Origin of the sequence: Paenibacillus farraposensis (genome assembly GCF_020736845.1) — a bacterium.
GTDB lineage: Bacteria > Bacillota > Bacilli > Paenibacillales > Paenibacillaceae > Paenibacillus > Paenibacillus farraposensis.
Genome location: NZ_JAFFQR010000064.1, coordinates 1 through 115343, shown reverse-complemented (window position 1 = coordinate 115343; position 115343 = coordinate 1). Strand labels below are relative to the sequence as shown.

Annotated in this window: 112 protein-coding genes and 5 pseudogenes; 96 read left to right on the top strand and 21 right to left on the bottom strand. The window is 47.2% G+C overall.

Going from position 1 to position 115343, the window contains the following annotated elements:
• Nucleotides 1–2 precede the first annotated feature (2 nt).
• From JO375_RS10165 to JO375_RS10140, 6 genes are all read left to right on the top strand, one after another.
• Nucleotides 3–1979 carry a helicase-associated domain-containing protein gene (locus tag JO375_RS10165; protein WP_229524354.1) on the top strand — a complete coding sequence of 659 codons (1977 nt, stop codon included), beginning with the start codon at nt 3–5 and terminating at the stop codon, nt 1977–1979.
• A 106-nt stretch (nt 1980–2085) separates the two neighbouring features.
• The gene (locus tag JO375_RS10160) at nt 2086–2526 is read left to right on the top strand and encodes a YlbF family regulator (RefSeq protein ID WP_229524353.1); all 441 of its coding nucleotides are present in this window, start codon (nt 2086–2088) and stop codon (nt 2524–2526) included.
• 37 nt (nt 2527–2563) lie between these two features.
• Nucleotides 2564–2824: a YlbG family protein gene (locus JO375_RS10155; protein ID WP_229524776.1), complete on the top strand. Its 261-nt coding sequence runs from the start codon at nt 2564–2566 to the stop codon at nt 2822–2824.
• 219 nt (nt 2825–3043) lie between these two features.
• On the top strand, nt 3044–3481 hold the full coding sequence (locus JO375_RS10150) for a hypothetical protein (RefSeq protein ID WP_229524352.1): 438 nt from the start codon (nt 3044–3046) through the stop codon (nt 3479–3481).
• 221 nt (nt 3482–3702) lie between these two features.
• On the top strand, nt 3703–4659 hold the full coding sequence (locus JO375_RS10145) for a selenium metabolism-associated LysR family transcriptional regulator (RefSeq protein ID WP_229524351.1): 957 nt from the start codon (nt 3703–3705) through the stop codon (nt 4657–4659).
• Nucleotides 4659–5525 carry a PHP domain-containing protein gene (locus tag JO375_RS10140; protein WP_229524350.1) on the top strand — a complete coding sequence of 289 codons (867 nt, stop codon included), beginning with the start codon at nt 4659–4661 and terminating at the stop codon, nt 5523–5525. Before JO375_RS10145 ends, JO375_RS10140 begins: the two co-directional genes overlap by 1 nt.
• A gap of 94 nt (nt 5526–5619) precedes the next feature.
• On the opposite strand, the gene JO375_RS10135 is transcribed toward JO375_RS10140, so the two are convergent.
• On the bottom strand, nt 5620–7365 hold the full coding sequence (locus JO375_RS10135) for an Rqc2 family fibronectin-binding protein (RefSeq protein ID WP_229524349.1): 1746 nt from the start codon (nt 7363–7365) through the stop codon (nt 5620–5622).
• A 230-nt stretch (nt 7366–7595) separates the two neighbouring features.
• On the opposite strand from JO375_RS10135, the gene JO375_RS10130 reads away from it, so the two are divergent.
• The 19 genes from JO375_RS10130 to spoVM all read left to right on the top strand — a co-directional run bounded on the left by JO375_RS10130 (nt 7596) and on the right by spoVM (nt 30160).
• Nucleotides 7596–10394, top strand: a complete 2799-nt coding sequence (locus tag JO375_RS10130; RefSeq protein ID WP_229524348.1) for a calcium-translocating P-type ATPase, SERCA-type — start codon at nt 7596–7598, stop codon at nt 10392–10394.
• A gap of 108 nt (nt 10395–10502) precedes the next feature.
• Nucleotides 10503–11336: a diaminopimelate epimerase gene (gene dapF, locus JO375_RS10125; RefSeq protein ID WP_229524347.1), complete on the top strand. Its 834-nt coding sequence runs from the start codon at nt 10503–10505 to the stop codon at nt 11334–11336.
• A 164-nt stretch (nt 11337–11500) separates the two neighbouring features.
• Entirely contained in the window at nt 11501–12526 is a 1026-nt protein-coding gene (locus tag JO375_RS10120; RefSeq protein ID WP_229524775.1) for a hypothetical protein, read from the top strand.
• A gap of 160 nt (nt 12527–12686) precedes the next feature.
• On the top strand, nt 12687–14588 hold the full coding sequence (locus JO375_RS10115; RefSeq protein WP_229524346.1) for a bifunctional homocysteine S-methyltransferase/methylenetetrahydrofolate reductase: 1902 nt from the start codon (nt 12687–12689) through the stop codon (nt 14586–14588).
• Between the two features lie 35 nt (nt 14589–14623).
• Nucleotides 14624–15511, top strand: a complete 888-nt coding sequence (locus tag JO375_RS10110) for a YicC/YloC family endoribonuclease (protein WP_229524345.1) — start codon at nt 14624–14626, stop codon at nt 15509–15511.
• Between the two features lie 56 nt (nt 15512–15567).
• Entirely contained in the window at nt 15568–15828 is a 261-nt protein-coding gene (gene remA, locus JO375_RS10105) for an extracellular matrix/biofilm regulator RemA (protein ID WP_005548256.1), read from the top strand.
• A gap of 14 nt (nt 15829–15842) precedes the next feature.
• Nucleotides 15843–16415: a guanylate kinase gene (gene gmk / locus JO375_RS10100; RefSeq protein ID WP_229524344.1), complete on the top strand. Its 573-nt coding sequence runs from the start codon at nt 15843–15845 to the stop codon at nt 16413–16415.
• Nucleotides 16416–16536: 121 nt separating this feature from the next.
• Complete coding sequence (gene rpoZ, locus JO375_RS10095) at nt 16537–16737, top strand: DNA-directed RNA polymerase subunit omega (RefSeq protein ID WP_229524343.1); 201 nt, start codon at nt 16537–16539, stop codon at nt 16735–16737.
• Nucleotides 16738–16827: 90 nt separating this feature from the next.
• Nucleotides 16828–18132, top strand: coding sequence for a bifunctional phosphopantothenoylcysteine decarboxylase/phosphopantothenate--cysteine ligase CoaBC (gene coaBC, locus JO375_RS10090; RefSeq protein ID WP_229524342.1), 1305 nt, complete (start codon nt 16828–16830; stop codon nt 18130–18132).
• Complete coding sequence (gene priA / locus JO375_RS10085) at nt 18132–20753, top strand: primosomal protein N' (protein ID WP_229524341.1); 2622 nt, start codon at nt 18132–18134, stop codon at nt 20751–20753. Before coaBC ends, priA begins: the two co-directional genes overlap by 1 nt.
• Before the next feature lie 129 nt (nt 20754–20882).
• The gene (gene def / locus JO375_RS10080; protein ID WP_229524340.1) at nt 20883–21380 is read left to right on the top strand and encodes a peptide deformylase; all 498 of its coding nucleotides are present in this window, start codon (nt 20883–20885) and stop codon (nt 21378–21380) included.
• A gap of 6 nt (nt 21381–21386) precedes the next feature.
• The gene (fmt, locus tag JO375_RS10075; protein WP_229524339.1) at nt 21387–22346 is read left to right on the top strand and encodes a methionyl-tRNA formyltransferase; all 960 of its coding nucleotides are present in this window, start codon (nt 21387–21389) and stop codon (nt 22344–22346) included.
• Entirely contained in the window at nt 22343–23758 is a 1416-nt protein-coding gene (rsmB, locus tag JO375_RS10070; RefSeq protein ID WP_229524338.1) for a 16S rRNA (cytosine(967)-C(5))-methyltransferase RsmB, read from the top strand. The genes fmt and rsmB overlap by 4 nt, the downstream gene beginning before the upstream one ends.
• A gap of 184 nt (nt 23759–23942) precedes the next feature.
• Nucleotides 23943–24983 (top strand): 23S rRNA (adenine(2503)-C(2))-methyltransferase RlmN, encoded by a 1041-nt coding sequence (rlmN, locus tag JO375_RS10065; RefSeq protein WP_229524337.1) that lies wholly within the window; start codon nt 23943–23945, stop codon nt 24981–24983.
• Between the two features lie 6 nt (nt 24984–24989).
• Nucleotides 24990–25766 (top strand): Stp1/IreP family PP2C-type Ser/Thr phosphatase, encoded by a 777-nt coding sequence (locus JO375_RS10060; protein ID WP_229524336.1) that lies wholly within the window; start codon nt 24990–24992, stop codon nt 25764–25766.
• Entirely contained in the window at nt 25763–28000 is a 2238-nt protein-coding gene (gene pknB, locus JO375_RS10055) for a Stk1 family PASTA domain-containing Ser/Thr kinase (protein ID WP_229524335.1), read from the top strand. Before JO375_RS10060 ends, pknB begins: the two co-directional genes overlap by 4 nt.
• Before the next feature lie 96 nt (nt 28001–28096).
• Complete coding sequence (gene rsgA / locus JO375_RS10050) at nt 28097–29014, top strand: ribosome small subunit-dependent GTPase A (RefSeq protein ID WP_229524334.1); 918 nt, start codon at nt 28097–28099, stop codon at nt 29012–29014.
• 4 nt (nt 29015–29018) lie between these two features.
• The gene (gene rpe, locus JO375_RS10045; RefSeq protein ID WP_229524333.1) at nt 29019–29687 is read left to right on the top strand and encodes a ribulose-phosphate 3-epimerase; all 669 of its coding nucleotides are present in this window, start codon (nt 29019–29021) and stop codon (nt 29685–29687) included.
• A gap of 392 nt (nt 29688–30079) precedes the next feature.
• Nucleotides 30080–30160 carry a stage V sporulation protein SpoVM gene (gene spoVM / locus JO375_RS10040; protein WP_010345573.1) on the top strand — a complete coding sequence of 27 codons (81 nt, stop codon included), beginning with the start codon at nt 30080–30082 and terminating at the stop codon, nt 30158–30160.
• Nucleotides 30161–30383: 223 nt separating this feature from the next.
• Here spoVM and rpmB read toward each other — a convergent pair whose 3' ends face one another.
• Complete coding sequence (gene rpmB / locus JO375_RS10035) at nt 30384–30572, bottom strand: 50S ribosomal protein L28 (RefSeq protein ID WP_007430992.1); 189 nt, start codon at nt 30570–30572, stop codon at nt 30384–30386.
• A gap of 517 nt (nt 30573–31089) precedes the next feature.
• On the opposite strand from rpmB, the gene JO375_RS10030 reads away from it, so the two are divergent.
• The 4 genes from JO375_RS10030 to JO375_RS10015 all read left to right on the top strand — a co-directional run bounded on the left by JO375_RS10030 (nt 31090) and on the right by JO375_RS10015 (nt 36243).
• Nucleotides 31090–32874 carry a DAK2 domain-containing protein gene (locus JO375_RS10030; RefSeq protein WP_229524332.1) on the top strand — a complete coding sequence of 595 codons (1785 nt, stop codon included), beginning with the start codon at nt 31090–31092 and terminating at the stop codon, nt 32872–32874.
• A gap of 50 nt (nt 32875–32924) precedes the next feature.
• Nucleotides 32925–33794 (top strand): DegV family protein, encoded by an 870-nt coding sequence (locus JO375_RS10025; RefSeq protein WP_229524331.1) that lies wholly within the window; start codon nt 32925–32927, stop codon nt 33792–33794.
• A gap of 1 nt (nt 33795) precedes the next feature.
• Nucleotides 33796–35844 (top strand): ATP-dependent DNA helicase RecG, encoded by a 2049-nt coding sequence (gene recG / locus JO375_RS10020; protein WP_229524774.1) that lies wholly within the window; start codon nt 33796–33798, stop codon nt 35842–35844.
• A gap of 111 nt (nt 35845–35955) precedes the next feature.
• Entirely contained in the window at nt 35956–36243 is a 288-nt protein-coding gene (locus JO375_RS10015; protein ID WP_229524773.1) for a stage VI sporulation protein F, read from the top strand.
• Between the two features lie 545 nt (nt 36244–36788).
• Here the strand turns inward: JO375_RS10015 and JO375_RS10010 are convergent.
• From JO375_RS10010 to JO375_RS09995, 4 genes are read right to left on the bottom strand one after another with little or no spacing between them, the layout of a single operon-like run.
• A complete protein-coding gene (locus JO375_RS10010; protein ID WP_229524330.1) occupies nt 36789–37715 on the bottom strand; it encodes an alpha/beta hydrolase family protein in 927 nt (308 codons plus the stop codon).
• Nucleotides 37716–37730: 15 nt separating this feature from the next.
• Nucleotides 37731–37988 (bottom strand): hypothetical protein, encoded by a 258-nt coding sequence (locus JO375_RS10005; RefSeq protein ID WP_229524329.1) that lies wholly within the window; start codon nt 37986–37988, stop codon nt 37731–37733.
• Complete coding sequence (locus tag JO375_RS10000) at nt 37973–38290, bottom strand: hypothetical protein (protein WP_229524328.1); 318 nt, start codon at nt 38288–38290, stop codon at nt 37973–37975. The genes JO375_RS10005 and JO375_RS10000 overlap by 16 nt, the downstream gene beginning before the upstream one ends.
• 40 nt (nt 38291–38330) lie before the next feature.
• A complete protein-coding gene (locus JO375_RS09995) occupies nt 38331–39446 on the bottom strand; it encodes a helix-turn-helix transcriptional regulator (protein WP_229524327.1) in 1116 nt (371 codons plus the stop codon).
• A gap of 633 nt (nt 39447–40079) precedes the next feature.
• Here JO375_RS09995 and JO375_RS09990 point away from each other — a divergent pair.
• From JO375_RS09990 to JO375_RS09975, 4 genes and pseudogenes are all read left to right on the top strand, one after another.
• Nucleotides 40080–41348 (top strand): DNA polymerase IV, encoded by a 1269-nt coding sequence (locus tag JO375_RS09990; protein ID WP_229524326.1) that lies wholly within the window; start codon nt 40080–40082, stop codon nt 41346–41348.
• A gap of 155 nt (nt 41349–41503) precedes the next feature.
• Nucleotides 41504–42250 (top strand): type I methionyl aminopeptidase, encoded by a 747-nt coding sequence (gene map, locus JO375_RS09985; protein WP_229524325.1) that lies wholly within the window; start codon nt 41504–41506, stop codon nt 42248–42250.
• A 26-nt stretch (nt 42251–42276) separates the two neighbouring features.
• Nucleotides 42277–42599 (top strand): annotated as a pseudogene (locus JO375_RS09980) (glycosyltransferase); the annotation flags it as partial.
• A 465-nt stretch (nt 42600–43064) separates the two neighbouring features.
• Nucleotides 43065–45560 carry a transglycosylase domain-containing protein gene (locus tag JO375_RS09975; RefSeq protein ID WP_229524324.1) on the top strand — a complete coding sequence of 832 codons (2496 nt, stop codon included), beginning with the start codon at nt 43065–43067 and terminating at the stop codon, nt 45558–45560.
• Between the two features lie 14 nt (nt 45561–45574).
• On the opposite strand, the pseudogene JO375_RS09970 reads toward JO375_RS09975, so the two are convergent.
• The 6 genes and pseudogenes from JO375_RS09970 to JO375_RS09945 form a co-directional block, all read right to left on the bottom strand.
• A pseudogene (locus tag JO375_RS09970) lies at nt 45575–45904 on the bottom strand (Ger(x)C family spore germination C-terminal domain-containing protein); the annotation flags it as partial.
• Nucleotides 45905–45934: 30 nt separating this feature from the next.
• Entirely contained in the window at nt 45935–46507 is a 573-nt protein-coding gene (locus JO375_RS25220; RefSeq protein WP_452470879.1) for a Ger(x)C family spore germination protein, read from the bottom strand.
• Nucleotides 46508–46525: 18 nt separating this feature from the next.
• On the bottom strand, nt 46526–46666 hold the full coding sequence (locus JO375_RS09960) for a hypothetical protein (RefSeq protein ID WP_229524321.1): 141 nt from the start codon (nt 46664–46666) through the stop codon (nt 46526–46528).
• Between the two features lie 133 nt (nt 46667–46799).
• Complete coding sequence (locus JO375_RS24995; RefSeq protein WP_377530589.1) at nt 46800–47627, bottom strand: GerAB/ArcD/ProY family transporter; 828 nt, start codon at nt 47625–47627, stop codon at nt 46800–46802.
• Nucleotides 47628–47735: 108 nt separating this feature from the next.
• Nucleotides 47736–47912, bottom strand: coding sequence for a hypothetical protein (locus tag JO375_RS24990; RefSeq protein ID WP_377530592.1), 177 nt, complete (start codon nt 47910–47912; stop codon nt 47736–47738).
• Nucleotides 47905–48342, bottom strand: coding sequence for a hypothetical protein (locus JO375_RS09945; RefSeq protein ID WP_229524320.1), 438 nt, complete (start codon nt 48340–48342; stop codon nt 47905–47907). Before JO375_RS09945 ends, JO375_RS24990 begins: the two co-directional genes overlap by 8 nt.
• Before the next feature lie 352 nt (nt 48343–48694).
• Between JO375_RS09945 and JO375_RS09940 the strand changes: the two genes are divergently transcribed.
• From JO375_RS09940 to JO375_RS09930, 3 genes are all read left to right on the top strand, one after another.
• Nucleotides 48695–49585, top strand: coding sequence for a DMT family transporter (locus tag JO375_RS09940; RefSeq protein WP_229524319.1), 891 nt, complete (start codon nt 48695–48697; stop codon nt 49583–49585).
• A gap of 465 nt (nt 49586–50050) precedes the next feature.
• Entirely contained in the window at nt 50051–50755 is a 705-nt protein-coding gene (locus JO375_RS09935) for a YitT family protein (RefSeq protein WP_229524318.1), read from the top strand.
• Nucleotides 50756–50914: 159 nt separating this feature from the next.
• A complete protein-coding gene (locus JO375_RS09930) occupies nt 50915–51718 on the top strand; it encodes a lipid II flippase Amj family protein (RefSeq protein ID WP_322098727.1) in 804 nt (267 codons plus the stop codon).
• Nucleotides 51719–51813: 95 nt separating this feature from the next.
• Here JO375_RS09930 and msrA read toward each other — a convergent pair whose 3' ends face one another.
• Both msrA and JO375_RS09920 read right to left on the bottom strand, forming a co-directional pair.
• On the bottom strand, nt 51814–52785 hold the full coding sequence (msrA, locus tag JO375_RS09925) for a peptide-methionine (S)-S-oxide reductase MsrA (protein ID WP_229524316.1): 972 nt from the start codon (nt 52783–52785) through the stop codon (nt 51814–51816).
• A 177-nt stretch (nt 52786–52962) separates the two neighbouring features.
• Nucleotides 52963–53580 carry a TVP38/TMEM64 family protein gene (locus JO375_RS09920; RefSeq protein WP_229524315.1) on the bottom strand — a complete coding sequence of 206 codons (618 nt, stop codon included), beginning with the start codon at nt 53578–53580 and terminating at the stop codon, nt 52963–52965.
• A 351-nt stretch (nt 53581–53931) separates the two neighbouring features.
• On the opposite strand from JO375_RS09920, the gene JO375_RS09915 reads away from it, so the two are divergent.
• The 5 genes and pseudogenes from JO375_RS09915 (at nt 53932) to JO375_RS09895 (ending at nt 57987) form a co-directional block, all read left to right on the top strand.
• Nucleotides 53932–54621, top strand: coding sequence for a TerC family protein (locus JO375_RS09915; protein ID WP_229524314.1), 690 nt, complete (start codon nt 53932–53934; stop codon nt 54619–54621).
• Between the two features lie 160 nt (nt 54622–54781).
• A pseudogene (locus tag JO375_RS09910) lies at nt 54782–55490 on the top strand (hypothetical protein).
• 74 nt (nt 55491–55564) lie between these two features.
• On the top strand, nt 55565–55885 hold the full coding sequence (locus JO375_RS09905; RefSeq protein WP_229524313.1) for a hypothetical protein: 321 nt from the start codon (nt 55565–55567) through the stop codon (nt 55883–55885).
• A gap of 57 nt (nt 55886–55942) precedes the next feature.
• Nucleotides 55943–56209 carry a hypothetical protein gene (locus JO375_RS09900; RefSeq protein ID WP_229524312.1) on the top strand — a complete coding sequence of 89 codons (267 nt, stop codon included), beginning with the start codon at nt 55943–55945 and terminating at the stop codon, nt 56207–56209.
• Nucleotides 56210–56499: 290 nt separating this feature from the next.
• Nucleotides 56500–57987, top strand: coding sequence for an alpha-N-arabinofuranosidase (locus tag JO375_RS09895; protein WP_229524311.1), 1488 nt, complete (start codon nt 56500–56502; stop codon nt 57985–57987).
• 83 nt (nt 57988–58070) lie between these two features.
• Here JO375_RS09895 and JO375_RS09890 read toward each other — a convergent pair whose 3' ends face one another.
• The gene (locus JO375_RS09890) at nt 58071–58889 is read right to left on the bottom strand and encodes an AraC family transcriptional regulator (RefSeq protein ID WP_229524310.1); all 819 of its coding nucleotides are present in this window, start codon (nt 58887–58889) and stop codon (nt 58071–58073) included.
• Nucleotides 58890–59054: 165 nt separating this feature from the next.
• On the opposite strand from JO375_RS09890, the gene JO375_RS09885 reads away from it, so the two are divergent.
• The 6 genes from JO375_RS09885 to JO375_RS09860 all read left to right on the top strand — a co-directional run bounded on the left by JO375_RS09885 (nt 59055) and on the right by JO375_RS09860 (nt 64410).
• The gene (locus tag JO375_RS09885) at nt 59055–60164 is read left to right on the top strand and encodes a Gfo/Idh/MocA family protein (RefSeq protein ID WP_229524309.1); all 1110 of its coding nucleotides are present in this window, start codon (nt 59055–59057) and stop codon (nt 60162–60164) included.
• A 15-nt stretch (nt 60165–60179) separates the two neighbouring features.
• On the top strand, nt 60180–60947 hold the full coding sequence (locus JO375_RS09880) for a sugar phosphate isomerase/epimerase family protein (protein WP_229524308.1): 768 nt from the start codon (nt 60180–60182) through the stop codon (nt 60945–60947).
• Nucleotides 60940–62022 carry a Gfo/Idh/MocA family protein gene (locus JO375_RS09875; protein ID WP_229524307.1) on the top strand — a complete coding sequence of 361 codons (1083 nt, stop codon included), beginning with the start codon at nt 60940–60942 and terminating at the stop codon, nt 62020–62022. Before JO375_RS09880 ends, JO375_RS09875 begins: the two co-directional genes overlap by 8 nt.
• Before the next feature lie 77 nt (nt 62023–62099).
• Nucleotides 62100–63068, top strand: coding sequence for a sugar phosphate isomerase/epimerase family protein (locus JO375_RS09870; RefSeq protein ID WP_229524306.1), 969 nt, complete (start codon nt 62100–62102; stop codon nt 63066–63068).
• Between the two features lie 20 nt (nt 63069–63088).
• Nucleotides 63089–63820, top strand: coding sequence for a ThuA domain-containing protein (locus tag JO375_RS09865; protein WP_229524305.1), 732 nt, complete (start codon nt 63089–63091; stop codon nt 63818–63820).
• Nucleotides 63821–64065: 245 nt separating this feature from the next.
• Nucleotides 64066–64410 (top strand): winged helix-turn-helix transcriptional regulator, encoded by a 345-nt coding sequence (locus JO375_RS09860; RefSeq protein ID WP_229524304.1) that lies wholly within the window; start codon nt 64066–64068, stop codon nt 64408–64410.
• Between the two features lie 87 nt (nt 64411–64497).
• Here the strand turns inward: JO375_RS09860 and JO375_RS09855 are convergent, their stop codons facing one another.
• The gene (locus tag JO375_RS09855) at nt 64498–64776 is read right to left on the bottom strand and encodes a hypothetical protein (protein WP_229524303.1); all 279 of its coding nucleotides are present in this window, start codon (nt 64774–64776) and stop codon (nt 64498–64500) included.
• A 340-nt stretch (nt 64777–65116) separates the two neighbouring features.
• On the opposite strand from JO375_RS09855, the gene JO375_RS09850 reads away from it, so the two are divergent.
• Nucleotides 65117–65884, top strand: coding sequence for a DODA-type extradiol aromatic ring-opening family dioxygenase (locus tag JO375_RS09850; RefSeq protein ID WP_229524302.1), 768 nt, complete (start codon nt 65117–65119; stop codon nt 65882–65884).
• 126 nt (nt 65885–66010) lie between these two features.
• Here JO375_RS09850 and JO375_RS09845 read toward each other — a convergent pair whose 3' ends face one another.
• Complete coding sequence (locus JO375_RS09845) at nt 66011–66727, bottom strand: Crp/Fnr family transcriptional regulator (RefSeq protein ID WP_229524301.1); 717 nt, start codon at nt 66725–66727, stop codon at nt 66011–66013.
• 259 nt (nt 66728–66986) lie between these two features.
• Here JO375_RS09845 and adhE point away from each other — a divergent pair, with 259 nt between their 5' ends.
• The 13 genes from adhE to JO375_RS09780 all read left to right on the top strand — a co-directional run bounded on the left by adhE (nt 66987) and on the right by JO375_RS09780 (nt 83312).
• A complete protein-coding gene (gene adhE / locus JO375_RS09840; protein WP_229524300.1) occupies nt 66987–69599 on the top strand; it encodes a bifunctional acetaldehyde-CoA/alcohol dehydrogenase in 2613 nt (870 codons plus the stop codon).
• Nucleotides 69600–69926: 327 nt separating this feature from the next.
• Nucleotides 69927–72188, top strand: coding sequence for a formate C-acetyltransferase (pflB, locus tag JO375_RS09835; RefSeq protein WP_229524299.1), 2262 nt, complete (start codon nt 69927–69929; stop codon nt 72186–72188).
• A gap of 65 nt (nt 72189–72253) precedes the next feature.
• A complete protein-coding gene (gene pflA / locus JO375_RS09830) occupies nt 72254–73012 on the top strand; it encodes a pyruvate formate-lyase-activating protein (RefSeq protein WP_229524298.1) in 759 nt (252 codons plus the stop codon).
• Complete coding sequence (locus tag JO375_RS09825; protein WP_229524297.1) at nt 73012–73212, top strand: hypothetical protein; 201 nt, start codon at nt 73012–73014, stop codon at nt 73210–73212. Before pflA ends, JO375_RS09825 begins: the two co-directional genes overlap by 1 nt.
• A 13-nt stretch (nt 73213–73225) precedes the next feature.
• Nucleotides 73226–75448 carry a copper amine oxidase N-terminal domain-containing protein gene (locus JO375_RS09820; RefSeq protein WP_229524296.1) on the top strand — a complete coding sequence of 741 codons (2223 nt, stop codon included), beginning with the start codon at nt 73226–73228 and terminating at the stop codon, nt 75446–75448.
• 254 nt (nt 75449–75702) lie between these two features.
• Nucleotides 75703–76194, top strand: coding sequence for a Fur family transcriptional regulator (locus JO375_RS09815; protein WP_229524295.1), 492 nt, complete (start codon nt 75703–75705; stop codon nt 76192–76194).
• Nucleotide 76195: 1 nt separating this feature from the next.
• Nucleotides 76196–76486 carry a membrane protein insertion efficiency factor YidD gene (yidD, locus tag JO375_RS09810; RefSeq protein WP_229524294.1) on the top strand — a complete coding sequence of 97 codons (291 nt, stop codon included), beginning with the start codon at nt 76196–76198 and terminating at the stop codon, nt 76484–76486.
• Between the two features lie 419 nt (nt 76487–76905).
• The gene (metG, locus tag JO375_RS09805) at nt 76906–78924 is read left to right on the top strand and encodes a methionine--tRNA ligase (protein WP_229524293.1); all 2019 of its coding nucleotides are present in this window, start codon (nt 76906–76908) and stop codon (nt 78922–78924) included.
• A gap of 156 nt (nt 78925–79080) precedes the next feature.
• Nucleotides 79081–79797, top strand: a complete 717-nt coding sequence (locus JO375_RS09800; RefSeq protein WP_229524292.1) for a cytochrome c biogenesis CcdA family protein — start codon at nt 79081–79083, stop codon at nt 79795–79797.
• 17 nt (nt 79798–79814) lie between these two features.
• Nucleotides 79815–80024: a hypothetical protein gene (locus JO375_RS09795; RefSeq protein ID WP_229524800.1), complete on the top strand. Its 210-nt coding sequence runs from the start codon at nt 79815–79817 to the stop codon at nt 80022–80024.
• Nucleotides 79972–80397 carry a transcriptional regulator MntR gene (gene mntR, locus JO375_RS09790; RefSeq protein ID WP_013310838.1) on the top strand — a complete coding sequence of 142 codons (426 nt, stop codon included), beginning with the start codon at nt 79972–79974 and terminating at the stop codon, nt 80395–80397. Before JO375_RS09795 ends, mntR begins: the two co-directional genes overlap by 53 nt.
• 138 nt (nt 80398–80535) lie before the next feature.
• Nucleotides 80536–82227: a family 10 glycosylhydrolase gene (locus tag JO375_RS09785; protein WP_229524291.1), complete on the top strand. Its 1692-nt coding sequence runs from the start codon at nt 80536–80538 to the stop codon at nt 82225–82227.
• 95 nt (nt 82228–82322) lie between these two features.
• The gene (locus JO375_RS09780) at nt 82323–83312 is read left to right on the top strand and encodes a patatin-like phospholipase family protein (RefSeq protein ID WP_229524290.1); all 990 of its coding nucleotides are present in this window, start codon (nt 82323–82325) and stop codon (nt 83310–83312) included.
• Nucleotides 83313–83445: 133 nt separating this feature from the next.
• On the opposite strand, the gene JO375_RS09775 is transcribed toward JO375_RS09780, so the two are convergent.
• Both JO375_RS09775 and JO375_RS09770 read right to left on the bottom strand, forming a co-directional pair.
• Entirely contained in the window at nt 83446–83766 is a 321-nt protein-coding gene (locus JO375_RS09775) for a hypothetical protein (RefSeq protein WP_229524289.1), read from the bottom strand.
• 7 nt (nt 83767–83773) lie between these two features.
• Nucleotides 83774–84766 carry a DUF1385 domain-containing protein gene (locus JO375_RS09770; protein ID WP_229524771.1) on the bottom strand — a complete coding sequence of 331 codons (993 nt, stop codon included), beginning with the start codon at nt 84764–84766 and terminating at the stop codon, nt 83774–83776.
• Between the two features lie 398 nt (nt 84767–85164).
• On the opposite strand from JO375_RS09770, the gene JO375_RS09765 reads away from it, so the two are divergent.
• The 30 genes from JO375_RS09765 (at nt 85165) to JO375_RS09620 (ending at nt 110890) form a co-directional block, all read left to right on the top strand.
• Nucleotides 85165–85749 carry a YqhR family membrane protein gene (locus JO375_RS09765; protein ID WP_229524288.1) on the top strand — a complete coding sequence of 195 codons (585 nt, stop codon included), beginning with the start codon at nt 85165–85167 and terminating at the stop codon, nt 85747–85749.
• Nucleotides 85750–85829: 80 nt separating this feature from the next.
• Nucleotides 85830–86903, top strand: coding sequence for a M24 family metallopeptidase (locus tag JO375_RS09760; protein ID WP_229524287.1), 1074 nt, complete (start codon nt 85830–85832; stop codon nt 86901–86903).
• 33 nt (nt 86904–86936) lie between these two features.
• Entirely contained in the window at nt 86937–87494 is a 558-nt protein-coding gene (gene efp / locus JO375_RS09755; protein WP_229524286.1) for an elongation factor P, read from the top strand.
• Between the two features lie 198 nt (nt 87495–87692).
• Nucleotides 87693–88946, top strand: coding sequence for an aspartate kinase (locus JO375_RS09750; protein ID WP_229524285.1), 1254 nt, complete (start codon nt 87693–87695; stop codon nt 88944–88946).
• Nucleotides 88947–89350: 404 nt separating this feature from the next.
• Complete coding sequence (spoIIIAA, locus tag JO375_RS09745; protein ID WP_229524284.1) at nt 89351–90346, top strand: stage III sporulation protein AA; 996 nt, start codon at nt 89351–89353, stop codon at nt 90344–90346.
• On the top strand, nt 90339–90857 hold the full coding sequence (spoIIIAB, locus tag JO375_RS09740) for a stage III sporulation protein SpoIIIAB (RefSeq protein ID WP_229524283.1): 519 nt from the start codon (nt 90339–90341) through the stop codon (nt 90855–90857). Before spoIIIAA ends, spoIIIAB begins: the two co-directional genes overlap by 8 nt.
• 12 nt (nt 90858–90869) lie before the next feature.
• Complete coding sequence (spoIIIAC, locus tag JO375_RS09735; RefSeq protein ID WP_010345636.1) at nt 90870–91073, top strand: stage III sporulation protein AC; 204 nt, start codon at nt 90870–90872, stop codon at nt 91071–91073.
• A gap of 8 nt (nt 91074–91081) precedes the next feature.
• Nucleotides 91082–91471: a stage III sporulation protein AD gene (gene spoIIIAD, locus JO375_RS09730; RefSeq protein WP_229524282.1), complete on the top strand. Its 390-nt coding sequence runs from the start codon at nt 91082–91084 to the stop codon at nt 91469–91471.
• Nucleotides 91472–91483: 12 nt separating this feature from the next.
• Nucleotides 91484–92674 (top strand): stage III sporulation protein AE, encoded by a 1191-nt coding sequence (gene spoIIIAE, locus JO375_RS09725; RefSeq protein WP_229524281.1) that lies wholly within the window; start codon nt 91484–91486, stop codon nt 92672–92674.
• Nucleotides 92675–92711: 37 nt separating this feature from the next.
• Nucleotides 92712–93476 carry a stage III sporulation protein AF gene (gene spoIIIAF, locus JO375_RS09720; protein ID WP_229524280.1) on the top strand — a complete coding sequence of 255 codons (765 nt, stop codon included), beginning with the start codon at nt 92712–92714 and terminating at the stop codon, nt 93474–93476.
• Between the two features lie 16 nt (nt 93477–93492).
• Entirely contained in the window at nt 93493–94134 is a 642-nt protein-coding gene (spoIIIAG, locus tag JO375_RS09715; RefSeq protein WP_229524279.1) for a stage III sporulation protein AG, read from the top strand.
• Between the two features lie 60 nt (nt 94135–94194).
• Nucleotides 94195–94998 (top strand): SpoIIIAH-like family protein, encoded by an 804-nt coding sequence (locus JO375_RS09710; protein WP_229524278.1) that lies wholly within the window; start codon nt 94195–94197, stop codon nt 94996–94998.
• Between the two features lie 138 nt (nt 94999–95136).
• The gene (gene accB / locus JO375_RS09705; RefSeq protein ID WP_229524277.1) at nt 95137–95628 is read left to right on the top strand and encodes an acetyl-CoA carboxylase biotin carboxyl carrier protein; all 492 of its coding nucleotides are present in this window, start codon (nt 95137–95139) and stop codon (nt 95626–95628) included.
• A gap of 62 nt (nt 95629–95690) precedes the next feature.
• A complete protein-coding gene (gene accC, locus JO375_RS09700; protein ID WP_229524276.1) occupies nt 95691–97034 on the top strand; it encodes an acetyl-CoA carboxylase biotin carboxylase subunit in 1344 nt (447 codons plus the stop codon).
• Between the two features lie 123 nt (nt 97035–97157).
• Nucleotides 97158–97571, top strand: a complete 414-nt coding sequence (locus tag JO375_RS09695; protein WP_229524275.1) for an Asp23/Gls24 family envelope stress response protein — start codon at nt 97158–97160, stop codon at nt 97569–97571.
• A 74-nt stretch (nt 97572–97645) separates the two neighbouring features.
• Nucleotides 97646–98185, top strand: coding sequence for an alkaline shock response membrane anchor protein AmaP (amaP, locus tag JO375_RS09690; RefSeq protein ID WP_229524274.1), 540 nt, complete (start codon nt 97646–97648; stop codon nt 98183–98185).
• Nucleotides 98186–98200: 15 nt separating this feature from the next.
• The gene (locus JO375_RS09685) at nt 98201–98434 is read left to right on the top strand and encodes a DUF2273 domain-containing protein (protein ID WP_229524273.1); all 234 of its coding nucleotides are present in this window, start codon (nt 98201–98203) and stop codon (nt 98432–98434) included.
• A 133-nt stretch (nt 98435–98567) separates the two neighbouring features.
• Nucleotides 98568–99017, top strand: a complete 450-nt coding sequence (gene nusB / locus JO375_RS09680) for a transcription antitermination factor NusB (RefSeq protein WP_229524272.1) — start codon at nt 98568–98570, stop codon at nt 99015–99017.
• A gap of 37 nt (nt 99018–99054) precedes the next feature.
• Nucleotides 99055–99912 (top strand): bifunctional methylenetetrahydrofolate dehydrogenase/methenyltetrahydrofolate cyclohydrolase FolD, encoded by an 858-nt coding sequence (gene folD, locus JO375_RS09675; protein WP_229524271.1) that lies wholly within the window; start codon nt 99055–99057, stop codon nt 99910–99912.
• An 11-nt stretch (nt 99913–99923) separates the two neighbouring features.
• Nucleotides 99924–101288 carry an exodeoxyribonuclease VII large subunit gene (xseA, locus tag JO375_RS09670; RefSeq protein ID WP_267497686.1) on the top strand — a complete coding sequence of 455 codons (1365 nt, stop codon included), beginning with the start codon at nt 99924–99926 and terminating at the stop codon, nt 101286–101288.
• Entirely contained in the window at nt 101278–101538 is a 261-nt protein-coding gene (gene xseB, locus JO375_RS09665; protein ID WP_229524270.1) for an exodeoxyribonuclease VII small subunit, read from the top strand. The genes xseA and xseB overlap by 11 nt, the downstream gene beginning before the upstream one ends.
• Nucleotides 101510–102433, top strand: a complete 924-nt coding sequence (locus tag JO375_RS09660) for a polyprenyl synthetase family protein (RefSeq protein WP_229524269.1) — start codon at nt 101510–101512, stop codon at nt 102431–102433. The genes xseB and JO375_RS09660 overlap by 29 nt, the downstream gene beginning before the upstream one ends.
• A gap of 108 nt (nt 102434–102541) precedes the next feature.
• Nucleotides 102542–104440 carry a 1-deoxy-D-xylulose-5-phosphate synthase gene (dxs, locus tag JO375_RS09655; protein ID WP_229524268.1) on the top strand — a complete coding sequence of 633 codons (1899 nt, stop codon included), beginning with the start codon at nt 102542–102544 and terminating at the stop codon, nt 104438–104440.
• Nucleotides 104441–104517: 77 nt separating this feature from the next.
• On the top strand, nt 104518–105369 hold the full coding sequence (locus JO375_RS09650) for a TlyA family RNA methyltransferase (RefSeq protein WP_229524267.1): 852 nt from the start codon (nt 104518–104520) through the stop codon (nt 105367–105369).
• A 161-nt stretch (nt 105370–105530) separates the two neighbouring features.
• Entirely contained in the window at nt 105531–106007 is a 477-nt protein-coding gene (locus JO375_RS09645; RefSeq protein ID WP_229524266.1) for a hypothetical protein, read from the top strand.
• Between the two features lie 16 nt (nt 106008–106023).
• Nucleotides 106024–106473, top strand: a complete 450-nt coding sequence (gene ahrC, locus JO375_RS09640) for a transcriptional regulator AhrC/ArgR (RefSeq protein WP_229524265.1) — start codon at nt 106024–106026, stop codon at nt 106471–106473.
• Nucleotides 106474–106523: 50 nt separating this feature from the next.
• The gene (gene recN, locus JO375_RS09635; RefSeq protein ID WP_229524264.1) at nt 106524–108242 is read left to right on the top strand and encodes a DNA repair protein RecN; all 1719 of its coding nucleotides are present in this window, start codon (nt 106524–106526) and stop codon (nt 108240–108242) included.
• 123 nt (nt 108243–108365) lie between these two features.
• Complete coding sequence (gene spoIVB, locus JO375_RS09630) at nt 108366–109514, top strand: SpoIVB peptidase (protein ID WP_229524263.1); 1149 nt, start codon at nt 108366–108368, stop codon at nt 109512–109514.
• A gap of 217 nt (nt 109515–109731) precedes the next feature.
• A complete protein-coding gene (gene spo0A, locus JO375_RS09625; RefSeq protein WP_229524262.1) occupies nt 109732–110535 on the top strand; it encodes a sporulation transcription factor Spo0A in 804 nt (267 codons plus the stop codon).
• Nucleotides 110536–110695: 160 nt separating this feature from the next.
• Nucleotides 110696–110890 (top strand): hypothetical protein, encoded by a 195-nt coding sequence (locus tag JO375_RS09620; protein ID WP_229524261.1) that lies wholly within the window; start codon nt 110696–110698, stop codon nt 110888–110890.
• A gap of 399 nt (nt 110891–111289) precedes the next feature.
• Here JO375_RS09620 and JO375_RS09615 read toward each other — a convergent pair whose 3' ends face one another.
• Together JO375_RS09615 and JO375_RS09610 are read right to left on the bottom strand one after the other, a co-directional pair.
• The gene (locus JO375_RS09615) at nt 111290–111538 is read right to left on the bottom strand and encodes a hypothetical protein (RefSeq protein WP_229524260.1); all 249 of its coding nucleotides are present in this window, start codon (nt 111536–111538) and stop codon (nt 111290–111292) included.
• A gap of 76 nt (nt 111539–111614) precedes the next feature.
• A complete protein-coding gene (locus JO375_RS09610) occupies nt 111615–111887 on the bottom strand; it encodes a hypothetical protein (RefSeq protein WP_229524259.1) in 273 nt (90 codons plus the stop codon).
• 306 nt (nt 111888–112193) lie between these two features.
• On the opposite strand from JO375_RS09610, the gene JO375_RS09605 reads away from it, so the two are divergent.
• The 5 genes and pseudogenes from JO375_RS09605 to JO375_RS09585 all read left to right on the top strand — a co-directional run.
• Entirely contained in the window at nt 112194–112829 is a 636-nt protein-coding gene (locus tag JO375_RS09605; protein WP_229524258.1) for a restriction endonuclease, read from the top strand.
• Between the two features lie 53 nt (nt 112830–112882).
• Nucleotides 112883–113197 carry a type II toxin-antitoxin system HicB family antitoxin gene (locus tag JO375_RS09600; RefSeq protein ID WP_229524257.1) on the top strand — a complete coding sequence of 105 codons (315 nt, stop codon included), beginning with the start codon at nt 112883–112885 and terminating at the stop codon, nt 113195–113197.
• 26 nt (nt 113198–113223) lie between these two features.
• Nucleotides 113224–113703: a hypothetical protein gene (locus JO375_RS09595; RefSeq protein WP_229524256.1), complete on the top strand. Its 480-nt coding sequence runs from the start codon at nt 113224–113226 to the stop codon at nt 113701–113703.
• 191 nt (nt 113704–113894) lie between these two features.
• Nucleotides 113895–114351 (top strand): annotated as a pseudogene (locus JO375_RS09590) (recombinase family protein).
• A 565-nt stretch (nt 114352–114916) separates the two neighbouring features.
• Nucleotides 114917–115343: pseudogene (locus JO375_RS09585) on the top strand (transcriptional regulator); the annotation flags it as partial.

The following is a 115343-nucleotide window of genomic DNA, read 5'->3' as shown; positions in this document are numbered from 1 at the left end:
GAATGGGTGTAACGAACACGGCAGACGACTGGAAGGAGCTTACATCGGATGAGATGTTGGTGCTTAAACGATGTTTTATCCGATACGCCGGGCAGCCCATGAAGGAAGAAGAGCCTTTACAGCTTTTACGGGGCACATTGAGCGGAGCCGAAACAAACCTGGCACTGCGTAGCTTGCGTGCCCGAGGCTGGGTGGATGCAGTTACCAAATCGTGGGGGGAGCGCATTTTATATATTCCGGTTCATCGGCTGCCTGTTTTGTACGATATGTTGTTAGAGCAAAATACAATCCATCTGATGCAAGCGGATGATCCAGTGGCCGTGCATGAAGCAAGAACAGGACTGGAGGCAGAGCTGCTGCACGTGCTGTCATGTATCGCGAAGCAGGGAGTTCCATTGACGGCCAAAGGAATGATACATAAGCGGTCATTGCAAAAATTAAACGAACTGGCGCCCTTTCCCGCGGAAGATTTGGCGGGATTAAGACTGCAGTATGCACACGCCGAGCTATATCCCGTGCAAACGGTGGTGATGATGGATCTGCTGCTTAGCTTGGGCCTGCTGGTAAAGGAAACGGTGTCTTTCCGCATACAGGAAGCGGAGCTGGCCGCTTGGGTTCGTTTGTCTGCCTGGCAAATGCGCAAGCATATTTTTAATACACTCATGGAAAGATACGGCAAGCCTGAAGCGTCCATGCAGCATTTTCGATATATACTGTGCGCTGTCTCCCGGTATGCAGGAGCTGAAGGCTGGCTGCCTGTCAAATCATTGCTGCAGTGGATGCATCAGGTGGGTCTGATCTCACAGAAGAGCTTGAATGGAGCGGGTTCCTCAAACAGTGTCCCATTGGAAGGGGCTGCATCACCCGCATGCTCCGGGGGATTGGAGGATGGTATGGATGAGATCAACGGATGGCTGGCGGCTTTGACGGCGTTTGGAATGGGAGATTGGGGATTAAACGAATCGGGGGAACTGTGCTTTCGCTGGAATATATCCCCGCTGGACATGTTTCTTTCTAATAAGGGCGAGGAGTCGTATCAAGAACAAGGTACCTTTTACATACAGCCAGATTTTGAAATATTGGTCCCGCCGGATGTAGCTTATGATGTTCGCTGGCAATTGGAATGCTGCTGTGAGCGCATAACAGGAGACCGGATGGTCGTATACCGTATCACGAGGGAAAGTGTGACAGATGCAATCGAGCTGGGCATGAAGGCCCAAGCCATTTGTGCTCTTCTGGACAAGCACAGCCGGACAGGGATGCCTGAGCATATACGTATGGCGGTAGAGCAGTGGGCAGGCCATGTGGGGCGAACGGCATTTGCAGCGGTAACCCTTTTACGCTGCAGTACCTCCGAGGATGCAGACACGATTGCACGACATCCCGGGCTGGAAGGGCTGCTTGAACGGATCGGCGAACGGGATTTTATTATTCCGGCAAGCTCGGCTGCCAAGATCCGCAAGACGCTCGCTGTCATCGGATTGAGTCCGCGCCGGGGGCTGGAGGGTGGAGACGAGCCCATTCATCGCTACCCGCTGGTTGCAGAAACAGCGAACGCAAGCTTGGACAGCGCCGACCATGAAAATAGCTTGAAGGATGTATTTTCTCAGGAGGGGAGAGCGGGGCTGGTTTATACAGGACGAACGTTGCACTTTTATGAGCGGGAGCACACGCTGCCTGATCCGTTCGATTATTTTCCTGAGCGCTCCGCAGTGCCCTCCTCCTGGACAAAGGATTGGAGAAGCTACCATGCTTCTACTGCCCGGCAGTTAATCGAGCAAGCGATTCACTGGCAGGCGGCGGTGGGACTGCGCATCGGTGGGAAAGAGGTAAAATGGATCCCGGAATCAGTGATTTCCGGTGAGCCGTGGAGTGTCATTGGCTGGTATGCCTCTGAAGAAGCTGCTGAAGCGCCAGCCCGTGCCACTTTAAAACCAGGTGAATGGTCAGAGATGAGGCTGCTGGTTCCTTTTACATAGGGGAGCCGGGAAGTGCATGAAACACCTTCTTCTCATAAAGAGGATGTGGTATGATGAATGAGTCTACTTTACCAGTAGAACTATATATAAAGTGAGATGAACATTCATGAGCGTAGCCGAGTTGAATACGGTCAATATGGCAGAAGTGCTTATTAACGCCTATGAATTGGGCGATATGGTCAACCGGTCCCTTGAGGTATCGGATTATTTATATTGGAAGCAGCGTGTAGAACAGGACCCGTCTATTCAGGCGTGTGTACGCAAGCTGAATGCCAAAAAGGAGCTGTTCGCGGAAACAGAGCGTTTTGGGCATTTTCACCCGAACTATCATGAAGCGAAGGATGCAGTGAAGCTCGTTGAACTGGAACTGGAACAATTTCAGGAAGTGGTGGAGTTCAAACGGGCAGAAAAGGCATTGGATGATATGCTGCATGCGATGTCCGAAACGATTGCCTATTCTGTGTCTGACACGATTAAAGTCCCAAGTAATGATCCAAATGTGAAAAAGGGTGGATGCGGTAGTGGGGGCAAGTGCTCCTGTGGATAGGCATAGAGATGATAGCGATGGAGGGGAGATGAAGCGAATGTTTGCCGAGCGGACAGGGTACATCATTTGGGTAAGCGATATCAAGGCTGCCCGCAATCTGGAGAAATACGGGAATGTCCATTACATTTCAAGGCGCATGCATTATGTGGTTATTTATATGAATGCGGATCGGGCAGAGGATACCGTGAAAAATATTCGCAGGCTTTCCTATGTGCGCAAGGTCGAACGATCTTTCCGCAATGAGATCAGGACAGAGTATAACGACGATAAGGGAAAAATGAAGGAATATGAAATATAATCTTCAAATGTATATAAATTGAAATTTGTTAAAAAAGTCGGCCTGCGGGCTGGCTTTTCTTTATAAAGTCAGGACTTTTGCATAATGGACTTAATGCTGTTAGTCCTAAAAATTCTTTAAAATACCTTCAATTTTGTAACTTGTAGTCCCGGGTCTGTTGAGGTAACATATGAATATATTGGTAGATACAAAGACCTATGTGGTGGGGAGAGTGATCCCGTGCGTGACAAGGCAATGCAGCGATGGAGTACATACGAACCGTTCTACGTAGAGATGGGCGGTAAAAAAGTCGCTGATATCGTGATTACAAATCATGCGAAAACACGTTACTTAGATCGGGTAGAACAGAAACAGTCCGAGACGAATCATATTGCCGCCTGGCTTTGGGAATGCCTGAAGCAGAACAGAATGGAATCCTACTATCATAACGAAGAGGATGTATACTTAATTGATGGTGATTTGGTCGTCGTAGCTGAATTTGGCGAGCTACCGGGCGAGATGGATATTGCGGGGAATCCGCTTCACAAGATGATTGTCATCACCTTTTTGGGCCGAATGTCGGAGACGATAGAATTAAGGGATTTGAAGTCTTATTATTCATGGTTGCGTCATTCGCGGCGTATGACACTGATGAAAAGTACTCGCAAGCAGAAATAGTCGGTAACGGAGCAGACGATTCTAGATGAAGAAGCCAATCAGCTCATGGGAATAAGTCGAGTGTATGTATTAGTATGCAGGTATCAGCTGCATACTTTTTTTGTTTTTGCAGGTTGCAAGAAAGAAAAACCCCACAATTCGGTAAGTTTTCTTGGTTATTCATCGACAGGCGTTTTTTTATGTTAAAATAGGGATACTTGAGAGAGGAGAGGGCGGTCAGTATGAACTTTCATCAGCTGCACATCTTTTATACGGTAGCGGAGCGTGGGAGCTTCTCGACGGCTGCACAAGCTCTGCATATGACGCAACCTGCCGTGACGATGCAAATTCAAGCTTTGGAAGATTACTTCGGGACGAAACTGCTTCACCGGTCGACTAAAAAAATCGAGCTTTCGGAGGCAGGGGAGACACTGCTGCCTTTTGCCCAAAAAAGCATGCAGCTCATCCGGGAAGCGGACGAGGCGATGTCTGCTTTTACCCACATGCTGGAGGGAAGATTGCATATCGGGGCCAGTCTTACGATTGGCGAGTATATTGTGCCAAGAATGCTGGGACCGTTTGGGCAAGAGTATCCTCATATCCGTATGGCGATGAATGTGATGAATACGACTCAAATTATGGATGATATACTAAAGCATCAGTTGAATTTAGGACTAATCGAGGCCCCGGTCCAGCACCCGGATATCGTAGTAGAGCCTGTGATGCAGGATGAGCTGAAACTTATTGTTCCTTCTGGACATGTACTGGCCAAGGCTAATAAAGTGGGACTGGACGATGTGTTTAAGTATCCATTTATAGCCAGGGAAAAAGGATCAGGCACACGTCAGGTTATAGAGGACGGACTGAAAAGTTGTGGCGCGGATGCTTCTCGGCTTGCCATTGTGATGGAGATGGGCAGCACCGGAGCGGTCAAATCGGCGGTAGAAGCTGGACTCGGAATTACGATGCTCTCGCCTTCTTCGGTGAAGCATGAGGTTGAACTCGGATTGCTGAAAATTGTAAATATTGCAGATCTCACCTTCAAGCGAAAATTTTATGCCATTCACCTGAAGTCAGCGCTGCTGCCGATTCCGGCGGTGACCTTTCTGTCTTACCTGCGCCGCCACGATCAGGGGGCAGACGTATTCGGCGACCCGGTGAACGAGCCGGCTAAGAGAAAAGAGGAGGAGAATGTATAGTGAAGGAGCAGGGCGGCTTGAAACGATATGATTTGCATACGCATACCCAAGCATCTGACGGGATGCAGCCTTCTGCGGATAATGTGCGCTGGGCCAAGGAAAAAGGGCTGGCCGGCGTAGCCATTACAGATCATGATACGGTGGCTGGGCTGGAGGAAGCTCTTGAGGAGGGACGGCGTATCGGCATGACCGTTATCCCGGGTGTAGAGATCAGTACACGGGCTGGCGGTAAGGATATTCATATACTCGGTTATTATATGGATTATCGTAATAACGTGTTTTTGGAGCGGCTGGAAAAGCTCCGTCAGGCACGGGATAACCGTAATGATTTGATGCTGAGCCGATTGCGCAGCCTGGGCGTGGCCATCACGCTGGAAGAGGTGATGGCGACAATTGGCAGGCCGCTGACACCGGATGAAAGCATTGGACGTCCGCATATGGCGGATACCTTGGTCCAAAAAGGATATGCGAAGGATATGCGGGATGCATTTGATCGTTATTTGGCGGAGGGAGCGCCTGGTTACGTGTCTGTCCCCCGTGTAGCCCCTGCGGAGGCCATCAGTTGGATTCGTGAAGCGGGAGGTGCGCCTGTGGTAGCCCATCCGGGCTTGTACGGGGATGATGAGTTGGTTCGCTCCATTATAGAGCAAGCGAAGCCTGCCGGGCTGGAGGTGCGACACTCGGACCATGATGACGCGGCCGAGAATCGATATGCAGCAATGGCGGCGCATTACGGGCTTATCGCAACGGGCGGCTCGGATTTTCACGGTGCACGCCAAGGTGTTATTTTCCACGGTGATCTGGGTAACCGGAGTGTGGATGATCAGGTCATCCAGGCCTTAAGACAGGCTGCTGGACAAAAGTAAAGAAAAAGCCCCTTGGCTTATGGGTGGAAACACATGAGGTGAATCCAACCTACACAAGCAAGGGGCTTTTTGAGATTTAACAGGCTCCTGATCGTTAGCCGTTTTTGATCCGATTCGGCAGCGATTTGACCAGCTCTTCATCCGGTGTAATAAAGAGCGTGCGCTGATGATCATAAATGACAAAGCCAGGTTTGGCTCCGCTCGGCTTGCGCACATGCCGAATCAGGGTGGCGTCTACAGGCACGCTGCTGGACTGTTTGGCCTGACTGAAGTAGGCGGCAAGCTGGGCCGCTTCCTCCAACGTGGCATCGCCGAATTGCTCAGCACGAATAACGACGTGCGACCCCGGAATATCCTTTGTATGCAGCCAGGTGTCATTTGGTCCGGCCAGCCGGTTAGTGACATACTCATTTTGCAGATTGTTTTTGCCAACCAGCAGCTCGATGCCTTCGGATGACGTATACACGTGTAGGGTGGGGCGGTCATTTTTCTTCTTTTTCTTCCCTTTTTTAGCCCGGTCTCTGAGATAGCCCTGCTGTACCAGCTCTTCACGTATTTCCTCAATGTCGTTCATGGAGGCATGGGCCAGCTGCTGAAGCAGATTGTCCATATAGCCGATCTCTTCGTGTGTCTTCTTCAGTTGCTCGTCAATGACAGCCAGACTGTTTTTATATTTGTTGTACTTTTTAAAATACCGCTGCGCGTTATCTGATGGGCTGAGTAGCGGGTCGAGCGGGATCGTTAACGGACGCTGCTCCTCATCATAAAAATTGGTAAGCGTCACTTCTTTGTCTCCTTTTTTAACTTCATGCAGCGAAGCAAACAGCAGCTCCCCGTAAATGCGAAATTGATCGGCATCTTCCGCCTCGGCCAAATCCTGCTGGAGATAGTCGAGTTTTTTTACATTTTTGCTCCGCTCATTTTGCAGAAAACGCAGGAGATCACTCACCTTTTGCTTGACGGTATCCCTTTCCGCTTTTTCACCGAAGAAATCTTCCAAACATTGACTGACCGTAACGTATTCCTTACGTTCTCCCTGAATCAGCGTCAAGGGAATGACTGAAAATATTGCTTTATCCTGTGCATTTACACCGGATACTGGCTTAAAATGATGATTCCGTACGTCATCCATCAGATGACTGAATGTATTCCAAAGCTCACGATCATCGTCTGGAGAAGCTTTGACGGATACACGGGTCAGTATTTCCTCGGAAATAAGAGGACTGAGCCCGGTAAAAGTATTTACAATCCAGCGTTTTGGCGCTTCTCCGGCCTCGATTGCTGTGTGATATGAGGCTATAAAGGCGGATTCCCCGGTTTCCAGTGGGTTCAGCTTGTCTTGCTCGGGAGGCTCCGTGTATTGAAAGCCGGGCATAATAACCCGGTAGCTGCTGATAGCTGGCGTAATATGATGGATGCCGTCCAAAATAGTGCCTGTTTCCAGATCAAGCAGGATAATGTTGCTGTGCCTGCCCATTAGTTCGATGATAATCCGCTTGAGTGAAATATCGCCAAGCTCGTCGCGCTGACGCACATCCATGTGAATGATACGTTCCATGCCGATCTGGGTAATCTGTTCGATGATGCCTCCTTCACAATGTTTGCGAAGAAGCATGCAAAACATAGGAGCCTCTGTCGGATTGAGAAAGCTTTGTTCTGTAAAATGTACACGCGGGAATGTCGGATTAGCCGACAGCAGCAGCTTTACGCTTCCGCCCTGTGCCCGCAGATTCAGCACGATATCGTGATCGTTTGGCTGATGTATTTTATTAATGCGCCCGCCCCGGATGCCTTGCAGTTCGTGTACGATTGCGCGGGTTACGATTCCGTCCAATGCCATAATGTATGTTCTCCTTTGAAGCCAATATATTTTCGCCTTCTTACTATGATACATAAATTTGGGGCAAAACTTAAGCGGCTTTGTGATATTTCAGGCCCTGTCCGAATAGATTGAATCTAGAAAGTCTGTCCAGCTTACTCAGTATTCGCGGCACAAAATATGTTAACGGGCAGCCATCCTACGCACAACCGACGGAAACGGACTATCTGACCGGGAGGGAATTGGGGAGAATGGAACAAGCACATTGGCACCAATTAAGCAGTGAACAGCTTTCAGCAAGACTGGAAGTCGACCCGAAGCAGGGTCTTTCGGAGGAACAGCTTGCACAGCGGAGAGAAAAATCAGGATGGAATGAGCTAAGCGAGGGGAAGCGTGTATCGGCGTTCCTACTGCTGCTTAACCAGTTCAAGGATTTTATGATGCTCATCCTGATGGGAGCGACCTTGATTTCCGGCCTGCTCGGTGAATATTTGGACGCGATTACCATTATTGCGATTGTGGTGTTAAACGGCATACTTGGCTTTGTACAGGAATTTAGAGCAGAGCGTTCACTGCGGGCTTTGAGACAGCTGTCGGCGCCAACCGCCAAGGTGCTGCGCGGCGGCCAACGGATGCAGATTCAAGCCAGAGAACTGGTGCCGGGGGATATCGTTATGCTGGAAAGCGGTGATCGAATTCCGGCAGACGTAAGGTGGCTGAGTACGAATGGCTGTGATGTGGAGGAATCCGCCCTGACCGGTGAGTCGGTTCCGGTGAGCAAGCATAGCCGTCCTATTGATGCCGACGAGGTACCGCTCGGGGATCAGAAAAACATTGGATTCATGGGTACGATGATGACCAGAGGCACAGCACAAGGTATCGTTATTCGTACAGGTATGAGTACCGAAATGGGCAAAATCGCAGATCTGATCGAAAATACGGAATCACAGGCGACACCGCTTCAGCACCGATTGGAGCAGCTGGGAAAAATATTGATCATCATAGCACTGGCGCTAACCGTGCTCGTCGTCATAGCAGGCATTTTACATGGTCAGCCAGCCATGAGCATGTTCCTGGCCGGCGTGAGTCTGGCTGTGGCAGCTATACCGGAAGGGCTGCCCGCGATTGTAACCATTGCACTCGCTTTGGGGGTACAGCGCATGATCAAACGCAAGGCGATTGTGCGCAAGCTGCCTTCCGTTGAAACGCTCGGCTGTGCGTCAGTCATTTGCTCCGATAAAACCGGTACGCTGACCCAAAATAAAATGACGGTCACCAAGCTGTGGCTGGACGGACGTTTCTGGGGAGTTACGGGGGAGGGGTATGATCCACACGGTCATATTATGAACAGGGATCTTCCCGCTGACCTTAAAAACGAACAATCCTTGCGCCGATTGCTACAAGCCAGCGTACTTTGCAATAATGCGGAAATTGTTCAAGTCGGCATAGATGAGCTGCGCGCGCGAAAGAAGAGCAAGGAACCGACGCCGTCCGTCGTCTGGGAGCTGAAGGGCGACCCGACGGAGGGGGCGCTTGTCACGTTAGCTGCCAAGGGCGGAGTCACGCGACAAGGATTGTGTGAGCTGTACACACGGGAACACGAATTTCCTTTTGATTCGGAACGGAAGCGGATGTCAGTGCTTGTGTGCCATCAGGGAGGGCGCATTGTCTTTACCAAAGGTGCGCCGGATGTGCTGCTCGACCAGTGCTCCTACATTTTATGGGAGGGAAATGTCGTTCCGCTGACGGGCACGCTGCGGCAAAAGGTACTGGCCGCCAACGAAGGCATGGCCTCAGAGGCTCTGCGTGTACTAGGCGTTGCATACCGCGATATCCGCTCCCATGAACATGTCTCTACCACCGAGGAGGCTGAGACCCAGCTGATCTTTATCGGCTTGACGGGCATGATCGATCCGCCCCGCCGCGAGGTTCGCGAGGCGATTAGCAAGTGCCGCCGTGCGGGTATTCGCACTGTGATGATCACGGGGGATCATGGCACAACTGCCGAGGCCATAGCCCAGCAGTTGGGTATTTTTCAGCGTGACTCACGTGTGCTGACAGGACAGCAGCTGTCTACGATAGATGATGCAGCGCTGGATAAAGTCGTTGACTCCGTCTCCGTGTATGCGCGCGTGTCGCCGGAGCATAAGCTGCGGATCGTCAAGTCACTGCAAAGACGCGGACATGTCGTCGCGATGACCGGGGATGGCGTGAATGACGCACCGGCGATCAAGGCGTCGGATATCGGCATCGCTATGGGCATTACGGGAACCGATGTAACCAAAGAAGCCGCTGCGCTTGTACTGAGCGACGATAATTTTTCAACGATTGTGGCGGCGATTGAGGAAGGGCGGAATATTTACGAAAATATTCGCAAGTTTATCCGTTATCTCTTGGCCTCCAATGTGGGTGAAATTTTGACGATGTTTTTCGCGATGATGGCCGGGCTCCCGCTGCCTTTGCTTCCGATCCAGATTCTATGGGTGAATCTGGTGACGGATGGTCTTCCGGCGATGGCTCTGGGTGTAGATCAGCCGGAAAAGGATCTCATGGAGCATAAGCCGCGCGGTGCAAAGGAAAATATTTTTGCCCGTCGACTGGGCTGGAAAATCATCAGTCGCGGCCTGCTGATCGGCTTATGTACGCTTGCCGCCTTCTGGCTGACATTACGCATCGCGCCGGATGACGCAGGCCAACTGGTCAAAGCGCAGTCCGTTGCCTTTGCCACACTGGTGCTGGCACAGTTAATCCATGTATTCGATTGCCGCAGCTCCCGGTCTATTTTCCACCGCAATCCGTTTCAAAACAGCTATCTCGTATTTGCCGTGCTGTCATCCATTGTGCTGATGCTGGTGGTCATGTACGTGTCTGTGCTGCAGCCGGTTTTCAAAACGGTGCCGCTCGGCTTGCGTGAATGGGCGTTGTCCATCGTGGCCGCAGGGATTCCGACTTTCCTGATAGGGGCCGGAAGCGTATGGGGCGGCAGACGGAACCGTCGACATGGCGGAAATGCCCGCTTCTCGGCGGGGCGCACGAAATTTTCGGCCTAGAACCCGGGCAGGCATCACCACATGGCTTTCCCGCTTTAGTCCAGTATGCTATCATGATTTAAAGCTTCATGAGAAGCATGAGATCAGGTACAACGGCGGAGGGAAGCTATGGAATTCACAAAAATGCACGGCTTGGGTAATGATTTTATCGTTTGGTTTGGATACGAGGAATTGCCGTCTGACGCTTCAGAATTGGCTGTTCGGCTGTGTGACCGGCATTTTGGCGCCGGTGCAGACGGCCTGGTATATATACTGCCTTCAGACAAAGCTGATTTTTGCATGCGCATCATCAATTCAGACGGTTCGGAGGCTGAGCAATGCGGGAATGCCATCCGCTGTGCGGCCAAATATGTATATGACCGCAAGCATATCAGCCGTGAGCGGATTACGATTGAGACGCTGGGTGCAGGTGTGCAGCAGGTAGAACTGACTGTAGAGGGCGGGCTTGTACGTATGGTAAAGGTGGACATGGGAGAGCCGATCCTGGAGGGTCTGAAAATTCCAACTACATTGGATATGGATAGCATCATTCAGGAGTCCATCGAGGCTGGGAGAAGCAGATTTCGCTTTACAGCTGTATCTATGGGCAATCCGCATTGTGTTATCTATGTGGAAAATGCACCTGGCTTTGAACTGGAAGTCTGGGGGCCAAAGCTGGAAAGCCATCCGCTATTTCCTAAAAAGACCAATGTGGAGTTCGCGACGGTACGAAGCCGGAATCACATTGAGATGAGAGTATGGGAACGTGGAGCCGGTCCTACGCTGGCCTGCGGAACCGGGGCCTGTGCCACGCTTGTGGCATCTGTACTGAACGGATATAGTGACCGTCGTGCCATGGTCAGCCTGAAGGGCGGCGATCTGGATATTGAATGGAACGAGGAAGACAATCACGTGTATATGACGGGACCGGCTGAAATTGTGTATGAAGGCCGGCTATCCTGAAATACCGGGAATATGGAAAATTATATTTATTTTATTCAATAATTGTATTTAAAGAATAAAGCGAAGACCTTGCGGGGTCTTCTTTTTTTGTGGCATTCTGTCTTTTTTTGACGTCTGAACAATGCTAATATATAAAAAAAGCAAACAACAAGGAGGCGTTCATGGTGCAGAAATTTCGTTGGATTTCGGCGATTACAGCCCTCATTTTTGCAGTTACCGCGCTTCCTGCTCATGCCGCTGTCCTCTCTGCTGCCGCGGATACGACAAGCAAGCAGGTCGGATCACTAACCCCAACGGTCGTGAATCGTCTGGAAAAGGCAGTGCAGGAACTCGTTGGTACGAAAACGCCATTTCAATTTGATGATGTGACGGATATGGGGAAAACCTGGATTGTTGAGGGCGAACTGGAGGACGGAACAGCCACGTTTCAAACAGAATATAATAAGGAAAAGAATAGAGTGGATTCTACCACGGTACGATATAAAATAAGCAGCTTGGACAAGGCGCTGGATGCGCCGCTTAAGGCCAAAGTGCTTAACAGTGCCAAAGCGTTTGACCGCAAGCGCTCTATGCAATTTGAGGCTTTTTGGCGGGTTAAATCTCCATACCAGTCTAATAAGCCTTCGAATTACTGGGTATTTTGGGGCGCAGGAGAAAAGACATCCTCCTTGTACGTTGATGTGGATCGGGGGAACAATATAACCATTAATGCGGATTACTCGTTGAAGCAGGTGGACCCTGTGTTGCTGAATCGGGCAGCAAACACTTTGCAGCGTTTTAGCGGACAGCGGATCACGGTGCAGCATGCTTCGAGGTTCAAGGACGAGGCCAAGGGACTTTCCTATTGGTTGTTCGAGGATGCCAACGAGTCGAGTGAGGTCAATATTGACGCAACGACCGCCAAGGTACTGGCTGTATCCACCTATGGAGCGGACTGGAATGACGACGCTGATTTTAAAAAATCGTTTGCAAGGCCCAAATATACCGCCTCAGAAGCTTTGAAGCTGGTCAAGCCCAAGGTTCAGCTGTTATTTAATATCAACTTGTCCGGCTATCATGTGGAGATTCAAGGGAATCAATATACGTTTTCCAAAAAGCAGAAGGGAACAGCTTCAATTATAGCTAAAGTGAATAAAAAAGGGTTTTTTTATGATTTTTCCCTTCGTCCTGCGGATGGGAAAGTACAATAAATATAGAATAGGATAGAATAGCAATTCTGACTCAAGCTGCTTCACGCTAATGACATCATGTTGGGGTGTGGAGCGGCTTTTTTTGTTTTTTTAGCGTGTGTTTGCAACCGCTTTTATGTTACATTAATATGAAAATAAAGAGCGGGGTGGAGCGGAGGATATGAAACCGGATTTACGTACTGCGCTGAATCGTGAAATTATCGTCGGAGACGGCGCGATGGGGACCTTTTTATACCAGCTGGGATTTTCAGTAAATACTTCCTACGAAGAATTGAATATATCTTCACCGGATGTTATAGCCGATGTGCATAGTCAATATTTAAAAGCGGGAGCACGATTACTGGAGACCAATACGTTTTCTGCAAATGATTACAAGCTGGCCCGGTTTGGACTGGAATCCAAAGTAGAGGAGATCAACCGTGCCGGGGTAAGAATAGCCAGAGCAGCTGCCGGACCTGAGCATTATGTAGTGGGCGCGGTAGGCTCCATATGCGGGGGCAAACGGCTTGACATATCCAAGCTGGAGCTGGCCCGTAACTACGATCAGCAGATTGATGCCCTTCTCTCCGAAGGAGTCGACGGCATTGTGTGTGAAACATTTTATTCACTGGATGAAATACGCATTGCGCTTCACGGTGTACGTAAATACAGCGACATTCCGGTCATCTGTCAGTTTGCAGTCGATCAGATTGGCCGCACACAGGATGGTTTTTTGGTAACGGAAGCTTTTTCGATGCTGCGTGATGAGGGAGCGGATATTCTTGGATTTAACTGTCACTCCGGTCCACAGGGGATCATGAGTGTCATGGAGCGACTGGGCGGACCTTTGTCGGTTCCGCTGTCCGTGTACCCCAACGCAGGTCTTGCAGATTATTTGGACGGACATTATGTATATGGTGCAACGCCTGCATATTTTGGAGAATGCGCGGCGTCCTTTATTGAGCTGGGAACAAGGCTGATCGGGGGCTGCTGCGGGACCACACCGGACCATATTGCAGCGATTTCCAAAGCTTTGAGCGGTGTACAGCCGCCTCCGCTGGCTCCACTGGCTCCAAACGAAGCGTTGTTGAAAGAATCAATTCACGTAGCCGAGCAGGAGCCGATTGCAGCTGAAAGGGAGCGCGGCAACGGCAGAATAGCCCGCAAACCCAACATTGTGGAGACGGTTAAGGAGCGGCATACAGTCATCGTAGAGCTTGATCCTCCGCGCGATCTGGATATTGCACGCTTTATGCAAGGCGCGCATGCATTGAAAGAAGCAGGAGCCGATGCGCTTACGCTGGCCGACAATTCACTTGCCGTCACTCGTATGAGCAACATGGCGCTTGGACATTTGGTCAGCATTGAAACAGGCTTGCGCCCATTAATTCATATTGCTTGCCGGGACCGCAATCTGATTGGTACTCAGTCCCATATGATGGGGTTTGATGCACTGGGCATAGATCATGTGCTGGCGGTTACGGGAGACCCGGCTAGGTTCGGTGATTTGCCGGGAGCCAGCTCAGTGTATGATATGACTTCTTTTGAAATCATACGTATGATCAAGCAATTAAACGATGGCGTTGCATTTTCCGGCAAGCCGTTAAAGCAGAAAGCGAATTTTGTTATAGGTGCTGCGTTTAATCCCAACGTCAAGCATTTGGGTAAAGCGGTGCAGCGGCTGGAAAAGAAGATTGCCTCCGGTGCTGATTATATTATGACCCAGCCCGTTTATGACCGTGAGCTCATTGTAGACATCGCGGATGCGACACGGCATTTGGATGTCCCGATTTTTATCGGTATTATGCCGCTGGCTAGCGGGCGCAATGCAGAATACCTGCATAATGAAGTACCCGGCATTCAGCTGTCAAATGAGGTGCGTGCACGCATGTCTGGTCTGGAGGGCCCGGAAGGACGAGCGATGGGTGTGTCCATTGCCAAGGAACTGCTTGATACGGCGATGGAGCATTTTAACGGGATCTATTTGATGACTCCATTCATGTTCTATGAAATGACGGCTGAGCTGACTTCCTATGTATGGCAAAAATCCGGCCGTGCGCAGGCCCACTTGTATCGACTATAATAATCAATTACAATAGTAAAATGGATGTGATGCCGATGTCATTGAGTATGACCGGATACGGTCAAGCCATCTTTCACTATGAAGGCTATAAAGTGCGCCTGGAACTGAAATCGGTGAATCACCGCTATTGCGAAGTGATGATGAGGATTCCGCGCGAATGGACCCGTTTTGAAGATGGCTTGAAAAGAACGGTTCAGCAGCAGATTAAACGCGGCCGTGTCGACGTCTTCATCCATAGGGAACGTGATGAAGAACAGATTCCTGTCGCACGGTTGAATGAGACTGTTGTGCAGGCATACCTGCATGCAGCGGAGCAGCTGGCCGATCGTTATGGCGTAAAAGGAACATTAGGCATAAGCGACATTCTTGCTTTGCCTGACGTTCTGGGTGAGCCTGGGGAAACAGGCAATGGAGACGAAGAAGGCTGGGAAGAACAGCTGCAGACAGCCTTACATGAAGCTTTGCAGGGATTGCTGGAGATGAGAAGGCGCGAAGGCGGACATTTGGCACAAGATGTGGAAGCACGTATTGTGCATCTGGAATCCCTGCATCATGAAATGATGGTGTTGGCTCCGCATGTTGTGAGCGAATACCGTAACAGGCTGAAAAACAGACTTAAAGAGCTTCAGGACGGTTCATTTACGCTGGATGAGCATAAGTTCGGAATGGAGATTGCTTTATTCGCGGATCGCAGCAATATTGATGAGGAGCTTACCCGGCTTCAAAGTCACTTTGGGCAATGCAAGGGGTTGCTGTTGTCGGACGAGCCGGCCGGCCGTAAACTGGATTTTTTAATCCAGGAAATGAACAGGGAAGTTAACACGATCGGCTCCAAGGCTAATCATCTCACACTGGTTAATTTGGTCGTCGAGATGAAAGCAGAGCTTGAAAAAATTCGTGAGCAGGCTGCAAATATTGAGTAGCTACCTGGTAGCGGCATGGCTGCAACAGTCACATGTATAGGGGGAAAGACCTGAATATGGCAATCAAATTGATCAATATTGGCTTTGGCAATATCGTGTCGGCCAACCGAATTATCTCCATCGTCAGTCCGGAGTCCGCTCCGATCAAGCGGATTATACAGGAAGCCAGAGATCGGCATATGTTAATTGATGCCACCTATGGCCGCCGGACACGGGCTGTTATTATTACAGACAGTGACCATGTTATCCTGTCTGCAGTGCAGCCGGAGACGGTTGCTCATCGCCTATCCACTAAAGATGATGATAATGACGAATAAAAATGGAGTGTACTATGGCTAAGGGATTATTATTTGTAATATCCGGACCTTCGGGTGTCGGTAAAGGAACGGTAGGCAATGCATTGCGCGAAAAGCTGCCGGAGATAACCTATTCCGTTTCTGCTACAACTCGCGCGCCTCGTGCGGGCGAACAGGATGGAGTAAACTATTTTTTTAAAACGCGTGAAGAGTTTTTAGGTATGATTGAACGGGACGAAATGCTGGAGTATGCAGAGTATGTAGGCAACTATTATGGTACTCCACGTGATTTTGTAGATCAGACGCTTGCGCAGGGGAAAGATATTTTTTTGGAAATTGAGGTTCAGGGAGCCCTGAAGGTCAAGGAAAAGTTTCCTGAAGGCATCTTCATTTTCCTGCTTCCGCCTTCGCTGGATGAATTAAAGGACAGAATTCGGGGACGGGGAACAGAAACTCAGGCCACCATTGATCACCGTATGTCGGTAGCTGTGGATGAAATGAATCTGTTGCGTCACTATAATTATGCGGTTGTGAATGATGAGATTGATCTCGCTTGTAAACGAATAGAATCCATTATTATCGCCGAACATTGTAAGGTTCACCCATAACTATGGGGCTTTACATGTGCCAAGTACATTTAAAGTGAAATCATATTGTATAGGCTGGGCTTAAGGTGTACACTTGAGTTCAGCTATATTGTCTCAAAACTACATGAAGAGGTGTCTATTTGTGCTGTATCCTTCCATTGATGAAATGATGAAAAAGGTTGATAGTAAATATTCGCTGGTTGTAGCGGCTTCGCGCCGGGCTAGACAATTGCGCGAAGGTGAGAAGACGTCTCTGAAAAGTCCTAAATCGCACAAGCAGGTTGGGGTAGCGTTGGAAGAGATCTATGCTGATCATCTTATGCTGGAAAGCGGCGGAGAATAAGAATTGTAGACAATCATTATAGCCAGGCGCAATGCCAATTCCTTTGACAACCGCAAGGTTGTTATTTTTTTCGGTCAGGGGGAGTTAACGATGTTGAAGGGGAAAGTCATTATTCTGGGTATTACCGGCGGGATTGCAGCTTATAAAGGAGCCGCGCTGTGCAGTAAGCTGACGCAAAAGGGAGCCGACGTTCATGTGATTATGACGGCTTCCGCAAAGGAGTTTATTACCGAACTTACATTGCAATCGCTCTCTCGTAATCCGGTATACAGTGATACGTTTGATGAAAGAGAACCGTCTGTCGTATCCCATATCCATCTGGCGGATGCGGCTGATTTGGTGCTGGTTGCTCCTGCAACCGCGAATATCATCGGGAAAATGGCGCATGGGCTTGCTGATGATATGCTGTCTACTACACTGCTGGCTACAACAGCCCCTATCATGGTGGCTCCCGCGATGAACGTACATATGTACTCTCATCCGGCAGTAATGCAAAATATGGAGACGCTCGTATCTCGTGGCGTCAAGATGATTGAGCCTGGTGAAGGATTATTGGCCTGTGGCTATGTTGGTAAAGGACGCCTGGAAGAGCCGGAGATGATTGTGCAGACGATCGAGCGCTTTTTTGAACAGGAAGACCAGAAGCATGAGGGCCGAAGCAAGTCAGAAGCGCGGTGGTTTGGCAACGAATCTACGAAGGCTCAAGCAGCCGGGCTGCTTGTAAGCAAGAATAAATTGCTGCTTTCAGGCAAAAAGGTTGTGGTGACTGCTGGAGGCACGATTGAGCGCATTGATCCGGTGCGTTATATTACGAACGATTCCTCCGGGAAAATGGGCTTTGCTATTGCGAAAGTGGCCCAGGAGATGGGGGCAGAGGTGCAATTGATCGCTGCAAATACCAGCGTGGAGCCACCACCCGGCATTTCGCTTGAAAGAGTTCAATCCGCTGGAGATATGTATGATGCTGTGCTAAGACAATGGGGAGCGTGTGATATGGTCGTGATGGCTGCTGCGGTTGCGGATTATCGGCCACTCGAGGTAGCACAGTCCAAGATCAAAAAGAAAGATAGTGTCCTTACACTGGAACTAGTGAAAAACGTCGATATTCTGGAATCGCTCGGACATAGCAAAAAACACCAGTTTTTAGTTGGCTTTGCGGCGGAAACCGAAAATATCGAGACATATGCGATCGATAAGTTAGAACGTAAAAATTGTGATCTGATTGCAGCAAATGATGTAACGGTGGAAGGCGCCGGTTTTGGTGCTGATCATAATGCTGTACAAATTTATGACCGTAGCGGGATGGTGGAGCGTATTCCTGTACAATCAAAGGAAGAAGTTGCGCGTAAGCTGCTGGCAATAGCGGCCGGGCGCATGGGTGGGGTGATGCATTAATGGAGACAGGCAATTTAGTTGCCAAGGTCATTGTCGATGTACCCGCCAAGGACACGGACCGTACCTTCGATTATATGATCCCGGATTCAATGCGGCCTTGGATCGAGCCGGGCAGCCGGGTAGCTGTACCGTTCGGCAAACGGACGGTACAGGCTTTTGTCATTTCGTTAGCCCCTGCTGAGGAGCCGCCCAAATATAGGATGAGGGCGATTCAGGAGCTGCTGGATTTGGTGCCTCCCTTATCTCCCGATCTGGTAGAATTGGGCAAATGGATGAGTGAACGCTACGCCTGCAATCAGATCATGGCTTTGCAAGTGATGATTCCTACTGCATTAAAAGGGAAGGCGGAACGTTACATTTCTATCGCTGAACAGCATGCGTTTGGGAATGCCTCCTCTGTGCATGATATGCAGAGCCCCAATTCTAATACGCATTTACAGCGTACCATGCAACCGGACCGGGACGGTGAGCCCGAATGGGCTCTTCTGAACGATGACGGGATGAGTGATCCGACAGAGCGCCGGATTGTCAGCTTTATTCAAGAGAAGGAGCAAGTTCCTTTGCAGCAGCTCAGCCGCCGTTTCCCTGAGGAGGCGAAGGTCATTAAATCACTGCTGCGGCGGGGGGTGCTCCAGGAGAGTCAGGTGATTAAAGACAAGCTCAGCAAAAAGACGATGAAATCTGTTGACCTGTCTATTTCTATAGAAGAGGCTTCAGCAGCATTGGAGCAATTTTCTGCCAAAGCGCAGCGTCAGCGGGAGGTACTTGCTTTTTTGCTGGAGCGTAGCGAGTTTCTGCCTCTGCCGCTGAAGGAAGTCCTGACTTCACTAAGTGTATCAGCTGCAACGGTCAAGGCGCTGGAAGACAAGGGCTATGTGGTGCTGGAGGATGTGGAAGTGTTCCGCGATCCATACCGGGGCAGACGCTTTAAGCCTACAGAGCCGCTGCCTCTCACAGCAGAGCAGCAGTCGGTATATGAGCGAATTGTTCGCCAGCTGGACATGCGTGAGCAAGGCACTTATTTATTGCATGGAGTCACAGGGAGTGGCAAGACGGAAGTGTATTTGCAGACGATTCAGCGTTGTATCGATCAAAATCGTCAGGCAATTGTACTCGTACCTGAAATATCGCTCACACCACAAATGGTAGAGCGTTTCAAAGGGCGGTTTGGCGATCAGGTAGCCGTAATGCACAGCAGGTTGTCCGGCGGGGAACGCTACGATGAGTGGCGTAAGATACGCGAGGGCCGAGTAAAGGTGGCGATTGGCGCCCGCTCGGCCGTATTTGCGCCATTTCGGGAGCTGGGACTCATTATTATGGATGAGGAGCATGAAACATCCTATAAGCAGGAAGAGACCCCCAAGTACCATGCGCGGGATGTAGCCGTGCGCAGGGCCCATCAGCATGGAGCTGTCGTCATCCTGGGATCGGCTACCCCGTCGCTTGAAAGCTACTATGCCGCTCGCTCACAAAGCAATGACGAATTTGCACCGTTGCTGCTTGAAATGTCAACCCGCGCGCTCGGGAACACGCTGCCCGAGGTGCATATTATGGACATGCGCGAGGAACTGCGTGCCGGCAACCGCTCCATGTTCAGCCGCGCGCTGCATGATGGAATTGCAGAGCGGTTGAAGCGCAAGGAGCAGACGGTATTGCTGCTGAATCGACGCGGGCATTCGACGTTCGTTATGTGCCGTAGCTGCGGCTATGTGGCGGGTTGTCCGGATTGCGATATTTCGCTTACGTATCACCAGCGGTCGAACAATTTGCGTTGCCATTACTGTGGTTATTCCGAGCATGTGCCGCAAACTTGTCCGGAATGCGGCAGTGAGCATATTCGCTATTTCGGTACAGGCACTCAGCGAGTGGAGGAGGAGCTGGCCAAGCTGTTTCCCGGTATACGTGTGATCCGAATGGATGTGGACACAACTACCGAAAAAAACGCGCACGAAAAGCTGCTCAAGCAGTTTCGTGAGAAAAAAGCGGATGTGCTGCTGGGAACCCAAATGGTAGCCAAAGGGCTGGATTTTCCCGATGTAACGCTAGTTGGAGCCATCACTGCGGACTCAGCTCTTAATTTACCGGATTTCCGGGCGGCCGAAAAAACCTTCCAGCTGTTAACGCAGGTAGCCGGACGTGCTGGAAGACATCAATTGCCGGGTGAAGTATTCGTACAATCCTATACGCCGGAGCATTATTCGGTGGTTCATGCAAGCCACCATGATTATGCTTCCTTTGTCAGGGAAGAGTTGAAGCATCGCCGCAATTTGCACTATCCGCCGTATTGCCGTCTTATTTTAGTGACCTTTTCTCATGAACAGCTCCCGGTTCTGGTCCGGCTGGCTGAGAACTATTCAGCGACGCTGCAGGGGCGAGCCAGACAGCGGGGCTGGTTTGGAAATATGGATCGGCTTGCATCGGATGTACTTGACATCTTGGGACCTGTAGCTTCACCGATCTCGAGAATCAAGAATAGATACCGATTTCAATGTATGATAAAATGGCGTGGAAATATCGACGCGATTGGTCTGGCACAGCAGGTAGCTGATGAAATGGCGGAATCCGCACAGGCCCAAAAGCTGCTGATAAGCCTGGATGTCGATCCGCAAATGCTCATGTAGAGCCTGCGCAAAAACGGGTCGGACCATTAATGCGGACAACCGTCCGTACATAGGATTATGTAACAGTTGCATGTGTGATGAATACAATTAAGTCTAAATGAAGGATAAAGAGGAAGGTGTTTTGTTGTCATGTCAATTAGAATTATCGTGTTGGAGCCGGATGATATACTGCATAAAGTAGCCAAGGAAGTGCCTAAAATTACGCCTAATGTACAAAAGCTGCTCGACGATATGGCAGATACGATGTATGAAGCCGAGGGAGTAGGACTTGCCGCTCCGCAAGTTGGCATTTTGAAGCGCCTCATCGTCGTGGATGCCGGAGATGAGCACGGTTTGATTAAAATGGTCAATCCGGAAATCGTCGCCCAGGAAGGGGAACAGTTTGGTCCTGAAGGCTGTTTGAGCATTCCGGGACTGAACGGGGATGTACGCCGTGCCGAGAAGGTTACCGTCAAAGGACTGGATCGTGAGGGCAAGGCCATCACCGTTACGGCAACAGGCTTGCTTTCTCGCGCTTTCCAGCATGAAATCGACCATTTAAATGGAGTTTTGTTCACGGATATCGCGGAAAAAGTATATGAGGTTGCTCCGGAACAGCCAGGACCGAACCGTCAGGCGGGAGAGTGAGGTCCGATGAGTCAAGAGATTCGTATTATCTTTATGGGTACACCGGAATTTGCTGTGCCGTCACTGAATATGCTGCTAGACAACAGCTACAACGTCGTTGGTGTAATCACCCAGCCGGATAAGCCGCAGGGACGCAAAAAAATATTAATGCCGACACCCGTCAAGGAAGCGGCGGAGAAGCGCGGGATTCCCGTGCTTCAACCGACTCGCCTGCGGCAACCAGAAGCGGTGGCTCAGGTGGCCAAGCTGCGCCCGGATCTGATTGTAACCGCAGCCTATGGGCAAATTTTGCCTAAGGCCGTTTTGGACCTGCCCCGTTTTGGCTGTTTGAATGTGCATGGCTCGCTCTTGCCCCGTTATCGGGGAGGAGCGCCGATTCAGCGTGCCATTATTAACGGTGAGACCATCACAGGCGTAACGCTGATGTATATGGCGGAAGGATTGGATACCGGCGATATGATATCGCGGGTTGAGGTTGCCATTGAGCCGGAGGATACGTCCGGCACGATCTTCGAGAAGCTGAGCACAGCCGGGGCAAAGCTTTTACATGACGAGCTGCCGAAGCTGCTGGCAGGGCAATCGGCGCGTACACCGCAGAACGAGGAAGAGGCAACCTATGCCCCGAACCTGAGCCGTGACGATGAACGCATTCCATGGAATGACAGTGCCCAGCAAATATACAACCGGATTCGCGGGCTTGTTCCCTTTTCCGGCGCATTTACAATGTGGGAAGATAACGTTTTTAAAGTATGGGCTGCTGAACAGCCTTCCATAAATAATGATGTGAACAGCCCAAATCCTCCTGTACCCGGAACGGTTCTTCAATTGAATGCCCGGGGCATTGAAGTGCAAACCGGCAATGGGACGCTCTGGCTGACTCAGGTTCAGCCGGCAGGCAAAAAGGTGATGGAAGCAGGCACCTTTGCACGCGGCGGACAAATGAAGCCAGGCGTGGTGCTCGGGTGAGCGGGGGCCGCTCCCGTCAGGGAGGTCAGGATAAGCGTGCGGGGACCAGAGCCGGGAAGACCCGCAAGCAAACCGCGCGGGAAGTTGCACTCGATGTGCTGATCGGGGTGGAGCAGGAAGGCGCCTACAGCAATCTTGAGCTCAACCGCCGGCTTCAGCAAGCAGAATTGTCCGCAAGCGATGTCGGCTTGGCAACAGAGCTTGTGTACGGTACAGTCGCACGCCGCAATACCTTGGACTATTACCTGAACAAGTTTGTGCAAAAAGGAACGGCCAAGCTTCAGGCCTGGGTTCGTTCCCTGCTGCGGATGAGTGTGTATCAGATGGTGTACCTGGATCGTATCCCGGATCATGCTGTCGTTAGTGAAGCCGTGACCATTGCCAAGCGGCGCGGGCACCAGGGAATTTCGGGGATGGTCAACGGTGTGCTGCGGAGTATGCTGCGCGAGCCGGACAAGCTGCGTATTCCGGACGATTTGTCCGCTGAGGAGCGGATTTCGCTGGAGCATTCCCATCCGCAGTGGCTGGTTAAACGCTGGATTCAGCAATATGGTGTAGATACAGCGGAGGCTATCTGCCGGGCTAATAATGAGCCCCCAGCGGTTAGCGTACGGGTAAATACGACTATGACTAGCCGTGATCAGTTATTGGGCGAGATGCTCGCAAAAGGGATGGATGCCGTTCCTTCGGCAGTTAGCCCTTTTGGAATTGTTGTTCGCAGCGGCGGCAATATGGCGCTTACCTCCTGGTATACGGACGGCTTGTTGTCCGTGCAGGATGAAAGCTCCATGCTCGTTGCCGAAGCAGTCACACCTGAGCCTGGTATGCTGGTGCTGGATTGTTGTGCCGCTCCGGGCGGCAAAACGGCGCATATGGCTGAGCTGATGAAGGATCAAGGGCGGATTATCGCAAACGACCTGCATACTCATAAGCATCATTTAATTCAGGAACAGGCTGAGCGGCTGGGGCTGGATGCCGTGGAAACGGTCACCGGCGATGCGCTGGAACTAAAAGAGCGTTATGCTCCAGCATCTTTTGACCGCATTTTGCTTGATGCGCCATGCTCCGGCTTTGGGGTGATCCGCCGTAAGCCAGATTTGCGCTGGACCAAAACAGCGCAGGATGTTCGCGAAATTGCACAGCTTCAGCATGAGCTGCTGGAAAGTGTGGCCGGACTGTTAAAGCCGGGAGGTATTCTGGTATATAGCACCTGCACGATTGAGCCTGATGAAAACGAAGGACAATTGGCTCGATTTTTAAGTGAGCACCCTGAGTATGAATTGGCAAAAGATCATTTGTTCCCGGATGTGAGCTATGATGTTAATGATGCCCGGCGCGGCTCGGTGCAGCTGTTGCCACAGCATTTTCACAGCGACGGGTTTTATATCGCACGTCTGCGCCGGATCAAGTAATTCGGAGGAGTATTCCAGATATCCGCCGCCAGCATTTCCGCATTCCGCCGGACCTCTCCGGCGGTTTTTTGCATAAAGACGAAAAATTTTTACCCCCTCAGGGATTTGTGCTAAAATAGGAAGAATGAAAACACTGTCTAAGATCAATCAGAACTTAACGGAGAAGGAACGGGTGCAAACATTGATGAAACCTTTTATATATGATTTGACTCTTGAGGAGCTTCAGGACTGGGCCAAGAGCAATGGCGAGCCTGCTTTTCGCGGAGGACAAATTTTTGACTGGCTGTATGTGAAGCGGGTCAACGATTTCAATGAGATGACGAATTTGTCCAAGGCGTTGAGAGAGAAGCTTGCCGAGCAATTCAGCTTTGTGACGCTGCATGAAATTACAAAGCTGGAATCAAAAGACGGGACGGTGAAATTCCTGTTCGGTCTGCACGATGATCATGCGATTGAGACAGTTATTATGAGACACAATTACGGAAACAGTATTTGTGTAACGACTCAGGTGGGCTGCCGCATTGGATGTACTTTTTGCGCTTCGACGCTGGGCGGTCTCAAACGGAACCTGACGGCTGGTGAAATTACAGCCCAGGTTGTGCAAGCACAGAAAATTTTAGATAAGACGAATGAGCGAGTGAGCAGCATTGTGATTATGGGCTCGGGCGAGCCTTTTGAAAATTATGAAGCGACCATGACGTTTTTACGTACGATGATTCATGAAAAGGGTCTGAACATAGGCCAGCGGCATATTACAGTATCAACCAGCGGTATTGTACCGAATATTTATAAATTTGCGGACGAGGATACCCAGATTAATCTGGCAATATCGATTCATGCGCCTAATGACGCGCTTCGTTCAAAACTGATGCCTGTAAATCGCCGCTATCCTTTTAAGGATGTTATGGATGCGCTTCGTTACTACCTTGCCAAGACGGGGCGGAGAATTTCGTTTGAATATGCCCTGATTGGGGGAGTAAACGACCAGCCGGAGCATGCAGAAGAGCTGGCTGATGTACTCAAGGATATGCTGTGTCACGTCAATCTGATTCCGGTCAATCATGTGCCTGAGCGCAAGTATGTACGCACATCGCGCAGTGATATTTTCAATTTCCAGCGTATTCTTGCCGATAAGGGCATCAATGTGACGATCCGGCGTGAACAGGGTCATGATATCGCCGCTGCCTGTGGCCAGTTGCGCGCAAAGCATATGGATTTGGGGTGAAACCATTTGATCAAAACAGTTCATGTCAGCCATGTCGGACGTGTACGTTCGGTAAATGAGGATTCTGCCTGGATCAGGCATTTGGAGCAAGGGTATATTCTTGGAATTGTTGCCGATGGGATGGGGGGACATTTGGCCGGTGATACGGCCAGCCGCCTCGCAGTGGAGACACTTGCCGCTGATTTGGCAACGCTGGAAAGCGGATTATCCGCTCATTCTCTGACTGCTGCCCTCAGCGACGCTATTTTGCATGCGAATGAAGTGATCTTTCAGACGGCTGCGCGCGATGACAAATATCATAATATGGGCACGACAGTTGTGGCTGTTTTGCTGAACAATGCTTCCGGAATTATCGGACATATCGGGGACAGCCGAGCCTATGTGATATCCAAAGGAACGGTACGTCAACTTACAGAAGACCACACTTTGGTGAATGAGCTATTCAAAAACGGCCAAATCAGCAAGGAAGAGCGGGAGAACCACCCCCGCCGCAACGTGCTGACACGGGCACTTGGCACGGATTCCGAGGTGAAGGTGGATATTGACTCCGTTACACTGGACAAGGGCGATGTATTGCTGCTGTGCAGTGACGGACTGAGCAATCTGGTGACGGAAGAGCAAATCAGCAAAGTAGTAGGCGCCGCAGACAATCCTTTGGAGGAACGAGCGGACCGTCTGCTGCATCTGGCCTTGCTTGCCGGGGGAGATGATAATATCACTGTAGCTTTGTTTGAATTGCCCGACGACACGGTTTCATTGCATGAAAAGGGGTGTGGCGCATGATCGGACACCTGCTAGGGGGAAGATACGAAATCATTGAGCGCATCGGCGGCGGCGGTATGGCGCTGGTCTACAAGGCTCAAGACATTTTGCTGAATCGTAATGTAGCAGTTAAAGTGCTACGACAGCAATTTGTTCATGATGAGGAATTTATTCGCCGTTTCCGGCGTGAGGCGCAGTCCGCGGCTTCTCTATCTCATTCGAATGTGGTCAGTATTTATGATGTCGGCCAAGAGGATGAAATTCATTATATTGTCATGGAATACGTTGAAGGTAAAAATCTGAATGAGATTATTAAAGAGCGTGCGCCGTTGCAGGTGGATGAAGCAGTGCGGATCGCTTCGCAGATTTGTGACGCGCTGGAGCATGCGCACCAAAATCAGATTATTCACCGGGACATTAAGCCCCATAATATATTGATTGGACGTAATGGACGGGTTAAGGTAACGGATTTCGGGATTGCCAGGGCTGTAACGTCAACGACAATTACGCAGACTGGTTCTGTTGTCGGTTCTGTCCATTATTTCTCACCTGAACATGCCAAAGGTGTTGTTACCGGCGAAAAATCGGACTTATATTCTTTAGGCATTGTGTTATATCAAATGCTGACGGCACAGCTTCCTTTTTTGGGAGAAAGCCCAATCAGTGTAGCACTCAAACATTTGCAAGAGGAATTTGAGGAGCCGCGCAAAATTAACCCGCTGATTCCGCAAAGCGTGGAAAACGTCATTTTAAAATCCATGCGCAAAAATCCCGAGGAACGCTACCAGTCAGCAGACGAAATGCTGCAAGACCTGGAAACCTGTCTGCTGCCGACACGGCGCAATGAATCCAAGCTGGAGTTTGCACATTTGGATGATGAGGACCAAACACGGATCATTCCGGCGATCAAGCCTCAACAAATGGGGGTATCTTCCAGTGGGAGCGACGCGCCTGTGCAGCCTCATAAATCCGAACAGCTTCCAAGCAAGCAGTCGTCCAGAAAGAATAGAAAAAAGGCTATCTTCTGGGTGACGCTCGTGCTGGTACTGCTGCTCTCCATGGGTGGACTGGTGTACTATGTACAAAGTGTACTCGTTGTGCCTGATGTCAAAGTACCGAATGTATTGACACAGACAGAAGACCAGGCAAAAGTGAATCTTAGTAAAGCAGGATTGCTCATTGAGGAGCCTGTCCAGCATGTATACAAAGAGGGAATTGCGCCAGGAGTTGTCTTTTATCAAAGTTATCCAGGGGATTCTTTAGTCAAGCAAGGAACGAAAATTAGTCTGAAAGTCGGGATCGCCAAACCGCTTACTCCGATGCCGGATGTTAAAGGCCAAACCTACGAGAATGCCGTGAAGCTGCTGACTGCCCAGCAGATTAAGGAGACGCAGATTCAGCAAAATGAACAGTTCAGTGATCAGCCTGCAGGAACCGTCCTCAGTCAGACACCTGCTGCAAATGAGCCCTTTGATAAGGATTCGGTTCAAATCGTCCTTACGGTCAGCAAAGGTGCTAACACGGTGAAAATGCCAAATCTGGTAGGAATGACGCAAAACCAAGCAGAAGATGAGGTTAAAAAGGCGGGACTGAAGGTTGGCTCAATCAAAGAGGAATACAGCTATGAGCAGGAAAAAGGCAAAGTAACCAAACAGTGGCCGTCTGAGGCGGGCAGCGAATTGCCTCCGAATACGGAAATTACGATTTATGTAAGTACCGGTTACCCGCCAGAAGCGATTATGCTGCCGTTTAATGTGCCTGTTGCCCCGAAGGAGGAAGGCAAAAACAGCAAGATTCGGATTACTTATACCGATGCACGTGGGGAAAATCAGGAGTGGGGAAGCCGTACGATCAATACGACGCAGGTGTTTACGATTAATCTGGTGATGGCTCCGAACAAGGACAGCGTTGTTTCTGTATTTAGAGACGGTGCCTTTGTTGATACGTATCCTGTTTCTTATATTGATGCCAAAAATGGCACGGTGACGATGCCTCAAATTGCTCCGCCTGCCAACACGTCACCAACGGATCCTTCACAGAATGGCGGTGCAAATGGTGGAGAAGGGAATAATGGGGAATCTTCTAATAATGGTGGCGGCGACTCCAACAATCCGGATGGAACCGGTGGGAATGGCGAACCTTCGGCCTTTGCTCCTGGAACTGACTCCACGGGAGCAACTAGCAATGAGTTGGCAGTTAGTCATAATAACAACGCGGGCAAGTGGAACGGTTCCCATCGGAGAAGGGAAAAGTGATTGAGGCTGTGCAGCATCCGTAAACTTGCTGAAGGAAGGTGCTTGTTCTGTTACAAGTAATGAAACTTGCGCATTATGAAGGAGGACGTCTTACACATGCCTGAAGGTCTGATCGTCAAGGCACTCAGCGGATATTATTATGTTTCCAGTCTGGATCAGGATGGGCGCCCGGTATCCGGCGAAGCTACAGTACAATGCAGAGCGCGCGGTATTTTTAAGAAAAAAGAGATTACACCTCTTGTCGGCGATCAGGTCGTTTATGAATTGACTGAGAACGGAGAAGGTATGATCAAGGAGATTCGGAAACGTATGACGGAGCTCATCCGCCCGCCGGTAGCTAATACTACGCTTGCCGTACTGTTGTTTTCCCTGCGTGAGCCGGACTTGAATTTGCCGCTGCTGGATAAATTTCTGGTGCATATTGAGCACGCCGGGCTGGATACGATTATCTGTCTGACCAAACGCGATTTGTATGAAGGCAGTCCTTCAGAGGATGATATGGTGCTGGCTGTTCAGGAAATGTACCGGAAGATCGGTTACGAGGTGCTGGTGACCAGTGCCCGGACCGGCAAAGGTACGGCTGAGCTGAAGAAGCTGCTGGCTGGTCAAATCAGCGTGTTCTCCGGACAGTCAGGTGTAGGGAAATCTTCCATGCTTAATGCGCTGCAGCCCGGGTTAACGCTAAAGACGAGCGCCATTAGCAATAAGCTGGGACGAGGAAGACATACGACTCGTCACGTAGAACTGATCTCATTGGATAACGGTGGATTTGTAGCTGATACACCGGGCTTTAGCCAGCTGGATTTTCTGGAGCTGGGTGTAGATGAGCTATCACCCTGTTTTCGTGAATTTCAGCAGTATGCGGAAGGGTGTAAATTTCGTGGCTGCACCCATATTCACGAGCCTGATTGTAAAGTGAGAAAGGCTGTGGAAGAAGGAGATATTGCACAGGGACGATATGATAGCTACTTGCAGTTCTACCAGGAACTAAAAGAAAAAAAGCGGAGGTATTGAGCATATGTTAAAAATAGCACCATCGATTTTATCCGCTGATTTTGCCCGTTTGGGCAGTGAGATTGCAGAAGCCGAGGCCATGGGAGCAGATTGGATTCATGTGGATGTAATGGATGGGCATTTTGTATCCAATATTACACTAGGTCCGCCTATCGTTAAGGCTATTCGTCCGCATACAACGCTTCCCTTGGATGTTCACTTGATGATTGAGCATCCTGAGCGTTACATTGCCGATTTTGTAAAAGCAGGAGCCAATATCATTACTGTTCACGCTGAAGCCTGTGTTCATTTGCATGGAGTCATTCATATGATTAAGCAACAGGGCGTGCTGGCAGGGGTGGCCCTCAATCCGGGTACTTCGCCATATGCGATCAAGGAAGTACTGCCTAATGTGGATATGATTCTAGTGATGACGGTCAATCCTGGTTTTGGAGGCCAATCCTTCATCCCAGAGACAGTCGATAAAATCAGACAGATCCGTGCTTGGCTGAACGAAATAGGGCGTCCAGACGTACATATCGAGGTAGACGGAGGGATTGCGGAGGAGACGGCACCTGTTGTATTTGATGCAGGAGCTGATGTTCTGGTCGCAGGCAGTGCAGTATTCGGTAGAACAGACCGTGGAGCAGCTATTGCGGCTATTCGGGACAGTGCGACCCGTTTGTCCAAGTGAAGCTAGCCTAAGCGTTATGGATGACTGCAGCGAGCATGGCGACAGGCCTGGCCCTTGGCAGCTTCTCGCTGGTGAAGGCTCCGTGGAATGCCCTTCTTTCCCTGTTCGCTGTTCTTATTGTTCTGTTTTACTTTCGTAAAAATGAACGACGTGGCTTGCGCATCGGTTTTATAGTGTGCATCTTACTTTATTTACATCCTGTTTATTTTTATGCTCTCGGCATATCTGTATGTTCGCGGACTTGTCTGATGGTATAGCCTGGGATGGTTGTGCATAAATATGGTTACATGAGCGGGATTCTCATGTAGCCTTTTTTTTGTGGGGTAACAACTATCTATAGATTGCATAAACTACAGAGAACGGGTGCAGGAGAATGATGGGGAGGGTGAGGCATGAAGTTTTATACGATCAAATTACCAAAATTTCTGGGTGGATTCGTCAAAGCCATTTTGAATACATTCCAGAAAAACTGAATTTCACACAAGATAAACATAGGTTGCAGAATGAAAATCCGAGGTACACGGGGCATGCTTCCCGGGCTGCAGCAGCTCGCCAGCACAGTAATAAACGGTAAAAACGCACGGGAAGATGCCTGACATTTTGTCCTCCTGGACCAGTTGAATATTACATTTCGAATAACCAAAAAAGCACCCGTTTAAAACGAGGTGCTTTTTGTTTATAACGTTATTTTTACGACTACACGCGAGTCACTTTACCTGCTTTCAAAGCACGAGTGCTGACATAAACGCGTTTTGGCTTACCGTTAACGAGAATGCGAACTTTTTGTACGTTGACGCCCCAAGTACGGCGATTACGGTTATTAGCGTGAGATACGTGGTTACCGCTGCTAGGCTTTTTGCCTGTTACAGAACATTTACGAGACATGATTCCACCTCCTATTCTGAAATAACCACGTTCCGTATGGAACGGGTCGCTCTTCAGGCCGACTGGGTCAGCCGGACTTTGTAAGTCACTAACCTGAACAAAACAATACTTATATATAATATCATAGTCAAAAAAGCTCCGTCAACTGATTCAAAAACTTTATTTATTTCTCTTTCGCATTATAGTACAATATGGGATAGTTATCACTCCGACTATTCTTGTATATATTAAAATGTGAACTGTTATTCCAGTCATGCCGGACAGATCAGAGGAGGACCATAACTATGGTTATCATCCCTGCCGCTGTATTGTTGTTGGGCGGTTGGCTGGTTTTTCATATATGTGACCTGTGGAAGAATGGCTCAGGTCATGAGTACGATAAGCTTGCGAAAGGGTGACATTCGTATTCGTCGTCCGGCTTTAGTATAATTCAATTGAACCTGTTGCACAGTTGAACAAGGTAATGTGTATAGATTGATCGTAAAACAAGTGTATTAAGCTAGGAAGGGGAATTCTCTTGAGTAATCGTTCTTTGAATGGAACAGATTTTACCGCAATGGTTCTAGCCGGGGCGGAACAATTGCAGCAGCATGCGGAACACGTCAATTCACTAAATGTATTTCCGGTGCCGGACGGTGACACGGGTACCAATATGAATTTGACGATGAGTGCGGGCGTAACGGAATTAAAGAGGGGGTATTCTGCCTCTATTGGTGTTATGTCCGGCATCTTGTCCAAAGGTTTGCTGATGGGGGCCCGCGGCAATTCAGGGGTTATCCTGTCCCAGTTGTTTCGCGGTTTTAGCCGTTACGCTGCCCCATACGAGGAATTGAATACCCTTCAGTTCGCATCGGCATTGCAATGCGGGGTGGATGCGGCCTACAAGGCGGTGGTTAAGCCGGTGGAGGGTACAATTCTTACCGTGGCGAAGGAAGCGGCCAAGCATGCTGTGTTTTTCTCGCGCCGTACGAACGATATCACGGAACTGATGGAAGAAGTGCTTGTAAAAGCGAAGCAAACACTTGCCATGACACAGGACATGCTTCCGGTGCTGAAACAGGTAGGAGTCGTGGATTCCGGTGGACAAGGGCTTGTGTATATCTATGAAGGATTTTTGCAATATCTCAAAAGTGGCCTGGTGACAGCTCCTGCTGCAAAAGGCGTCGAGGCACGCCCTGTTTTTGCTGCTCAGGCAACTGGGAGACCTGCAGCTACGACTGTTGCACCTTCCGCGGATGCGCCGATTTCGGCACAAGCGAAGCTCGAAACCGATAAAATTGAATTCTTGTACGACATGGAATTTTTTATCAATCGACAATTGGGTGAAGCGCAAGGTACGGCCTTTGATGAGGAAGTTTTCCGGAAAGCGCTGTCAGTAGACGGTGACTCCATTATCGTCATCTCTGACGAGAATATTATCAAGGTTCATGTGCATTCCAAGGCTCCGGGCGAAGTGCTGAATCTGGCACTGCGCTACGGGGAAATTACGCAGATTCGTATTTTGAATATGCGCGAACAGCATCGTGATTTGTTATCTGCGGGTATGGATGGTGCTCCTGAACCTGGGTGGTTTGCTGAAATACCAGCAGAGCCTGTCCGTGAAGAGGAGCCCTCCGAGCCTCCAGCCCACGAATTGGCACCTTTTGGTTTTATTGCCGTGGCTTCAGGTGAAGGGATTGCCGATATTTTCAAAAGCTTGGGTGTGGACATTGTGCTTTCTGGCGGCCAAACCATGAATCCGAGCACAGAGGACTTTGTCAATGCAGCACGCTCGATTGCGGCTCAGCACATTTATATTCTGCCGAATAATTCCAATATCATTTTAGCGGCAGAGCAGGCGCGCGAGCTATTGGAGATGGAACGCCTGGTGTCGGTTATTCCAAGCAAAACCATTCCTCAGGGGATGGCAGCGGCATTTGCTTTTCAGGAGGAAGTCGCCTTTGAGGTCAATCAAGATAATATGCGAGAAGCGGTCAGCCGTGTGAAATCCGGGCAGGTGACCTATGCGGTACGGGATACAACGCTTGATGACCTGCATATTAAGGCAGGCCATTATATCGGTATTCAAGACTCCAAAATTGTGGCGACTGAAGAACAGCTATTCGCAACGTCCTGTCTTTTGCTGATGAAAATGCTGGTGAATGGTGATGAAATTGTTACAATTCTCACAGGTTCGGACGCGAAGCAAGAAGACACAGATCAACTCGTTGCGTGGCTTGAGGGGCATTATGCAGATGCTGAAGTGGAAGTTCATGAAGGCGGTCAGCCGATCTATCCTTATTTGTTCTCCGTGGAACCCTGATGCGCTCTAGAGCGCATCAGGTATTCCACCACAAAAAGGAGGTCTGACGGATGAACCATACCATTATTGTTACGGATAGCACAGCCGATATTCCACAGGAACTGGTAGACCGTCTCGGTATAATCGTTGTACCGCTGATGGTCATGTTTGGCAGCACGACCTACCTGGACGGTATTGAAATGTCAGCGGCTCAGTTTTACAGCGAACTGGTGCGGGCTGATGAGCTGCCTACGACGTCACAGCCTTCACCGGCCCGTTTTCTGGAGGCTTTTACGACGTTGCTGGAGCAGCATCCTCAGAGCCAGATTGTTTCTATTCATTTGTCCTCCGGGGTAAGCGGGACATATCAATCCGCTCTGCTGGGCAAATCCATGCTGGAGGCGAATGAAGACAGAGTAACCGTAGTGGATTCCAAGTCAGGTTCATACGGATACGGTATGCTTGTAGTCTATGCTGCAGAGCTGGCGGCTGCCGGACAATCCCCGGCTGATATTGTTCAGGCTTTGGAACATCGGCGTGAGCGTCGCCGTTTGTATTTCCTGGTAGACACGCTGGAATACTTGCAAAAAGGCGGACGTATTGGCAAAGCTGCGGCTATGGTTGGTACGCTGCTGAACATTAAGCCGATTCTTTCGATTGATAAGGACGGTATCATTTATCCGGTCGATAAGGCGAGGGGACATAAAAAAGCGACAGCACGGATTATTGAACTGTTGGAGCGGGATCTAAAGGGTCAAAAAATAAATATTGCTGTAGGGCATACGGCGGATCGCTCAGCAGCAGAAGCGTTTGAAGCGCAGCTGGCAGAACATTTTGAGCTGGGGGATCGAATTTATACGGAAATCGGCGCTGTGATTGGAACCCATGTTGGACCAGGAACGATTGCCATTTTTGCATGGCCGGCCGGAGATGAGAGGTAATATGTTGCAACTGGATCAAATACCATTAGAACAAATACACGGCGTGAGTGCTCTCAAAGAAGGAGAGCTTCACGCTTTTGGCATTTCCAACGTACAGGATATGCTGGAATATTATCCGTTCCGGTATGAAGATTATCGTCTGCGCTCGCTGAGCGAAGTGAAGGACGGAGACAGGATTACGGTACAGGCCAAAATTATGGGCATTCCGGTGCTCCAACGATACGGGCGCAAATCAAGACTGACTTGTAAATTGATGGCCGAGGATTGGATGTTTACCGCGACATGGTTTAATCGGCATTTCTTGAAAGACCAGCTGATATCAGGCCGTGAAATTGTGGTAACGGGTAAATGGGACCTTAAACGAATGCAAATGACCGTTTCGGATTCCGAGTTTCCCGATAAAGGAGTAGCCCGTTCAGGGACACTTCAGCCGGTATACTCTATAGGTGGCAAGATTACGCAAAGCTGGATGCGGAAAACCATGAATCAGACACTTCAGCAGTTCGGTGAAATGATTCCTGAAATTTTGCCTGAGCTGCTTGTACGTAAATACAGTATGATGCCTCGTAAAAAAGCCATTACGGGGATACACCAGCCTCAGGACAACCGAGAGGGGCAAGAGGCTCGCAGCCGGATGGTGTATGAGGAGCTTTTTTTATTTCAATTGAAAATGCAAGCTTTCCGGGCGTTAAATCGTGGCCGGGCAGACGGGGTTGTGCACACAGTGGATAACGCTACAGTTCGTGAGTTCGTGAGGTCCCTGCCTTTTGAACTAACGGATGCACAGAAAAAGGTCGAGCTTGAGATTCTGCACGATCTGCGCTCGTCCTATTGTATGAACCGTCTGCTTCAAGGTGATGTCGGGTCCGGTAAAACGGTTGTTGCTGCCATTGCTTTATTTGCCACCGTGCGTTCCGGTTTTCAGGGGGCGCTTATGGTGCCAACTGAAATTTTGGCCGAGCAGCATATGCGGTCACTTCACAAGCTGTTTGAGCCCTTTGGCATTAGTGTGGGGCTACTGACAGGAAGCACGACCGGAAAGAAGCGTAAGGAGCTGCTTGCCTCCTTGCAAATGGGGCTGCTAGACATTGTCGTGGGCACCCATGCCCTTATTCAGGAGGATGTGTATTTCCGCCAGCTCGGGCTTGTCGTAACGGATGAGCAGCACAGATTCGGCGTGAATCAGCGCAGCATATTACGTCGTAAGGGATACAATCCCGATGTGCTGACGATGACGGCAACACCGATCCCGCGTACGCTGGCGATCACAGCTTTTGGTGATATGGATGTGTCCACAATATCAGAGCGGCCCAAGGGGCGCATTCCAATTTCGACGTATTGGGTAAAGCATGATCTGATGGATCGGGTACTCGGTTTTATTTCCCGTGAGGTAGATCAGGGGCGGCAGGCTTATTTGATTTGTCCGTTAATTGAGGAGTCAGATAAGCTGGATGTGCAGAACGCCATTGATTTACATATTCAAATGCAGCAGGCTTTTCCGAATTACCGCGTTGGGTTGCTGCATGGACGAATGACTCCAGCGGAAAAGGAAGAGGTTATGCGTTCTTTTTATGCGAATGAGGTTCAACTGCTCGTTTCAACCACAGTCGTAGAGGTAGGGGTAGACGTGCCGAATGCGACGCTAATGGTCATTATGGATGCGGATCGCTTCGGATTATCCCAGTTGCATCAGCTGCGCGGGCGTGTCGGACGGGGCAGCCATGCCTCGTACTGTATACTGGTTGCTGATCCCAAGTCGGAGGTTGGTCAGGAGCGGATGAAGGTGATGACCGAGACGGACGATGGCTTTGAGGTCGCCAGACGCGATCTGGACTTGAGAGGGCCGGGTGATTTTTTTGGCACCAAGCAGAGTGGGCTGCCCGAGTTTCGGTTAGCAGATATGGTAGCGGATTTTGAGGTGCTGGAAAAGGCTCGTGAGGATGCAACGGATCTGATCAAGGATTCGTCCTTTTGGACATCTCCGCAATATGAAGCACTGCGCGGTTATTTGCAAAAAGAGCAGATTTTCCAAGGCGATCTCATCGACTGATTCCGCAGGAAGTATGAGGTTGTTTTCATCCTTTTAATTTAGATAGGCACAATGGACAGGCCAGCCGTCATATATTTGGGAATGACCGATGATATGGGAGGTGTGGCAACATTGAGCTATCAGCAATATGGAATCAGTCCGCAATTGGTGGAGCGGATTAAACTGAAAATGAAAAACCGTGCGCTTAAGGACCGGGTTAAGCAACAGATCGAAGGTGTGACCAAAGTGGACCTGCAAAATAAGACCAAAGTACGTCATCTTGTGAAGTCCACTTCTGCTATTTTGAACGAGCGGCTAACAGCCGCGCAGGAGGAGCAATTGACAGCCTTTGTACTGGCACAAAAAATTGATCCGTCCAATACGTTCCATCTGATCAAACTGTGGGGAATGTTCCGTTGATGCATGTGACAGGGGATTTGAAAGCATTCCCTTGTGCGGTGTGAAGCACTTAGGGAAAAGGATTGCCTGATGTCAGGCGATCCTTTTTTAAAGGACATACTTTTTCAATCCCGGTTCTGCTTGTATACATAAAGGTGAAAACCGATTGATATCTGTGTAAAATCATATTATATGTATGAAATGTGTGCATAAAGAGGGGGACTTATGAAAAAAGCAAGCACTAATTTGAAGACGGTCAAAAACTACAGAATATGCTTGGCGTGACGTTTGAGGAAACGATGTCCTTTGGAGACGGATTCGGAAATTGCATTGCTTTTTCTAATAAAATGATGTTAATATCATCGTAAATAAAAATTAAATGCTTGTTTTTATCCCCGGGTAAAAACGATAAAAAGCACTGAATTTCACTCTGTTAGGGCCTTTTTAGGAGATGTGAGATTCAGTGCTTTATTGTTTTTTAGGGATAAATACAAATTCATACTTGTTAAAGGAGAAGAATATACGAAGGAAAAGCAAGTGAAAATGAGTTAGACTAGAGCTACTTATTATTTGGCCAATATCCACTCCGCAATATCCTCCAAAACTTCAGCAGACACCTTTTGTGGGATTTTGTACTCTTTTTTGAAGTCCTTGACCCTGCTATAAACCGACTTCATAAACAGGTGATTCAATCCGGGGTAGAGCTTGAAACGGACATTGGGCTTACCGATGCAGATTTGCTGATAGAGTGCGAAATCCTTTTCCTTGGAGACCTGGAAATCCTTGTCTCCCTGTAATATCAGCAGGGGTTTTTCTGTTCTGGTCAGATAATTGGTAACGGGATGTTCGGCCATCTCCTTAAAATACCATGCGTAGGTTTTACCCAAAATCTTTGTCTGTTTTGCTTTTTCCTCATTCATACCGGAGATGGCGTCGAATTTGGCTTTGAGACCCGCGATTTGCCTGTTCGCTATTTTTTGTAGAAATTTGGGCAGTTGACTGAGCACATCATCATTTTGGCTTATCAAAATATCGCTCAAAGTACGCGGCGAGCCTGCACATATGATTATACCTGCGAAATCGCCGCCCTCCGCGTCAATACGCGGCGCGAGCATACCGCCGAGGCTGTGACCTAAAATGTACACCTTGTCGGGGTCAATTCTGCCGTCATTTTTAAGCAGTTTGGCGGCAAGGATGGCGTCCTCTATTGTTTCGCTTTCCACAGTAACATCGCCGGGGTTTTCTTTCAGCATCTGCTTCCCGTAAATCTTTGTGCGCTTGTCATAGCGAAGCACAGCGATTCCTTTGGCAGATAGTGCTTCTGCAATATCGCGGAACGGCTTATTAGCGCCAATACTTTCATCCATATCCGCAGGGCCTGAGCCATGTACCAGTACCACAGCCGGAACCATTGAAGTACAATGATCCGGCAACGACAAAATCCCATTCAAAGGGTATTTCATTCCCCTGCCAATGATTATTTTTTCGTTCATATTCATAACCTCCAACTAGATAAGTAATGGCGCTATTACATGCGGAATGAGCATATGCAACACAATGTCGGTAGAAAAGTGGGCAATCATAGCCGACTCCAGCCCCTTTTTCCAGTAGAGCCAACCATAAATAACGCTAAGAGTAATCCAAACCAAAAGCGTCATCAAAAACAGCCGGAACAATATTTCTTCCGCTGTGCCACCGTAGAAAATCGCAAGCGCGGATTTCCAAACCGGCACCGCCATTTCCGCCTTCATCAGTTCAACGGACATATTCCAGAACAGGAAGCCAATAAAACGACAAGCACACCACCCAAAATGCCCCAAATGACGGATGAGCCGAGTATAGAATTCAAATAGCCCTTTTGCTTTTCGCCACCTGTAATTCCCTTCAGAATCGGTGCACCAAACCCAATGCGCTGGGCCAAAAGCAATCCGAAAAAGCTAGTCAGCGCACTAAACTCCAGTGTTTGTGCAATCTGCGCCAGTATGATGCTCTGCATAGGCGCGTTATCTGGCAGTGGCGCAAGCGCGTACGTGAACGGCAGAACCATTACGCCCGTCACGGCGCACACAGCAATAAGCAGGAAGAACAGCTTCCAATTGATGATTTCTTTATAGTTTATTTCCTTTTATAAACTTTTCCATTTTATGAACGATTCGTTGATATCTAGGGTCATCTCGCAACGAATCGAACGCTGGATTCATTAGTCCATCCCGAATCAAGCTTTCCTTAATTACCTGCTCGTTGCGAGGCGCGGCTACGCCGCAATCATTCAGCCACGGTTCAATCTGGTCAAAGAAGGAATCTCCATGAAGCTCGAAGGGGAAGAATCCTTCTACGCAGGTGTCCACATATTTTCCAAGCAGTTCAATTGCTTTTTCGAGGAAATTGTTCGCGCAATACATATGAGCACCCTGTGCATAAAGCAGGATGACATTGTTTGGGTTTAGCCGCTCCATATTAAAATTTCGTGCGATATCTGTCGCCCTCAGAAAGGCCTCTTCCGCTTTTTCGAGGTTGTCCATATTCGTTTGCAGTACTTTCAGCAGCCCGTGGAAAGTCGCCATCGTATTCTGATACAGGTCAATCTGCAAGGTTTCTTTGGCTTTGCCGAAGTTGCCCATAACCTGATAAGCCTGTGAAATTAACACACCCTCTGGGATCATGGGTCGGATTCCTTCCCCAAGTAAATCCAAAACCCGCTGCGGTTTATTAAGTGTCAGACAGCAAATCGCCTGGTATAAAACGGCTTCTTTGGAAAGTTGAACATCGTCGCTTTCTGCCTGAATCCGCTCACATAGCGTCACGGTTTCGTTCAGGAGCGCCTCTTTTCGTTCCTGCGTTTCCGCCAGCATGAAGTGATTTGTGTACAGCTTGACTATTTGCAAAAGGAGTGGGAAACAGGCGTAATATTTTTTAATGATGGTAGCGCACTCCGCGATTACATCTTCAAAAGGCAGAGTAGCGAAATCGGAGGCCAACCGGGTGTATAGTTTTGTGATGTCCGTCCGTTCCATTTGCGAGGAATAGCCCATCAGTTCGTCTATGCTGATGTTAAAATAGGCGGCAAGCTGTGGGAGAAATGTGATGTCGGGATAGCTTTGCCCCGTTTCCCACTTAGAAACAGACGCTTTGGAAACGCCGATATATGCCGCGAGCGCATCCTGCGTGATTCCTTTTTCCCTGCGTTTGGCCACAATGACCGATGCCAGATTGATTTCTTTCATCAACGTCACCTCCGCTTATTACTATACGGTTTATAAAGTAAACTTCCAAGCGACTCTTGGTTTACTTTTCGAGAAACAATCAACCGCAGGGAAACAATATAGAATAAACCCAGCGTCCTCATCAAGCGCTCGATTATGCAAAGCCTAAGCAAATTTATGCGAAGCATAAATTTGGATTTTGTGGGGGGGTGGGAAAATGATGGGTTCAGATATAAATAGTGTTTTTCCAATGAAAAATATCAGAGCTTTTTTTGAAAAGTTGGGGATTATACCCAGGTGGTGGTGCGATAATCGCAACAAATGCTGTAGTAACCAAAGATGTTCCGTCATATTCCATTCCCGTTTTGAAAAGCTTTAAAGGAACTTCTCAACACATAATAAAAACTGTATTGAACGACTGGGTTCGATATTTTAAAAAACCAAGCCAAGTCTAATACATTATTTTCGTGCTGTGACTGGCTTTTTCCATGAAGGGATTAGATAGTCTAATACCTAATTTTCTAAGATAAGAGCTTTTATTTGGCACCCTTATGCTGTCACCTTTTTTCTCTTCTAAATTTAAGCCCCAACAATTACCTTACCTATAGAATGTATGTTCGGTTTATAATAATACAAGAATTGGAGGGTGCAGTCATGATTAAAACAATTGAGCGGACCATTCTTTTGGCGGATTGCCAGTCCTTTTATGCCAGCGTAGAAAAAGCTTCCCACTCGGAGTATAAAAATAAACCGCTAGCGGTAGCGGGTGATCCTGCACGCAGGTCCGGGATTATTTTGGCCGCATGTCCTATAGCCAAAAGTTTCGGGGTGTCTACAGCAGAACGGCTCGGTGAAGCTCTCAAGAAGTGTCCTGAACTTGTGATTGTCCGTCCCCGTATGAAATATTATATCGATGTCTCCTTGGCAATTACAGATATATACAAGGAATACACTGACCTGGTGGAAGTTTTTAGTATAGATGAACAGTTTTTAGATATTTCTAAAAGTTTAAAAATATTTGGTGGTCCTTTAGATATTGCAAAGGAAATTCAAGAAAAGGTTCTTTTGCAGACCGGAGTCTGGGTTCGGATTGGGATTAGTTCAAACAAAATTCTTGCCAAAATCGCAACCGATATATGGGCCAAAAAGAACAAGAATGGCATCTTTACACTTCTCAAGACAGATGTTGGGCAGTTGCTATGGTCGCAGCCGGTGAATAAAATGTTCGGCGTGGGCTCGCGCATGACGGCCCATTTCGCACGGCTCGGGATGACCACTATAGGGGATATCGCCAGAACACCGCTGCCGGAGCTGAAGCGCAAATTCCGCGCCCATTTCGGCAAGCAATCGGACATTCAGGCTGAAGTAATGTGGAGAACCGCCAACGGCCTGGACGACAGCCCCGTCGCTCCGTATACGTTCAGTACCCCTCAGAAGTCTGTCGGCCATATGATGACCTTGCCTAAAGATTACGTGGAGCCGCACGAGATCGAGACCATTCTGCTGGAGCTCACAGAAGAGGTGTGCCGGGACAGCCGACGCAAAGGATATATGGGGTCTGTCGTGACCGTCGGCTGCATGTGCAGCCCTTATGAGGCGCCGACCGGATTTTCGCGCCAGATGAAGCTGTCCGATCCAACCAACAATACGAATAAAATTTACAAAGCTGCAAAGGAGATCTTCTATAAATTTTGGAACCATATGCCAGTGAGACGCCTGGGCGTGAGCCTGAGCGGCTTGACCAACGCGGAGACGTATCAACTTTCCTTTTTTGAAGATCAGGAGCGAGCACGTTCTTTAGAGAAAGCCACGGATAGCATCAAGGATCGTTATGGCAGCACGGCAATCGTAAGAGCCTCCTCCTTAATGCAGGCCGGTCAGGCTTTGGAAAGATCCTTGAAAATCGGGGGGCATTATAAATAAAAACCGGAAGTGTATTGCTGTCTAGAATCCGATCCTGTAAATGTCAGAAGAAAATAAAGTTCTGGACTGACAATGTTTCATTAAGCTAAACGGGCAGAATAATGGAATATTCAATATTATGTTATAATAAACCAATTTGGAAATAAGGGGCTTTTATGACAATAGGATCACAAAACGATATTGATGGTCTGAAGGAAATTGGCAAAATCGTTGCATTGACGATTAGTGAAATGAAACATCACGCACGTGTAGGAATTACGACAAAGGAACTGGATGATATTGGAGGGCAGTTTTTGAAAAGGCATGGGGCTGTGCCGGCACCTAAGACAACTTACAATTTCCCTGGCAACACATGTATTAGTATTAACCACGACGTTGCCCACGGAATACCGGGAAATCGAATCATTCAACCAGGAGATTTAATAAACATCGATGTTTCTGCAGAATTGGGGGGCTATTATGCGGATGCGGGACATTCTTTTCCGATACCTCCATACGAGCCATCATTAATGCGTTTGTGTCAATACACACACAATACAATGATGAAAGTAATCTCTTCACTTAAGCATGGAGTAAAATTGAACGAAATCGGAAGGATTATTGAAATCGAGGCTAAAAAAGGCGGCTATAATGTAATTAAGAATCTGTGTAGCCACGGTATTGGAAAATCTCTGCACGAGACCCCAAAAGACATTCTACCCGTTTATAACAAGCACGATAAACGGGTATTGAAAGAGGGGTTGGTCATTACAATTGAGCCCTTTTTATCTACAGGTGCAGGGTATGTCGTTGAGCAAACGGACGGATGGACTTTATGTGTACCCGACAATAGCTTTGTGGCACAACATGAGCACACCATTATCATTACAAAGAATCAGCCAATTATCGTGACTGCAGTATAGACCAGTCTGAATGCTGTATTATTGTTGCACCTTATTATGGGGAATCGACCGGTATAAGGTGGCTGATCTTCTGAGAGAGCAGGCGGATGTAAAAAAGTTAGAGGCGGATTGGCATACAAACGCCGACGATATCGCCAAATTTTTAAGTGCAGCGAATCCGAACTGGCAGTTTAAAGCGCTACAGGATATGCTGTATACACACCTTCAATTGATTACGGAAATAGTCCTTGACTGTACAAAGGAGATTGGAAATCGGATATTGCAGCAACCGACAAAAACGAGATCCATATGATTCATTTTTGCGGACACCCTGACTGAAGGCATTGTCGAACAGTTTTCTGGAGAATTTTGGGCAATCGATATAGGCGCTGAAAGCAGACTAGCTTTTTATAATCACCCCAAGGGTGGTTATGGAAAGCTTTTTTTATCGGTTTAATAAACTGTGGTAAAGAGTTTGGGATATTCTGACCCAGACTCCGGTCTGCAAAAAGAACCTTTTCTTGAAATCCCTTTGTAATTTTTTAGTGAATGCCGATATAATCCTGTGTACGCAGACATAGAATGATAAGATCGGAACATTTTTTTACTGCTTCTCCTAGACAGTAGATCTCCTTTCCAGATATGACTCCTATATTTTTCCAAAAAATCTTGAATGTAAACTTGTTTAATAGTATCATATACAGAACAAGTGTTCTTGTTTGGGATGTATTTTTTGAAACGTTATGTTTACGTGAAACCTAACATGGCGTATCATATTATGTTGAACGTAAATAGGTGGAAAATGAATGAACATCGAGGGGAGAAAAACATTTATATGAGCCCAAAACGTCAACCATCATCTAAAAAACGCAGCAGGTGGCGTATTTTCGGCAAAGTTTTGCTGATTAATATCAAGTGGTTCTCGCTGGCAGGCTTGTTTGGAGTGCTATTTGCCGGAGGGATTATATCCGGCTATGTAGCGGCGCTGGTTCATGATGAACCTGTACGATCACGTCAGCTGATATATGAGAAGGTGAATGAGAACGCTCTGACCAGCTTTGTATATTTTAATGATCAGGTAACGCCAGTTGGACGAATGCGCATGGAGGAGGATCGACAGCTCGTTGATCTGAAGGATGTGCCTCAGTCCATCATAGATGCTCTTATTTCAACGGAAGACAGCCAGTTTTATGAGCATCATGGTGTGGATTTAAAGGGGACGGCCCGAGCCGTTAGGCAGAAGCTTCTGAACGAGAACCACCAGACAGGCGGCAGCACACTAACGCAACAGGTAGCCCGCCGGGTGTTCCTCAGTCTGGATAAGACAGACAGCCGTAAGGTGAAGGAAATGCTGCTTGCACTGCGTATGGAGCGTTTCATGAGCAAGGATAAAATATTAACAGCTTACTTAAACAAAATGCCTTTTGGCAACGGCTCGGCTGGCTATAATTTGTACGGGATCAAGTCCGCTTCGCTAGGAATTTTTAATGTAAGTGATTTACATAAGCTTCATGTTGCCCAAGCGGCTTATTTAGCAGGTCTGCCGCAATTGCCATCGGTTTATTCTGCTTTTGATGGTAAAGGAAACTTTGATAAAGAAGGCTTCAACAAAGCAATGGAACGCCAACGTGTTGTGCTGGCAAGGATGCTGGCAACAGGCAAGCTCACGCGAATGGAATATAATGAAGCGCTCCGATTTGATGTGAGGGCCACGCTTGCGCCACATCGTGAAAAAAGCTACAACACATTCCCTTATTTGATGCTGGAGACAGAGCGTGAGGCTGCTCAGTTATTAGCGCTTCAGGAAAACCCGAATCTTACGGCAGCCGAGATTTCTAAGCCCGAGCACGCTGAGCTTCTTCAAAATACACGGGAAGAGCTGCAGCGGTCTGGCTATCGAATTTATACAACGATAAATAAGAAAATTTATAATGATATGCGGCAGATTGCAGCCAATCCGCAAAACTTTTCCCCATACAACAGGGAGAAGGGATTAGAGCAGGTTGCAGCCATCATGATTGATCATAAAACGGGAGCAATACTCGGTATGATCGAGGGCAGGGATTTTAATACCGAGCAAATGAACTATGCAACTCAAATGACACGTCAGCCCGGTTCTGCCATGAAGCCGATTGCTGCTTATTTGCCCGCTTTGGAAAAGGGCTACACTCAGCCTGCTGCTCTTATCGATGATTCGCAAATTATATTGAAAGACGGACGTAAAGGCTATCATATTCCTAAAAATTATAATAGAAGATACGAAGGGCTTATGACAGCCCGTGAAGCACTCAATCGGTCAATCAACATTCCTGCTCTTAGACTGTTTTTATATGAAGTTAAAATTCATAATGCCTGGAATTTTGCTCGTTCTCTTGGAATTACGACGATACAGCCGCAGGATGAGCATGCTCAGACAGGTGTGCTGGGCGGGCTTAGCAAAGGAGTATCCGTCAAGGAACTGACTGCAGCATATGGAACGATTCCCAATATGGGGGTATACAATACACCCCATCTGATCAGTAAAATTACGGATGCCGAGGGCAAGATTGTATATGAATATAAACCGCAGCCAAAGCGGGTATATTCGCAGCAAACCGCATTTTTGATGACAGATATGCTCAGAACTGTGATATCAGATCCGAGGGGGACCGGGAAGCGCCTGCAAAAAGCTTTTAAAAGCTACGGCACTATTGATATCGCGGGTAAAACCGGTACGACGCAAAACTTTGGCGATGTGTGGTTCATGGGCTACACCCCTGACGTTACACTTGGTGTCTGGGCTGGTTACCGTCAGCAGGTAAATACACTTTCGCAAGCAGGGCATACCAGAGCACAGTCGGTGTGGGCACTGGTTATGAATGAGACGGTCAAGGATCAATCCCAGCTTTTCAAGACCAAGCATTTTAAACAGCCACCGGGTGTTGTGAAAGTTACGGTCTCTAGCCTTACAGGTAAACTTCCGGGACGTTATTCCCGCCAATCCGGTCGTCTCGTGACTGACTGGTTTAATCAAAAATATGTGCCGACCGAAGTCGGGAGAGAACAGCTTCCGCGTGCTTCCAGAGCCATCGTGCCAAGCAAACCGGATATAAAGGAAAAAGAGGTTCCAGAGAAAGAAGTACCTGCACCAGACCAAGAGGACACTTCATCAGAGGTAACGATTCCTTCTGGTCCTGATACGGACACAGGGCTGGATATGCCTGATGAGAACAACGATTTGCCATCAGCAGATACTTCACAGCCTGCTATTGAAAATGGGCAGGGGGCTCCTGCTGAACCAGAAAACCAGACGGAGTCTCCGGGCACTACGTCTGATCTACCCCAAAACTGAACAACATGGACAGTCTAGTTTAGAATACCGTTTCCGACAATAGTGACAGTGACCTGTGGATGAATACGGACATTGGGATATTCTTTTTCCCAATTCACTCTTTTCCATACGGCTGGATAGTAGGCAATCAAGTGTCTGCCTATGCCAAAGGCATCACATCCGCTTTGTTGAAGCGTGCGAATAATTTTTTCTGCATCCTGGGTCATGATCTCGGAAAGCTGATTGTTCAGACGCTTTACATTGGCTTTATCTTGAAGATGGTCTTGTGCATATTCAACAATTGTGACAGGTAGTTTCAAACTGAGATTCACATCAATCTGACCATCTCGCTGAACCTTCACTGCACGGTGGCGCTTGACGTTATGATTATTGGTCTACGTAATAAAGTTTTGCGCATCGCCGACAGGTCCAGAATGTATTCTTTCTACAAAACGAGCTGTTTTTTTCCATTTCCCAGTCATCAGGACGTATAATGCCCCTTGCTCAGTGTCCAGGCTTCCGGTGAAGCGTTGCCCGTGAAATAAGGCAATTCCACGGGCAATAACATCTTCTTCTTCTTTGGAAAGATAGGGAAGTGCGAAATCTTGACCCGGATCAAGCATTGGGGGGAGCAATGTTTCCAGCGTCATTTCAGGGAACACACACATCTCCTCGAGGCTCCTGATCTTTTTGGTTATAAATTCACCAATCAAAAGGCTGCCTATGCTTTGTTGTTCCAGGATTTCTCCGGCTGGCCCATCTACAACAGCTACCTTGACATGGGAGGTTGGATAGTCCGGCTCCCGATAAAGCACATCCAGATAGGGGTATAAATCTCTTCGGGCCAGGCTTGCATTGTATAAAATAACTCCGTATTTGAAATAGCGGATATCCCCAGTTACTTTGGCCCGAATTTTGTCTGTACTCTGCCGGCGAGAATTTCCGGTGCCTGAATGAATTTCATTGATGCTTTTGCCCTGATTGTTTTAAGAGTCATCTACAATTTCCAGCGTTTGCTTCAGCATACCTTCAGGAGTGAGATCATAAGCTGTTGCATTTGCTAATCTGGCATCCTTCAAGCTGTCCTGATCCCAGCAGCCCGTTGTAAAAATGAGTAGAGCCAGCATTCCAAGCGCTCTGCTCCTTTTTTTTGAAAATATAAGACAAGATCAACAGCAGAAAAGGGAGCACAATCAGGAAAATATAAGCGGAACTATTTGCTATGGAACCAATGACCTTGAAATCTTCTCTTCGTTGGGGCTAATAAGCAATTATACATGAGGCGAACACAACAAAGGGAACTGCTTTTTTGTGACTTTTTTGCTTGAGTAGGTAGCTTATTCCGTAAGACGCAGCATAATAGTAGGCGCTTATGGCCGAAGATCGAAATGAGCCAAAGCGGCAGAAAATAAAGTCGACCCGATCCATCGTTCCCAGCGGAATAGACCTGAGCAAATAAATGATCGGCTCGGGCATTAAGTCAAGCTGCTGGGGGCTAAATGCAGTTTGACAGATGAATACCGTAAAACAATACAACAAGACCACGGTCGCGTTAGCTGCCAGAATTGTCTTGAGCTTGCCCATACTTTTGCCCTCTATCATTTTGGTAGAATGCAAAAAAGAGACCGGAACAATCAAAGCGGTGGGGCTGCCTTCAACCAAAATCGCTACCCGCCCCTCCATTAGATTAGCAGTTACCCGGTCCGGCCGTTCTGTGCTGAGATGTTGAGGAAACAGGGAGAAAAGATTATCCTCCGTAAACTCTTGAATAAAACAGGGAGGGAGGACCATATCCGAGGAGATCGCTTTAATTCTCGTTTTCACTTCTTCCACCAGCTCGGGATTAGCCAGGTCCTGAACATAGACGATAGCAATTTTAGTTCGCGTTTTAGACCCGACATAAAAATATCGTACAACTAGCGACGGGTTGACAATTTGTTTGCAAATCAGATTGAGATTGATGGATAACTGCTCGATAAATCCGTTGTGTGGCCCGCGAATAACCCCTTCATTTTCCGGTTCATCTGTACTGCGAGAGTATGTTTTTTCGGAGGAAAGGATATAGAATTCTTCCGTACCATCTATCATAGAAATGCAGTATCCCTGAATAAGCGAACCAGCAGCATTGTGGAGGTTCGTATCCTTTTTGGCTGCTCAGGGTGGTGAACATTTGATGAGAGTTTGTATCAAGTCTGTTCATATAAAGCCGTCAGGATGTGTGTCTGAATCATCTGCCGTGCAAAAAAGTGTTTCCTCAATAAAGGAAACATTTTTGCTTAATTCAAACAAAGCTGCGTCATGTCTGGTCAAGAGAGCATCCTCTTCTTGAATGAGATACATATAATGTGTGCCAAATGAATTGGGTTTATCCATGATCTGGTGGATTATCCATTACAAAGGGGTCATCTTGGGTCAGATCAATTCCCAGATAATGTCCCAGTTTCTGTCTGACTTCACTGCGGGCGAATGACGAAAGCATAAAAAACCGCCTTTGATAGCCACGGCATAAATACAAAACCTCTACACCTTCATGATTCCGGATTTCACTGTATATTTTAATCCCTTGCTTTTTCATCTGGGCTTTTGTCTCTGCTAATTGAACAGCTGCGCGCTGCTGTACTTCAGTCAGGCTGCGAACGTACAGATCGGGCATTTTTAAAGGAGAGGCACTCAGAATACGTATGTCCCGCTCTAATACATCCAGCACAAGGGTCAACAGTACACAAGCCTTGATCAACCCTGTATCTTTTTCGGAAGGCCGGGGGGCTTTACACTTGTTGTTCAGCAGCTTTTTGTTTGTCATAAAAAATCTCCTTTACTCGGAGTAAGGATACAGTATATAATCAGTATACAGAACAAATGTTCCCTTTATACCTCATCATAGGTATTTTCCCATCCTAAGCAATCATCAATTATTGGAAACGTGCAGGAGAGCCAATTAGATTGTTTTATACGTTGACTGAAAGCATCATTCGAGCAGGTCATGGTGCAAAGTAATTTTGCTTAGATTATGATGACAGTGAAACAAGGGGTATATTAAGCTAATGGACAAAAAACTACATTCTAAGAGAAAGCGTTACTGAAAGGGGAGAGTTATCACCTGTGGCCAGCCGCTACACTTAGCATAAGGTAGGTAGAGAAAGAGGGTATACATATTGTCACGTTCGTTGTATGCGGTGTTATTGCTATTGAGCCTTATTTGGGGTGGTTCATTTTTATTTATAAAGGTGCTCTTGTTGCATCAAGTAGGACCGTGGACTATTGTATTTCTCCGTTCCAGCTTCGGATTTGTTTTTATTGCCTTATTGATGCTGTTTATGCGCAGGCCATTTCAAATCAAAAGTATTCCGTGGAAATCGGTTATTCCGGTAGCTATGGTCAATATGGTTTTACCATGGACCTTAATCGGTTTTAGCGAGACTAGAATAGCCAGCAGCATGGCTTCGGTATTGAATGCTACAACACCTATTTGGACTATGCTGGTGGGGCTTGTCTTCTTCGGAGCCGTGTTTCATCGGCTGCAGTGGTTGGGAATGTGCCTCGCTTTTATAGGGATTATTATTTTATTGGGGATTAATCCTGTATCCATTATTTCTGTGGATCCTATAGGTTTTGGATGTATGCTGCTTGCAACTCTCTGCTACGGATTTGGAACACAGCTATCCAGACGTATTCTCACTAATCTGTCCATGTACCATGCTACCTTTGCCACACTGTTAGGCGCGGCGGTAGGGGGTGGCATCATGATGGCGATTATGGAGAAGCCTGATTTGTCGATTATCTTGGTTCCTGATGTGTTTGGCTCCCTTATAGGGCTGGGTATTTTGGGATCAGGAGTAGCATATATTTTGTTCAATTATATGATTTTGCGGGGAAGTGCGGAATTTGCTTCTACGGTGACTTATTTTGTACCGGTGAGCGCTATTGTATGGGGCTTTTTGCTTTTGAATGAGTATATCGGCTGGAACGTTCTGGCCGGGCTGGCTCTTATCCTTGGAGGTGTGTTTATGGCCAATCAGCGCAGAATAGTAAAACTAGCCGGATAGTATGGCTGTAAATAGGTAAAACGATGGCGGGAGTTATTTTATACGGCATTCGCCAAACCTTTGGTATAATACGGTAATCCGCACATACAATAAAGCATGCTCGCACATAAAATAAAAAAAATATGGTGCAGCCATAAAAAGCAAGCTGTTTAGTAAGTGGTAGGGTGTGGTATAATGTTTATAGAATTACATGTACCACAGAAATGTCAGAGTTTTATTCTAAAAAGAAAGGATCAGGATACCATGTGTCCCCGAAGGATACTTCCCCAAAGGACGATTTGGAAACGATTTGATCTGTCTTATACTTAGCTTTTCCGCGGAGTAACGTCAAGTTGCGAAAGCCAACTCTGCGGAAGAGGGGATTGTACATGCGAAGGACCAAGTCCTCAAGGCACATTTTACCCGGAAGTTTCCGTAAGAGTGGGCTCATCCACTTCAAACTTACGAGAAACCGAGGGAGCCTGTATGAGGAAAACTTACGAATCTATCGTGAACATTGGAGCACTGAGACAGATTGTTGTCATGCTGCTCGGAACATGCATTTTAGCTTTTACGTACTATCACATTAATGCTCAAAATCATTTGTCAGAAGGCGGATTTGCAGGCTTGGCCCTGCTGGGACATTACGCCTTTGGCATATCTCCGGCGTGGAGTATGCTATTGCTGGATATCCCCGTCATCCTGCTGGCATGGGTGCTGAAGGGCAGAAGATTCATGCTGATGGCATTGATTGGAGCAGTCGGATTTTCCGTGTTTTATGCAGGATTTGAAAAATATTCGACGCTGGTTATAGATCTGCACGGCAATTTGCTAATAGCGGCTTTGCTTTGCGGAGTACTTACTGGTCTGGGAGCCGGAATTGTACTGCGATTCGGTGGAGCAACTGGGGGCGACGACATTTTGTCCCTGCTGATCAGTGAGTGGCGCGGATGGAAAATTGGCAACGTGTTTATCATCAGTGACATCATCGTACTGGGATTATCACTATTATATCTGCCTGTAAAGGAAACAATGTTTACAATACTGGCTGTGTGGCTCGCCGGGAAAATCATTACATGGACGACAACGTTCCAACTGCATCGGCCTGAGAAAAAGGTACTACCTGCGGCTGTTCCAGCCCCAAAGGTAGTCGCTAAAACAGTGCCGGTCGTCCACAGCCTTCGTCAATAAGGAAAGGGTGTTACGTCAGGAGGAGAAATCTTCTTGAGTAACACCCTTTCGCTGTGTCTAAGTCCTTGATCGTCCATAAAGAAATGAAAAAAATGTAAAATGTGTATTGAGAAAAAGCGTATAATGATGTGCATGAATACCAGAAAAGGAGTGGGGCTTTTGCTAGCTTGGGGATTTGTTTTTCTGCTCACCATCATCATACATACGACAGATAGCTTGTCTTACGCTCTTCGGCTTGGAGGCTTGCGGGCGCGCCGTATCGGACTGGCGTTAACCGTAGCTGGCATGCTGCTATTAATTTCGCGTACCTCCAATATGGCGCAGGGGCCTTTGCTGGGAGGAATGGTCGATCAGGCCAAGGCCATGGCAAAAATAGGCGGAGCGGATACCCGCTTGGAGCTGCATATGCATGGAGTATTGCTGGCAGCAACCGTTGGAACGATGCTCGCTATAGGGTTATATCCGACAGTTGTGCGTATGTCAGCCAGATGGGTTGTACATTTGGAGCAAACGGGATCTATTCCGGCTTTGGTGCGTCATATTATGCTGCGCAGTCGCTGGAAGCATGCGCGCTACTACATAAAGCGTCCTACCTGGTCCATGCTTGCCTCACTGTTAAGCGGAGCAAAACCGAAACGCCTTATTGTGCTGAATATGACGGTTACCGCGATTTATACGACGGGAGTGGTCTCTGCCTTGTACGCCTCATACTTGTGGCCCGCTCAAGGCACGGCCATGTCCATGTCGTCAGGTCTAATCAATGGGATGGCAACGGTACTGTTGACCCTGTTAATTGATCCACGTTTGGCTGTTTTGTCGGAAAAAACGCTGCGTGGGGAGCTGCCTTTAAATCGGATGAACAACATGTACGGCTGGATGATCATCTCGCGTTTGGCAGGTACCATGCTTGCACAGCTGCTGCTGGTACCGCTGGCGGTTTGGCTTGGATGTATTATGGGCTGAGGGCATAGTGATGTGCTGTACATCAAAAAAGACTGGCCCGAGGCCATCCGTTTAAAGATGCTTTTGGGCCAGCCTACGATGCTTTTGTGATTTACTTACTTTTCAAACATTGACTTATAGGCTCCATATCCTTCACGTTCCAAGTCCTTAAAAGGAACAAAACGAAGTGCGGCGGAATTGATGCAATAGCGGAGACCCTCTGGACCTGGACCATCGTCAAATACATGCCCCAAATGGGAGTCTGCTTCACGACTGCGGACCTCGGTACGGATCATAAAATGGCTGAGATCGGTTTTTTCTTTGATACTGTAGCTACGCAAAGGACGGGTAAAGCTCGGCCAGCCGCAACCTGCATCATATTTGTCCACTGAGCTGAACAAAGGCTCTCCTGATACGATATCCACGTAAATACCCTTATCCTCATGATCCCAGAACTCATTTTGAAAAGGACGCTCGGTTGCGTTTTTTTGTGTTACTTCGTATTGGAGAGGGGTTAGCCTGTTTTTAAGATCAGACTTATCAATCTTGTCCGACCAATTTTGCTCGATAAAGTCTTCACGTCCTGAGCCTTTGCGGTAACGCTTGTAATGAGCGGGATTTTTTTTATGATAGTCCTGATGATACTCTTCCGCTTCATAAAAAGTGGCCGCAGGCAGAATAGGAGTAACGATGAGCTTGTCGAAACGGCCGCTTCGGGCGAGGGCTTCTTTGGAAGCTTCTGCTTGGATTCGTTGCTCTTCATTATGATAGAAAATAGCCGTCTGGTAGGAAGAGCCTCTATCATGGAATTGTCCCCCCTCATCCGTCGGGTCGATCTGCTGCCAGAAGAGTTCTAACAGTTTTTCATACGGAAAAACTTGTGGATTAAATGTAATCTGTACTGCTTCCACATGTCCCGTTGTTTCAGAGCATACCTCCTCATAGGTTGGGTTTTCTGTATGTCCTCCTGTATAGCCGGATCGAACCTTTAAAATCCCGGGCAATTCCTCAAAAGGGGAAACCATGCACCAGAAGCAGCCGCCTGCAAAAGTTGCTTTTTCCACTGTGTTTGAATGGTCGGTGATCATATTTATCACTCCAATCTGAGTTTGTAATTTAGTTCATATTTAAATAGCTTACAATTAAATTATATATGACATTTTTGCAAAATCAACGAAGTGTCAGGAACTGACCGCTTCAGCAGCTACGTGTGTCCTTAAAAGCGTAGCCCTACATTTCTTACAGGTAGGTACAGGTTCGCTGCACTATGTTTTGTTGGCACGTTGAAGCCTTCTTCGGTAGAATACAAAGCAGCCGCCCACCATCACAGTATACAACAGCAAAATGAGCAAGCCAGTAACCGGATGTTCCGCAATGGTACCACCTGCATAAGCGTATACGCCAATTGCAGGCAGTTTGCCGATTGCCGTCCCAAGCAGAAAGCTCCAAAACGGAAAACCTGCCACTCCAGCGTATACATTTACAGCCGCCTGCGGGATGACCGGAATTAGGCGAGCCAGCAGTACAGCAGCAAACGGCTCCCGCTCCATAACCCGGTTCAAGCGTCCCAACGCAGGAATTCGCTCCAGATATGTCCGTCCTTTGTCACGGAACAGGGTCCGTACCGTACCATAAACGAACAGTGCTGCCACAGTGGTGCCGAGCCAGCAGATCAGAGCGCCTTGCCAGGTACCTGTCGCATAAGCAATGGCAGCAATAATCAGCTTATAAGGAACGAACGGAATTAATGCAAATAAAAATGCGATTAGCAGCAGAGTCGGGAAAGAAGCTTGTTTATTCGCCCAGGCGAGCCATTCATATCTATAGATCAACGCGATGGAGAGCAACGAAACATAAGCCGCGGCGATTAGCCATTTTTTCATTTCATACCTCTTTCAATATCTCTGTTAGGCTCATCGCTTATACAGAAAAAATAGGGTTCACATTCCTCAAAATGTATGCTATACTGCCCCTAATAGCAATAGTTCCCAAAGGGGAGTAGCTCAACGAGTAAAGTCGTCATTACGGGATTATACATCCCCGGCTTTATTGGCAACGTAATGTTGTAAGCGAGACCTTTGCCAGGATTTTCGGAATCCGGGTAAACGGTCTTTTTTTGATGCCAAATTTGGGTCAAGCGCCGTTTTCGGATTTTCGTGAAACGGCGCTTTTTCAGTATAAGCGCTGAACTATGAACAGTATACCAAATTAATGAAAAAAGGTGGGAGAAACGTATGGATTTTTTGTCAATTGAATTTTTTACCGCACTGCTATCCATTATTATCATTGATTTGGTGCTAGCTGGTGATAATGCGATCGTCATTGGCTTGGCAGCTCGCAATGTCGACAAAGTCAATCAAAAGAAGGTCATTATTTGGGGAACGCTTGGCGCAGTTATCATCCGTGTGATTGCTACAGTATTGGTTACGTATTTACTGCAAATTTATGGCTTGCGCTTAATCGGTGGGGTTGCGCTTATCTATATCGCCTACAAGCTGCTGGTTGAAGAAAAGAAGCACGAAATTTCAGCAGCCAATCAAATATGGGTAGCGATCCGTACCATTATGATTGCGGATACGATGATGGGACTGGACAATGTACTTGCTGTCGCAGGAGCGGCCCATGGGGATATGCTGCTTGTAGTTCTCGGTCTGGCGATCTCTGTACCTATTATGGTATGGGGAAGTACGATGATCTTAAAACTGACAGAACGTTATCCGGTCGTCATTACGATTGGAGCCGCTGTATTAGCTTATACGGCTGCGAAAATGGTGGTGGCCGAGCCGCTCATTGCACATTGGTTTGCAAATGGGGTCATAAAATATGGTTTTGAAGCCCTGATTGTGGTGCTGGTTGTAGCCATTGGGCTGCGTGTTAAAAAGATAAAAGCAGAAAAAACAAAAAACCAAGCGGTTCACGCTTAAGCAAGTATTTTAAAACATTGTAATTTAAGCAGAACTTTCATTCTTAGAGACTGTTCCGTTAAGTCCATCTGGACCGGAACGGTCTCTTTTCTTTGCTTGTCAGGAGACTTCCATGTAAACTAGACAACAGATGAAATGGGTGATTAGAGGTGACGATGATATGGACAAGCAAACGAAAACAAGAGTAGCTTTTGCAGGGCTGGGAGGCATTGCCCGTAAAGTATATTTGCCATTACTGGCCACGCACGAAGGCGTAGACATCGTAGGTGTCATGAACCGTTCACAGGAGCCGGTTAGTTCCATTATGGGGCAATGCATCGCATTATGTAGCGGCCAAAGCATGGCTGGAGGAAGTGGGCGGCTTCGGCCAATGTGCTCCGATTAAACACCGGACCGGATATGACCGGAGACCTGCGGAGCAGACGGTTTATGATGATTTGATTCACATGCTCGACCTCCTATTGTGGCTAGGCGTCGATCATTATGAGCAGCTGCACAGTAATCTGGATACGACGAGTGAAGGGTATTTGGAAGCTTCGTTCGGGTCTGTGCGTTTGGGAAATGCCTTCGGCAGTTACAGTATGAACAGACAGGCAGGAGCTGACATCGAGAGGCTGGAACTGCATGGGACAGGTCGTTCTGCTGAAGTCATCAATATGGAACAGGCTGTTTTTATGGAAAAAAGCAAGCTGCCGCTAACGCAAGCCTTCGGAAGTTGGGATACGATTTTGCACAGACGGGGCTTCACCGGAGTTGTGAACCATTTTCTGGAGCATATTGACTGTTAAGAGGAGTGTGCCATAAGTGCTGGAAAGGTCCTGGCAAGCCACATGCTGGCAGATGAATTGATCAATCACCAGAATGACTAGTGCCCAATGAATTGAACGAATAACAGCGATCATGACGAACAGGCAGCGAGAACAGGTTGAAGGAGAAATGAATTATGGTAGAGGATAATCGTGGTAAACAGCTGGAAGATGCCATCATCGAAAATTATAAGCAGGAAGAGGATATGATGATTCTGGTGTTTGCACAATGGTGCATCAATCATGGACTGGAGCCTGAGGAGCTGTATCGTGCAGCCTATCCGCAGCAGGATAGCAATGAGAGTCTACAGCGAGTAAGCAAGCTGACGGTATCGCGCGAAGAAGCGGGCGATATTCCGCTCGATACGGTATTGGGGGTGCTGTCCATGTTTGGAAATGAGGACTTGGCGATGGTGGTATCCGAGGCGGCGGCCTTGCTTCCGCAGAAACGAAAATAAGCAGGCTATTTCATTGCATCTAATTAGGACCTGGTTGATAGGGAGGGTAAACTGACGATGGAAGATATATCGGTGCCAAATACCTGTAAAGGCTGTGAAAGAGATATTGCGATATCGGAAGAGCAAATGACCAGAATTCTGAACAACATGAGACCTAAAATGGAATGTGTGAACGATGAAGTGTACGAGGCCAGGCTGTTGGCCTGCTCACAATGTGAAGATTTATTGGCCGGGCATACATGCGGCATCAGCGGAAGCATTGTACGTGTGCGTGCCTTGGCAGTCACCCAAAGCTGCCCCAGCTGCAGGGGGTCACGTTGGTAAGGAATATCCTGTGATCATACCCCAGTCTGCCTGAATGGCAGACTTTTTGCGTTAATAGAGCCATTTGCTTAAGTTTGACAAATAGCAGACAATAAAATATATTAAACGTGTAAAATGCTTTTGTTTAATTATTAATGTTTGTATTAATTAAATGTTTGCTGGACTTGACGAGTTGCCGAGGCTTTATCTGGTAAAGGGAACGATAGCAAGAGCCATATTTTTATTTTTGAAAGCGCAATCATGTATGTGAAAGATGCTGCAAGCTTAAATAATTTAGGGGAGGGTTTGATGTGAAGGGTTCTATTATTGTAAATACCGATTGGGAAAAAGGTGTGATCAACAAGAATATCTATGGGCAATTTGCCGAGCATCTTGGAAGATGTATTTATGAAGGCTTGTGGGTTGGGCAGGATTCTCCGATTCCGAATACGGACGGAATCCGCAACGATGTGGCGGGGGCACTGCAAAAGCTGAATATTCCTGTGCTTCGTTGGCCTGGGGGCTGCTTTGCTGATGAATATCACTGGAAAGATGGCATTGGACCGAAAGAAAACCGCAAGAGAATGGTAAATACGCACTGGGGCGGTGTGGTTGAAAATAATCACTTTGGTACACATGAGTTTTTCCAATTATGTGAGCTGTTAAATGCGGAGCCTTATATTTGTGGAAATGTAGGCAGTGGTACAGTGCAGGAAATGTCGGAATGGGTAGAGTACATGACCTTTGACGGAGAATCCCCCATGGCTTCATGGCGTCAGGAAAATGGCCGTGAGAAACCGTGGAAGCTCAAATATTTTGGAGTGGGGAACGAGAATTGGGGTTGTGGCGGTAACATGCGCCCAGAGTATTATGCCGATCTGTATCGCCGCTATCAGACCTATGTTCGCAACTATGGCGATAACCGTATTTATCGGATTGCTGGCGGGGCGAATGTGGATGGTTACCGTTGGACCGAAGTGCTGATGCGGGAAGCCGGACATCTTATGGATGGTTTGAGCCTGCACAATTACACGGTTCCGGGCAGTTGGGAAGAGAAACGGCAGGCACTCGGTTTTGATGAAGCAGAATGGTTTGAGACGATGAAAAAATCATTGTATATGGATGAATTGATTACCCGGCATTCGGCCATTATGGATCAATATGATCCTGGCAAACGGGTCGGATTGATCGTTGATGAATGGGGAACCTGGTTCCTTACCGAACCGGGTACGAATCCGGGCTTTCTGTATCAGCAAAATACGATGCGTGATGCGCTTGTAGCCGGGCTTCATCTGCATATTTTCCATAATCACCATGACCGTGTGCAGATGACGAACATTGCCCAAATGGTCAATGTTTTGCAAGCTATGGTTCTGACCGAAGGTCCTGCTATGCTGTTGACACCTACATATCATGTATTTGAAATGTTCAAGGTGCATCAGGATGCACAAGCACTCGCTACTTATGCAGAAGTAGACCGTTATGAATACGATGGCGATTCCATTCCACAGGTCAGCGTGTCCGCTTCCAAGGCGCAGGATGGTTGTATTCATATCAGCTTGTGCAATGTCCATCCAGGCGAGTCGGCAAATGTAAGCCTGGAGCTGAGAGGGCTGGAAGAGATGAAGAAGATCAGCGGCACTGTTCTTGCCAGCGATGAAATGCAGGCACATAATACGTTTGACCAACCGGAGCGTGTAAAAAAGGAAGCTTTTACGTCCTTCCAGCAGCAGGGTCAGCATTTGGATGTTACATTGCCGCCGATGTCGGTAGTGATGCTGAGCATTGCGCCGAAATAATCCAGGCTGTGGTATGTAAGCAGTGCTCACTGTATCATTTGGTTTGGGAAAAAAAGAGAGCGTTCAAGCAACGCTCTCCTCATTTATAATTGCTCGCGGTGAATCACCCTGAACTCCTTGGGTGACATGCCAAACCGGGAACGGAATACACGGTGAAAATACGTGTAGTTTGCAAAGCCGGACGATTCAGCGGCTTGTTCCAGTGACAAAGGGCTGAAAATGATTCGCTCCCTCGCCATGTTGAGCCTGATGTCCAGCGTATACTGCATAATGCTGGTATCGAATGTTTCCTTGAATAGATGTACTGCCCGCGATACGCTGATCCCGACATGTGAAGACACGTCATCCAGTTTGAAGTTGGAGGACGCATTTTCCTCAATATAATTTTTAATTTGATAAGCGAGATAGTTATGATGTGTTGCAATAGGATGCTCGGAAAGCATACGGTCGAACTCCAAACACAAGATGCGTATGTAATAGCTTGAAATTTCCGGGTAAGGATTGGAAATACGACGCTGCCCCATCACAAGCTGGCGGAATGGGCCGAGCAGGGCTTCTGTGAGCTGAACCTTGATCCGGTTAGGCCGTTTGTGGTGATTCCACCATTCATCTACCCAGGAGCCACCGAAAAAGATGTGATAATCCCCGCTTTCCACGATCTGCTCACCCATGGAATTCAACTCACTGTGAATATCCAGCTCATAGGGCTCGGTAGGATTGAACAGCAACAGATCGCCTGCCTCAATTCGCGTCATTTTCCCATTAATGCGGGCCTGGCAGCGTCCCTCTGTTTGCAGACGAAACAAATAATTTTTAATCCCGTCAGGCTGGTTCGAATAAAAGGGCTTACGATGGAAGGAATAGCCTGCGGTAAGAACCTGACAAGACTCGACGATAGACATAGGATAACTCCTTTGGGCAATTAGCTGTTTCAAATATTGACCAGATTGTTCATGTTTTAATCATATTATTCATTTTAAACGAAAGCGAAATAGAATACCATGTGAACTGTAAAGCTTACATGTTATATAACAAAGCACATGTTAGAAGCCAAGGAGTGTGATGACGTGGGACGAATGAAGGCCGGGATCATCGGTTGCGGTAACATTAGTTCGACATATCTTGAAAATCTGAGAAACAGTCCGCTTATTGAAGTGGTAGCTGTCGCTGACCTGCTGGAGGAAAGGGCCAGGGCGAGGGCTGATGAGTTCAACATTGAAAACGTATACAAAGTGGATGAGTTGCTGCGCCAGCCTGAGATTGAGCTTGTATTTAATCTGACTGTGCCTGGCAGCCATGCACTGACGGATGTGGCCATACTGGAGGCAGGCAAGCATGTGTACAGTGAAAAGCCTTTGGCGGTTTCATTGGAGGAAGGCAAGCGTGTTTTAGAGCTGTCCCAAGCTAAAAATCTACGAGTCGGCTGTGCTCCGGATACCTTTCTCGGTGCTGGCATGCAGACGGCACGCCATGCCATACAGACGGGAATGATTGGTCAGCCAGTAGCTGCTACGGCCTTTTTAATGGGGAGGGGCCCGGAGTGGTGGCACGAAAATCCGGAATTTTTTTACGCGGCTGGAGGTGGGCCGATGTTTGACATGGGTCCTTACTATTTAACCTCGCTGATCCATTTGCTTGGACCCATTCGGCGGATCAGCGGCTCCGTAGGGATTCAGATCCCGGAACGTTATATACATTCCGGTCCCAAAAGCGGTACGCCACTGCAAGTGGAGACACCAACGCACCTGGCCGGGACCCTGGATTTTCATAATGGAGCTATCGCAACGCTAATCACCAGCTTTGATATTCAGGGAGCTTCCGAACTGCCGCGAATTGAAATTTACGGAACAAAAGGGACTTTGAACTTACCTGATCCGAACTTTTTTAACGGGGATGTCAAGCTTCGTCAACCTGAAGGGGAGAATACAGAGTTGTTGAAGCCCCTTTTTGAATGTGGGAAAAATGAGCGTGGAATAGGTGCATGCGAGATGGTAAGGGCTATTCGTGGTAACAAGAAGCATCGTGCCAATGCTGAATTAGCCTACCATGTGCTGGAAGCTATGCATGCTTTTCAACGCTCCTCATTGGAAGGAAGACATATCACTTTGGAAAGCACATATGAGCCGGACGAGGAGTTGTACGACGGAGCAGATCTAACGGTAAACCCATCCAAATAGAAGAGGTGAAGGGAAATGGCTGAAGTAGGATTGCAATTGTACAGCGTAAGGGAAGATCTTGAACAGGATTTTGAAGCTACATTGCGCAAGGTCGCTGAGCTTGGCTATAAAGGGGTGGAATTCCATACCTTTTTCGGGCGCAGTGCCAAGGATGTCAAAGCGCTTTTGGATGAATTGAAACTGGAAGTTGTCGGAACTCACGTGCCATATACTCGCTTGCTGGATCATTTGGATGAGGAGATTGCTTATCACAAAGAATTAGGCAATAAGTACCTGATCGTTCCTTATTTAACCGAAGAACAGCGCCAATGGGATGATCTTTTTGCCAATCTGATTCGGATTGGTCAAAAGGTGAAGGAACAGGGCCTGATTTTGGCTTACCATAATCATGATTTTGAATTGACGGAGAAAATAAGTAATCGTCCAGTATTTGATGCTATATATGATGCGGTTTCCGCGGATTTGTTACAGGTCGAAATGGATACTTGTTGGGTATACTATGGAGGCTATGATCCAGTGGAATACATCGGACGTTATCGTGGACGCTTGCCTATCATTCATTTAAAGGATATGGCACGTGACGAACAGCAAAAAGCAATTACTGTAGAGCTTGGTCAAGGAGAAGTACAGCTTCATGCCATTGCAGACGCTGCTATTCAGGCCGGTGTCGATTGGATCGTCGTCGAACAGGATTTTTGCTCAAATCCTCCAATCGAAAGCATTGAAGCTAGCTTGAAATGGCTCCAACAATACGCAGCCCGGGGAGGGAATATTCATGTCTAAAACACTCAAAATCGGAATTATTGGTTGTGGAGGCATTGCGAACGGCAAGCATTTGCCGAGTCTTGCCAAGCAAAAGCGGGCAGAGATCGTCGCTTTCTGCGACATTATTCCGGAGCGCGCTGAGGAAGCAGCAGCAAAGTTTGGGGCCGAAGGCTCCCAAGTGTATAGTGATTACCGAAAGCTGCTTGAAAATAAAGATATTGAAGTCGTACATGTATGTACACCCAATGACTCGCACTCGGAAATTACGGTCGCCGCGCTTGAGGCGGGCAAGCATGTTCTATGTGAAAAGCCGATGGCCAAAACAGCCGAGCAGGCACGGGAAATGCTCACTGCGGCAAAACGGACCGGTAAAAAACTGTCGATTGCGTATCAAAACCGTTATCGCGATGATAGCTTGTATTTAAAGCAATTAGTCGAGCAGGGAGAGCTTGGCGAAATTTATCTGGGCAAAGCTATAGCTTTGCGTAGACGGGCGGTTCCGACATGGGGAGTGTTTCTGGATGAAGAGAAGCAGGGCGGTGGCCCCCTTATCGATATTGGAACGCATGCACTCGATCTAACCCTTTGGCTGATGGATAATTACAAGCCAAAAAGTGTAATGGGCTCAATCTTCCATAAACTGGGGAACCGTGAAAATGCAGCGAATGCCTTTGGACCTTGGAATCCTAAGGAATTTAAGGTGGAGGATTCTGCTTTTGGTTTGATTACGATGCAAAATGGAGCAACGATTATACTGGAATCCAGTTGGGCATTAAACGTTGTCGAATTTGGTGAAGCCAAGACGCTGTTATGCGGAACAGAAGGCGGAGCCGATATGCAGGACGGATTGCGTATTAACGGGGAGAAAAATAGTCGCTTGTTTGATACGAAAATAGATCTGAATGCGGGTGGTGTGGACTTCTACTCCGGAGAATCGGAAAATGAGGCGGACCGCGAAGCCCGTTTGTGGATTGAGACGATTTTGGATGACAAAGAGCCGCTTGTTAAACCGGAGCAAGCGCTGGTGGTTACTGAAATTTTGGAAGCTATATATGAATCGGCACGCACGGGGAAAGCCGTTTATTTTGATTAAACCCGCAAATATCCCGCATAAACCATCATAATAATAAAAGACGCTTTTTTCACATATGATACAGGGAGGGATTTCATTTGAAACTTGGTGTATTTATGGTGTTGTTCGGGGGACGTTCACTGGAGGAGGCGCTGGATTATGTAGCTTCCCAAGGGCTAAATGCTGTAGAAATCGGTACAGGTGGCAACCCGGGAGATAAGCACTGCAAGCCGGATGAACTGCTGGACAATGAAACGGCGCTTAAAGACTTCAAAAAAGCAGTAGAGTCCCGGGGACTCATGATTAGTGCGCTTAGCTGTCATGGCAACCCTCTTCACCCGCAAAAACACTTGGCCCAGGCTGATCATGAAACATTTCTTAAAACCGTTCGACTCGCGGAGAAGCTGGAAGTTCCTGTTGTGAACACATTTTCCGGCTGTCCGGGCGATCATGAAGACGCAAAGTATCCCAACTGGCCTGTGGCTCCGTGGCCTAATGATTTTCAGGAAGTGCTGAAATGGCAATGGGAGAATAAAATCATTCCTTATTGGAGTGAGGCCGGGAAATTTGCTTCAGATCATCATGTCAAAATTGGACTGGAGCTGCACGGCGGCTTCTCCGTTCATACACCAGCGACCTTGCTTCGTCTGCGTGAAGCCGCTGGAGAGGTCATTGGTGCGAATCTTGATCCGAGCCATATGTGGTGGCAGGGCATTGATCCGGTGCAGGCGGTCCAGATTTTGGGGCGAGCGGGAGCCATTCACCATTTTCATGCAAAGGATACGACGATTGACCCGATCAATGTGAACAAATATGGTCTTACCGATATGCAGGAATACACAAAAATGCTGGATCGCGCATGGCAATTCCGTACTGTGGGCTATGGGCATGATGTTAAGACATGGGCGGATATCATCAGTGCTCTCCGGCTGGTAGGCTATGACTATGTGGTGAGTATTGAGCATGAAGATGGTTTGATGTCCGTCGAAGAAGGCTTTACGAAGGCAGTTCATAATCTCCGTCAGGTGCTTATTGAAGAACCGTTGACCGAGATGTGGTGGGTCTAACCTAGTAGGGGGAAATGTTGATGATTAATGTGACCATTTGGAATGAATTTCTGAATGAGAAGCTGAATGATGCAGCAAAGCAGGTCTATCCTGACGGGATTCACAAAGCATTGGCAGACGGCTTGGCCGGTGAGGAATTTGTTATTCGAACAGCTACTTTGCGTGATGATGCGGAGCATGGCTTGGGAGAAGACGTCCTGAATGCCACAGATGTGCTGCTGTGGTGGGGGCACAAAGCCCACGATCAGGTAAGTGATGAAGTGGCAGCTCGTGTTGTAAAACGAGTACTGGAAGGAATGGGCTTCATCGTCCTGCATTCAGGCCACTTTTCCAAGCCGTTCAAAGCTCTCATGGGCACAAGTTGTGATCTGAAATGGAGAGTTGCAGGTGAACAGGAGATAATCTGGTCCGTCAATCCCTCACACCCCATTACGGAAGGAATAGACGCTAAAATAGTGTTGGCGCACGAAGAGATGTATGGCGAATTCTTTGATATTCCCACGCCGGATGAACTGGTGTTTGTGAGTAATTTCGAAGGTGGTGAGGTATTCAGAACCGGCTGCACCTTCCGCCGGGGGAGTGGTAAAGTATTTTATTTTCGCCCAGGCCATGAAACATATCCGACTTATTATCAGCCTGATATTTTGAAGGTCATTGCCAACAGCATCCGCTGGGCTTGCCCGTCAGGTATCGTTAACCCAATATATGGCAGGGGTGAGCCTGTAAGACCTCTCCATGGAGTGGTAGTATAATCACACGCATTATGTCTCGACAAGCTCTTGAATAAACCAAAAGACAGGCGGAATCCCAAGAGATTCGGCCTGTTTTTGCTTTGAGGATTTCATCATATACCAGTTGCTTATGTTGTAGTATAATCAGCTGTGGCCATGGAAACTTTATCGAAGCAGGTATTAATTTAAGAAGAAAGTGTTTTCTTCTGGGATAAAGTGTGCTAAAATGATATATACTAACAAAAGGAAAGCTTTATCAAACCGAAATGCAAAAGAAGGTGAAAAATTTGGAGGGTCAACCGCAAGTTACAAAAATGTGTCCGCGTTTTGAAACCGCCTTTTCTTGTTTGGGAAAGCGCTGGAACGGATTGATTATTCAATCCATGATGAGCGGCCCCAAGCGGTTTAAGGATATTTCCAATCTGATTCCCACAATGAGTGACAAAATGTTATCAGAACGGATGAAGGATCTGGAAAATGAAGGAATTCTTACACGCCATGTATACCCGGAAACCCCTGTCCGCATTGAATACGAGCTTACATCCAAAGGCCGCGCACTTCAGCCGGTCATGGAGCAGATTCAATTTTGGGCTGAGGAATGGATCAGATGAGCAGCAAACTAAATGAGTGTTTGTTATAGCAACCACCGCCTTTTTCTAGAAAAAAGGCGGTTTTTTATAGTCAATATAGATAGACACTTAATAGCTCTTGGCACGTCCAGCAACCGAAAATATTCCGATTGCTGTGCGGCGCGGGATACGGGTCTGAATATCCAGTGCAGCCATACGGAATGTACCCATACAGGAATGGCACAGTCTGCCTGTATAAATGGGGGCTCGGCAGGATTCGCAAGGATAATCAAGCTGGCTGTATGTGGAGGGAAACTTGCCTGCTCTTATCCAGTCTATGAGCAAATCCATAGGTGTTCCGGTGGCATCACTAAGCTGGCGAGTGTGCGCAGCAGGGTGCTTCCACAAGTAGTTCGAACAGCGGTCGAGGAATACATTTTCTTCGTGAATACAAGTATTACATAGGTTTCTAAGATTTTGACGGAAAACAGATCCGCATTTTGGGCAATTAGCAGTATGTATATCCATAGAAACCAGTCCTTTTTATCGAGATGGAATAAATTTTTCGGAAATTATTAGTTACATATTACTATGACTTTATGCCTATATCAATCATTATTTAAGTATGGCTGTTTTTTAATTGTATGCAGAAATCTTTATTGACATAACCATATTACTTATGTATTATCACTTACATAAAGTTACCGGATGAAAAAAATAAATAAATCAATGATAAGGGGATTTTTATATGGTACCGGCTTTATTTTTGGCCCATGGTTCACCAATGCTTGCGATTGAACAGACAGAATATACTGCTTTTTTGAAACAATTAGGGAAGAGCATTCGCCCCAAGGCTGTCGTTATTTTTACTGCCCATTGGGAGACGCAGACCTTGACCATCAGCTCAATGGATGGCGTATACGATACAATTTATGATTTTGGCGGTTTTCCGCCGGAGCTGTATGCGGTGAAATATCCTGCACATGGTTCGACGGAACTAGCAAATAAGCTGAAGGAATTATATGAGCAAAAGGGCATGGATGTACAAACGGAACAGATGAGGGGAATGGATCATGGGTCATGGACACTATTGCATCGTATGTACCCCGAGGCGGATATCCCGGTCGTCCAGATTTCTGTAAATCCGTATCTTTCACCTAAAGCACAGTATGCCGTTGGGGAAGTGCTGCGCGGACTGGGAGAAGAGGATATTTTGGTCATTGGCAGTGGTGTGACGGTCCATAATCTGCGCATCGTCAAATGGGGAGAAACGAAAACAGAGCCTTGGGCTATTGATTTTGACGACTGGATTATAGAAAAGGTGCAAAACCGCGATATTGAAGCTTTGGACCGCTACGAAAGCGAAGCGCCGTATGCCCGTCAGGCAGTACCGAGAGCAGAGCACTTTGTGCCGTTGTTTATTGCGATGGGAAGCGGAAATCCGGCGAACAAAGCTAAAGTAATCCACAGAAGTTATGAGATGGGGAATTTAAGTTATCTGTGCTTTCAGTTCTAAAAATGAGTTGGATCAAGAGGGTTCCACGGTTAGTTGCTATTTGGGGAGTATAAAAAAATAAAATAAGGGAGTGTTTTATAACCGGCATGGCATAGAACACTCCTGTTTGGATTCGAAAAAATATAATTAAATCCGGCAAATCTCACGTGGACACAGTTCGCAATGACAGACGTTCTGCAGCATTTCCAAATCCTTGACAACAATCATCCCATTTTCATATTCAACTGCATTTTTCTTACGCAGATCGCTTAGCATCCGGTTTACGCTTTCACGGGTGGCACCGATCATATTGGAAAGGTCCGTATGAGTGATTTTTTTATGAATCAGAATACGATCACCGTGGGGCTCACCATATGTGTTGCACAATCGGATCAGGGTCGAGCAGAGAGCACCGGGCTTACCATACATCATCAGATCGCGGAACTTGGTCTGAGTAATGCGGTGATGCGAGCCCATCCATTTCATAAAGTCAATGGCAAAATCACAATGCTGGCAAATAAGCAGCTCCAAGTCTGTATGATCAATGACACCAATATCACTGTCCTCCAGCACTTCAGCAGAAAAGGAATGTTTGGTGCCGAAAAATGGGTCAGCCTGACCCACAAGATCGCCGCTTTGATACATATATAGAATAAGTTCCTTACCCTCATCCGTTGTTTTCGTTACTTTCACGCGTCCGCGTTTGATATAAAACAGCTTATCCGCTGTGTCTCCTTCCCAGAACAGGTGCGAACTTTCAGGCATGACCCGATCCTTCATAATCACTTGGAGCCGGTTGAAGCTGGCCTCCGAGAAGCAACAGGTATTACCGTGAGCTTCCATTACGTTTGCAGGGTTTCTCATCGTCCATTTCCCCTTTGTTTCCTATGTTATTTTTATCTGCAACTTGATCAATTCAAATTTATTATATACCTGTGCAATGTGTTTTTGGAGCAAGAAGAGGGGAGAAAAGTGGCAGATTTGCAAACTTTGTGATTAAATTCACTACAAAAATAAAATTTTAAATAGATTGTGAAAAAAATCACAAAATATCTTGAGAAGCTGTGATACGATTAGTTCGTAAACAAGAGATAATATACAAGATAACAGGAGGATGAGGGAAATGGCTGTTAAAAATGAGGTTATCCAAAAAGAGCAAAGCGCAGAGCAGTACATTCAAACCTTGATAGATAAGGCGAACCGGGCACAGCAAGCTTTCATGAGCATGAATCAGGAACAGATTGACGAAATCGTACAAGCTATGGCACTTGCAGGGATGGATAAACACATGTACCTGGCGAAGCTCGCTGTTGAGGAAACAGGACGCGGTGTGTATGAAGACAAAATCACTAAAAACATGTTTGCGACAGAATATGTCTATCACAGCATCAAAAATGAAAAAACCGTCGGTGTCATTGAAGATAATGATTTTGACAGTTTTCAAAAGATAGCAGAGCCAGTCGGTATCATTATGGGGATCACTCCCGTGACAAACCCGACTGCAACTACAATGTTCAAAGCGTTGATTGCCATTAAAACACGTAACCCGATCATTTTCGGTTTCCACCCATCCGCTCAATCGTGTAGCGCAGAAGCAGCACGTATCTTGCTTGAAGCAGCCGTTAAACACGGCGCTCCGGCTGATTGTATTCAATGGATCGAAGCACCTTCAATGGATAAGACCAATTCACTTATGAATCACCCGGATGTGGCACTGATTCTGGCAACAGGCGGATCAGGCATGGTTAAGGCGGCATATAGCTGTGGTAAACCTGCTCTGGGCGTTGGTCCTGGTAACGTGCCTTGCTTTATAGAAAAGACAGCGGACCTCAAACAAGCTGTGAATGATCTGATCCTCTCAAAATCTTTTGATAATGGTATGATCTGTGCTTCCGAGCAAGCAGTCATTATCGAAGAACCAATCTTTGAACAAGTGAAAAAGCTGATGATCGCTAACGGTTGCTACTTTGTGAATAAAGAAGAAGCAGCCAAGCTTACTCAAGGGGCTATGAATGTAGAGAAATGTGCAGTAAATCCAGCCATCGTAGGACAGTCTGCTGTGAAAATTGCCGAAATGAGCGGTATTACTGTCCCTGCCGGTACCAAAATTCTGGTCGCTGAGATTGAAGGGGTAGGAACCAAATACCCATTGTCAGCGGAAAAATTGAGTCCGGTATTGGCTTGCTATAAAGTAAAAAATGCTGAACAAGGTATTCAACGTGCGGCTGAAGTCGTAGAGTTTGGAGGCATGGGCCACTCGTCCGCTATACACTCGAACAATGAGGACGTAATCGCACGGTTCGCAAACCGTTTGCAAACAGGCCGTATCATTGTAAATGCACCTTCCACACATGGTGCGATCGGTGACATTTATAACACCAACCTTCCATCGTTGACACTCGGTTGCGGTTCGTACGGACGTAACTCGACTTCGTCGAACGTATCGGCAGTCAATCTGATTAACGTGAAAAGGGTGGCGAAACGGACGGTGAATATGCAATGGTTCAAAGTACCTTCTAAAATTTATTTCGAGAAAAATTCGACTCAATACCTGGCTAAAATGCCTGATATCACACGTGTCGCTATTATCACAGACCCTATGATGGTGAAACTTGGTTATGTGGATCGGGTTATTCATTATTTGCATCAACGCCAAACACCGGTAGCAATCGAAGTCTTCTCTGAAGTGGAGCCAGATCCATCGACAGTGACGGTAGAGCGTGGTACAGAAATGATGAGACGTTTCCAACCGGATTGCATCATCGCACTGGGCGGCGGTTCTCCAATGGATGCGGCCAAAGGCATGTGGCTGTTCTATGAATATCCAGATACAGATTTCGACAACCTGAAGCAAAAATTCATGGATATCCGCAAACGGATTTACAAATATCCGCGCCTGGGCCAAAAAGCGCAATTTGTAGCTATTCCTACAACCTCGGGTACAGGTTCGGAAGTTACTTCTTTTGCGGTAATCACAGACAAAAACCTGGGCAACACGAAATATCCGCTGGCTGACTATGAGCTGACTCCTGATGTGGCAATTATTGACCCTGTGTTTGTATATTCGCTGCCTAAAACGGCTGTAGCCGATACAGGCATGGATGTTCTGACCCATGCTATCGAGGCTTATGTGTCTGTAATGGCAAATGACTACACAGACGGTCTGGCCATTAAAGCCATTCAACTGGTATTCCAATACCTGGAGAAATCGGCTCTGACTGCTGATAAGCTTGCCCGTGAAAAAATGCACAATGCTTCCACGCTTGCAGGGATGGCGTTTGCCAACGCATTCTTGGGCATTAACCATAGTCTTGCACACAAATGGGGCGGACAATACCATACAGCACATGGCCGCACGAATGCGATCTTGCTGCCGCACGTCATCCGCTATAATGCGAAAAAACCGACAAAATTCGCTTCGTTCCCTAAATATTCGAACTTTGTTGCGGATGAGCGTTATGCAGAGATTGCTCGCATACTCGGATTGCCTGCACGTACTACCGAAGAAGGGGTTAACAGCCTGATCGAAGCCATTCGTAAGATGAACAAAACACTCGGTATCGAGGAATCGTTCCAACAACTCGGTTTTGATCCGAAGGATTTCGAAGCACGTGTAGACTATTTGGCTGACCGCGCTTTTGAAGACCAATGTACAACTGCGAATCCGAAGCTGCCGCTGGTTACTGAATTGGCTGATGTATACCGCAATGCCTTCTACGGACGTTTTGACCAATAATATATAGGTATGAAGAGGCTTGTAACAAGCATTTTCCCGTTTAATACCAATACAGGCTCTCTATAATAGAGGGCCTGTTGGCTTGGGAAGGGAGGTGAGTGACAAGGTTAAAGGAATCAGGCGGGAGCAAAGGAAAAATAAAGTGATGAAAATCACTCATATTGTGATTTATATCACATACTACACTCTATCATTATTCTACAATAAGGGTGTAAGAAAGGTCCCGACACTGAGCGAAGGCATCGGTGAAAAGGCCGGACTCAAGAGATTTAACCATAGTGAAAAGAATCACAAGTCCGGAAGATCAAACAAATTGGAGGGATTTACATGTCGGTGATTGAGAGAGAATTACAAGAGCAACAATCTGGCTGGAGAGGTTTTAAAAAAGGCAAATGGACTAAAGAAGTCAACGTCAACGATTTTATTCAAACCAATATTTCGCCTTATGTTGGCAGTGAAGAGTTCCTGGTAGGCCCTACTGCCAACACAACTGCACTGTGGGAAATTGTATCCGATCTTACTAAAAAAGAGCTGGCAAACGGCGGCGTACTTGATGTAGACGTGAATACGCCATCTACTATTACTTCACATAAACCGGGTTATCTGGACCGGGATAAAGAACAAATTGTTGGTGTACAAACAGATGCACCGTTCAAGCGTTCCTTGCAACCGTTTGGCGGAATTCGGATGATGATTGACGCATGTAAAGCTTATGGCTTTGAAGTGCCTGAAAGCATTATCGATATTTTCACACATATCCGCAAAACGCACAACCAAGGTGTATTCGACGCTTATACAGATGAAATGAAAGCAGCTCGTAAAGCAGGTATTATTACTGGTTTGCCAGATGCATATGGCCGTGGCCGCATTATTGGTGACTACCGTCGTGTAGCTTTGTATGGAGCAGATTTCTTGATCCAAGATAAAAAGCTTCAATTGAAGAGCCTTGAAGTTGACGCGATGGAAGAGGATATAATTCGTCTTCGCGAAGAAATTTCCGAACAAATTCGTGCTCTGAACGAATTGAAACAAATGGCTGCCGATCATGGCTTTGATATTTCAAAACCAGCCAGCAATGCGAAGGAAGCTTTCCAATGGGTATATTTTGGCTATCTAGCAGCAATCAAAGAGCAAAATGGTGCAGCGATGTCCCTTGGACGTGTATCTTCATTCCTTGATGCTTATACTCAACGTGATCTTGAAGAAGGCACGCTGACAGAAGAACAAGCTCAGGAACTGGTCGACCATTTTGTTATGAAACTGCGTATTGTTAAGTTCCTGCGTACACCTGACTATAACCAACTGTTTAGTGGAGACCCAACTTGGGTAACAGAATCAATTGGTGGTATGTCTGTTACTGGAGAAACTCGTGTTACCAAAAACAGCTTCCGCTTCTTGCACACTCTGTACAACTTGGGACCTGCTCCAGAGCCTAACCTGACTGTACTGTGGTCGGAAAAGCTGCCTGAAGGCTTCAAGAAATATTGTGCAAAAGTCTCGATTGAAACCAGCTCCATTCAATATGAAAATGACGATTTGATGCGCCCAATCTATGGCGATGATTATGGTATTGCATGTTGTGTATCTGCAATGAAAATCGGTAAACAAATGCAATTCTTTGGTGCTCGCGCCAACTTGGCTAAAGCCCTGCTGTATGCGATTAACGGTGGTAAGGATGAGAAATCCGGCGTACAAGTAGGACCTGAGTTCCCGGCAATTACAAGCGAAGTGCTGGATTATGAAGAAGTGTTGAGCCGCTTCAAACCTATGATGGAATGGCTGGCAAAACTGTACATGAACACTTTGAATGTAATCCACTACATGCATGATAAATACAGCTACGAACGCATTGAAATGGCGCTGCATGACCGTGATATTATTCGTACCATGGCTTGTGGTATTGCGGGTCTGTCCGTTGCTACTGACTCCCTGAGTGCGATTAAATATGCAAAAGTAAAACCAATCCGTAATGAAAAAGGAATTGCCGTTGACTTTGAAATCGAAGGCGAATATCCTTGCTACGGTAATAACGATGATCGGGTAGATACCATCGCAGTAGAACTGGTAGAGACTTTCATGAGCATGATTCGCAAGCACAAAGCTTACCGGAATGCGATTCCTACTCAATCTGTATTGACTATTACTTCCAACGTAGTGTACGGTAAGAAAACAGGTACAACACCGGATGGACGTAAAGCAGGCGAACCGTTTGCACCAGGTGCGAACCCAATGCACGGTCGTGACAAAAAAGGTGCTTTGGCTTCTCTCAGTTCTGTAGCTAAGCTGCCTTACGAACATAGCCTGGACGGTATTTCGAATACCTTCTCGATCGTGCCTAAAGCACTGGGCAAAGAAGAAGAAACACGTAAAACCAACCTTGTGTCCATGATGGACGGCTACTTTGGAAGCCATGCGCATCATTTGAACGTCAATGTGTTTGCTCGTGAGCAACTGCTGGATGCAATGGAACATCCGGAAAATTATCCACAGCTTACGATTCGTGTATCTGGTTATGCCGTTAACTTTATCAAGCTGACTCGTGAGCAACAGCTGGATGTTATTAACCGTACTTTCCACGGTACAATGTAATTCGCTAAACCTATCATAATAATACAATGACGCACGCATAGCGGATGCGGGAAGGATGATGCAACATGTTGAAAGGCCACATACACTCATTGGAAACCTTCGGGACCGTCGATGGTCCCGGCATCCGCTTCGTGCTCTTTATGCAAGGATGCTTGTTGAAATGCCAATATTGCCACAACCCTGATACTTGGGCTTTGAATGAAGGCCATCCGATGACACTGGAGGAAGTATTGGCTGAAATAGAACCGTATTTGGCCTACTACCGGTCTTCAGGAGGCGGATTGACTGTATCTGGTGGAGAACCGACATTGCAGGCTCATTTTGTAGCAGAGCTGTTCAAAGAAGTGAAGCGTCGCTGGAATTTGCACACCACGCTGGACAGTAACGGCTTTAATGATGCAGGGCGTATCCAAGAGCTGCTGAACGTTACGGACTTGGTGCTGCTGGATATTAAGCATATTGATAATGACAAGCATATTAAGCTAACAGGCAAGTCCAATGACCGTATGCTGAATACGGCGCGCTGGTTGTCTGAACAAGGGCGCAAAATGTGGATTAGACACGTATTTGTACCAGGCATTCATGATGACGAGCAGGATTTATTAAATTTGGGTAGGTTTATCGGTACGTTGAACGGGGTCGAAAAGTTCGAAATTCTACCTTATCACCAAATGGGTGTATACAAATGGGAAATGCTCGGCAAGGCATATCCGCTGGAAGGGGTTCCGTCTCCAACGGAAGAAGAAGTTCAACGTGCTTACCGCCTCATTGAAGAGGGGCGTCTGGAGACTGCAGGGAAGAATACTGTCTGTTACCCGTCATAATGAAGATGGCTTCAAAGCTACTTGTTTATACAGCCGCCGCTACATCAAATCAGATGGGCGGCGGTTTTTTTTGTTGGTTTTTTGCAGTTCCAGGAGGAAGTTTCCTTTTTTTATTTCCGGCAAAAATACCCAGCAACTTTTTGATTACTGCCGCGTCTAATAGTATGACTTTTTACGGGAATGATAATAATTTGGGATAGAAGGAGACAGACAATGAATTTCAAGAAGTGGACCATGCTCACCGCGCTTGCGGTTGCACAGGTGGCAGCAGTAGCCCCTGTAGGAGCAGAAGCAGCAACAACAACCGTTCAATCTACCGATTCGGTTAACACACAGCAGGCTCAGACCAATGCTGCAGAATCCGGCGTTCAAAATAGCATCGGAGGTCAAGATAACACGGGTATACCAAACGGCACAGGAACACCTGATAGCAAAGGTACAACCAGTGATCCATTGTCTAACTTGCCTACAGATACTACTAATGGATCAAACGTATCCAGTGATGTATATGGAGGAGACGGAACGATCACCAATCCTGGTGGCTCTCCATCATCCGGAAATGCAAATCAATTAATTTTATATTTAAACAGTGCAAAAATGGAACAAAACGGACAGGTGTACATTGCGACTCAGCCAATGACAGTCAAGAACGGGGTTTCCTATGTAGCTATTCGTTCGCTTGTCAGCCGCGTCGGATTACAATTTAGTTATGACACTGTGACGAAAGAAACCGTAATTACCCAAGGAACAAATATGCTGCGTTTTAAGACTGACAGCAAGGTTTATACGGTTAACGGTGAAGCTAGACAAATGAAGGGGCCGGCTTTCCAGCAAAAGAACGTATTTATGGTGCCGCTGACTTCTATTACACAAGCCTTAAATATTCCTTATACTGTGAATAATACAACCAAACAGGTTATTTTGGATTTGAATCAGAAGCCTAAAGCTTCCTTCACGGTTCAGCAAAAAGATATCTACGCGGGCGAAACCCAAGTGACATATTTGACAAAGGAATCTTCTCCCACAGGTCTTCCGATTGTGAATCAACGCTGGGAAGGGAAGCAGGACGTTTTTAAGGAGCCGGGTACATATGTAGTTACCTATTCTGTTCTTGACTCCGCAGGTAACTGGAGTGATCCATACTCAGTTACGATTACGGTAAAACCACCGAATCAGCCGCCAGTGGCTCTGTTTACAACAGATAAAAAAGAATATAAGATGGGTGAAAAAATCACGATCACGGATCTGAGTACCGATGATGAAAATGCGATTACCAAGCGTGATTGGGTAAACAAGAAACTGGCGTTTTTTGAGCCAGGTGATGTGACCATCACATTGACCGTCACTGATAAACATGGTGCAACAGGTACTGTAAGCGAAACGATTAAAATTACCAATGAACTGCTCTACAGTGAAGATGATTTCAACAAAATCTTCACGCCTTACGGTGATAAATATAGTGTAGACGGCAGTCAGGTGCCTGCCATGGCTACCATTCCAGTGACCAGTACGTCTTCACCACGTCTTCTGATCCGTGCCAACAGTCCGGAACGGGTATTCCAGGATGGCATTGTTTATCAAGAAACGGGCTCAGGCAGCACACGCATACTCGTCCATCATGTGAATGAAACGGGCAGAGATGTGAAAATGTATGTTATTGCAACCAACAATAATATTACGCCAGCCAATATTAATGTCGAAAACTCCGGTTTTGCCGGACCGTCCGAGTTTGCGACGGCTGCAGGTAAAACTTCGATTCAGCGATACTTTCAATCCATGCTGGATGGAAGCAAGCGTTCCAGCACCGTTCTGAACCCAGGCGAGAGCCGCGTTATTTTACAGGATTTGAACGCGCAAAAAATTAAGCAAAAACAGGTCATTTCTCTCTTATCCGATTTGTATACGGATCAACCAATTCAATACACAGTAATTGTCCTGGATGCCAATGCAGATCCCTTAGTCGCGCTGCCTACTTTGGCCAAGCTGCCTAAGGACGGCATTCATAACCGTGGAACGTACGCTAATTCGGATGTGACGCTTCAATATACGGAAGAAGTTGGAAAAACAGCTCAGCGTATCGTTCTTGGCGATAATAAAGTAGACCCGAACTTGCTTGGTACAGACGGTCTGGACGGCTCTGCTGCCTCCAATGCCGGTAACTTTGGCGTCGTCTATAAAGTTAAACTGGACCATGTTGCACCTTATTCCCTGATTGCGTTCAACCCGCGTGGTGGTGAATATGCCGGTTATGCGATGGTTAACAATCAGATAGTAGGCATCCCGACCAATGGTTCTGTGCAAGCTCCAAATGAAATGAGTGTGCTGTATCGTACAGGCCATATTGAGGAAAGTGTAGAGATGTATTTCACTGCGGCAGCAGGAAGTAACTTGCCGGTTTCCGTAGTTGTTATGCCGTTGCCGCCTATTAAAAACTAATATGAAATAATCGGTCACTTTTCACCGACTAGACCGTTTGGGTCTCATCATTCACCGTTTAAAAGTCAAATATTTTTTGCAGAATAGGCGTTCTCCTGCTGCGGATTTGGTTGCAGTCCTGGAGAACGTCTTTTTCTTACTCATCGGTCCGATTATCTTTTAGGATATTGGTTTAAATCGTGGTATAATAAATAGATGCAAGCCTAAGCCTGCATCAGAAAGCCTGAAACTACAGACAGGGGAGGGTGGAACGCATGCTGACAAAGGATGAGATTATCGCAACCATGTCCGCTCAAGGGCTGCGTATTACAGATCAGCGCAAGACGCTGGCCACGTTGTTTTCCGAGAATGAAGGATATTTGTCTCCCAAAGACGTTTATGAATATATGGGTAAAAAATACAGAGGGCTTAGCTTTGATACGGTCTATCGTAATCTGCGTGTCATGCAGGAATTGGGCGTGCTGGAGCAGGTATCTTTTGAAGATGGAATGAAGTTCAAAGTAAGTTGTAATGAGCATCATCATCACCATCATATGATCTGTTTGAGCTGTCAAAAAACATTACCGATTTCCTTTTGTCCAATGCAGATGACGGATACGACGGATCAGTTCCAGATCGTTGAGCATAAATTTGAAATTTTTGGCTATTGCAAAGATTGCCAACAGAAGAATGAGTTTCATGAAAGTCATTCTGATCGTGAATTCAGCCAGACGAGCAGTCATACTCACAGCCACGGGGGCTACTGAAATGAAAATCACGACGCGCAGAGTGGTTCAGGCGCCGATCAAGTTTTATCGTTCCTATATTTCACCGTTAAAGTCAGCTACATGCCGGTTTTATCCAACATGCTCTGCGTACGCGCTGGAGGCGGTAGAAGTACATGGTGCGCTTAAAGGTTCATGGCTGGCCGCCAAGCGTATAGCCAAGTGTCATCCCTTTCATCCGGGTGGGGTAGATTTGGTTCCTCCAGCTCAAGAACGGGGCCAAAAACTTGGTGACGACCATTTGGCGGGCCATTCCGGAAAGGGACTGACTTGACATCGCTGCGTGGGTTTGGTTATATTTTGGTTAATATTGTTTTCCTGTGAAGGGATGAGTAGGGTAAAGCGTCCAGTACAGAGAGCCGGGGTAGCTGTAAACCGGTCTGGAGCAAGCCTGAATATGGTCCTGGAGGAACCTTTTTCGAGCGTATTTGCCGTCGGTTCATGGTGAACATTGGCGCAGTCGTAAGGGAAAGGCGTGATCCAGCGTTAATGGACGGTCCGTTGTGACCGGTGAAGCCTGTAGTCTGCGAAGATACAGGAAATTTGGGTGGTAACGCGTGAGGTGACTCTCGTCCCATAGGGACGGGGGTTTTTTTGTGCCCCAATTTGTGACCCAACCATGAATTGGAGTACCTATCATGGCAGCAGTTCTTATATGGCTGGCTGCGGTGAACAAAAACAGGAGGAATACACATGTCCAATAAGAACACATTTTACATTACGACACCGATCTATTATCCCAGTGACAAGCTCCATATCGGTCATGCTTACACGACAGTAGCGGGAGATGCGATGGCTCGCTACAAGCGGCTGCGTGGCTATGAGGTGCGCTATTTGACAGGCACGGATGAGCATGGTCAAAAGATTGAGCAGAAGGCGAGTGCGGCCGGTAAAACGCCACAAGGTTTTGTCGATGACATCGTGGCAGGAATACAAGAACTGTGGCGGAGGCTCGATATTTCCAATGACGATTTTATCCGTACTACAGAAGAACGTCACAAGACAGTTGTACAGGATATTTTTGACCGTTTGCTGAAGCAAGGCGATATTTACAAGGGAGAATACGAAGGCTGGTACAGTATTCCCGATGAAACATACTATACTGAAACACAATTGGTGGATGTAGTGAAGGACGCTGAAGGCAATGTGACTGGAGGCAAAAGCCCGGATAGCGGACACCCTGTGGAACTGGTCAAGGAAGAGTGCTATTTTTTCCGCATGAGCAAGTATGCTGATCGATTGCTGCAATTTTATGAAGAGAACCCGCAGTTTATTCAGCCGGAATCCCGCAAAAAAGAGATGATTAATAACTTCATCAAGCCGGGGCTGGAAGATTTGGCTGTATCCCGCACGACCTTTGACTGGGGCATTAAAGTCAAGGGTGATCCGAAGCATGTCGTATATGTATGGATCGACGCGCTGTCCAATTATATTACAGCCTTGGGGTACGGCTCCCCTAATACCGAGCTGTACGACAAATTTTGGCCTGCAAATGTGCACATCGTAGGTAAAGAAATTGTACGTTTCCATACGATATATTGGCCGATCATGCTGATGGCACTGGATCTTCCACTGCCCAAAAAGGTGTTTGCACATGGCTGGCTGCTCATGAAAGACGGTAAAATGTCGAAGTCCAAAGGGAATGTCGTAGACCCGGTAACGTTGATTGACCGCTATGGTCTGGACCAGCTTCGCTACTATTTGCTGCGTGAGGTGCCTTTCGGGGCGGATGGAACGTTCACACCGGAAAGTTTTGTGGAGCGAGTGAATTCGGATCTGGCCAATGATCTGGGCAATTTGTTGAACCGCACTGTTGCGATGGTAGACAAATATTTTGCAGGCAAGGTACCCGCTTATGAAGCGAATGTAACAGCATTCGACGAAGCTTTGACAGCCATGGCTGTCTCGACTTACAGCAAAGTAGAAGAAGCGATGGGAAACATGGAGTTCTCCGTGGCTTTGACAGCCATCAGCCAATTTATTAGTCGCAGCAACAAGTATATCGACGAGACACAACCGTGGAATCTGGCTAAGGATGAGAGCAAACGCCGCGAATTGGCATCCGTCATGGTGCATTTGGTAGAAAGCCTGCGGATCGCTTCCATTTTACTGCAGCCGTTCTTAACTCGTGCTCCTCATAAAATATGGGAACAGCTCGGTATCAGTGAAGGCGAGCTGACGACATGGGATAGCGGCAAGCAGTTTGGACGTATTCCAGCAGGGACGCAGCTGGTCAAAGGCAACCCGATCTTCCCGCGTCTGGATTCGGAGCAGGAGGTTGCTTTCATCGTGGAAGCCATGACAGGAGGCAAGAAGCCGGAGAAGGCTGTGGCTCAAGTTCAATCACAGAACGCGCCTGTGGCGGGCCAGGAAGCACCAGAGGCAAAGGAAGAGATTGGCATTGAGGATTTTGCCAAGGTAGAGCTGCGAGTCGCTCAGGTCATTGCCTGTGAGCCGGTGAAGAAGGCTGACAAGTTGTTAAAGCTGCAGCTTGATCTCGGTTATGAGCAGCGCCAGGTTGTGTCGGGCATTGCCAAGTTTTACACGCCTGAGGACATTATTGGACGCAAGGTCATCTGTGTAACCAACCTCAAGCCTGTAAAACTGCGGGGAGAGCTGTCACAAGGTATGATTTTGGCCGCCTCGCAGGGAGATCAGCTTACACTGGCAACCGTACCGGAAGGCATGCCGAATGGTGCGATTGTAAAGTAGAGGCTAATAAGTAGTCATCAGCGTAGGTCTGGGAGGCTTCATGCCCGGCCTGCGCTTTTTGACTTGCATCATATTTTACTTCCTTCTCACGTATGTTTTAGTAAATGGGGGCTTGTTTTGCTTTTGCGTTTATTAAACGGGTAGGAGGATATGAAGATGACCAATGTTAACGCCGGGTTGGCGATTATAGCCGGGCTGGTTTCTTTTTTTTCGCCGTGCTGTTTGCCGCTGTATCCCGCTTATTTATCATATATGACGGGGTTGTCGGCTCGTGAGCTGGAGGAAGGACGGCATAAGGCTGAGGTACGTTACCGTACGGTGGGACATACGCTAGCTTTTGTACTTGGCTTTTCGGTCGTGTTCTATTCGCTTGGTGCAAGCGTCGGGTTGCTTGGAGAATGGTTTGAAAACTACAGGGATACGCTAAGAGTGTTGGCCGGTCTGCTGATTCTGTTCATGGCGCTGGTATCTCTTGGAGTGGTGCGTCCCTTGTTCCTCATGAGAGAGCATAAGCTTCGCTGGACATGGAAGCCTGCCGGATATGCCGGTTCCTTTGTCATCGGAATTGGATTTGCGGCAGGCTGGTCCCCTTGTATTGGTCCCATGTTGACGGCGATCATCGCTTTGGCGGCAGTTGAGCATCATATCTGGTTCAAGCTGATGACAGGCTACGCGTTAGGCTTTGCGATTCCGTTTTTTGCACTCGCTTTGCTGGCAGGCTCAGTCCGTCTGTCCTCTCGTTATACTTCAATCATTATGAAAACAGGTGGCGTATTGCTCGTAATCACTGGCATTTTGCTGGTGACTGACCGTATGACGGAAATAACGCTGTTTTTGCAGCGGATAACTCCGGACTGGCTGCTGGTTATGTGAAATACGCATACGGCTCCATGGAATATATTCAAAAATGCGTTCAAAATCATGTCAATAGCTGTGAGCAAGGAGACTTGCCAATGGACAATGATAACATGTATCATTACATATGTAGATTTAACGCAGGAAATAAAGGCGGTAGCGCCCGTTCAATTACAGAAAAGAGGGAAACAAGTGCCAACGCCAAGCATGGAAGATTATTTGGAGCGCATTTACCAGCTGATTGATGAGAAAGGGTACGCTCGTGTCTCGGATATCGCTGAGGGACTGGAGGTTCATCCTTCGTCCGTTACCAAGATGATCCAGAAGCTGGATAAGGACGATTATCTTGTATATGAGAAGTATCGGGGACTGATTCTGACGCCCAAGGGGAAAAAAGTCGGAAAACGGTTGGTTGACCGTCATCAGCTGCTAGAGCAATTTCTGGATATGATTGGGGTTGACAAGGAGCTGATTTATAAAGACGTGGAAGGTATTGAGCACCATTTAAGCTGGGATTCCATCACCCGCATTGAAACATTGGTCGAATATTTCCGACGGGATGAAGATCGCTTGCGCCAGCTTCATGATATACACAAGGAACTGAGTGGGGATTCCTAAAAAGCATTGTCCGTAAGGACAGATGCTTTTTTTATTGATTCCGACCGCAACAAACATCCGGTTGTTAGCGTCTATCCATTATATAGCAGGACAAGATAGGGGTTAAAATTAACTGGGGTAGCGGAGGATTGTAACAAAATGAATCGGAAAAAAATAGGGCTATTTGCTGCCGGATTGCTTTTGGCGGTGCAGACGGCAATCGTGCCAGGAGTTCAAGCGGCACCCAACAGGGATATTGAAATTATATTGGACGGGAAGTCTCTGCAAAGTGATACGTCACCGTATATTGTACAGGGAGCCGATGTAACGATGGTTCCTTTACGGGTAATCAGTGAGGGATTAGGCGCTCAAGTGAATTGGTCGGAATCATCCGGTGTGGTAACGATAACAGCACAGGACAAAAATATATCGATGGAAAATGGCGGACAAAGCGCAACCGTGAACGGCAAGTCTGTTCGATTGGATGCGTCTGCCCGGATGACGAGCGGGAGAGTCATGGTACCGCTGCGTTTTGTCGGGGAAGCGCTGGGTTTAAAGGTGGACTGGCAGGCAGCAGAGCGAGTCATTATGTTAAGCAGTACCACCTCAAATACGTCTTCATCTGTTAATCCGGAAGGTGGAAGTAAGAGCCAAGGTGCTGGTAACGATGAGCAGGAGATTAGCCCATTGCCGTCCACACCCAAGAACGAGGACAGTTCAAATGCTTCAACCGGAAATGTTGTTCAGGTAAAGGCATCGACGTCTATGCGTGGAGCTTGGATCTCTACGATTAATGGGGATTGGCCTTCTGCGGCTGCCCGAAGCAGTGCCGAGAAGCAAAAACAGGAGTTTACTAAAACGCTCGATGACTTGAAGGGCATGGGCATTAATGCGGTTTTCGTCCAGGTTCGTGCCAGCGGAGATGCGCTCTATCCGTCCAGTCTCGTACCGTGGAGCAAGTATTTGACGAACACCCAAGGTAAGAATCCGGGCTATGACCCTTTACAATTTATGATCAGTGAAGCGCATGAGCGAGGTATGGAATTCCATGCCTGGTTTAACCCGTTCCGTGCTAATTCGACAGGAACAACCAGCGGATTGGCAGCAAACCACGTAGCTATTCAACATCCGGAATGGATTGTTAAAAATGGTAGCCAGTTGTACATCAATCCGGGCATACCAGCTGCTCGTCAGCATGTCATTAAGGCGATTATGGAAGTGGTGAATGGATACGACATTGATGGTGTTCATTTGGACGATTATTTCTATCCTTACAGCGGGACCTTTGATGACGATGCGACGTTCGAGGCATATAACGCCAACAAAATCTCGAATAAGGGCGACTGGCGAAGAGATAACGTGAACAGTTTTGTTCAAGATTTGGGCAAAACCATTCATGCAAGCAAGCCGAAAGTTCAATTCGGGATTAGCCCTTTCGGGGTGTGGCGCAACAAGTCCCAGGACATAACAGGCTCAGATACGAAGGCAGGCGTAACAGCGTACGATACGACGTATGCCGATGTACGGACCTGGATCAACAAAGGCTGGATTGATTATGTAGCACCACAAATTTACTGGAGCATCGGGTTCCCGGCGGCGGGTTATGACAAGCTGGTTGCATGGTGGTCCAATGAGGTCAAAAATACAGATGTTAAATTGTATATCGGTCACTCCCCGTATAAAATCGGTACTCCTGAAAAGGGCTGGCAATCCGCTCAGGAGATCATCAAGCAGCTTGAACTGAATGAAAATTATAAGCAGGTCAAAGGGGATATTTATTTTAGTGCACAGCATTTGCGGAAAAATCCGTATGGACTCATTCAGCTTCTTCAAAATTATTATCAATTATGATATAAATTGGATCAATTAGGTTCTATTTGGGCCTCCGTTCTCATACATAAGCAGTAGAACTGCTTACTCCCAAGAGAACGGAGGTTTTTTGATCTATGCTGATCAATGCTGTGTTCCAGGGTGGAGGGGTTAAAGGTATCTCGCTGGCGGGTGCAGTAAAGGCTGCAGAGGAGAATGAAATTGTATTCAACCGTGTAGCAGGTACATCATCGGGGGCTATTGTGGCTGCTTTATTGGCTGCAGGATACTCGGCTGATGAAATGAAAGCCGTCATTGAGAAAACCCCCTTGGTCAAGTTGTTGCGTCGTTCTCGTGTGTTTAACATCAAGTGGATTGGACCGGCTGCTCGCGTCTTCCTGAAAAAAGGGCTCTACTCAGGGGAAGCACTGGAGCACTGGGTACGTGAGCTGTTGCGGGCCAAGGGCGTGCGTACGTTCGCGGATTTGCCCCCTGGCAAGCTGCGTATTATTGCATCAGACATCACGAATGGCCGCATTTTGGTGCTCCCTGAGGATATCAAACGGTTTGGTATCAATCCCTCTTCGCTCGAGGTCGCCAAGGCCATTCGAATGAGCACAAGTATCCCATATTTTTTTGACCCCGTCATGTTAAGGCTTGATTCTGCATTAGCCAAGGGGAAAACATTTTCCCAGCAATTTGTGTTTGTTGTTGATGGAGCTTTGTTAAGCAATTTGCCCCTGTGGCTTTTTGATGAGCCTGTCAACGAACGTGAAGCCAAAGCCATTCCAACGGTCGGATTTCAGATGGTCGGCCGGACGGGAACAGAAACCAAGGTTTCCTATATCCGGGGGCCATTAACAATGCTGCAGGCTATTTTTGATACGATGCTATCGGCACACGATGAACGTTATATTGAGCAGGAGAACCGGTACCGGACAATTAAAATCCCGACGCTGGGCATTCGTACCGCACAATTCAACATCTCTCCAGAGCAGAGCGAGTTATTGTATACTTCCGGTGTGCAGGCAGGGGAAGCCTTTTTCCACAAATGGAGCATTACGACTTATCAACAGCAGTATAGCAAGTACCAATTGATGAAAAATACGATGTATGCTATGAAATAGAGTATGCCATGAAGTAAGCATTCACCGGGAGTTAAAACTGGATCTATAAGATAAAAAAGGAGCCTCTTCCCGGCCATGCTTTTTCACGGGGGCGGCTCCTTTTATACTAACTGCTTATAAGATTTTGACCTGCTTAGTGATACTTGGGCTGCTCTTCCTCATTTTTGCCCTTAGAACCTTCAATAACATGAAAAGGATACGTTTTGCGCTTGCTTGAAGTTTGCTGCTGGCGTGCGTTGGCTGTTTTGGCCATTGTACGTGCAGAAGGCTTGATTTTGGGGGCTCGGCCGCCTCGTCCTGGTGAAAATTTGTACAATAGAAAAATAACGGTGAAAACCAGGGCAGGAACCAGTAAACTAAGGAGAACACCTGCTCCTCCATTCCATACCATATTGACAATTCCGTATGCACCCAAAGCGAGGGTGAGCCAGAAAATAAGCGCATGTCTGTTCATCATTTACTCATCCTTTCACAGGATCAAGGACCGGGCTGTTCAGGGTCTCCTTTGCAGGTACTTTTTCCAGCTCGGCATCCAATTCAAGCATACGCTTGAATGAAGCGATGGATACCTCCACTTGATCATCGGTTGGTTCTTTGGTGGTTAGCAATTGCAGCCACAGACCGGGATAACCCAAATAACGAAGTACCGGAATTTCCCGCAGGGCATTGGTGAGCTTGAGAAATTCAAAAGAAAGCCCCAGCACGACCGGAAGCAGCAAAAGCCGTTGTCCCATACGCTCCCACAAACTATCATACGTAAATAAGGAGTAGACGAGTACCCCGATAATCACGGTGAGCATAATGAAGCTGCTGCCGCAGCGATAATGCAGTCGGCTGTATTTTTGCACATTGGCTGGAATGAGCTCTTCCCCTGCCTCAAATGCGGTAATTACTTTATGCTCCGCCCCATGATATTGAAACAGTCGTTTGATCATAGGAGTTTGAGAAATTCCCCATAAATAAGCAAGCAGCAGAATCAGCTTAATCGCTCCTTCGGCAAGATTATGCAGAATCTGGCTGTGGAATAAATTTTTAAACAGGAAGTTTTCCACGACAACCGGAACGAGTGTTAACACAATTTTGCCGAACAAAAAGGATAAAATCCCAACCGCGGCCACGCCTATGATCATACTCAAGCTCCAGCGAGACTCTTCTTTTTCCTTTTGCAGCGCGCGTTCTTCTGGATCGAGTTCATCCTCCGCATAGGCATCAGCTGAATAATTTAGATGCCTGGTACCCTTGGCGCTGGAATCGATGATGCTTACAATACCGCGCAACAGCGGTATTTTACGGAATTTGGATGCCCAGGATAGTTCCTTGCGCGGTACTTCCAAATATGTGATTTCGCCGGTTTTGCGGCGAACTGCCGTAACATTGACACGCTTGCCTCCGAACATGACCCCTTCAATAACGGCCTGACCGCCGTAGCTTACAGGCTTGGATGCTTGTGACAACCGTCTCACCTCTCTTTTTACGTGCTTTTTTGTATATTGTATCGAATTTGGAAGGGAATATCTAGTTGTGGCAAATGAATAGGTGGGGCATAGACCGCTTCAAGCTCGGATCATCCTTCTGATCGCTGTTATTCCCGGATTTTTTTGATTGATTAAAAGATGTAGAGGTTAAAATCCGTGAATAAAGGCGAACGCCAACGCTTCTCCCAAGCTTTCCGCTGCTACCCGCCGCTCCATTTGTTTTGAGTGGGGGAGTAATGAACAAGAACTCACTAACGTCAGTGTTAAACTCATCCCTTTGGAGCATACTACCTGTAAAATGATGCACAAATCCAAATGGAAATTCATTTTTTCCATAATGTCAAAAAGTTTTGCAACATGAAAGGGGAACCAGCGTCATGAGTGAAACCTATTCTGTACCCAAGGGAAGACAGGATCAGGAGGAATCCCGTCAAGCCCAGGACCAGCGCAACCATCATCGCGACAGCAAAAGTGGCGGACAACAGTCAGGCAAGATACATACACCGCTCATTCCTTATGCACTTGAGCTCGGTTTTTTTGCAGGTTTGCTCTGGGGCCTGCTGCGTTGGCTGTTTTATACGCTCCATTTTACGATTGTGGCCCCCGGCTTTTTGGCAGAGCCGTTTTTCAAGCACTCGTTCATGAACACAATGGCAGGGCATCTGGTAGGTTTGCTGTTTTTTATCGGACTATCCGTTATCGCGTCATTACTGTACACACTGATGTTTCGCCGACTTAATGGACCCGTGCCCGGTATTGTTTATGGTCTGGTCTGGTGGGCAATTTTATTTGTATTAACAGGTCCCAAGCTCGGAATGATGAACCCACCTTATCGATTAACATGGAATTCCTTATATACTGAAATTTGCGTGTTTTTACTGTGGGGCTTGTTTATTGGATATACGGTCGCTGTAGAGTATACGGATGAAAGAATGCGCGAGCCTAACAAAGCTGTGGACTAATGTAACAAAAACTTCTCAAGCGCCTATCCCCTGTGTTAAAATAGCATTTGGTTATTTGACTGGGGGGAGCGGAATGAAAGATGAAGAATGACCGGGTGTTAAAGCTGCGGCAGGCGATGGGCGAGCATAACCTGCGAGCGATGCTGATTACCAGCCCTGTCAATCGCCGATATTTGACAGGCTTTACAGGCTCGGCAGGTTATGTGCTGATAACTGAATCCCATAGCTATCTGCTGACCGACTTTCGTTATATGACGCAGGCAGCCGAGCAGGCCCAGGGCTTTACGGTGATACAGCACGCTGCACAGGTCATGGAAACCGTGAAAGAATTGCTGTCCTCCCATCAGATTCGTGAAACAGGTTTTGAGCAGGAAGATGTATCTGTAGCGACGCACAAAGCTTACAGCGAAGATTTGTCACCTGCTAGGCTGATTCCGGTGTCGGGCATTGTGGAAAAGCTGCGGGTATACAAGGATGCGGAAGAGCTAGAAATCATGCAGCGGGCAGCAGATTTGGCAGACGCTACATTTGCACACATTTTACCTTACATCAAACCAGGTGTCAGCGAGCGTGAGCTGGATCTGGAAATGGAATTCTTCATGCGCAAACAAGGTGCTACTTCTTCTTCATTTGACACGATCGTCGCATCCGGTGTCCGTTCGGCTTTGCCTCATGGCGTAGCCAGCGACAAGCTGGTGCAGGCGGGCGAACTGATTACGTTTGATTTTGGCGCATTGCTGGATGGCTACTGTTCCGATTTGACACGCACCGTAGCTACACAAGGGGATTTGGCGCCTCAGCTGCGTGAAATCTACGATATTGTGCTCAAGGCGCAGCTTAACGCACTGGAACATATCAAGCCGGGCATGACAGGTCGTGAAGCGGATTCACTGACTCGCGATATCATCGCAAGCCATGGCTATGGAGACCATTTCGGTCATAGCACAGGTCATGGTCTGGGGATGGAAGTGCATGAATCCACACGTCTGTCGAAGGCGAGTGACGATATTCTGGAGCCAGGTATGGTCGTAACGATTGAACCGGGTATATATGTACCAGGATTGGGCGGCGTGCGGATTGAGGATGATATCGTTATTACAGATAGCGGCATCAAGGTATTAACACACTCAAGCAAAGAATTTACAGTCGTTTGATAACGATAACAGTCCTGTAGGAGGGGTATTTTAGTGATTAACGTTAATGATTTTAAAACAGGTTTGACCGTCGAGGTAGACGGAGATATTTTTACGGTGCTGGATTTCCAACACGTAAAACCGGGTAAAGGAGCAGCATTCGTACGCTCCAAACTGAAAAATTTGCGTAACGGCAACACAGTTGAACGTACATTCCGTGCAGGTGAAACGATTGGCCGTGCACAAATTGAAAATCGTGGTGTATCTTATCTGTATGCAAGCGGAGACGATCATACATTTATGGACAACGAAACATACGATCAATTTACATTGTCCAGTGAACAACTGGAATGGGAGCTGAACTTCCTGAAAGAAAACATGAATGTAAATATTGTCAGCTATAACGGAGAAATTCTGGGTATTAACCTGCCTACCAGCGTAGAACTGAAAGTAACCGAAACAGAACCGGGTATTAAAGGGAATACGGCCACAGGCGCGACCAAAAATGCCAAACTGGAAACAGGTCTGAATGTTCAGGTTCCTTTGTTCATCAACCAAGATGATGTCCTGTTGATTGATACTCGTGACGGCAAATACATGTCCCGCGCATAATTGAGTATAGCTTTAAGATGTCCTCTGCCCTGTTAAGGGCAGAGGATATTTTTGTAAAAACTTAAAATGAAAAAACATTGGCTCCGCACAGTACTTTCGTATTATACTGTACAAAAGTTATGCCGCAGGATGTCACGTTCGAGTCGGTTGATGCCATCTCAAGGTTACATACTGTTGAGTCTGAAGGAGTGAATATCGTTGTCTTTGTATGTCATGAAATTCGGAGGCAGTTCCGTCGGAGATACGGAACGCATGAAGCGTGTGGCAAAACGCGTTGTTGAGAAACAGAGTGAAGGGCATCAATGTGTAGTGGTCGTTTCCGCAATGGGAGACACGACAGACGAATTGATCGACCAGGCCAAATTGCTGAATGAGCAGTTGCCTGCACGCGAGCTGGATATGCTGATGACAACAGGTGAGCAAATTTCGATTGCATTATTGTCGATGGCTATTCAGCAGTTGGGTCATGAAGCGGTATCATTTACGGGATGGCAAGCTGGATTCCGTACAGAATCTGACTTTGGCCGGGCACGAATTACGGATATTCATCCCCAGCGCGTGCTGGATGCATTGAGCAGCAACAAAATTGTCGTCGTAGCCGGATTTCAGGGGATGTCTGCTGACGGAGAAATTACAACTCTGGGACGCGGGGGCTCTGATACGACGGCGGTAGCGCTGGCTGCCGCGATCCAGGCGGATGCATGTGAAATTTACACAGATGTGGATGGCATATATTCCACAGATCCACGGATTGTGAAGGTTGCACGCAAGCTGAAAGAAATTTCATACGATGAAATGCTGGAATTGGCTAATCTGGGTGCGGCTGTATTGCATCCCCGTGCAGTAGAATATGCCAAACATAATCGGGTACCGTTGGTTGTGCGCTCGAGTTTTACCCACAATGAAGGAACGGTTGTAAAGGAGGATGCAGTTATGGAGCAGGGCGTTGTAGTTAGTGGGATTGCATATGATAAAAATGTGGCAAGAATCAGCATTTTGGGCGTCGCCGACATCCCTGGTGTGTTAGCAAAAGTGTTCGGAACACTGGCAGCAGCCAAAATTGACGTAGACATTATTGTACAGAGCGGCGTTGAAGCGGGCAAAGCAGACTTCTCCTTTACAGTAGCTCTAACGGACCGTGAAGCAGCACTGAAAACGCTGGAAGGAATTCGCGCAGAGCTTCCATACCGTGAAGTAACGTCTGAGGAAAACCTGGTAAAAGTCTCTATTGTAGGCGCAGGCATGGTCAGCCATCCTGGGGTTGCAGCGCAGATGTTTTCCGTTTTGGCAGAGCAGGGCGTTAGTATTAAAATGGTAAGTACATCTGAAATCAAAGTATCGTGCGTTATTGAGGCAGGTAAGCTGCATAATGTGATTCAGGCGCTGCACACAGCGTACAATCTGGATACTGAAGAGCAAGCATTTGTAGGTGGACCGAAGGACCGCCGATAACCAAGTCCCCTATTATAAATGGCTGTGCGCCAAGGTTGTGTGGTCAGGTCATGGCTGGTAAACTATATGTTTTCTATTTATAGATTCCTAATCATAGAATATGGCAGTAGGTTAAGAGGTTGTCCACCCAAGTAAGTATGACTGTGGGGCAGCCTCTTTTTGCTGTAAATCTATCTTTCACTGTCGAAGAGCATCCCTTAGCTGACAAGGCTTTGGGGTGCCCTTTTTTGATTTCTGCAAATGCAGCAATGTAGGCTGAGCAAAGGAATAGAATACCTGTTAAACGTTGATCACAGCGGTGGAATCATTGTCTCGGTTTTCGATATATTTTCGGCATAAAAAGCGAGAGTCAGCCATAGACTTGTCTTAAAGAAAAAGGACAACTGTGAGGGGGCGGCATCGATATGGAATGGCTGGAATTATTTCCCGAACCGTTGCACGGTATACTCGAAAATCTTCCAGAAACGGTATTTAAGCTACTGGAAGAAATTCGAGTCCGGGAAGGAAGGCCGCTGGAAATTAACACGAATGGGGAACATCATTTTGTAACGTCCGCAGGCAGGCTGACTTTGAATCATGTGGAAGCCTATCAACCTAACCGGGAGGATGCCCGTCGTTTGCTGGATTTTATCAGCAATCATTCCCTGTATACCATGGAGGAAGAGCTTCGCAAAGGCTTTATTACGATTCCTGGCGGTCATCGTATAGGGTTGGCGGGAAGGACCGTGCTCAGTAGAGGACGAGTAGAGCATTTGAGGGATATAAGCAGCTTTAATGTAAGAATTGCCCGGGCAATTCCCGGCATAGCTGATCGGATACTGCCTTATGTAGCGGAGCGAAAGTCCGGGAAAATCCGGCATACGCTTATTTTGTCCCCGCCTCAGCATGGTAAAACGACACTGCTTAGGGACTTGGCCCGGCAGCTAAGCTATGGAGGGCTGGACAGTAGTGGAGGACGGCGAAGGGGACTCAAGGTCGGCATCATAGACGAGCGCTCCGAGATTGCTGGCAGTCACAAGGGCGTGCCCGGTTTTGATGTCGGCCCCCGGACCGATGTATTGGACGGATGTCCGAAAGCAGAAGGCATGATGATGATGATTCGCTCGATGTCGCCCGATGTGCTCATTGTCGATGAAATCGGGCGGCCCGAGGATGCCGAGGCAGTGCGTGAAGCGCTTCACGCGGGTATCACGGTTATTGCCTCTGCACACGGCCGTGATGTAGCCGATCTGGCGACTCGTACTGCTCTTGCCGGATTAACAGCAGGGCAGGAGCTGTTTCAGCTCTATGTCATGCTGGAGAGGACGAGCCGGGGCGTCTCCTTCCGGCTGGCAGATGCCAAGCAGCGCAGGCTGACACTGCCCGGAGAAGGACAGAACGGGGGCCTATCCTATGCTTAAGCTGCTGGGGGCCGCGTTGATCCTATTGGCTGCAACGCTGGCAGGCTGGCAGCGGGCAAGGCAGTTTGCGATGAGGCCGCGGCAGATCAGGGAATTGATTCTCGCGCTGCAAAGACTAACCACCGAGGTTTCCTATGGGGTGTCCCCGCTGCCGGATGCTTTCGCCAAGACGGGAGAGCCGCTGCGAGAGCCGCTGCGTACCTTGTTCATGCAAGCTTCACGCCGGATGCACCCCTCTTTTGGCCTGACCGCCAAAGAAAGCCTGCATCAAGCGATTGAGGATTCGTGGGGCCGTTCCGCTATGCAGCAGGCTGAGAAGGAAGCAATGCGGCAGCTTGCATACAGCCTCGGAACCAGCGACCGTGAAGACCAGATCAAGCACATTGCGCTGACTATCCAGCAGCTATCCCATGAAGAAGCGCAGGCGCAGGCAGATCAGGTAAGATACGAGCGCATGAGTAGAAGCCTGGGACTGCTGATCGGAGCATTGATCGTCATTTTGATCTATTAGCGGGGTGCTCGAATGAATTTAGAAGTGAACGCGATCTTCCAGATTGCCGGAATTGGCATTATTATCGCCATGATTCATACCGTACTTAAGCAAATGGGAAAGGAAGACATGGCCCATTGGGTAACGGTTATCGGTTTTGTGGTGGTGCTGTTCATGGTGGTACGAATGCTGGATAACCTTCTGCAAGAGATCAAATCAATCTTTCTTTTTCAGTAGGTGGATACATGGAAATCATTCAGGTGGTGGGATTTGCCCTCATTGCCACAATCCTCATCCTGGTCCTTAAGGAACAGAAGCCAATGTTTGCCTTTTTAATTGCAACCGCTGCGGGCGTCATCATCTTTTTGCTGCTGATTGGCAAGATCGGATCAGTAGTTGCCGTGCTGGAGCGACTGGCCAGGTCTTCAGGCATGGACATGATTTATTTTAAAACCGTACTGAAAATTATCGGTATCGCTTATATAGCCGAATTTGGAGCGCAGATCGTGCGGGATGCGGGACAGGACGGCATGGCCTCCAAAATTGAGCTTACGGGAAAGGTACTCATTATGGTGCTTGCCATCCCGATTATCAGCATAATTATTGACACAATTCTGAAGCTGATGCCCGCCTGAGGGGGTGATGCCATGAAAAGGCTGGGGGGCATGCCGAATCTCAAAGTAATTGCGGTTTTGCTGCTATGTCTTTGGTGCGCCTCAGCAGCGGTCATCTTTGCTGACACACCTTCCAGCGAATGGATCAAACAACAGGCGCAGCAAATGCCCAAAGATGAGGTTGAACACTATTGGAATGGATTAATGCAGCAGTATGGCGGATTTTTCCCTGATCAAAAAATGCCTTCCTTCATGGACATGCTTCTTCCGGGCGGCGAAGGGTTCAGTATAAAAAGTGTACTCAGCGCTATAGTTGATTTTTTCATCCATGAAATCCGGGTCAATGCCAAGCTGCTCGTCACGATTGTCATGCTCAGCATTATGAGCATGGTGCTGGAAACGCTGCAAAGCGCTTTTGAAAGCAAGCAGGTCAGCAAAGTCGCCTATGCCATCGTGTACATGGTTATTATCATTCTGGCCATTAACAGCTTTAGTGTGGCGATTGGTTATGCCAAAGAAGCCATTGATAACATGATTCAATTCATGATGGCGATGCTGCCTTTGCTGTTTACTATGCTGGCCTCGATGGGAAACGTCGTCACGGTTTCTGTCACCCATCCGTTGATCGTATTTATGATTCACACGGTCGGGGCGGTCATTCATACGCTGGTTTTCCCGCTGCTCTTCTTTTCGGCCGTGCTGTACCTGGTCAATTCGCTGACAGGGAAGTATAAGCTGACTCAATTGGCCGATTTGCTGCGAAAGGGTGCAGTAGGGGTGCTGGGGGTGCTGCTGACGACTTTTTTGGGAGTCATTTCGGTGCAGGGCTTGACGTCGTCGGTTACCGACGGATTAACGATCCGGACAGCCAAGTATATTACAGGCAGCTTTATTCCGGTGGTTGGCAAAGCGCTGGCGGATGCGACAGATACGGTCATTTCGGCCTCGCTGCTTGTAAAAAATGCCATTGGCCTGGTCGGGGTCATCATCATCTTGTTCCTGTGCGCTTTTCCTGCCCTCAAAATACTGACGCTTGCCCTCATTTATAAAGTGACGGCCGCTATCATGCAGCCTTTGGGTGAAACACCCATTGTGGAATGTCTGGATGCGATTGGCAAAAGCATGATTTATGTTTTTGCGGCGCTGGCGTCCGTGGGCTTAATGTCCTTCCTTGCGATTACAGTGCTGCTGGCGGCAGGTAATATGACGGTCATGATGAGGTGAGCGACTGCATGGAATCCAACAGAAGGAGGGGAATGACGTGACCTGGCTGGGAGGATGGCTCAAGGAACTGGTGCTGATTGTGCTACTGGCTTCTTTTGTCGATATGATCTTACCGAGCCGATCCATGGAAAGGTATGTCAAGCTCGTACTCAGTCTGCTCATACTGCTGACGCTGCTTTCGCCGATCGCACGATTGCTGAGCACCAGTCCCTCTGAAATTTTGGGGCAGGCCTTTGATCTTCAACGCCAGGCGGAGATGAACCAGAGAGAGCCGACATTGGAGGAGATTCTAGCAAAAGCCAGCAAGCTGAAGCAGCAGCAGGAGCAGAACTCCATGCAATGGGCTGGCAATGAGGTAGCCAAGGAAATGAAAGCCCAGCTGGAGGAGTATACCGGCTTACCCATTCATTCGGTACAAGTCACACTCGCACAGATCGAACAGAAGGAATCGGGATTAAAGGCAGAAACAGGCATTCAGTCTGTAGTGGTCCAATTAGCAGAGCAGCGGGCAGCAAATGAACATAAAAACACGGACGCCCCGCCCGGTGCGGATTCCAAGCCCATTAAGATCGAGCCTGTAGCTGAAAAAACGGTAAATATCCGCATAGTGCCAATATCGGCGAATGCTTCCGATCAGGATAAAGATGCACAAGAGAATACCCGTAATGAAAACGCTAAAGAGGCAACGGCAACAAGCAAGCAAGCTTTTGGCTTAATAACAGGGTTGTTGTGGGAAAAATGGGGGATTGACAGCAAACAAGTGCAGGTGTTTCTTGCGCAGAACGGAACACAAAAATGGTAACAGGAGGTGAGCAGAAATGGGCAAATGGTTAAAAAAACTGGAGAAATGGATGGGGGGAGGGGAGGAGGGAGCCAAAAGGTTCAATTCATTTCGCTGGCTGCTTATTCTGGGTCTGATCGGTGTTGCCATTATGCTTTTTAACTCATTCGTCAATGTGAAAAAAGTAGATCCGGAAAACGTAGGGCGTGAACCGCCTGGCGTCATGAAAAATGAGACCGTACTAGAGACAGCGGCAGGGGAAGGAAGCGCTTTTACAGGTATCGAGAGGGTTTTTGAGGACAATATGAAGCAGATGCTCGAGCAAATTGTAGGCGTAGGAACAGTGGATGTCATGGTTACCGTAGACTCCACCGAAGAAATTATTGTTCAGCGCAATGTGAAGGATATGCAGGAGGAGAATAACGAAACAGACGCCAATGGAGGCCAAAGGCATACCACCCAATATACACGCGATGGAGAAATAGTCACCTATGAATCATCCGGCGGCAAGCACACCCCGATTATTACCAAAAAAGTAAAGCCGCAGGTGAGGGGAGTACTCGTTGTGGCCAGGGGGGCAGAAAACCCGACGGTGAAACAGCTCATTATTGACGCTGTGCAAAAGGGGCTTAACGTGCCTTCTTACAAAATATCGGTTGTGCCGCGCAAGCAGGGATAATAAGGATTGCAGAGGCAAGCCATTAATATTTTTACCATTAATGAATCTGGAGGACAGAACATGAATAATAAAAGACAAACCGTCTGGTTGGTATCCATGCTGAGTTTAATGGTTGTACTGTCTGCGTATTATTTGTTTACAGAGGATTCAAGCCCGGCAAATCCGCCGGTGGCAGACAGTGAGCAGGTGACCAAGGTTAAGCAGGATACCGCACAGGAAGCTACGACGAAGGCAGAAGAACAAATGAACGAGCTGAAAGTGAATGAAGTGGTGACGAATGGGGAGGTCAATGGCGAGACAGCTTCTACCTCAAAGTCAGACACCGGAACAAAAGCCTCAAAATCGGATAAAGATACGGCAGCTGCTCCATCTGCTGAGTCGTCTGCATCAGCTTCAAATACGGCTGCGGCCCAAACGGATGCAACAGCCAAAAGTGGAGATAAAAAGGCCTCTACAGCCAAAACCGATCAGCAGGTGCTTGACCAAGTGGCAACTGAACAAGAAGCTAAACCTACAGCAGCAGCTGTCATTGATAACTATTTGCTGGAACGGGATGTGGAAAATCAGAAGAAAAATGACGAGCTAACGACTGCAATGAACGACAGTTCACCAAAGAAAGCGGCGGAGGCGCAAAAAGAATTGCATGTACTGGAAGACAAACAGGCAAAAATTACCGGAATTGAAGAGGAGCTTCAGCAGCAATTTGCCAATGCGGTTGTCCGTGAGGAAGACGCTGACAAATATAAAGTAGTCGTGCTGAGTGAGAAATTGGATGCGAAACAAGCGGTGACCATTCTCGATAAAGTCATGAAGGAGCTGAACGTAACGCAGGACAAAATCAGTGTGCAGTATGTTACACAATAAGACAAAAATCGTGAAAAAGCCCGGATATCTGCATAATCCCGGGCTCTTTCCATTTTTAATGATTGTGATATAATACATAAAGCTGTTTCAACAATGTTATCAGCAACCGGCAAAATGCTGAAGGAGTGATTAATAGAGATGTTTAAATTAAGCGAGATTAAGGAATTGATCAAGCTGGTGGATGAAACGTCTGTTCATGAGCTTGAGATTGAAAATGAAGGAACTCGTCTGTTGATCCGTAAACCGGGCAAAAGCGAGATTGTTACTGTACAGGCTCCTGTGGCAGCACCTGCTTATACTGTGGCACCGCAAGCTTCGATTCCGACTTCGCAAGTACAGCCTGGGGCTGTACAACCAACTGCTGAAGAAACCAAGGAATATGCCAGCAATCTACATAAAATCGTATCTCCGATGGTAGGAACTTTTTATATTTCTTCATCCCCGGATGCGGCTCCTTATGTGAGTATCGGCAGCAAAGTGAGCGATAAAACAACGGTATGTATCATTGAAGCGATGAAGCTTATGAACGAGCTGGAAGCTGAAGTAAAGGGCGAGATTGTGGAAATTTTGGTCGAAAACGGACAGTTGGTCGAGTATGGCCAGCCATTGTTCCTTGTGAAGCCGGAGTAAGTAGCTTGCCCTGAGCCCACATTCGAGGGGTTGGCAGGACTGCTCCCAGGGAGGATAAAGTCATGACATTTCAAAAAATACTGATTGCGAACCGCGGAGAGATCGCGGTTCGTATCATTCGCGCTTGCCGCGAAATGAATATTTCGACGGTTGCCGTATATTCGGAAGCCGACAAGGATTCATTGCATGTGCGTCTCGCAGACGAGGCTTACTGTATTGGACCGACGCTGTCCAAGGACAGCTACCTGAATTTTACGAACCTGATGAGTGTCGCCACATTGACTGAATGTGATGCCATCCATCCAGGTTACGGATTTTTGGCGGAGAACGCCGACTTCGCTGAAATTTGCGAATCGTGCAATATTACGTTTATTGGCCCTTCTCCCGAGGCGATTAACAAAATGGGGGACAAGGCTGTAGCGAAGCAGACAATGAAGGATGCCGGAGTGCCGGTCATCCCGGGTTCAGATGGGCTGGTAGAGGATCTGCAGGATGCGATCAGCATTGCACGCGACATCGGTTATCCCGTGATTATCAAGGCTACTGCAGGTGGCGGCGGTAAAGGGATTCGTATTGCGGAGGATGAGGATACCCTCATTCAGCAAATTACGACTGCCCAGCAGGAAGCGCAAAAAGCGTTTGGTAATGCGGGTGTATATCTTGAAAAATATTTGACCGGTATGAAGCACGTGGAAATTCAGATTATAGCGGACAAGCACGGCAATGTTGCGCATTTGGGTGAACGCGACTGCTCTGTGCAGCGCCGCCGTCAGAAGCTGCTAGAGGAAGCGCCATGTCCTGTACTTTCACCGGATGTACGCGAAGCAATGGGACAGGCGGCCGTTCGTGCAGCTTTGGCCGTTCAATATTCTGGCGCGGGTACACTCGAATTTTTGCTTGGACCGGACAATCAATTTTACTTTATGGAAATGAATACACGTATTCAGGTAGAACATCCCGTAACGGAGATGATTACCGGTGTAGACCTGATTAAGGAAATGATTTCGGTTGCAGAAGGGAAGCCGCTATCATTTACACAAGACGAAGTCACTATTAATGGCTGGGCGATAGAGTGCCGTATTAACGCTGAGGACCCCGATCGCAATTTTATGCCTGCACCAGGTAAAATCGGATTTTATCTGCCACCAGGCGGCCCCGGGGTACGCGTAGACAGCGCAGCTTATCCGGGTTATAGTATTCCTCCTTATTATGACTCCATGATCGCCAAACTGATTGTGTGGGCACCGACACGGCAGGAGGCGATTGCCAAAATGAAGCGGGCTTTAACTGAGTTTGCCGTTGAGGGGATACCGACTACGATTTCTTTTCATCAGCGCTTGCTGGAGCATCCGACCTTTATTAAAGGCGATTTCGATATTAAATTTTTGGAGGAAAACGAAGTTTAATCGGTATATTTCCTCGGTTTGTCATAATGAACGTCAAATGATATAGTATGGATAATAAGTAAGCATGTCTGCTTTGATCCCAAAGCTGAATGAAACTTATTCTGACCGAAAGGTGTTGAAGGTATGAGCACAGTGCCAACCGAATTCGAACGTACAGAAATTGGGGAAATTCAAATTGCCCCGGAAGTGATTGAAGTAATTGCTGGACTTGCAACCGTTGAGGTGCAAGGCGTAGCGGGAATGAGCGGCGGATTTGCAGGCGGGTTTGCCGAGTTGCTGGGCCGCAAAAATTTGTCCAAGGGTGTAAAGGTGGAAGTCGGACAGCGTGAAGCGGCTGTAGATGTCTCCGTCATTATTGAGTATGGTAACCGTCTGCCTGAGGTGGCTGCTGCTATTCAGCACAATGTTAAGCGTTCCATTGAAACGATGACAGGTCTTAACGTTGTTGAAGTGAACGTGCAAATCCATGATGTTCAATTCAAAAATGCCGAAAAAGTAGAAGAGCCGGAAGTTTTGAGTGCCGGACGGGTTAAATAGAGCGATACTTTTGTACAAACCCCCGATCCTTATGGGTCGAGGGTTTACTCTAATTTAAGGAGGCTGTGCGTTTCGTGGCCAAAGTTATGGATAGGCTTCTGCTGTTCTTGTACAGCTTAAGTATCGGAATTATTTCCATTCTCGCCATCCTCCTCCTGAGCGGGGCCATTCCGTTTGCTTTAAGTATTGAGGATGAGCGAGTTGCATGGCTTGCTTGCTTGATCATTGCAGGAGTTTTGCTGCTCTTGAGTCTCCGGGTTTTTTACATCTCCATTCGCCGGAACCAATCAGTGCAGCATTCGATTGATCAACGAACGGAATTCGGCGACATTCAGATTTCAGTGGATACCATTGAAAATCTGTGTCTCAAAGCGGCCTCCCGCTTTCGCGGGATGCAGGATTTGAAGGCGCGTGTTCGCGTGCTGGAATCGGGACTTGATATTACGATTCGGGCGGTTGTAGACGGGGAAAGCTCCATTCCGGCGCTAACCTCCGAGGTACAAAAGGCGGTACACGATCATGTGGAAGAAATTACAGGTATTCCTGTATCCAATGTATCCGTGTATATCGCTAATGTATCTCAGTCACCAAGCTTTAAGAGTCGTGTGGAATAGAGGTGATTTTCCCTGATGCCCTGGAAAGAAATATGGGGAAGTTACAAGGGCCGGATCACGGGGATTGTGGCTGGCATTTTTTTCGGTTTTATTTATCTGTGGGCAGGCTTTTGGAATATGTTGTTCTTTGCATTGATGGTGTTCATCGGATATACACTAGGAAGACGCAGTGATTCAGCGCTTGGTTCGCTCCTTCCCTGGAAGGAATTGGGTGAGTGGCTGTCACAGCGTTGGCGTCTTTTTAAATGAACCCTGTGATACGTGTCCTCCAAAATAGAGCTGTAGCTTTTTTGCGCCCAACGTTTGGAGGATGCGTTCACAGGTTTTTTTGTGAAAATGGTTAAAATGAAAAATAGATATAGGCAAGCGTAGGAGGCAGGGCATGAAAAGACGTCTGGCAAGGGAATTAGCGGTACAAAGCATGTACCATATGGAAATGAATGAAGTAGATGCAGCAGCAGCGGTAGACATGCTGCTGCAGGAAGCTGCTGAGGAGAATGAGGCTGAAGTTGTCATTAAAAATGCAGCCAGCTTGAGAGCGTATGTTTTGGAGCATGTGCGCGGTACGTGGGAGCATAAGGAAGCCATTGACGGGCTGTTAGTGGATTATCTTAAAGGCTGGCAGATTAGCAGACTTTCACGTGTGGATCGTCAAATATTGAGACTTGCCGTATATGAAATGATTTTCCGTGGGGATGTTCCAGCCAAGGTGGCAGTCAATGAAGCTATTGAATTGTCCAAACATTTTGGTACGGAAGAGTCGGGCAAGTTTGTAAATGGTGTACTGGGACGGGTAATACAGGAGCTGGAGCAGTTAAAAACACGTTTTTAATTCGAAATTACTGAATCAGGTTGGAGAGTGGTTAAACATGTCAGCACCGATCATTGATGGTAAACAAATCTCTCAGGATATTCGCGCAAGCATTCAGCAAGAGGTCATTCGTCTGAAAGATCACCAATTGCAGCCCGGACTGGCTGTTGTGCTGGTAGGTGAAGATCCGGCTTCGCAGGTGTATGTTAAAAACAAGGAAAAGGCTTGTCATGATCTCGGCTATTATTCCGAGGTTCATCGGCTGGGGGCGGATACTTCCCAGGAAGCATTGCTGGAGCTGGTAGACAAGTTGAATCATCAAAGTAATATTCACGGCATTTTGGTACAGCTGCCGCTGCCAAAGCACATTCATGAAAAAGCGGTCATCGATGCCATTGCCGTGGAGAAGGATGTGGATGGATTCCATCCGGTAAACGTAGGAAATCTGGTCATCGGTGACGACAGCCTGCTTCCTTGTACTCCCGCCGGAGTGATTGAGCTGATTAAGCGTGCAGGGGTGGAAATAGCAGGTAAGCATGCAGTGGTTATCGGTCGCAGTAATATCGTAGGAAAGCCAGTATCCTTATTGCTGCAGCGCGAGCATGCTACCGTAACGATGTGCCACTCCCGTACAGCGAATATCGCCGAATTAAGCCGACAAGCGGATATTTTGGTCGTTGCCATTGGGAAAGCCAACTTTATCGATGCCTCGTTCGTAAAACCCGGTGCGGTAGTGATCGATGTTGGAATGAATCGTCTGGAGAACGGAAAGCTGGCGGGTGACGTTGATTTTGAGAGCGTGAAGCAAGTATCCGGTCCAATTACGCCTGTTCCCGGCGGAGTAGGTCCCATGACGATTACGATGCTGATGCAAAATACGCTCGTAGCGGCCAAGTGGTCGCACGGTTTGGTATAAGGACGGGTGCTGTGGCTGAACAGCGTATTTACTCTATAAAGGATCTGAACCGTTATATCCGGATGAAGCTGGAATCGGATCAGGTGCTGTCCGACGTATGGATACGCGGGGAAATTTCTAACTTTACGCATCATTCGAGCGGTCACATGTACTTTACGCTCAAGGATGAGGGGAGTCGTATTCGTGCGATTATGTTTGCGACCCATAATAAACGGCTCCCTTTCATGCCAAAGGAAGGTGCGCGTGTTATAGCCCGGGGAAACGTGTCCGTATACGAACGGGATGGACAATATCAATTTTATGCGACCCAAATGCAGCCGGACGGCATCGGGAGCCTTTACCTTGCTTACGAGCAACTCAAGCAAAAACTGGATGCCGAAGGTTTGTTTGATGCGTCCCGTAAACGTAATTTGCCGACTCACCCGGCAACGATCGGCGTAATTACTTCGCCGACCGGGGCGGCTGTGCGTGATATTATCACAACACTGCAACGGCGATATCCGCAAGCTGCCATTGTTCTGTATCCTGTGCTTGTGCAAGGAAAAGGGGCTGCGCCTTCCATCGTCAAGGCTATTGAAGCCATGAACCGCATGGAGGGGGCTCAGGTGATGATCGTCGGACGGGGCGGCGGCTCGCTGGAAGAGCTGTGGGCGTTTAACGAGGAAGCGGTTGCGCGCGCGATTTATGCATCGGCTATCCCCGTAATCTCAGCGGTCGGACATGAAACGGATTTTACCATTGCCGATTTTGTGGCCGATTTGCGTGCAGCTACGCCGACCGCAGCCGCCGAGCTGGCGGTGCCTCATCAGGAAGAGCTGCGGGATCAGCTGCTCCAGCGTGAGCAGCGGCTGCGCAACGCCCTGAGACAGCGGCTGGATACCAGCCGTGAGCGCCTGACCCGGCTGCGGCGTTCGCCAGTCCTGCTGCACCCGCGCCGTTACATGCTGCAGCATGCAGAACGGATGGACATGCTGCAACAGCGGTTAATTCGCGCAGCAGGGAATCGTTCACGCTTGAGCGCAGAAAAGAACGCTCGTATGCGCCAGGTACTGGAGCGTTTTAATCCGCGTGAACAAATCCGTTCAGCGCGCAAGCAGACGGATATGGCGCAGCGCCAACTGGAATCCGCCATGCGTGCGATCACGAAGGCGGGACGACAGCAACTGGGCGCGGGAATTCGGCAATTGGATGCGCTAAGCCCGCTCAAGGTCATGGCCCGGGGCTACAGCTTGGTATATGATGAGCAGGAACAACGGCTGATCAAGTCGCTCAAAGACGTACAGCCGGGAGATTCCATCAAAATTAAAGTGAGTGACGGGCATTTGGACTGCCAAGTATGGGGAATGAAGGGGGACGCGAAGCACGGTGGCGAATGAAACGGAATTGAGTTTTGAAGCGGCCATGGCCGCTCTTGAAGAAATTGTCGGGCAGCTGGAGCACGGAGACGTTCCTCTGGAGCAAGCCATTGATCTGTTCCAGCGTGGTATGAAGCTGTCTCAGCTTTGCAGTCAGAAGCTGGAGCAGGTCGAACGCAAAATTGAAATGATCGTAGAAGAAGATGGAGATTTGCGCAAGAAGCCTTTCGGCGGCGGATTGGATGAAAACGGCGGTGAAGGGATTGAATAGGCCATCGTTTAAGGAATACTTGGCCGGGACGGCAGATGCGGTGACGTCTGCGTTGACAGAGCAGTTCCCGGTCGATTGGGACATTCCCGCCGTTCTTCGAGAATCGATGCATTATTCGCTCGCCGCAGGCGGAAAACGGCTGCGGCCTCTGCTTGTGATCGCGGCCGCCGAAGCATTCGGCGGAAGCAGGGAAGCTGCGCTGCCAGTGGCATGTGCGGTAGAAATGGTACATACGTACTCTCTCATTCACGACGACTTGCCGACTATGGATAATGATGATTATCGCCGGGGCAAGCTGACGAATCATAAAGTATACGGCGAAGCGGTTGCCATTCTTGCGGGCGATGCGCTGCTGACCCATGCCTTTTTCAGCGTCGTACAAGCAGGACGGCGCCACGGGATTTCATCCGATACGCTCCTGTCCATCGTGGAGGAGCTGTCCGAAATGAGCGGGGCGCGAGGCATGGTAGGAGGCCAGGTCGCGGATATGTCCGGCAAGCAGGGAAGTACGGGGATCGGGGAATTGGAATATATCCATCTCCATAAAACCGCTGATTTGATCATTTTTTCTCTCCTGGCAGGCGGGCGGATCGGCGGGGCTGACCCCAGCCAACTAGAAGCGCTTCGCCGATTCGGACGCGATCTGGGATTGGCTTTTCAAATTCAGGACGATATACTGGATCTTATAGGCGATGAGAGCAAAATGGGTAAAAAAACGCAAAGTGATGTAGAACAGGAGAAGGTAACTTATCCGTTTTTTATTGGTATGGAATCCTCCCTTCAGCAAGTAGAGAAGCTCACGGTGTCTGCCAAAAAAGCATTAATAGAAGGTGGTATACCGGATTCGTCGCGTTTGCTGGAGATTGCAGATTACCTGATGAAGCGTGATCATTAGTGACGGATAAAGCTGTTTTGACTTGTCTACGTTTAAGCAAGGTCTCGATATGTGATATAATATTTGTTAACTTTACACACAAACTTGAAGGAAAGCGGGGAGATAGGCGTGCTGCTTCCACACATAAAGCAACCAGGCGATCTGAAATCACTGTCGGTTGAGGAACTGGTTTCTCTGGCCGAGGAAATCAGGAGCTTTTTGATTGAGAAGCTGTCCGTGACAGGGGGGCATCTGGCATCGAATCTGGGAGTGGTTGAGCTCACGATCGCCCTGCATTACTGCTATAACAGCCCGAAGGACAGGATGATTTTTGACGTTGGGCATCAAGCCTACGTGCATAAAATATTGACAGGACGAATGGAACGTTTTGATACTCTTCGTCAGCATGATGGACTTTGCGGCTTTGTAAAAAGAAGTGAGAGCGAACATGATGTCTGGGAAGCCGGTCACAGCAGCACTTCTCTTTCAGCGGCGATGGGCATGGCTTTGGCACGGGATTTGAAGGGCGAGGACCATAAAGTTATTGCATTGATCGGGGATGGAGCACTAACTGGAGGCATGGCCTTTGAAGCGTTGAACCATATTGGGCATGAACGTAAAAATTTGATGGTCATTCTCAATGACAACGAAATGTCGATCGCGCCGAATGTTGGCGCGATGCATAATTATTTGAGCAAAATACGCTCAGATCGTCACTATTTGCGAGCCAAAGATGAACTCGAGGTTTTGTTGAAAAAAATTCCCGCTATAGGCGGTAAACTTGCCAAATCGGCTGGCCGTGTCAAGGACAGTCTTAAATATATGATGGTGCCGGGCGTGTTGTTTGAGGAACTGGGATTAACGTATCTAGGGCCGGTAGATGGGCATGACCTGTCGAAGCTGATCGAAACCTTCCATCAGGCCGATAACGTCACAGGCCCTGTGTTGGTGCATGTCGTAACCACCAAAGGTAAGGGATACAAGCCTGCCGAGGTGGATTCTCACAAGTGGCACGGAATCAGCCCGTACAAAATTGAATCTGGTCAGGTACTCAAGTCCGTGGGCAATCCAATGTATACGGAAATTTTCGGACGGACGCTGATCGAGCTGGCTGAGCAGGACGAGCGCATTATAGCGGTTACGCCTGCGATGCCTAGCGGTTCGGGACTGGTACCGTTCAGCAAGGAATTCCCTGCACGGATGATTGACGTCGGCATTGCGGAGCAGCACGCGGCTACCATGTGTGCCGGATTGGCGATGGAGGGACTCAAGCCGATATTTGCGGTATATTCGACCTTTATGCAGCGTGCTTATGATCAGATCGTACATGATATTTGCCGTCATAACGCGAATGTCATGTTTGCGATTGACCGTGCCGGTTTTGTTGGGGCTGACGGCGAAACGCACCATGGTGTGTTCGATGTGGCTTTTTTACGCCATATCCCTAATCTTGTGCTTATGATGCCAAAGGATGAAAACGAGCTGCGCCATATGATGAAAACAGCGCTTGACTACGACGATGGGCCAATTGCATATCGTTATCCGCGTGTTAATGTAGCGGGTGTGCCGCTCGATTCGGAACTAAAGGCTATACCGATTGGCAACTGGGAGCTTCTGCGCAAGGGTGAGGGCTACGCTGTAATCGCTTCAGGCCCAATGCTTCAGGTAGCGACAGAGGCTGCTGAGGCCATGAAACGGGAAGGGTTGCAGGTAGGGGTCGTCAATGCCCGTTTCCTCAAGCCTTTGGATGAGAACATGCTGCGTGAGTTGGCCCGCCAGCATACGAAACTGATCGTTTTGGAAGAAGCTTCTGAAGCAGGAAGCTTGGGCAGCGCTGTGCTGGAATTTTACGCCAAAGAAGAAATACAGGATGCGCAAGTACGCCTGATGGGGATTTCCGATCGGTTTGTGGAGCATGGCTCCATTAAAGAGCAGCGTGCTGAAGTGGGACTCACCGTTGAAGATGTATGCCTGAAGCTTCGCAAATGGGTTGCTGAGCCGGCTTATGGCATGGGGCAATCAGTATAGGGAACCTGACGCGAAAAAGACAATATTTTATTAAAAAGTATGACAAACGCAGCGAGGCTGCCTAAAGGGAGATTAACATGTCTGTTCCGAAGGAACGCATTGATGTTTTGCTGGTAGAACAAGGCTTTTTTGAAAGCCGTGAAAAGGCCAAAGCAGCGATTATGGCAGGTCTGGTGCTGGCAGACAACGAGCGTATTGAGAAAGCGGGGATGAAAGTACCCCGCGACAGCGAGCTGAAAGTGAAGGGGGCTGTGCATCCGTACGTCAGCCGTGGAGGATTGAAGCTGGAAAAAGCCATTCGTCAGTTTGAACTGGATATGAAGGGCAGGACGATGCTGGATATCGGTTCATCCACCGGTGGTTTTACGGATTGTGCGCTTCAGCATGGAGCGGAATACGTGTATGCGATTGACGTGGGATATAACCAGCTCGACTGGTCGCTTCGTAATGATGAACGGGTATGTGTTATGGAGAAAACGAATTTCAGATACATGACACCTTCGGATTTGAGCGGTCCTGTTCCGAATTTCGCAAGCATTGACGTTTCTTTTATTTCGTTGCGTATTATTTTGCCTCCGCTGCTTGCATTGCTACAACAGCCTGCCGACATTGTAGCTCTAATCAAGCCGCAATTTGAAGCTGGCCGCGAAAAGGTCGGTAAATCGGGTGTAGTCCGTGACCCTGCTACGCATAAAGAAGTGTTGCAGACGATCCTCTTGTTTGCGTATGAGCTTGGACTTTCACTGCAAGGCTTGGCCTACTCCCCTATTACAGGTGGAGAGGGTAATATTGAGTTTTTGGCGCATTGGCGTCTGGACGAGGCTTCGGTTGCAAAATTGCCACTGGAGAGCTGCGATTTCAGCCCACTGATTGAGCGTACCGTTCAGGAAGCAGGACAGACTTTTAATAATGGTCCGTCGCGCAAGTAACATTCAGGGGTTCTCATGAGTTCGGTGAACTTAAGGGAACCCCTTTTTGGTATGGGGATTGATTATCGAACTCACGTTCGCCTATAATATGTATATGAGATGTGTAGAGGAAAAGGAATTTTGCGCCCTGCCCTAGAATATGTCCATGAGGTGATCGGTTCATGGACACGCGATATGATACGGTTATCATTATTGTGATCGGGGTGATATTAGCAATATGGGCTTTTTATAGCCTGCGTGCATGGTTAGAGGAGCCGGAACCGCTTGTGTTAAGGACGATACCGCTTAACGAGGATATGGATGAAGGCCCTGCCGTGAACCTATTGGAGAAGGCAGGTTATGACGTGGTAGGCGGAAAAATGAAAATACCGCTTGCTTTTAAAGTGAATGGAAATACCGTGCATAGCCGTTTGTTTATAGATTACGTGGCTGTACAAAACAGTTCGACATATATGGTGAAAACAGCACGCCGCAAGAAACCGATGGAATGGAGCGGTCCTGAATTACGGGACAGGCTTATGCCGTATTTGTTGCTCTATCCGGGTTGTGCAGGTGTATTGTACGTCGATACGGACCAGCAAAGTATTCGGCTTATTACATTAGTGGAGGACCTCGAAGAAGAGGAATATGAAGATTAATCCACAGGAGGATTATATGAAAGGTCAACGACATATTAAAATCAGGGAAATTATTTCACAACATGAGATCGAGACACAGGATGAACTGGTTGAAGCATTGCGCAAGGCCGGTTTTCAGGTGACTCAGGCGACTGTATCACGGGATATTAAGGAACTGCTGCTCATTAAGGTTCCGATGGACGATGGCAGGTATAAATATTCAATGCCTTCAGACCAGCGGTATAATCCGGCGCAGAAGCTAAAGCGTACGTTGGTTGATAATTTTTTGCATATAGACTACACAACCAATTTGATTGTAATGAAGTGTTTGCCGGGAACAGCCAACTCTATTGCCGCTTTATTGGACAATATCGAATGGCCTGAGATTATGGGTACGATTAGCGGAGATGATACCATTTTGATTATTTGCCGATCGGAAGAGAATAGCGCAACCATCGTGAATCGTCTTATGGGCTACATTTCCTAGTTGTTGCGTATCAGGCGTTTTATTTTGTACATCATTGAGGTGAAAGAACGATGCTGGTCACTTTATCTATACGGAATCTGGCAGTTGTAGAGGCTGTCGATGTTCATTTTCATAAAGGCTTTCACGTATTAAGTGGGGAAACAGGCGCCGGTAAATCTATCATTATCGATGCGCTAGGGCTGATTGCAGGAGGAAGAGGATCTGCCGATCTCGTACGCTACGGATGTGATAAAGCAGAGATGGAAGCCTTATTTGAACTGCCGACAAAACATCCGGTTTGGAGCACACTGGAGCAACAAGGCATTAAAGCCAATACGGAAGAGCATTTGCTGATTCGCCGGGAACTTACAGCCCAAGGGAAAAGCTCTTCGCGAATTAACGGTCAGATGGTCAATTTAACGATGTTGCGTGAGGTAGGCGAGCAATTGGTTAATATCCACGGACAGCATGAGCATCAAAGTCTGCTGCGCGCAGAGCGCCATCTGGCACTGCTGGATACGTTTGGAGATTCGGTTATTGGACCGGTAAAAGCACTATACCGTGAGCGCTATAATGCTTTTGTCAAAGCGGAAAAAGAAGTCCGGGAATTGCAAAGCTCCAGCCAAAAGGCTTATCAGCTATTGGATATGTACCGATTCCAGTTGGAAGAGATCGCTGCAGCGGAGCTAAAGGTGGGGGAAGATGAATTATTGACAGAAGAACGGGTCAAGCTATCCCATAGTGAGAAAATGATGGATGGGGTATCCGGAGCTTACGAATTGCTGAATGGCAGAGGTGGGCTGAACACGATCAATGATGTATTGTACAGACTGAACGATGTTCAAACCTACGACAGCAAAATTCTTCAGCCCATCGCTGAGCAAATCCAGTCCGCTTTTTATCAGCTGGAGGATGCCGCATTTCAATTACGTTCGTACCGTGAGGATATCGAGTTTAATCCAGGCAAGCTGCATGAAGTCGAACAACGATTGAATCAGATTACCGGGTTACAACGAAAATATGGTGATAGTATCGAGCAGATTTTGGAATACTATAGTCGTATTGAGCAGGAAACCGACCTGCTGGAAAATAAGGATGAACGACTGGAGCAATTAATTGCAAAGCGGGATGAGTTGCTTTCTGATTTGCTAAAGATTGCGGAAGAGCTTACGGAAGCGCGTGAAATTTGTGCGGAAGAACTTGCCGAGCAAGTAGAGCAGGAGTTAAAGGACCTGCAAATGGAAAGGACATCACTCAAGGTGCGGATTGATCCGATTGAAGATCCGAGGGGATATGAATATAAGGGACTGCGCGTAAGACCTACCAAGCAGGGGATTGATAATGCGGAATTTCTCATTTCTCCCAACCCCGGCGAACCGCTTCGTCCCCTTGGCAAAATCGCTTCAGGCGGTGAGTTGTCACGTATCATGCTGGCAATGAAAAGTATTTTTGCCAGGCATGATCAAATTCCGGTACTTATTTTTGACGAGGTGGATACCGGGGTAAGCGGGCGGGCTGCTCAGTCCATTGCCGAGAAGCTGTACCGTTTGTCTTCTGTCTGTCAGGTGTTTTCCATTACTCATTTACCACAGGTTGCATGCATGGCCGATCATCAGTATCTAATTGAGAAAAATGTTCATGATGGACGGACCATGACGCAAGTTCAGGGATTAACGGAAGAAGGACGTGTCAAGGAATTGGCACGTATGTTGGGCGGTGTTGAAATCACCGAAAAAACATTGCATCACGCGCAGGAAATGCTGAATTTGGCGGAAGGAAAGAAAGCCTGAAAAGAGCGGCTGGCGTAATGATTAACAGTAATAAAAGCCTGGGGGCAAGGTTACCTTATAGGTACGCAATTGGCGACCACCTTTACTCGTCAAGCGAAAGAAGCAAAGGGAGCGTGACAGCCATTGAATTTTTACTCCAGGATCAAATTGCTCGGTCTTTTGCTTGTTTTTCTTATTTGTTCTATCGGTAACGCTAAGCATGTGCACGCAGCGCTGCCTCTAGCTTCTTTGGATTGGTTCGGTTCTAAAAGTACGGCTCAAGAAAGTGTAATTCCCGATTTGAAGGTGTACCCGGGAGGGCAGACTATTGGGGTCAAGGTAAAATCGTCAGGAGTGCTTGTCGTCGGCCATCATGTCATTCAGGAAAGTAAAGAACGAAAGGTGTCACCTGGAGAGACAGCAGGGATTCGTCTAGGAGATCGGATCACTCATATGAACGGCAATCCGCTGGATAGTCTGGCAAAGGTTGCAGAGGCAGTAGAGGAAGCTGGTAAAAGCAAAAAGCCAATCAACATTACACTCTGCCGGGGAGAACAGACGATATCCACTAAGCTGATACCCGCTTATGATCCAGATGATAAAGCGTGGCGGCTGGGATTGTACATCAGGGACTCTGCTGCTGGTGTAGGTACATTAACGTTCTATGCTCCAGATCAAGGCGGTGTTTACGGAGCTTTAGGCCATGTAATTACCGATATGAATACTCAAACTCCTATCGTAGTGGGAAGCGGAGAGATTGTACAATCTAATGTGACGTCAATTGCCAAAAGCCAAAGTGGAGAGCCTGGGGAAAAACGCGCCCATTTTCTCAAGGATCATCGGATACTAGGAAATATTGAACGAAATACGAACTTCGGAATTTTTGGGAAAATGACAGGTGAACCGCAATATGGTTTGTATCCAAAGCCCATTCCAGTGGCTTTTGCACATGAAGTAAGGGAAGGGCCAGCAGAAATATTGACCGTACTCGAAGGCCAGCAGATTCAACGGTTTAGGGCAGAGATCGTACACATTTCCCAACAGGATAAACCGGCAACCAAAGGACTTGTGATTCGTATTGTAGATCCAAAACTGCTGGAAAAGACCGGAGGGATTGTGCAAGGGATGAGCGGTAGTCCAATTATTCAGAATGGCAAGCTGATCGGGGCTGTGACACATGTATTTGTAAACGATCCGAAATCAGGCTACGGTTGCTTTATCGAATGGATGCTGCGAGATGCAGGGATTATGCAAAATAACGTGAGCTTGACATCTAATCTTAAGGCGAGTTAGAGGCCTTAAGATTTTTTTGTCGAAACGCAGGGAATAAGCTCGTAATAACAAGATAAAAAATTAATTATAATGGAAACGCTAAAAAAAATAAATAAAAATAATTTTCGACAGAAGGAATTCATAATTCGATGTCGAAATCATATACTCCGACAAGAAATATTTGTATACTGTAAACAGAAATCCCAACCCGATTAACACTCAATAAGGAGGAAGTACATTGCAAAAAATTGAGGTATTGTTGGCTGATGACAACCGGGAGTTTACGAATTTGCTTGCTGAATATATTTCCGATCAGGAGGATATGGAAGTTACCGGAATTGCCTATAACGGTGAAGAAGTACTTCAACGCATCGTAGAATCCCGCAACATACCTGATGTACTTATTTTAGATATCATTATGCCTCATCTGGATGGTCTCGGTGTATTGGAGCGCTTAAGAGAAATGAACCTGACTCCTCAGCCGAAAATCATCATGCTGACTGCATTCGGTCAAGAAAATATTACACAGCGAGCCGTACAGCTTGGGGCATCTTATTATATTTTGAAGCCGTTTGACATGGAAGTGCTGGCTAGCCGTGTTCGTCAATTGGTGGGACCACAGTTGGTCAGCAACAGTCCGGTGACTGTCTCTTCCACGCGTTCCAATGTTGTGCCGATGGGAAAGACGAAAAATCTGGATGCCAGTATTACAGCTATTATTCATGAAATCGGTGTACCAGCACATATCAAGGGTTACCAATATTTACGTGAAGCCATTACGATGGTGTACAATAATATCGAAATTCTAGGCGCGATCACCAAAACGTTATATCCGGCAATCGCCGAAAAATTCAAAACGACAGCATCTCGTGTGGAACGCGCCATTCGCCATGCGATTGAGGTAGCGTGGACACGTGGCAATATCGACAGCATTTCGCATCTTTTCGGCTACACCATTAACATCAGCAAATCCAAACCAACGAACAGTGAATTTATTGCGATGGTCGCTGACAAGCTGCGGATTGAGAATAAGGTGAGCTAAACGTTGGTGTGTAAGGCTTGAGCCTGAAGGTGAAACCAACCAATTCTTCATTTTGCTGTGAAGGTTTGGCAGTGAAAACCAATAATATATTTACGAGTATATGTATGAATCCATCAATTGATTGGTCAAGTAATTTGGCAAATCAGGAGGTGGATTTTTTATGTTTTCGGAGATTACATTCCAAATTGAGAATTTTATGCTGTATTGTACAAGCCGTAATCTTGCAAAAAGAACATTAGCCAGCTACGAGCAAACACTAAAATTATTTGCACTGTATCTGGAACGAGAACATCAGACTACAGATTATAAAGAGGTGGGAAGCGGACATATCCGAATGTACGTAAAGTATGTTTGAAATGAATATAAGCGCTAGCGATAGGCGTTTTTTTGTTACTAACATTATAGGTTCGTTGCTGATAAAAAAATGATGATGTATAATTAAACATAAATATACTCAGTATAATCGCTTTAATTATAGGAGTAACTTACATCATCATAGAGGAAGTTAGAAAAGGAAAGTAAATGTAGATTATTTGAAATGAATTTTTATTGCAGAGTATTTACTATATGAGCAAACACAGAATAAGGAGGCTACCCTTTCTCTCCTCCTTTGAATTAATTGATAGGGGCAGTTTTAACTGTTAAGATACCATCTGTTTGACGATTAACTTCTCTGGCGATGTATACCTCAGTGTATTTATTTGTTCTCACTGAACCATTAAATGAATAATATTCTTTCAAATAACCGAAAGATTTATCCATAAATAGGCGTAAATTCAGCCCAACTCTTATAATTAGGTCTTATAGTAGTGGTTGTATCAGAAAAAGTAGTGGTTTTAGTCCAGCCACCTCCTAAAGTTCCTGTAATAGCATTTTTTTGCCCACTCGAAAAACTAATATTTGCTTGCCATGTCTGACTTGTAGAAGAGGAAATTGCTCTTGTAGCATTATCTTGAGTGCGGTTATATACATATGGGGAAACACGTTTTCTAAGAGAATCCATAGGAACAGCAGATTTGTATGTGGATTGTTCATATTGCCAATAGTATTCGTTAATTAGATTTGGTGTAATAGCGCCGTTATTTTGTGAATTTTTTTTGTCTAGAATCTTTGTCTAATTCTAATTTTGCGCTCTCGTTTGCCTCTTCTTCCTGAGTTTTATAAGCTTGTAGCTCTTCTTGGCTTAGTTCAACTAACCCTTTGTCAGTTACACGATAAGCCTGTACAATTTCACCTTCAACTGCTGGTTTTGCTGAAACAAAATCATTACTAGATGAGGCGTGTACACCTGTAGGAAGTAACATTAATCCAACTAGAAGTAAGCTTGAGAATCTTGAAGTTAATTTCTTCATTTTTTTCCTCCTTTTTCAATATACAATTTAGTATACTTATTATATATACCTATGGTCAATCTAAAAAAGGAATTTTAGTCCATATATACTATTTTTATGATTTAAAAGAACTAGAAATTAAATGGTGAAAAATGAAAGTGGAAGATTTGATGAAGTTCTTTTATCGCTTACAATGAATTAGAAAACAGTAAATAATTATTCCGATGTATTTACTATACTTATCCAAAAAAATGTGGGAAATTGTCCCTATTTGTTGTATTATAAGCAAGTGCGAAAAGGATTTGGAGCAGCTAAGGAGGAGCATTTTTGTCTATATTTGTGATAGTGTGTGTCATTGCTATATTGATTGCTTTGGTGTTGCTACGCTTTTTTAAAAAGCCTAGAGTTCAGGAACCGTACAAGGTAACGCAGGATATTGATCCTTATAAAATTGGCATTAACGAAATAGATCGTATGGAAGATGGCAAGGACTTTGAAATGTATCTGTTCAGACTGTTCCAGTGTTTGGGATATAGTGATGCTTATAAGACGCAGGACACTAGAGATTATGGTGCAGACTTGGTATTTACAGATCGTGAGGGATACCGTAATGTCATTCAGGCTAAACGGTATGCAATAAGCAACCCTGTTGGTTTGAGCGCAGTTCAGGAAGTGTATAGCTGTATGCGATTTTACAGAGCTAAGAAATCTATTGTCATTACTTCAAGTAAATACACACCTTCGTGTGAACGGTTAGCCAGTTTTAATGGAGTGAAGCTGCTGGATCGTAACGATTTGATTGAAATGATTGAGCTATTCAAAGCGCAGCAGCATAGCAAGGTAAAAGATATTATTGAAGCTGAGCCTTACTTGAGTTTAGATTCGTGGGACGATTATAGGAATAACGATAAAATTGTAAAGAAGGATCGTAAGGCTGAAAAACTCATCGCTTCAGGTAACTAGATACTGAGAATTTTTTGAAGTAAAACGATGATTTTATCACAAGAGGGGTTTCAATGGATAACAAGTACATGATTACTATTAAGAAATGGTCTGACGATATTGATGGCACATATTTTGTAGCAAAGGTTCCTGAACTTAAGGGATGTATGTCAGATGGGGCTACAGTCAAAGAAGCATTGGTCAATGCTAGGGAAGCAATATCGGGTTATTTAGAAGTTCTGATCGAGTCGGGCGACACTATCCCTAAACCACAAAATGATAAGGAAATTGTTCAGCTATTAGGCGAGTATACAAAAGAAGAAATTACAGAGTGTTATCAGGCAGTAGACAAGTTACGTTGCATTATAGATCAATTAAATAAAATGTAAGTTTCCCAAAATGGGGAGTTGCTATAGTGGGAAAAATAATTATTGAACCCAACATAGGAATTGGAACGATTAAACTTGGTATGAGTAAAACTGAAGTGGAAGATTGCCTTCAAGCGTACACTAATAAATTCTGTAATTCGCTTCATGATGGTGATTATCTCCAATATGCTTTCAAGGTTGAATGTGATCCAAATGGTAGAGTTAATTTTATCGAAGCTGCTTCACATATCAAGGATGATTTTCATTGTATGCTTAATGGAATTGATGTATTTAATATTAAAGCAGAAGAATTGATTAAAATAGTTGATGAATTGTCACCTTATGATAGACAACACCCAGAATTAGGCTGGATGTATTCCTTTCCGAAATTAGGATTGAAATTTTGGAGATCAAGTATTTTTAATGAAAAAGATACATTAGAAGATTGGTTCAAGGAAATGCCTCCTGAAAACCAAGAGGAGGAATTGCGTTTTCAGTTTTTTGAGACGGTGAGCCTTTCTTCTTAATTGTTTCTTTGACACAATCGTAAAATTGACTAAATGAAAGGGCGTGGGCAACCACGTCTTTTTTGTTTTCTATTTATAGTATAATGAATACTATAAGGTATCAAAGAAGGAGCAGTATTATATATGAATCTAAACCAGTTACACACTATGACCTACACGCTAAACAGCGGTATTAAAGGAACTGTTAACCTATCCACCAAGAAATGCAAGACTTAGGTATCATCGAACGAGATTACTTTATTGATAAGAAAAGCGGCAAGAATTTTGACAGACCACAATATCAAGCATTGAAGAGTGTGCTTAGGAAAGGCGACATTCTGTTCATCAAGGAACTGGACAGACTTGGGAGGAATGCAGAAGAAATAAAACGTGAATGGCAAGATATAACGCATGAGATAGGCGCACACATTGTTATTCTTGATATGCCTATCCTTGATACTAGACAATACCATAATGGCTTAGAGAAGGTTATATCCAGTATTGTGCTTGGTCGTCCTAAACAGGCAATAAGCGAGGAGTTCATTACAGTGTATGAGGAATGGAAGGAAGGCAGCATAACAGCGGTTGAAGCAATGAAGCGTAGAAATGAAGCCTAACACGTTCTATCGTAGAGTTAAAGAATATGAACAACAGCAACAAGTAGGATAAAATAACTCATGTGTACACTACGGTACACACTCACAAGCCTAGATGATTATGTCTGGGTTTCTTTGTCATGTTATTCTGACCAATATTAGCAGTTACAATAAAATAGGGTGGGGGGGTATTTTAAATCCAAACACCACCTGATTTTTACAAATAATGCTGTAGCACATCCATTTCGACACTCAGGTTATTTTTTGACTCGATACAATACGCAGATTGAAGAAAAGTTGCTTATATGCTCCACATCAAGTTTAAGCCGAATCCATAGATAAATTATAAAGAATTATGAGTATAACTATTCAAATAGGTAACTTTGTATTGCTTGAATCGTATTCTGATTTTCCACAATAAACTATATAAGCAGAATGATGATACCTTTAATCATGAAATTGTTGCAAAATATCTCAAAAGGTATCATGAACACAAATATGAGAGGTATATGATTTCGTTCCAGAAGATGGTATAATTGTGGATGATCAAATCATTCATTCTACTACCTGTTTCGCAATTACATAATTTTTTTAACTGTGCATCATATATCGAGCTACGTTGAAAGGGTGGTTTATTTATGGAAATGACACCTACGATTCGGGCAGAATTAGACAGATACTTAAAACAAGAGGGTTTGAACTTAGCACGATTCGGGAAAATTGCAGGCATGAATAGGGGGGCGGTAAGTGCCATTGTGTCAGGAAATAAGCCTATATCCATTAACCAACTTGACCAAATTACTGAGGCTATGGGCTTACCAGAAGGTCATTTTTACGACTTGTTTATAGAAAACTTCATCATCGACCATCCTCCAAATATGAGACGAATCGAGCCATTTTTGCATCGCTGTGTAGAATTGAACAAGTTGGATACGATCCGCAAAGTGGTGGGAGTCATTATGGACAATCTACTCTATTCGTCAAAACTATTTGAGATTGCGGAAGACCTATTCGCGCAGGGTCAACATGAAGCGGCATTGATACTCTATGAGAACGTGGCAGAAG

What these genes read in the sequence shown, in the direction of transcription:
- JO375_RS10165 (WP_229524354.1), top strand. Translation starts at nt 3, where the DNA reads ATGGGTGTAACGAACACGGCAGACGACTGGAAGGAGCTTACATCGGAT.
- JO375_RS10160 (WP_229524353.1), top strand. Translation starts at nt 2,086, where the DNA reads ATGAGCGTAGCCGAGTTGAATACGGTCAATATGGCAGAAGTGCTTATT.
- JO375_RS10155 (WP_229524776.1), top strand. Translation starts at nt 2,564, where the DNA reads ATGTTTGCCGAGCGGACAGGGTACATCATTTGGGTAAGCGATATCAAG.
- JO375_RS10145 (WP_229524351.1), top strand. Translation starts at nt 3,703, where the DNA reads ATGAACTTTCATCAGCTGCACATCTTTTATACGGTAGCGGAGCGTGGG.
- JO375_RS10135 (WP_229524349.1), bottom strand. Translation starts at nt 7,365, where the DNA reads ATGGCATTGGACGGAATCGTAACCCGCGCAATCGTACACGAACTGCAA.
- JO375_RS10130 (WP_229524348.1), top strand. Translation starts at nt 7,596, where the DNA reads ATGGAACAAGCACATTGGCACCAATTAAGCAGTGAACAGCTTTCAGCA.
- dapF (WP_229524347.1), top strand. Translation starts at nt 10,503, where the DNA reads ATGGAATTCACAAAAATGCACGGCTTGGGTAATGATTTTATCGTTTGG.
- JO375_RS10115 (WP_229524346.1), top strand. Translation starts at nt 12,687, where the DNA reads ATGAAACCGGATTTACGTACTGCGCTGAATCGTGAAATTATCGTCGGA.
- JO375_RS10110 (WP_229524345.1), top strand. Translation starts at nt 14,624, where the DNA reads ATGTCATTGAGTATGACCGGATACGGTCAAGCCATCTTTCACTATGAA.
- remA (WP_005548256.1), top strand. Translation starts at nt 15,568, where the DNA reads ATGGCAATCAAATTGATCAATATTGGCTTTGGCAATATCGTGTCGGCC.
- gmk (WP_229524344.1), top strand. Translation starts at nt 15,843, where the DNA reads ATGGCTAAGGGATTATTATTTGTAATATCCGGACCTTCGGGTGTCGGT.
- coaBC (WP_229524342.1), top strand. Translation starts at nt 16,828, where the DNA reads ATGTTGAAGGGGAAAGTCATTATTCTGGGTATTACCGGCGGGATTGCA.
- priA (WP_229524341.1), top strand. Translation starts at nt 18,132, where the DNA reads ATGGAGACAGGCAATTTAGTTGCCAAGGTCATTGTCGATGTACCCGCC.
- def (WP_229524340.1), top strand. Translation starts at nt 20,883, where the DNA reads ATGTCAATTAGAATTATCGTGTTGGAGCCGGATGATATACTGCATAAA.
- fmt (WP_229524339.1), top strand. Translation starts at nt 21,387, where the DNA reads ATGAGTCAAGAGATTCGTATTATCTTTATGGGTACACCGGAATTTGCT.
- rlmN (WP_229524337.1), top strand. Translation starts at nt 23,943, where the DNA reads ATGAAACCTTTTATATATGATTTGACTCTTGAGGAGCTTCAGGACTGG.
- pknB (WP_229524335.1), top strand. Translation starts at nt 25,763, where the DNA reads ATGATCGGACACCTGCTAGGGGGAAGATACGAAATCATTGAGCGCATC.
- rsgA (WP_229524334.1), top strand. Translation starts at nt 28,097, where the DNA reads ATGCCTGAAGGTCTGATCGTCAAGGCACTCAGCGGATATTATTATGTT.
- rpe (WP_229524333.1), top strand. Translation starts at nt 29,019, where the DNA reads ATGTTAAAAATAGCACCATCGATTTTATCCGCTGATTTTGCCCGTTTG.
- spoVM (WP_010345573.1), top strand. Translation starts at nt 30,080, where the DNA reads ATGAAGTTTTATACGATCAAATTACCAAAATTTCTGGGTGGATTCGTC.
- rpmB (WP_007430992.1), bottom strand. Translation starts at nt 30,572, where the DNA reads ATGTCTCGTAAATGTTCTGTAACAGGCAAAAAGCCTAGCAGCGGTAAC.
- JO375_RS10025 (WP_229524331.1), top strand. Translation starts at nt 32,925, where the DNA reads ATGAACCATACCATTATTGTTACGGATAGCACAGCCGATATTCCACAG.
- recG (WP_229524774.1), top strand. Translation starts at nt 33,796, where the DNA reads ATGTTGCAACTGGATCAAATACCATTAGAACAAATACACGGCGTGAGT.
- JO375_RS10010 (WP_229524330.1), bottom strand. Translation starts at nt 37,715, where the DNA reads ATGAACGAAAAAATAATCATTGGCAGGGGAATGAAATACCCTTTGAAT.
- JO375_RS10005 (WP_229524329.1), bottom strand. Translation starts at nt 37,988, where the DNA reads ATGTCCGTTGAACTGATGAAGGCGGAAATGGCGGTGCCGGTTTGGAAA.
- JO375_RS09995 (WP_229524327.1), bottom strand. Translation starts at nt 39,446, where the DNA reads ATGAAAGAAATCAATCTGGCATCGGTCATTGTGGCCAAACGCAGGGAA.
- JO375_RS09990 (WP_229524326.1), top strand. Translation starts at nt 40,080, where the DNA reads ATGATTAAAACAATTGAGCGGACCATTCTTTTGGCGGATTGCCAGTCC.
- map (WP_229524325.1), top strand. Translation starts at nt 41,504, where the DNA reads ATGACAATAGGATCACAAAACGATATTGATGGTCTGAAGGAAATTGGC.
- JO375_RS09975 (WP_229524324.1), top strand. Translation starts at nt 43,065, where the DNA reads ATGAGCCCAAAACGTCAACCATCATCTAAAAAACGCAGCAGGTGGCGT.
- JO375_RS09960 (WP_229524321.1), bottom strand. Translation starts at nt 46,666, where the DNA reads ATGCTGGCTCTACTCATTTTTACAACGGGCTGCTGGGATCAGGACAGC.
- JO375_RS24995 (WP_377530589.1), bottom strand. Translation starts at nt 47,627, where the DNA reads ATGATAGATGGTACGGAAGAATTCTATATCCTTTCCTCCGAAAAAACA.
- JO375_RS24990 (WP_377530592.1), bottom strand. Translation starts at nt 47,912, where the DNA reads ATGGATAAACCCAATTCATTTGGCACACATTATATGTATCTCATTCAA.
- JO375_RS09945 (WP_229524320.1), bottom strand. Translation starts at nt 48,342, where the DNA reads ATGACAAACAAAAAGCTGCTGAACAACAAGTGTAAAGCCCCCCGGCCT.
- JO375_RS09935 (WP_229524318.1), top strand. Translation starts at nt 50,051, where the DNA reads ATGAGGAAAACTTACGAATCTATCGTGAACATTGGAGCACTGAGACAG.
- msrA (WP_229524316.1), bottom strand. Translation starts at nt 52,785, where the DNA reads ATGATCACCGACCATTCAAACACAGTGGAAAAAGCAACTTTTGCAGGC.
- JO375_RS09920 (WP_229524315.1), bottom strand. Translation starts at nt 53,580, where the DNA reads ATGAAAAAATGGCTAATCGCCGCGGCTTATGTTTCGTTGCTCTCCATC.
- JO375_RS09915 (WP_229524314.1), top strand. Translation starts at nt 53,932, where the DNA reads ATGGATTTTTTGTCAATTGAATTTTTTACCGCACTGCTATCCATTATT.
- JO375_RS09905 (WP_229524313.1), top strand. Translation starts at nt 55,565, where the DNA reads ATGGTAGAGGATAATCGTGGTAAACAGCTGGAAGATGCCATCATCGAA.
- JO375_RS09900 (WP_229524312.1), top strand. Translation starts at nt 55,943, where the DNA reads ATGGAAGATATATCGGTGCCAAATACCTGTAAAGGCTGTGAAAGAGAT.
- JO375_RS09890 (WP_229524310.1), bottom strand. Translation starts at nt 58,889, where the DNA reads ATGTCTATCGTCGAGTCTTGTCAGGTTCTTACCGCAGGCTATTCCTTC.
- JO375_RS09880 (WP_229524308.1), top strand. Translation starts at nt 60,180, where the DNA reads ATGGCTGAAGTAGGATTGCAATTGTACAGCGTAAGGGAAGATCTTGAA.
- JO375_RS09875 (WP_229524307.1), top strand. Translation starts at nt 60,940, where the DNA reads ATGTCTAAAACACTCAAAATCGGAATTATTGGTTGTGGAGGCATTGCG.
- JO375_RS09865 (WP_229524305.1), top strand. Translation starts at nt 63,089, where the DNA reads ATGATTAATGTGACCATTTGGAATGAATTTCTGAATGAGAAGCTGAAT.
- JO375_RS09860 (WP_229524304.1), top strand. Translation starts at nt 64,066, where the DNA reads ATGCAAAAGAAGGTGAAAAATTTGGAGGGTCAACCGCAAGTTACAAAA.
- JO375_RS09850 (WP_229524302.1), top strand. Translation starts at nt 65,117, where the DNA reads ATGGTACCGGCTTTATTTTTGGCCCATGGTTCACCAATGCTTGCGATT.
- JO375_RS09845 (WP_229524301.1), bottom strand. Translation starts at nt 66,727, where the DNA reads ATGAGAAACCCTGCAAACGTAATGGAAGCTCACGGTAATACCTGTTGC.
- adhE (WP_229524300.1), top strand. Translation starts at nt 66,987, where the DNA reads ATGGCTGTTAAAAATGAGGTTATCCAAAAAGAGCAAAGCGCAGAGCAG.
- pflB (WP_229524299.1), top strand. Translation starts at nt 69,927, where the DNA reads ATGTCGGTGATTGAGAGAGAATTACAAGAGCAACAATCTGGCTGGAGA.
- pflA (WP_229524298.1), top strand. Translation starts at nt 72,254, where the DNA reads ATGTTGAAAGGCCACATACACTCATTGGAAACCTTCGGGACCGTCGAT.
- JO375_RS09825 (WP_229524297.1), top strand. Translation starts at nt 73,012, where the DNA reads ATGAAGATGGCTTCAAAGCTACTTGTTTATACAGCCGCCGCTACATCA.
- JO375_RS09820 (WP_229524296.1), top strand. Translation starts at nt 73,226, where the DNA reads ATGAATTTCAAGAAGTGGACCATGCTCACCGCGCTTGCGGTTGCACAG.
- JO375_RS09815 (WP_229524295.1), top strand. Translation starts at nt 75,703, where the DNA reads ATGCTGACAAAGGATGAGATTATCGCAACCATGTCCGCTCAAGGGCTG.
- yidD (WP_229524294.1), top strand. Translation starts at nt 76,196, where the DNA reads ATGAAAATCACGACGCGCAGAGTGGTTCAGGCGCCGATCAAGTTTTAT.
- metG (WP_229524293.1), top strand. Translation starts at nt 76,906, where the DNA reads ATGTCCAATAAGAACACATTTTACATTACGACACCGATCTATTATCCC.
- JO375_RS09800 (WP_229524292.1), top strand. Translation starts at nt 79,081, where the DNA reads ATGACCAATGTTAACGCCGGGTTGGCGATTATAGCCGGGCTGGTTTCT.
- JO375_RS09795 (WP_229524800.1), top strand. Translation starts at nt 79,815, where the DNA reads ATGGAATATATTCAAAAATGCGTTCAAAATCATGTCAATAGCTGTGAG.
- JO375_RS09785 (WP_229524291.1), top strand. Translation starts at nt 80,536, where the DNA reads ATGAATCGGAAAAAAATAGGGCTATTTGCTGCCGGATTGCTTTTGGCG.
- JO375_RS09780 (WP_229524290.1), top strand. Translation starts at nt 82,323, where the DNA reads ATGCTGATCAATGCTGTGTTCCAGGGTGGAGGGGTTAAAGGTATCTCG.
- JO375_RS09775 (WP_229524289.1), bottom strand. Translation starts at nt 83,766, where the DNA reads ATGAACAGACATGCGCTTATTTTCTGGCTCACCCTCGCTTTGGGTGCA.
- JO375_RS09765 (WP_229524288.1), top strand. Translation starts at nt 85,165, where the DNA reads ATGAGTGAAACCTATTCTGTACCCAAGGGAAGACAGGATCAGGAGGAA.
- JO375_RS09760 (WP_229524287.1), top strand. Translation starts at nt 85,830, where the DNA reads ATGAAGAATGACCGGGTGTTAAAGCTGCGGCAGGCGATGGGCGAGCAT.
- spoIIIAA (WP_229524284.1), top strand. Translation starts at nt 89,351, where the DNA reads ATGGAATGGCTGGAATTATTTCCCGAACCGTTGCACGGTATACTCGAA.
- spoIIIAB (WP_229524283.1), top strand. Translation starts at nt 90,339, where the DNA reads ATGCTTAAGCTGCTGGGGGCCGCGTTGATCCTATTGGCTGCAACGCTG.
- spoIIIAC (WP_010345636.1), top strand. Translation starts at nt 90,870, where the DNA reads ATGAATTTAGAAGTGAACGCGATCTTCCAGATTGCCGGAATTGGCATT.
- spoIIIAD (WP_229524282.1), top strand. Translation starts at nt 91,082, where the DNA reads ATGGAAATCATTCAGGTGGTGGGATTTGCCCTCATTGCCACAATCCTC.
- spoIIIAE (WP_229524281.1), top strand. Translation starts at nt 91,484, where the DNA reads ATGAAAAGGCTGGGGGGCATGCCGAATCTCAAAGTAATTGCGGTTTTG.
- spoIIIAG (WP_229524279.1), top strand. Translation starts at nt 93,493, where the DNA reads ATGGGCAAATGGTTAAAAAAACTGGAGAAATGGATGGGGGGAGGGGAG.
- JO375_RS09710 (WP_229524278.1), top strand. Translation starts at nt 94,195, where the DNA reads ATGAATAATAAAAGACAAACCGTCTGGTTGGTATCCATGCTGAGTTTA.
- accB (WP_229524277.1), top strand. Translation starts at nt 95,137, where the DNA reads ATGTTTAAATTAAGCGAGATTAAGGAATTGATCAAGCTGGTGGATGAA.
- accC (WP_229524276.1), top strand. Translation starts at nt 95,691, where the DNA reads ATGACATTTCAAAAAATACTGATTGCGAACCGCGGAGAGATCGCGGTT.
- JO375_RS09695 (WP_229524275.1), top strand. Translation starts at nt 97,158, where the DNA reads ATGAGCACAGTGCCAACCGAATTCGAACGTACAGAAATTGGGGAAATT.
- JO375_RS09685 (WP_229524273.1), top strand. Translation starts at nt 98,201, where the DNA reads ATGCCCTGGAAAGAAATATGGGGAAGTTACAAGGGCCGGATCACGGGG.
- nusB (WP_229524272.1), top strand. Translation starts at nt 98,568, where the DNA reads ATGAAAAGACGTCTGGCAAGGGAATTAGCGGTACAAAGCATGTACCAT.
- folD (WP_229524271.1), top strand. Translation starts at nt 99,055, where the DNA reads ATGTCAGCACCGATCATTGATGGTAAACAAATCTCTCAGGATATTCGC.
- JO375_RS09660 (WP_229524269.1), top strand. Translation starts at nt 101,510, where the DNA reads ATGAAAACGGCGGTGAAGGGATTGAATAGGCCATCGTTTAAGGAATAC.
- JO375_RS09650 (WP_229524267.1), top strand. Translation starts at nt 104,518, where the DNA reads ATGTCTGTTCCGAAGGAACGCATTGATGTTTTGCTGGTAGAACAAGGC.
- JO375_RS09645 (WP_229524266.1), top strand. Translation starts at nt 105,531, where the DNA reads ATGGACACGCGATATGATACGGTTATCATTATTGTGATCGGGGTGATA.
- ahrC (WP_229524265.1), top strand. Translation starts at nt 106,024, where the DNA reads ATGAAAGGTCAACGACATATTAAAATCAGGGAAATTATTTCACAACAT.
- recN (WP_229524264.1), top strand. Translation starts at nt 106,524, where the DNA reads ATGCTGGTCACTTTATCTATACGGAATCTGGCAGTTGTAGAGGCTGTC.
- JO375_RS09620 (WP_229524261.1), top strand. Translation starts at nt 110,696, where the DNA reads ATGTTTTCGGAGATTACATTCCAAATTGAGAATTTTATGCTGTATTGT.
- JO375_RS09615 (WP_229524260.1), bottom strand. Translation starts at nt 111,538, where the DNA reads ATGGATTCTCTTAGAAAACGTGTTTCCCCATATGTATATAACCGCACT.
- JO375_RS09610 (WP_229524259.1), bottom strand. Translation starts at nt 111,887, where the DNA reads ATGAAGAAATTAACTTCAAGATTCTCAAGCTTACTTCTAGTTGGATTA.
- JO375_RS09600 (WP_229524257.1), top strand. Translation starts at nt 112,883, where the DNA reads ATGGATAACAAGTACATGATTACTATTAAGAAATGGTCTGACGATATT.